General features: G+C 62.9%; 107 protein-coding genes, 2 tRNA genes and 1 riboswitch (1 of these 110 running past the window's edge). Of the genes, 63 read left to right on the top strand and 46 right to left on the bottom strand.

The features are described 5' to 3' along the window. Window positions 1-167 precede the first annotated feature (167 nt). From NLY36_RS03070 to erpA, 4 genes are all read right to left on the bottom strand, one after another. Window positions 168-422, bottom strand: coding sequence for a hypothetical protein (locus tag NLY36_RS03070; protein ID WP_245260192.1), 255 nt, complete (start codon window positions 420-422; stop codon window positions 168-170). Window positions 423-537: 115 nt separating this feature from the next. Beyond that, entirely contained in the window at window positions 538-1,332 is a 795-nt protein-coding gene (xth, locus tag NLY36_RS03065) for an exodeoxyribonuclease III (RefSeq protein ID WP_023667698.1), read from the bottom strand. An 8-nt stretch (window positions 1,333-1,340) separates the two neighbouring features. After that, window positions 1,341-1,733 (bottom strand): VOC family protein, encoded by a 393-nt coding sequence (locus NLY36_RS03060; protein WP_023667697.1) that lies wholly within the window; start codon window positions 1,731-1,733, stop codon window positions 1,341-1,343. Window positions 1,734-1,737: 4 nt separating this feature from the next. Then, window positions 1,738-2,085: an iron-sulfur cluster insertion protein ErpA gene (gene erpA, locus NLY36_RS03055; protein ID WP_031205383.1), complete on the bottom strand. Its 348-nt coding sequence runs from the start codon at window positions 2,083-2,085 to the stop codon at window positions 1,738-1,740. Window positions 2,086-2,161: 76 nt separating this feature from the next. On the opposite strand from erpA, the gene NLY36_RS03050 reads away from it, so the two are divergent. From NLY36_RS03050 to NLY36_RS02990, 13 genes are all read left to right on the top strand, one after another. After that, window positions 2,162-3,376 (top strand): deoxyguanosinetriphosphate triphosphohydrolase, encoded by a 1,215-nt coding sequence (locus tag NLY36_RS03050; protein WP_023681656.1) that lies wholly within the window; start codon window positions 2,162-2,164, stop codon window positions 3,374-3,376. A 62-nt stretch (window positions 3,377-3,438) separates the two neighbouring features. Beyond that, window positions 3,439-5,202 (top strand): arginine--tRNA ligase, encoded by a 1,764-nt coding sequence (gene argS, locus NLY36_RS03045; protein WP_023697623.1) that lies wholly within the window; start codon window positions 3,439-3,441, stop codon window positions 5,200-5,202. Between the two features lie 103 nt (window positions 5,203-5,305). Next, window positions 5,306-8,713, top strand: a complete 3,408-nt coding sequence (locus NLY36_RS03040) for an SPOR domain-containing protein (protein ID WP_023735288.1) — start codon at window positions 5,306-5,308, stop codon at window positions 8,711-8,713. A gap of 133 nt (window positions 8,714-8,846) precedes the next feature. Further along, window positions 8,847-9,866: a beta-N-acetylhexosaminidase gene (gene nagZ, locus NLY36_RS03035; RefSeq protein ID WP_023735289.1), complete on the top strand. Its 1,020-nt coding sequence runs from the start codon at window positions 8,847-8,849 to the stop codon at window positions 9,864-9,866. A 174-nt stretch (window positions 9,867-10,040) separates the two neighbouring features. Then, window positions 10,041-10,841 (top strand): segregation and condensation protein A, encoded by an 801-nt coding sequence (locus NLY36_RS03030; protein ID WP_023667690.1) that lies wholly within the window; start codon window positions 10,041-10,043, stop codon window positions 10,839-10,841. After that, on the top strand, window positions 10,838-11,605 hold the full coding sequence (scpB, locus tag NLY36_RS03025) for an SMC-Scp complex subunit ScpB (RefSeq protein WP_023735290.1): 768 nt from the start codon (window positions 10,838-10,840) through the stop codon (window positions 11,603-11,605). The genes NLY36_RS03030 and scpB overlap by 4 nt, the downstream gene beginning before the upstream one ends. 180 nt (window positions 11,606-11,785) lie before the next feature. Further along, complete coding sequence (locus tag NLY36_RS03020; protein WP_023681650.1) at window positions 11,786-12,007, top strand: twin-arginine translocase TatA/TatE family subunit; 222 nt, start codon at window positions 11,786-11,788, stop codon at window positions 12,005-12,007. 84 nt (window positions 12,008-12,091) lie between these two features. After that, a complete protein-coding gene (gene tatB / locus NLY36_RS03015; protein WP_023710684.1) occupies window positions 12,092-12,832 on the top strand; it encodes a Sec-independent protein translocase protein TatB in 741 nt (246 codons plus the stop codon). Then, window positions 12,829-13,704 (top strand): twin-arginine translocase subunit TatC, encoded by an 876-nt coding sequence (gene tatC / locus NLY36_RS03010; protein WP_023667686.1) that lies wholly within the window; start codon window positions 12,829-12,831, stop codon window positions 13,702-13,704. The genes tatB and tatC overlap by 4 nt, the downstream gene beginning before the upstream one ends. Window positions 13,705-13,820: 116 nt before the next feature. Beyond that, complete coding sequence (gene serS, locus NLY36_RS03005; RefSeq protein ID WP_023706002.1) at window positions 13,821-15,125, top strand: serine--tRNA ligase; 1,305 nt, start codon at window positions 13,821-13,823, stop codon at window positions 15,123-15,125. Next, window positions 15,125-15,886, top strand: coding sequence for a 5'/3'-nucleotidase SurE (gene surE, locus NLY36_RS03000; RefSeq protein ID WP_023710683.1), 762 nt, complete (start codon window positions 15,125-15,127; stop codon window positions 15,884-15,886). Before serS ends, surE begins: the two co-directional genes overlap by 1 nt. A 26-nt stretch (window positions 15,887-15,912) precedes the next feature. Continuing rightward, entirely contained in the window at window positions 15,913-16,566 is a 654-nt protein-coding gene (locus NLY36_RS02995) for a protein-L-isoaspartate(D-aspartate) O-methyltransferase (RefSeq protein ID WP_023667683.1), read from the top strand. A gap of 355 nt (window positions 16,567-16,921) precedes the next feature. Next, window positions 16,922-18,421 (top strand): peptidoglycan DD-metalloendopeptidase family protein, encoded by a 1,500-nt coding sequence (locus tag NLY36_RS02990; protein WP_023688223.1) that lies wholly within the window; start codon window positions 16,922-16,924, stop codon window positions 18,419-18,421. Between the two features lie 87 nt (window positions 18,422-18,508). Here the strand turns inward: NLY36_RS02990 and NLY36_RS02985 are convergent, their stop codons facing one another. Continuing rightward, window positions 18,509-19,384, bottom strand: a complete 876-nt coding sequence (locus NLY36_RS02985; protein ID WP_023688224.1) for an ATP-binding protein — start codon at window positions 19,382-19,384, stop codon at window positions 18,509-18,511. 271 nt (window positions 19,385-19,655) lie between these two features. On the opposite strand from NLY36_RS02985, the gene yajC reads away from it, so the two are divergent. From yajC to NLY36_RS02960, 5 genes are all read left to right on the top strand, one after another. After that, complete coding sequence (yajC, locus tag NLY36_RS02980) at window positions 19,656-20,003, top strand: preprotein translocase subunit YajC (RefSeq protein WP_023667680.1); 348 nt, start codon at window positions 19,656-19,658, stop codon at window positions 20,001-20,003. A 54-nt stretch (window positions 20,004-20,057) separates the two neighbouring features. Further along, window positions 20,058-21,053, top strand: coding sequence for a SecDF P1 head subdomain-containing protein (locus NLY36_RS02975; RefSeq protein ID WP_023688225.1), 996 nt, complete (start codon window positions 20,058-20,060; stop codon window positions 21,051-21,053). A 217-nt stretch (window positions 21,054-21,270) separates the two neighbouring features. Next, window positions 21,271-23,823: a protein translocase subunit SecDF gene (gene secDF, locus NLY36_RS02970; RefSeq protein WP_023729954.1), complete on the top strand. Its 2,553-nt coding sequence runs from the start codon at window positions 21,271-21,273 to the stop codon at window positions 23,821-23,823. 11 nt (window positions 23,824-23,834) lie between these two features. After that, window positions 23,835-24,224, top strand: a complete 390-nt coding sequence (locus NLY36_RS02965) for an Mth938-like domain-containing protein (protein WP_023688226.1) — start codon at window positions 23,835-23,837, stop codon at window positions 24,222-24,224. Window positions 24,225-24,249: 25 nt separating this feature from the next. After that, entirely contained in the window at window positions 24,250-25,071 is an 822-nt protein-coding gene (locus tag NLY36_RS02960; RefSeq protein WP_023735291.1) for a phytoene/squalene synthase family protein, read from the top strand. A 36-nt stretch (window positions 25,072-25,107) separates the two neighbouring features. On the opposite strand, the gene trmFO is transcribed toward NLY36_RS02960, so the two are convergent. From trmFO to NLY36_RS02945, 3 genes are all read right to left on the bottom strand, one after another. After that, entirely contained in the window at window positions 25,108-26,520 is a 1,413-nt protein-coding gene (gene trmFO, locus NLY36_RS02955; RefSeq protein ID WP_023710682.1) for a methylenetetrahydrofolate--tRNA-(uracil(54)-C(5))-methyltransferase (FADH(2)-oxidizing) TrmFO, read from the bottom strand. 516 nt (window positions 26,521-27,036) lie between these two features. Continuing rightward, window positions 27,037-27,180 (bottom strand): DUF1127 domain-containing protein, encoded by a 144-nt coding sequence (locus NLY36_RS02950; RefSeq protein WP_023667673.1) that lies wholly within the window; start codon window positions 27,178-27,180, stop codon window positions 27,037-27,039. 51 nt (window positions 27,181-27,231) lie between these two features. Next, window positions 27,232-27,372, bottom strand: a complete 141-nt coding sequence (locus NLY36_RS02945; RefSeq protein ID WP_006335194.1) for a DUF1127 domain-containing protein — start codon at window positions 27,370-27,372, stop codon at window positions 27,232-27,234. A gap of 234 nt (window positions 27,373-27,606) precedes the next feature. Between NLY36_RS02945 and NLY36_RS02940 the strand changes: the two genes are divergently transcribed. From NLY36_RS02940 to NLY36_RS02930, 3 genes are all read left to right on the top strand, one after another. Further along, window positions 27,607-28,719, top strand: a complete 1,113-nt coding sequence (locus tag NLY36_RS02940) for a DUF2157 domain-containing protein (RefSeq protein WP_023735292.1) — start codon at window positions 27,607-27,609, stop codon at window positions 28,717-28,719. Then, window positions 28,716-29,297, top strand: coding sequence for a GDYXXLXY domain-containing protein (locus NLY36_RS02935; protein ID WP_023697610.1), 582 nt, complete (start codon window positions 28,716-28,718; stop codon window positions 29,295-29,297). Before NLY36_RS02940 ends, NLY36_RS02935 begins: the two co-directional genes overlap by 4 nt. 75 nt (window positions 29,298-29,372) lie before the next feature. After that, window positions 29,373-30,821, top strand: a complete 1,449-nt coding sequence (locus NLY36_RS02930; RefSeq protein WP_023710679.1) for an aromatic amino acid lyase — start codon at window positions 29,373-29,375, stop codon at window positions 30,819-30,821. A gap of 101 nt (window positions 30,822-30,922) precedes the next feature. Here the strand turns inward: NLY36_RS02930 and NLY36_RS02925 are convergent. Continuing rightward, window positions 30,923-31,007: transfer RNA gene (locus NLY36_RS02925), tRNA-Leu, on the bottom strand. Window positions 31,008-31,359: 352 nt separating this feature from the next. Here NLY36_RS02925 and tig point away from each other — a divergent pair. The 4 genes from tig (at window position 31,360) to NLY36_RS02905 (ending at window position 35,562) form a co-directional block, all read left to right on the top strand. Beyond that, the gene (tig, locus tag NLY36_RS02920) at window positions 31,360-32,835 is read left to right on the top strand and encodes a trigger factor (protein WP_023697608.1); all 1,476 of its coding nucleotides are present in this window, start codon (window positions 31,360-31,362) and stop codon (window positions 32,833-32,835) included. A 260-nt stretch (window positions 32,836-33,095) separates the two neighbouring features. Then, window positions 33,096-33,476: a c-type cytochrome gene (locus NLY36_RS02915; RefSeq protein ID WP_023667668.1), complete on the top strand. Its 381-nt coding sequence runs from the start codon at window positions 33,096-33,098 to the stop codon at window positions 33,474-33,476. A 152-nt stretch (window positions 33,477-33,628) separates the two neighbouring features. Further along, window positions 33,629-34,561, top strand: a complete 933-nt coding sequence (locus NLY36_RS02910; RefSeq protein ID WP_023695472.1) for a heme o synthase — start codon at window positions 33,629-33,631, stop codon at window positions 34,559-34,561. A 179-nt stretch (window positions 34,562-34,740) separates the two neighbouring features. Beyond that, a complete protein-coding gene (locus tag NLY36_RS02905; RefSeq protein WP_023735293.1) occupies window positions 34,741-35,562 on the top strand; it encodes a DUF2189 domain-containing protein in 822 nt (273 codons plus the stop codon). 62 nt (window positions 35,563-35,624) lie between these two features. Here NLY36_RS02905 and NLY36_RS02900 read toward each other — a convergent pair whose 3' ends face one another. The 7 genes from NLY36_RS02900 to NLY36_RS02870 form a co-directional block, all read right to left on the bottom strand. Further along, window positions 35,625-36,023: a cytochrome C oxidase subunit IV family protein gene (locus tag NLY36_RS02900; RefSeq protein ID WP_023667665.1), complete on the bottom strand. Its 399-nt coding sequence runs from the start codon at window positions 36,021-36,023 to the stop codon at window positions 35,625-35,627. Window positions 36,024-36,032: 9 nt separating this feature from the next. Further along, window positions 36,033-36,755: a heme-copper oxidase subunit III family protein gene (locus NLY36_RS02895; protein WP_023667664.1), complete on the bottom strand. Its 723-nt coding sequence runs from the start codon at window positions 36,753-36,755 to the stop codon at window positions 36,033-36,035. Between the two features lie 13 nt (window positions 36,756-36,768). Beyond that, complete coding sequence (locus NLY36_RS02890; RefSeq protein ID WP_023735294.1) at window positions 36,769-37,473, bottom strand: cytochrome c oxidase subunit 3; 705 nt, start codon at window positions 37,471-37,473, stop codon at window positions 36,769-36,771. Continuing rightward, on the bottom strand, window positions 37,470-39,239 hold the full coding sequence (ctaD, locus tag NLY36_RS02885; RefSeq protein ID WP_023681631.1) for a cytochrome c oxidase subunit I: 1,770 nt from the start codon (window positions 39,237-39,239) through the stop codon (window positions 37,470-37,472). Before ctaD ends, NLY36_RS02890 begins: the two co-directional genes overlap by 4 nt. Before the next feature lie 22 nt (window positions 39,240-39,261). Beyond that, complete coding sequence (locus NLY36_RS02880) at window positions 39,262-40,146, bottom strand: cytochrome c oxidase subunit II (RefSeq protein WP_023695470.1); 885 nt, start codon at window positions 40,144-40,146, stop codon at window positions 39,262-39,264. Between the two features lie 228 nt (window positions 40,147-40,374). After that, entirely contained in the window at window positions 40,375-41,301 is a 927-nt protein-coding gene (locus tag NLY36_RS02875) for a DMT family transporter (protein ID WP_023667660.1), read from the bottom strand. A 132-nt stretch (window positions 41,302-41,433) separates the two neighbouring features. Further along, window positions 41,434-42,075, bottom strand: coding sequence for a glutathione S-transferase family protein (locus NLY36_RS02870; RefSeq protein WP_031201214.1), 642 nt, complete (start codon window positions 42,073-42,075; stop codon window positions 41,434-41,436). A gap of 197 nt (window positions 42,076-42,272) precedes the next feature. On the opposite strand from NLY36_RS02870, the gene NLY36_RS02865 reads away from it, so the two are divergent. Continuing rightward, the gene (locus NLY36_RS02865) at window positions 42,273-43,148 is read left to right on the top strand and encodes a LysR family transcriptional regulator (protein WP_286461666.1); all 876 of its coding nucleotides are present in this window, start codon (window positions 42,273-42,275) and stop codon (window positions 43,146-43,148) included. Window positions 43,149-43,173: 25 nt separating this feature from the next. Here the strand turns inward: NLY36_RS02865 and NLY36_RS02860 are convergent, their stop codons facing one another. The 4 genes from NLY36_RS02860 to map all read right to left on the bottom strand — a co-directional run bounded on the left by NLY36_RS02860 (window position 43,174) and on the right by map (window position 46,276). After that, on the bottom strand, window positions 43,174-43,794 hold the full coding sequence (locus tag NLY36_RS02860) for an isochorismatase family protein (protein WP_023695467.1): 621 nt from the start codon (window positions 43,792-43,794) through the stop codon (window positions 43,174-43,176). Window positions 43,795-43,966: 172 nt separating this feature from the next. After that, window positions 43,967-44,365, bottom strand: coding sequence for a RidA family protein (locus tag NLY36_RS02855; RefSeq protein WP_023695466.1), 399 nt, complete (start codon window positions 44,363-44,365; stop codon window positions 43,967-43,969). Window positions 44,366-44,561: 196 nt separating this feature from the next. Continuing rightward, entirely contained in the window at window positions 44,562-45,329 is a 768-nt protein-coding gene (gene radC / locus NLY36_RS02850; RefSeq protein WP_023667655.1) for a RadC family protein, read from the bottom strand. Between the two features lie 113 nt (window positions 45,330-45,442). Further along, complete coding sequence (gene map / locus NLY36_RS02845; protein WP_023695465.1) at window positions 45,443-46,276, bottom strand: type I methionyl aminopeptidase; 834 nt, start codon at window positions 46,274-46,276, stop codon at window positions 45,443-45,445. Between the two features lie 279 nt (window positions 46,277-46,555). Here map and NLY36_RS02840 point away from each other — a divergent pair, with 279 nt between their 5' ends. The 3 genes from NLY36_RS02840 to NLY36_RS02830 all read left to right on the top strand — a co-directional run bounded on the left by NLY36_RS02840 (window position 46,556) and on the right by NLY36_RS02830 (window position 48,275). After that, the gene (locus tag NLY36_RS02840) at window positions 46,556-46,852 is read left to right on the top strand and encodes a DUF982 domain-containing protein (protein WP_023688240.1); all 297 of its coding nucleotides are present in this window, start codon (window positions 46,556-46,558) and stop codon (window positions 46,850-46,852) included. 146 nt (window positions 46,853-46,998) lie between these two features. Then, window positions 46,999-47,274, top strand: a complete 276-nt coding sequence (locus NLY36_RS02835; RefSeq protein WP_023681621.1) for a DUF6074 family protein — start codon at window positions 46,999-47,001, stop codon at window positions 47,272-47,274. A gap of 332 nt (window positions 47,275-47,606) precedes the next feature. Next, window positions 47,607-48,275: a DUF2161 domain-containing phosphodiesterase gene (locus NLY36_RS02830; RefSeq protein WP_023705981.1), complete on the top strand. Its 669-nt coding sequence runs from the start codon at window positions 47,607-47,609 to the stop codon at window positions 48,273-48,275. Between the two features lie 140 nt (window positions 48,276-48,415). On the opposite strand, the gene NLY36_RS02825 is transcribed toward NLY36_RS02830, so the two are convergent. The 3 genes from NLY36_RS02825 to phaC all read right to left on the bottom strand — a co-directional run bounded on the left by NLY36_RS02825 (window position 48,416) and on the right by phaC (window position 52,071). Continuing rightward, a tRNA-Glu gene (locus NLY36_RS02825) sits at window positions 48,416-48,490 on the bottom strand. A gap of 263 nt (window positions 48,491-48,753) precedes the next feature. Continuing rightward, window positions 48,754-49,875, bottom strand: coding sequence for a YcbK family protein (locus NLY36_RS02820; RefSeq protein ID WP_023691126.1), 1,122 nt, complete (start codon window positions 49,873-49,875; stop codon window positions 48,754-48,756). A gap of 360 nt (window positions 49,876-50,235) precedes the next feature. Then, the gene (gene phaC, locus NLY36_RS02815) at window positions 50,236-52,071 is read right to left on the bottom strand and encodes a class I poly(R)-hydroxyalkanoic acid synthase (protein ID WP_023695462.1); all 1,836 of its coding nucleotides are present in this window, start codon (window positions 52,069-52,071) and stop codon (window positions 50,236-50,238) included. A 97-nt stretch (window positions 52,072-52,168) separates the two neighbouring features. Between phaC and NLY36_RS02810 the strand changes: the two genes are divergently transcribed. From NLY36_RS02810 to recJ, 4 genes are all read left to right on the top strand, one after another. After that, the gene (locus NLY36_RS02810; protein ID WP_023695461.1) at window positions 52,169-52,579 is read left to right on the top strand and encodes a hypothetical protein; all 411 of its coding nucleotides are present in this window, start codon (window positions 52,169-52,171) and stop codon (window positions 52,577-52,579) included. Between the two features lie 90 nt (window positions 52,580-52,669). After that, window positions 52,670-53,887, top strand: coding sequence for an LL-diaminopimelate aminotransferase (locus NLY36_RS02805; protein WP_023681615.1), 1,218 nt, complete (start codon window positions 52,670-52,672; stop codon window positions 53,885-53,887). Window positions 53,888-53,937: 50 nt separating this feature from the next. Then, complete coding sequence (locus tag NLY36_RS02800) at window positions 53,938-55,251, top strand: homoserine dehydrogenase (RefSeq protein ID WP_023695460.1); 1,314 nt, start codon at window positions 53,938-53,940, stop codon at window positions 55,249-55,251. Window positions 55,252-55,500: 249 nt separating this feature from the next. Further along, complete coding sequence (gene recJ, locus NLY36_RS02795) at window positions 55,501-57,285, top strand: single-stranded-DNA-specific exonuclease RecJ (RefSeq protein ID WP_023695459.1); 1,785 nt, start codon at window positions 55,501-55,503, stop codon at window positions 57,283-57,285. Between the two features lie 15 nt (window positions 57,286-57,300). Here the strand turns inward: recJ and NLY36_RS02790 are convergent, their stop codons facing one another. The 3 genes from NLY36_RS02790 to folE form a co-directional block, all read right to left on the bottom strand. Beyond that, window positions 57,301-58,272, bottom strand: a complete 972-nt coding sequence (locus NLY36_RS02790) for a patatin family protein (RefSeq protein ID WP_023667624.1) — start codon at window positions 58,270-58,272, stop codon at window positions 57,301-57,303. A gap of 84 nt (window positions 58,273-58,356) precedes the next feature. Further along, window positions 58,357-58,815: a phosphoribosyl-AMP cyclohydrolase gene (gene hisI, locus NLY36_RS02785; RefSeq protein ID WP_023688273.1), complete on the bottom strand. Its 459-nt coding sequence runs from the start codon at window positions 58,813-58,815 to the stop codon at window positions 58,357-58,359. A 35-nt stretch (window positions 58,816-58,850) separates the two neighbouring features. After that, entirely contained in the window at window positions 58,851-59,486 is a 636-nt protein-coding gene (gene folE / locus NLY36_RS02780) for a GTP cyclohydrolase I FolE (protein ID WP_023667622.1), read from the bottom strand. A gap of 241 nt (window positions 59,487-59,727) precedes the next feature. On the opposite strand from folE, the gene NLY36_RS02775 reads away from it, so the two are divergent. Beyond that, on the top strand, window positions 59,728-60,174 hold the full coding sequence (locus tag NLY36_RS02775) for an iron-sulfur cluster assembly scaffold protein (protein WP_023688274.1): 447 nt from the start codon (window positions 59,728-59,730) through the stop codon (window positions 60,172-60,174). Window positions 60,175-60,214: 40 nt separating this feature from the next. Further along, the gene (gene tolA / locus NLY36_RS02770; RefSeq protein WP_156933166.1) at window positions 60,215-60,613 is read left to right on the top strand and encodes a cell envelope integrity protein TolA; all 399 of its coding nucleotides are present in this window, start codon (window positions 60,215-60,217) and stop codon (window positions 60,611-60,613) included. Between the two features lie 26 nt (window positions 60,614-60,639). Here tolA and NLY36_RS02765 read toward each other — a convergent pair whose 3' ends face one another. Beyond that, a complete protein-coding gene (locus tag NLY36_RS02765) occupies window positions 60,640-61,557 on the bottom strand; it encodes a LysR substrate-binding domain-containing protein (protein ID WP_023735297.1) in 918 nt (305 codons plus the stop codon). A gap of 94 nt (window positions 61,558-61,651) precedes the next feature. Between NLY36_RS02765 and NLY36_RS02760 the strand changes: the two genes are divergently transcribed. The 3 genes from NLY36_RS02760 (at window position 61,652) to blaOXA (ending at window position 63,275) form a co-directional block, all read left to right on the top strand. Further along, window positions 61,652-61,810, top strand: coding sequence for a hypothetical protein (locus NLY36_RS02760; protein ID WP_023667618.1), 159 nt, complete (start codon window positions 61,652-61,654; stop codon window positions 61,808-61,810). A 123-nt stretch (window positions 61,811-61,933) separates the two neighbouring features. Beyond that, window positions 61,934-62,302 carry a membrane protein insertion efficiency factor YidD gene (gene yidD / locus NLY36_RS02755; RefSeq protein ID WP_023667617.1) on the top strand — a complete coding sequence of 123 codons (369 nt, stop codon included), beginning with the start codon at window positions 61,934-61,936 and terminating at the stop codon, window positions 62,300-62,302. A 157-nt stretch (window positions 62,303-62,459) separates the two neighbouring features. Then, a complete protein-coding gene (blaOXA, locus tag NLY36_RS02750) occupies window positions 62,460-63,275 on the top strand; it encodes a class D beta-lactamase (RefSeq protein WP_023735298.1) in 816 nt (271 codons plus the stop codon). A gap of 13 nt (window positions 63,276-63,288) precedes the next feature. Here the strand turns inward: blaOXA and NLY36_RS02745 are convergent, their stop codons facing one another. Further along, window positions 63,289-64,125, bottom strand: a complete 837-nt coding sequence (locus NLY36_RS02745; protein ID WP_023735299.1) for an SAM-dependent methyltransferase — start codon at window positions 64,123-64,125, stop codon at window positions 63,289-63,291. Between the two features lie 207 nt (window positions 64,126-64,332). Between NLY36_RS02745 and thrS the strand changes: the two genes are divergently transcribed. Continuing rightward, on the top strand, window positions 64,333-66,306 hold the full coding sequence (gene thrS, locus NLY36_RS02740) for a threonine--tRNA ligase (protein ID WP_023735300.1): 1,974 nt from the start codon (window positions 64,333-64,335) through the stop codon (window positions 66,304-66,306). Window positions 66,307-66,391: 85 nt separating this feature from the next. Next, the gene (locus NLY36_RS02735) at window positions 66,392-67,330 is read left to right on the top strand and encodes a lysophospholipid acyltransferase family protein (RefSeq protein WP_023735301.1); all 939 of its coding nucleotides are present in this window, start codon (window positions 66,392-66,394) and stop codon (window positions 67,328-67,330) included. A gap of 58 nt (window positions 67,331-67,388) precedes the next feature. Here the strand turns inward: NLY36_RS02735 and NLY36_RS02730 are convergent, their stop codons facing one another. Continuing rightward, window positions 67,389-68,351, bottom strand: a complete 963-nt coding sequence (locus NLY36_RS02730; protein WP_023735302.1) for an RgsD C-terminal domain-containing protein — start codon at window positions 68,349-68,351, stop codon at window positions 67,389-67,391. Window positions 68,352-68,516: 165 nt separating this feature from the next. On the opposite strand from NLY36_RS02730, the gene NLY36_RS02725 reads away from it, so the two are divergent. Together NLY36_RS02725 and NLY36_RS02720 are read left to right on the top strand one after the other, a co-directional pair. Continuing rightward, a complete protein-coding gene (locus NLY36_RS02725; protein WP_023735303.1) occupies window positions 68,517-69,101 on the top strand; it encodes a nitroreductase family protein in 585 nt (194 codons plus the stop codon). A 104-nt stretch (window positions 69,102-69,205) separates the two neighbouring features. After that, the gene (locus NLY36_RS02720; protein WP_023735304.1) at window positions 69,206-71,107 is read left to right on the top strand and encodes a CASTOR/POLLUX-related putative ion channel; all 1,902 of its coding nucleotides are present in this window, start codon (window positions 69,206-69,208) and stop codon (window positions 71,105-71,107) included. On the opposite strand, the gene NLY36_RS02715 is transcribed toward NLY36_RS02720, so the two are convergent. Together NLY36_RS02715 and NLY36_RS02710 are read right to left on the bottom strand one after the other, a co-directional pair. Further along, the gene (locus tag NLY36_RS02715; protein ID WP_023735305.1) at window positions 71,104-71,979 is read right to left on the bottom strand and encodes an HpcH/HpaI aldolase/citrate lyase family protein; all 876 of its coding nucleotides are present in this window, start codon (window positions 71,977-71,979) and stop codon (window positions 71,104-71,106) included. The genes NLY36_RS02720 and NLY36_RS02715 overlap by 4 nt on opposite strands. Beyond that, on the bottom strand, window positions 71,979-72,431 hold the full coding sequence (locus NLY36_RS02710) for a MaoC family dehydratase (RefSeq protein WP_023667608.1): 453 nt from the start codon (window positions 72,429-72,431) through the stop codon (window positions 71,979-71,981). The genes NLY36_RS02715 and NLY36_RS02710 overlap by 1 nt, the downstream gene beginning before the upstream one ends. 151 nt (window positions 72,432-72,582) lie before the next feature. Between NLY36_RS02710 and NLY36_RS02705 the strand changes: the two genes are divergently transcribed. Further along, window positions 72,583-73,704 carry a DUF2336 domain-containing protein gene (locus NLY36_RS02705; RefSeq protein WP_023735306.1) on the top strand — a complete coding sequence of 374 codons (1,122 nt, stop codon included), beginning with the start codon at window positions 72,583-72,585 and terminating at the stop codon, window positions 73,702-73,704. A gap of 4 nt (window positions 73,705-73,708) precedes the next feature. Here NLY36_RS02705 and NLY36_RS02700 read toward each other — a convergent pair whose 3' ends face one another. Together NLY36_RS02700 and parE are read right to left on the bottom strand one after the other, a co-directional pair. Beyond that, entirely contained in the window at window positions 73,709-75,775 is a 2,067-nt protein-coding gene (locus NLY36_RS02700) for an FUSC family protein (protein WP_286461665.1), read from the bottom strand. A gap of 102 nt (window positions 75,776-75,877) precedes the next feature. Further along, complete coding sequence (gene parE / locus NLY36_RS02695) at window positions 75,878-77,932, bottom strand: DNA topoisomerase IV subunit B (RefSeq protein WP_023691142.1); 2,055 nt, start codon at window positions 77,930-77,932, stop codon at window positions 75,878-75,880. Between the two features lie 257 nt (window positions 77,933-78,189). On the opposite strand from parE, the gene cpaB reads away from it, so the two are divergent. The 11 genes from cpaB to NLY36_RS02640 all read left to right on the top strand — a co-directional run bounded on the left by cpaB (window position 78,190) and on the right by NLY36_RS02640 (window position 88,370). Then, the gene (cpaB, locus tag NLY36_RS02690; protein WP_023681601.1) at window positions 78,190-79,095 is read left to right on the top strand and encodes a Flp pilus assembly protein CpaB; all 906 of its coding nucleotides are present in this window, start codon (window positions 78,190-78,192) and stop codon (window positions 79,093-79,095) included. 78 nt (window positions 79,096-79,173) lie between these two features. Then, window positions 79,174-80,574 carry a type II and III secretion system protein family protein gene (locus NLY36_RS02685; protein WP_031244501.1) on the top strand — a complete coding sequence of 467 codons (1,401 nt, stop codon included), beginning with the start codon at window positions 79,174-79,176 and terminating at the stop codon, window positions 80,572-80,574. Between the two features lie 4 nt (window positions 80,575-80,578). Beyond that, entirely contained in the window at window positions 80,579-80,845 is a 267-nt protein-coding gene (locus NLY36_RS02680; protein ID WP_023667602.1) for a hypothetical protein, read from the top strand. A gap of 44 nt (window positions 80,846-80,889) precedes the next feature. After that, the gene (locus NLY36_RS02675; RefSeq protein ID WP_023667601.1) at window positions 80,890-82,104 is read left to right on the top strand and encodes a CpaE/TadZ family protein; all 1,215 of its coding nucleotides are present in this window, start codon (window positions 80,890-80,892) and stop codon (window positions 82,102-82,104) included. After that, window positions 82,101-83,522 (top strand): TadA family conjugal transfer-associated ATPase, encoded by a 1,422-nt coding sequence (locus tag NLY36_RS02670; protein ID WP_023667600.1) that lies wholly within the window; start codon window positions 82,101-82,103, stop codon window positions 83,520-83,522. Before NLY36_RS02675 ends, NLY36_RS02670 begins: the two co-directional genes overlap by 4 nt. A gap of 4 nt (window positions 83,523-83,526) precedes the next feature. After that, window positions 83,527-84,492, top strand: coding sequence for a type II secretion system F family protein (locus NLY36_RS02665; protein WP_023688292.1), 966 nt, complete (start codon window positions 83,527-83,529; stop codon window positions 84,490-84,492). 1 nt (window position 84,493) lies between these two features. Further along, window positions 84,494-85,459, top strand: coding sequence for a type II secretion system F family protein (locus NLY36_RS02660; RefSeq protein ID WP_023735308.1), 966 nt, complete (start codon window positions 84,494-84,496; stop codon window positions 85,457-85,459). A gap of 146 nt (window positions 85,460-85,605) precedes the next feature. After that, the gene (locus NLY36_RS02655; protein WP_245260193.1) at window positions 85,606-85,980 is read left to right on the top strand and encodes a hypothetical protein; all 375 of its coding nucleotides are present in this window, start codon (window positions 85,606-85,608) and stop codon (window positions 85,978-85,980) included. After that, window positions 85,950-86,441, top strand: coding sequence for a PA3715 family protein (locus NLY36_RS02650; protein ID WP_245260194.1), 492 nt, complete (start codon window positions 85,950-85,952; stop codon window positions 86,439-86,441). Before NLY36_RS02655 ends, NLY36_RS02650 begins: the two co-directional genes overlap by 31 nt. Before the next feature lie 133 nt (window positions 86,442-86,574). Next, a complete protein-coding gene (locus NLY36_RS02645) occupies window positions 86,575-87,045 on the top strand; it encodes a hypothetical protein (protein ID WP_023688294.1) in 471 nt (156 codons plus the stop codon). A 161-nt stretch (window positions 87,046-87,206) separates the two neighbouring features. Further along, window positions 87,207-88,370: a GGDEF domain-containing protein gene (locus tag NLY36_RS02640; protein ID WP_023734467.1), complete on the top strand. Its 1,164-nt coding sequence runs from the start codon at window positions 87,207-87,209 to the stop codon at window positions 88,368-88,370. Window positions 88,371-88,382: 12 nt separating this feature from the next. On the opposite strand, the gene gcvP is transcribed toward NLY36_RS02640, so the two are convergent. From gcvP to gcvT, 3 genes are read right to left on the bottom strand one after another with little or no spacing between them, the layout of a single operon-like run. Beyond that, entirely contained in the window at window positions 88,383-91,193 is a 2,811-nt protein-coding gene (gene gcvP / locus NLY36_RS02635) for an aminomethyl-transferring glycine dehydrogenase (RefSeq protein ID WP_023735309.1), read from the bottom strand. Between the two features lie 17 nt (window positions 91,194-91,210). Next, window positions 91,211-91,579 carry a glycine cleavage system protein GcvH gene (gene gcvH / locus NLY36_RS02630; RefSeq protein ID WP_023725711.1) on the bottom strand — a complete coding sequence of 123 codons (369 nt, stop codon included), beginning with the start codon at window positions 91,577-91,579 and terminating at the stop codon, window positions 91,211-91,213. Between the two features lie 5 nt (window positions 91,580-91,584). After that, on the bottom strand, window positions 91,585-92,685 hold the full coding sequence (gene gcvT / locus NLY36_RS02625) for a glycine cleavage system aminomethyltransferase GcvT (protein ID WP_023735310.1): 1,101 nt from the start codon (window positions 92,683-92,685) through the stop codon (window positions 91,585-91,587). Between the two features lie 149 nt (window positions 92,686-92,834). Next, window positions 92,835-92,921, bottom strand: a riboswitch (glycine riboswitch). 199 nt (window positions 92,922-93,120) lie between these two features. On the opposite strand from gcvT, the gene NLY36_RS02620 reads away from it, so the two are divergent. Beyond that, the gene (locus NLY36_RS02620; RefSeq protein ID WP_023735311.1) at window positions 93,121-94,122 is read left to right on the top strand and encodes a hypothetical protein; all 1,002 of its coding nucleotides are present in this window, start codon (window positions 93,121-93,123) and stop codon (window positions 94,120-94,122) included. 151 nt (window positions 94,123-94,273) lie between these two features. On the opposite strand, the gene NLY36_RS02615 is transcribed toward NLY36_RS02620, so the two are convergent. From NLY36_RS02615 to NLY36_RS02590, 6 genes are all read right to left on the bottom strand, one after another. Beyond that, window positions 94,274-95,065 carry a molybdopterin-binding protein gene (locus NLY36_RS02615; RefSeq protein WP_023681588.1) on the bottom strand — a complete coding sequence of 264 codons (792 nt, stop codon included), beginning with the start codon at window positions 95,063-95,065 and terminating at the stop codon, window positions 94,274-94,276. Window position 95,066: 1 nt separating this feature from the next. Next, window positions 95,067-95,927 (bottom strand): cytochrome b/b6 domain-containing protein, encoded by an 861-nt coding sequence (locus tag NLY36_RS02610; protein WP_198020824.1) that lies wholly within the window; start codon window positions 95,925-95,927, stop codon window positions 95,067-95,069. Window positions 95,928-96,079: 152 nt separating this feature from the next. Continuing rightward, window positions 96,080-96,772: a DUF1345 domain-containing protein gene (locus NLY36_RS02605; protein ID WP_023704537.1), complete on the bottom strand. Its 693-nt coding sequence runs from the start codon at window positions 96,770-96,772 to the stop codon at window positions 96,080-96,082. 21 nt (window positions 96,773-96,793) lie between these two features. Continuing rightward, window positions 96,794-97,267, bottom strand: coding sequence for a YaiI/YqxD family protein (locus NLY36_RS02600; protein WP_023735313.1), 474 nt, complete (start codon window positions 97,265-97,267; stop codon window positions 96,794-96,796). 63 nt (window positions 97,268-97,330) lie between these two features. Beyond that, window positions 97,331-97,900, bottom strand: a complete 570-nt coding sequence (gene gfa / locus NLY36_RS02595) for an S-(hydroxymethyl)glutathione synthase (protein WP_023735314.1) — start codon at window positions 97,898-97,900, stop codon at window positions 97,331-97,333. A 67-nt stretch (window positions 97,901-97,967) separates the two neighbouring features. Next, the gene (locus tag NLY36_RS02590; protein ID WP_023681583.1) at window positions 97,968-99,095 is read right to left on the bottom strand and encodes an S-(hydroxymethyl)glutathione dehydrogenase/class III alcohol dehydrogenase; all 1,128 of its coding nucleotides are present in this window, start codon (window positions 99,093-99,095) and stop codon (window positions 97,968-97,970) included. A gap of 237 nt (window positions 99,096-99,332) precedes the next feature. On the opposite strand from NLY36_RS02590, the gene NLY36_RS02585 reads away from it, so the two are divergent. From NLY36_RS02585 to NLY36_RS02570, 4 genes are all read left to right on the top strand, one after another. Next, on the top strand, window positions 99,333-101,345 hold the full coding sequence (locus tag NLY36_RS02585) for an acetyl-CoA carboxylase biotin carboxylase subunit (RefSeq protein WP_023735315.1): 2,013 nt from the start codon (window positions 99,333-99,335) through the stop codon (window positions 101,343-101,345). A gap of 260 nt (window positions 101,346-101,605) precedes the next feature. Then, window positions 101,606-105,133 carry a DNA polymerase III subunit alpha gene (gene dnaE / locus NLY36_RS02580; RefSeq protein ID WP_023735316.1) on the top strand — a complete coding sequence of 1,176 codons (3,528 nt, stop codon included), beginning with the start codon at window positions 101,606-101,608 and terminating at the stop codon, window positions 105,131-105,133. Between the two features lie 169 nt (window positions 105,134-105,302). Then, window positions 105,303-105,701, top strand: coding sequence for a nuclear transport factor 2 family protein (locus NLY36_RS02575; protein WP_023735317.1), 399 nt, complete (start codon window positions 105,303-105,305; stop codon window positions 105,699-105,701). A gap of 153 nt (window positions 105,702-105,854) precedes the next feature. Beyond that, complete coding sequence (locus NLY36_RS02570; RefSeq protein ID WP_023725720.1) at window positions 105,855-106,658, top strand: potassium channel family protein; 804 nt, start codon at window positions 105,855-105,857, stop codon at window positions 106,656-106,658. A gap of 7 nt (window positions 106,659-106,665) precedes the next feature. Here the strand turns inward: NLY36_RS02570 and NLY36_RS02565 are convergent, their stop codons facing one another. After that, complete coding sequence (locus NLY36_RS02565) at window positions 106,666-107,547, bottom strand: DMT family transporter (protein WP_023735318.1); 882 nt, start codon at window positions 107,545-107,547, stop codon at window positions 106,666-106,668. 178 nt (window positions 107,548-107,725) lie between these two features. On the opposite strand from NLY36_RS02565, the gene NLY36_RS02560 reads away from it, so the two are divergent. Beyond that, window positions 107,726-108,232, top strand: coding sequence for a hypothetical protein (locus tag NLY36_RS02560; RefSeq protein ID WP_023681578.1), 507 nt, complete (start codon window positions 107,726-107,728; stop codon window positions 108,230-108,232). Between the two features lie 6 nt (window positions 108,233-108,238). On the opposite strand, the gene NLY36_RS02555 is transcribed toward NLY36_RS02560, so the two are convergent. After that, a complete protein-coding gene (locus tag NLY36_RS02555; RefSeq protein ID WP_023735319.1) occupies window positions 108,239-109,567 on the bottom strand; it encodes a DNA polymerase IV in 1,329 nt (442 codons plus the stop codon). A 67-nt stretch (window positions 109,568-109,634) separates the two neighbouring features. Here NLY36_RS02555 and NLY36_RS02550 point away from each other — a divergent pair, with 67 nt between their 5' ends. Continuing rightward, window positions 109,635-110,210 (top strand): GNAT family N-acetyltransferase, encoded by a 576-nt coding sequence (locus NLY36_RS02550; protein WP_023729854.1) that lies wholly within the window; start codon window positions 109,635-109,637, stop codon window positions 110,208-110,210. A 100-nt stretch (window positions 110,211-110,310) separates the two neighbouring features. Beyond that, a complete protein-coding gene (locus NLY36_RS02545; RefSeq protein WP_023735320.1) occupies window positions 110,311-111,798 on the top strand; it encodes a hypothetical protein in 1,488 nt (495 codons plus the stop codon). A 24-nt stretch (window positions 111,799-111,822) separates the two neighbouring features. On the opposite strand, the gene NLY36_RS02540 is transcribed toward NLY36_RS02545, so the two are convergent. Both NLY36_RS02540 and NLY36_RS02535 read right to left on the bottom strand, forming a co-directional pair. Then, window positions 111,823-112,476 (bottom strand): hypothetical protein, encoded by a 654-nt coding sequence (locus NLY36_RS02540; protein ID WP_023710628.1) that lies wholly within the window; start codon window positions 112,474-112,476, stop codon window positions 111,823-111,825. Then, a complete protein-coding gene (locus NLY36_RS02535) occupies window positions 112,473-112,772 on the bottom strand; it encodes a DUF3572 domain-containing protein (RefSeq protein ID WP_023729852.1) in 300 nt (99 codons plus the stop codon). The genes NLY36_RS02540 and NLY36_RS02535 overlap by 4 nt, the downstream gene beginning before the upstream one ends. Before the next feature lie 239 nt (window positions 112,773-113,011). On the opposite strand from NLY36_RS02535, the gene NLY36_RS02530 reads away from it, so the two are divergent. Further along, window positions 113,012-113,069: the start of a response regulator gene (locus NLY36_RS02530; protein ID WP_023667574.1), read on the top strand. The gene runs 314 nt beyond the window's last position; 58 of the gene's 372 nt are visible here — the first part of the coding sequence; its start codon is at window positions 113,012-113,014; its stop codon lies beyond the right edge, outside the window.

The following is a 113,069-nucleotide window of genomic DNA, read 5'->3' as shown; positions in this document are numbered from 1 at the left end:
CCCGGCAGGGCAGAGGGGGGCGCTGTCCCGCTGGCATTTCAGTTGACTAAAGTTTGCCCGGGTTGGACTGAGAGGGTGAGCTTGTTTGACCGAAAGGTCGCGTTTCTTCGCGCCCCCTCTGGCTTGCCGGCCATCTCCCCCTCAAGGGGGAAATTAGCTCACATCCATCAGTTCTCGGTGAGTTCCGCCGGCGCCGCTCTGTGTACCGGCATCGAGATCGGCGTGACGTGCAGATGCGGCTTCATCGTGCTGTCGGGGCAGCTGTCGCCGATCTTGGTCCATGAGGTGTTGTTGAGCACCAGGTCGCAGCGGGCCATATGGCTCTTGTCTGAAACCGTAAGGCAGGTGACCTGGCCGACCTGGTAGGACTTGCCATTGGCCAGGCACTGCTGATCGGCAAGTGCCGCTGCAGGAGAGGCCATGGCAAATGCCAGACCGATCGGGCAAAGGAGGAATCGTAGTGCCATGGAACCCCAGCCGCCATGCTGACCTCTGACTGAAAGGCGCGATTGTGGCGACATCAGGGTTCGGCTGATATCAGGCCGGCAGCAGCGCCAGATCGATCGCCACCGGCACATGGTCGGAAGGCTTTTCCCAGGCGCGCACGTGCTTTTCAATCGAGGCCGAGGAAAAGCGGTTGGCGGCTTCGGGCGACAACAGCAGATGGTCGATGCGGATGCCGTTGTTCTTCTGCCAGGCACCGGCCTGGTAATCCCAGAAGGTGTAGACGTCGGCCGCATCGGTGACGGCGCGCACCGCCTCGGTAAAGCCGAGATTCTTCAGTCGCCGGAAGGCCTGCCGCGTCTGCGGCTGGAACAGCGCATCGCCAAGCCAGTTCTCGGGGAAGCGCGCATCGACCGGCTCGGGGATGACATTGTAGTCGCCGGCCAGCACCAGCGCCTCCTCCAGAAGCAGCCGCTGCTCGGCCCAGCGATGCAGCCGCTCCATCCAGGCCAGCTTGTAAGGAAATTTCTTCTCGTCATCGATGGGATTGCCGTTGGGCAGATAGAGCGAGGCGACGCGCAGCGCGCCCTGGTCGGTCGAGAACACGCCCTCGATGAAGCGCGCCTGCTCGTCGGCGTCATCACCGGGCAGGCCTCTGATAACCTCGTCGAACGGAAGTTTCGACAGTAGGGCGACGCCGTTAAAGCCCTTCTGGCCATGGGTTTCCACGTTGTAGCCAAGCGCCTCGATCTCGGCGCGCGGGAACTGCTCGTCGACCGACTTGATCTCCTGCAGGCAGACGATGTCGGGCTGGCTTTCGCTCAGCCAGTGGGTGAGGTTGCCTATGCGGGCGCGAATGCCGTTTATGTTCCAGGTAACGATTTTCATGGGCGGCCTCAGGGATGTTCGGGCGAAAGACGTTCGACAAGCCCGATCGTATTGCCTGCCGGGTCCTTTAGAAAGGCCATCCACTCGCTTTCCCCTGCCGTTCCGAACGTGCCTTCGGTGTCGTTGTGGACGAGCGCCGGCGGTGCGGTGAAGGGAACGCCGGACGCTTTCGCCTCGGCGTGGAAGGCTTCGAGCCCGGCTATATCGAGATAGACGGTGCCGGCCGGAACGCCATCGGTGAACAGCAACCTGATATCACCGGCCATGATGAAGGCGATGCCCGGCGGATCGTAGCGGGCGTGAACGTTGAGGCCGAGCACATCGCGCCAGAAGGCCAGCGTCACGTCGAGATCGCGCCCGGCCGACAGTGCGACCTGACGGACCGGGCCGACGCCGGACATCTGCCTAGATGGAGAAACTGGTGCCGCAGCCGCAGGAGGCGACTGCATTGGGGTTGCGGATCTGGAACGATTGGCCCATCAGATCGTCGACGAAGTCGATCACCGAGCCGCCCATATAGACCAGCGACAAATCGTCGATCAGCACGGTGGCGCCGTCCTTTTCGATGGCGACGTCGTCGTCGTTGCGCGTATCGACCAGGTCGAACTTGTAGGAAAAGCCGGAGCAGCCGCCGCCTTCGACGGAGACGCGCAGCGCCGTCTTGCCGACCTCGCCCGAGACGATTTTCGCGATCCGCCTGGCGGCGGACTCGGTCATCTCGACTTTCATGGCAGTCTTGGCATCAGCGCCCATGGGCGTCACCTTGCTTTCGGTTTCACATGATAGGTATGAAGCGGGAAGGGGCAAGTCAACTGCGGCGGCATCAGCCATGACAAATGAGCTTGGCGACATTGGGTTCGGCTATCGGCCGCGCGCGGCCTATGCCAGCGACCCAGCCAGGTCGCGCGGGCGGCTCTATGACGAGGTCGAGAGCCCGACTCGCACGCCATTCCAGCGCGACCGCGACCGTATCATTCATTCGACTGCCTTCCGCCGCCTGAAGCACAAGACGCAGGTGTTCGTCGCCCATGAAGGCGACCACTATCGCACCCGGCTGACGCATTCGATCGAGGTGGCGCAGATTGCGCGGGCTCTGGCGCGAGCGCTGCGCGGCGACGAGGATCTGGCCGAGGCGGTCGCCTTGGTGCACGATTTCGGTCACACGCCGTTCGGCCATACCGGCGAGGACGCGCTGAACGAGCGGATGGCCCAATGGGGCGGCTTCGACCACAATGCGCAGTCGCTGCGCGTGGTGACGCGGCTGGAGCGGCGTTATGCCGAGTTCGACGGGCTGAACCTGACCTGGGAAACGCTGGAAGGCCTGGTGAAGCACAATGGCCCGCTGACCGACGCCAAGGGAAAAGGGCTCAAAGGCCCGGTGCCGCAGGCGATCCGCGACTATTCCGAGTTGCACAACCTCGAACTCGACCATTTCGCCGGCATCGAGGCGCAATGTGCTGCGATCGCCGACGATATCGCCTACAACACCCATGACATCGACGACGGCCTGCGCTCCGGCTTCCTGACCTTGGACATGCTGGAAACGGTGGCGCTGCCGGGATCGATCCTGGCAAGCGTGCGCGCGCGCTATCCGGGCCTGGACGATGTGCGCACCGGCCATGAGCTGATGCGCCGGCAGATCACGATGATGGTCGAGGACGTCATTGTTTCCACCACCGCCAATCTGGAGCGCATCAAGCCTGACAGCGCCGAAGCGGTGCGGGCGGCGGGCGAGACGATGGTGACCTTTTCCGCAGACATGGCGGCGACCGAGAAGGATTTGAAGACCTTTCTTTACAAGCATCTCTACCGGCATGACGAGGTGATGCGCGTTCGCACTGAGGCCGAGCAGATCGTGCGCGACCTGTTCGATGTCTATTTCGCCGATCCGCGCGCCATGCCGGACGGCTGGCGGGAGGGGCTCGACCGGGCGGAGGACCGCATCAAGGCGCGCAGCGTCGCCGATTTCCTGGCGGGGATGACGGATACCTACGCCTTGAAGGAACACCGCCGTCTGTTTGACCATACGCCCGATTTAAGCTAGGGCGGGCGCGATTTGCCGGCCAATGAGCCGGTTCCCCTGCACAGTCCGCCAGAGCAAGACCCATGAACATCTTCGCCGATTTCAGCGCGCGAATCACAAAAGCCGTCGAAGCGCTTGATTTGAAAGACAGTAATGGCGTTTCGCCCGACCTGTCGCGCATCGCCGTCGAGCCGCCGCGCGACGCCAGCCATGGCGATCTCGCCACCAATGCGGCGATGGTACTGGCCAAGCCGACAGGGCACAACCCGCGGGCGCTGGCCGAGCGGCTGGTGGAAGTGCTGCGCAGCGACGCCGATGTTGCCGAAGCCGACGTCGCCGGTCCCGGCTTCGTCAATCTCCGGCTCAAGGACGCTTTCTGGCAGGCACATCTGACCGCGGTGCTCGGCGAGGGGCAAAACTACGGCCGCTCGACCATTGGTGGCGGCAAGAAGACCAATGTCGAATATGTCTCGGCCAATCCGACCGGGCCGATGCATGTCGGCCATTGCCGGGGCGCGGTTGTCGGCGACACGCTCGCCAATCTGATGGCCTTCGCCGGCTATGACGTCACCAAGGAATACATCATCAACGACGCCGGCGCGCAGATCGACGTGCTCGGGCGTTCGGCCTTCCTGCGCTACCGCGAAGCGCTGGGCGACGACGTTGGCGAGATACCGGCCGGCCTCTATCCCGGCGATTACCTTGTGCCGGTCGGTCAGGCGCTGGCTGCCGAATTTGGCCGCAAGCTCTTGCAGATGCCCGACGATGAGTCGCTGGCAATCGTCAAGGACCGCACGATCGACGCCATGATGGTGATGATCCGCGAGGATCTGGCGTTGCTCAATGTGCATCACGACGTTTTCTTCTCCGAGCGCACGCTGCATGCCGACAATGCCAAAAAAATCCGCTCGGCGATCAACGATCTGACGCTGAAAGGCCATATCTACAAGGGCAAGCTACCGCCGCCCAAGGGCGAGAAGCCGGACGACTGGGAAGACCGCGAGCAGACGCTGTTTCGCTCGACGGCGGTCGGCGACGACATGGACCGGGCGCTGGTCAAGTCCGACGGCTCGTTCACCTATTTCGCCGCCGACGTCGCCTATCTCAAGGACAAGGTCGACCGCGGTTTCGTCGGCCTGATCTATGTGCTGGGCGCCGACCATGGCGGCTACGTCAAGCGGCTGGAAGCGCTGGCGCGGGCGATTGCAGGCGATGATCTGAAGCTGCAACTCACGGTGCTGCTGTGCAATCTGGTGAAGCTGTTTCGCGATGGCGAACCGATTCGGATGTCGAAGCGGTCGGGCGACTTCGTGACCTTGCGCGAAGCGGTGGAGGAGGTGGGCCGCGATGCGATCCGCTTCATGATGCTCTACCGCAAGAGCGATGCGCCGCTCGACTTCGATTTCGCCAAGGTCACCGAACAGTCCAAGGACAATCCCGTGTTCTACGTGCAGTACGCTTCGGCGCGCTGTCATTCGGTGTTCCGGCAGGCGAGCGAGCAACTGGGCGAGGCCAATTTCGACCGCAACAGCCTGGCCGCGGCCTCGGCGTCGCTCACCGATGAGGGCGAGATCGGCCTGATCCGGAAGCTGGCTGAATATCCCCGGCTGGTCGAATCTGCGGCCCTTGCGCTGGAGCCGCACCGGCTGGCATTCTACCTCTACGATCTGGCTTCCAGCTTCCATGGACACTGGAATCGGGGCACCGAGAATGCCGACTTACGTTTTGTTAAGGTTAACGACCGACAATTGACTCATGCCAGACTAGGGCTGGTGCAGGCTGTTTCGGATGTTTTGACCTCCGGCCTGACGCTGATTGGGGCTGATGCGCCCACTGAGATGCGTTAGGTTTAACTAAAACACCTGTCACCATTTGCCCACATTGCGCTGGTAAGGGCCAACCCTACGCGACGTCCATGGCGTCCGAATGAGTGCGAGTTCGGGAACAATAATGGCAGACAGAACCCAGCTGAGAGTAGCCGACAACAACGACATCGCCGAAGATGATCCGTTCGCTGAACTGACCAGGATCATGGGTTTCGATCCGCGCCAGCCGGTCAAGCCGCAGGCGCCAGCCGTCGAGACGGCTGCGGACGAGGGCGATTTCGACATCGACCTCGAGAAGGAGTTGATGGGCGAATTCGGCGATGAAGTCGGTTCCATGGAGGCCAGCCAGCCAGCTCCCGAGGTTCACCAGCCTGCCGCTGAGCCCTACGAACCTGCTGCCGAGATTCGCGAGCCGGCTTTCGAAACCACCGATGCCGCGATGGACGATGCGCTGGCTGCTTCGCTGGAATATGATTTCGTCTTCGACGATGCCGCCGATCTGGATTTCGGCGCTGCCCCGCAGGCTGCGGCTGCTCCCGTTGAACCCTCGTTTGCCGAACCTTCGTTTGCCGAGCCCGCATTCGACGAAGCTGCATTCGACGATGATTTCGACAATGCCGTGGCCAGCTCGCTGGAAAACGTATCGCCGCTCGAAGACGACCTGCCGATGGACGACGACCTTGCCGCTTCGCTCGAGCAGGGGTTGCTGCTCGATGACGATGCGACCGTCGCCCATGCCGCAGATGTAGCCCAGGTTGCTGCTGCGCCCGCCGACGATGTCGCGTTCGACGATGATTTCGACAATGCCGTCTCGATGTCGCTGGAAGACGAGCTGACGCTGGACGGTCCTGCGCCGGCGCAGGACCAGTATGCCGCGCCAGTAGCCGAGGCGCCGGTCGTCGGAGTCGCCGACCACACTGTTGCCGACGAGGATTTTGCGGGTCATTTCGATGACGCGATGGCCGATGTCGACATGGACTTTGCGGCCCAGGATTTTGCAGCCCAGGATTTTGCGGCGGAGGATTTCGAGCCGCAGGCTTTCGAGGCTCAGCCTGTTGAGGCCGAGGATCCGGAAGAGCGCGATCTGCAGGTCAGCGCGCCGGTTGAGATGGATGCGCCGGAAGTGGACGAGACGCCGGCCTGGACCGTGGAGGCCAGCCCCTCTCATGAGACTGCGCACGAAGCATTCGACGATTTCGATCTGAGCATCGATGATGCGCTTGCCGATCACGAGCCGGTGGCCGAGACCGCACCCGCTCCGGTTCAGCTAGCTCCGGTCGCACCAGCCTATGTGGCGCCTACCAATATGGCGACCCCGGCCGCTCCGGTCGCTGACGAACGGACGTTGGAAGATGAACTCAACGCGCTGCTTGGCGCCATGACCACACCACGCCCGGCGCCAGTCGCGCCGATTCCGGTCGTCACCGAGCCCACCAGGGCTGCCGCCATCGAGCCCACCAGGACTTATGAGCCGGTTGCCCTGGTGCAGCGGTCCGTCGCGACGCCGGTCACTCCGGTCGATAATCTCGACTGGGACCTGGACGAACACGCGCCGGCTCCTCAGGAGGCCCAGGCGAACGATTCCGATTTCGACGATCTGCTTGCCGGCGAACTCGAGGGCCATGAGCCCGAGATCGAGTTCGATGATCATGCCTTCGATGCGGCGCTCGCCAAGGGCATCGATCTCGGTAAGGACACGGCAGCACCGGTCGCTGGCGATTGGCGCTCGACGCCGCCGGAGCCGGCGCGTTCGTGGAGCCGCGTGACTCCCACCCCGGCCCAGCCTTCCTTTGCAGCGCAGCCGCAACCTTCTTTTGCAGCGCAGCCGCAAGCTTCTTTTGCAGAAAAGCCGTCCATGCCGCCAGCGGCAGCGCCAAGCTATCGCGACCAGCCGGTTGCCGCTGCTGCCTATGTGGCGCCGACGCCATCGCGCCAGGCGCCGCCTCAGGCCTATGACGAGATGCCGGATGTCGAGACGGTCGATGTGCCGGAGCGTGTCGTGGCGATTGCCGACGACCTCGACATTCCAGAACTCAGCTTCGAGCAAGACGAGCCCGCCGCCTATGACGACATCGACGCCGAATTCGCCGGCATGCTCAACGAGATGAACGCGGTGGAAGTGGCGCCGCCCACTGCCGCACGCAGTGCCGGCTATGATGACGATTCCTACAGTTCCGGCTTCAGTTCGGGCCACGAGCTCGACCAGCGCGCCTATGCGGCGCGGCCAGCCGAAGTGCTTGCAGCCACGCAAGCTCACCACGCCGATGCCGCCGGCGGCTTCGACATGGACGATCTGCCCGGCAGCCAGCCGGTTTCGCAGGCCGACGATTTCGCGGTCGACGAACTTGACTACGATCCGGATCTGGACGAGGCAATGGCGGTGCCGGGCCTCGCCGAGCAGGAAGCCGCACGGCCGCGCAGGAGCGGCCTGCTGGTCGCGGGGGTCGTTGCTGCGGTTGCGATTGCCGGCGGCCTTGGCGCCTTCGCCTTGTCGTTCGGCGGCAAGGGCGGCAGCGATGCGCCGGTCATTGTCAAAGCCGACAACAGGCCGATCAAGGTCAAGCCCGAAAATCCGGGCGGCGCCGTGGTGCCGAACCAGGACAACAAGGTTTATGATGCGGTCGCCAAGGGCACCAAGCCGGCCGAGCCGGTTCAGGAGAAGCTGGTCACCAACACCGAAGAGCCGGTCGATGTGAAGGCGCAGGAGCCTGAAAGCCGCGTCGTCGATCTGTCGCCCGACGATACTGCCCCAGGCCCGGACGCTGCCGGCAACCCCGAAGCTGCCGTCAACCCCGACGCTGCCGGCAACCCCGACGCGGCTGTCGCGCCGGCGCCAAAATCCGAGGACCGCATTGCGCAGGTGCTGCAGGAAGCCGAGAAGAACCCCGATACGGTCGCCGTTGCCCCGCGCAAGGTGCGGACCATGGTGGTCAAGCCCGACGGCTCGTTAGTGGCACGCGAGGACTCGACGCCGCCCGCGCCGCAGGTTGCGGCGACTGAGCCGCTTGACCCGGCGCCGCAGCACGTCGCCCCTTCGGCCGATGCCGAGCAGACCGGCACCGTGGCGCCTGCCGATCAGGCAAATAGCGACCAGGCAAGTGCCGAGACCGCCAAGCCGGTCAAGCCGGTGAAGCCGGCGGCTGCGCCGAAGGCTGAGACCCAGTCCGCCAACACGCCGCAGACGGTTGCCGTGGCGCCGCAGCGCCCGTCTGACCAGCCGGTCGACGTGGTCGGCGAGGTCAAGCCCGACCAGGTTGCCTCCATTCCGGCGACGGCTTCGACATCGGGCGGTTCGTGGTCGATGCAGATCGCTTCGCAGCCGACGGTCGAAAGCGCCCAGGCCAACTACGCCGACCTGCAGCGCCGCTATGGAAATGTGCTCGCCGGTCGCACCGCCAACATCGTCAAGGCGGAGATCGCCGGCAAGGGCACCTTCTACCGCGTCCGGGTGCCTGCGCAATCGCGCAACGATGCGATCAATCTGTGCACCAGCTACAAGGCTGCCGGCGGCAACTGCTTCGTGTCTCGGTAAGGCCGGATCCAATTATCAGAGCCGGTGCGTTCCCAAGGGTCGCGCCGGCTTTTTCATGTGGATGGGCGAGAGGTTGAGGCGCTTGCCGTCCGGGGAGATTCCCTTTGGCGGCGCGAAGCCCTAAACTGGTGGAATGACCGAATCAAAATCCATGATCCTCGGCTGTGCCGGGAAATCGCTGACCCGCGAAGAAATCCGTTTCTATCGCAATGAATGCCCGTGGGGCTTCATCCTGTTTGCGCGCAATATCGGCGAAACGGAGCAGATCCGCGATCTGGTCGCCGAAATGCGCGACTGTATCGGGCGCCCCGATGCGCTGGTGTTCATCGATCAGGAAGGTGGCCGGGTGCAGCGCCTGCGGCCGCCGCTGGCGCCGAACTATCCCGCCGGCGGCGCGCTCGGTGCATTGTGGCGCAAGGACCATGATGCCGGCACCCGCGCTGCCTGGCTGATGGCGCGGCTGCACGCCTTCGACCTGTTGCGCTTCGGTATCTCGGCCGATTGCCTGCCGGTGCTGGACGTGCCGATCGAGGGCGCCAGCGACGTCATCGGCGCGCGCGCCTATGGCAAGGAGCCGCGCCCGGTCATCGAACTTGGCCGCGCCGCCGCGGAAGGGCTGATGTCCGGCGGCGTGTTGCCGGTCATGAAGCATATTCCGGGCCATGGACGCGCCTTCGCCGACACGCATTTCGAGCTGCCTGTGGTCGACGCCTCGCTGAGCGACCTGCAGCGGCATGATTTCGCCCCTTTCCGCGAGCTTAGCCATCTGCCGATGGCGATGACGGCGCATGTCGTCTACAGCGCCATCGATCCGAACAACCCAGCGACCACCTCAGGCAAGGTCATCGACGAGATCATCCGCCGCGAGATCGGCTTCGACGGGCTGTTGATGAGCGACGACACCTCGATGAAGGCACTTTCTGGGGATTTCCCGACAAAGGCGGCCTCGATCCTTGCGGCGGGCTGCGATCTGGTCCTTCACTGCAATGGCGTTTTCGAGGAGATGGCAGGCATCGCATCGCGAACCACGGGACTTGAAGGGACGTCGCTGGAGCGCGCCAACCGGGCGCTGACCTATATAAGGGATCGCGACCGGGCCGACGAAACCGAGATACGCGCCGAGTTTGCCACCTATTTCGATGCGGTGGCCTAGAGACGGATGATTTCAGGTCTGTTCGACCTGAAATCTGAATCCGTCTCTAAATTAGATAGAGAGAGCATGATGTCGTCCGAAAACCGCTTCACACTTTTCGGCATTATGCTCTAACCAGAGGTAAAGGAACAAGTGGCGGAGACATTGGACAGCAAGGCTGCGAAGGCCGCACCGATGGACCGTCTGTGGGCCGAGAACGACGATTCACGGGTCACCGGCGACCCGTCGCTGGTCGTCGACGTCGCCGGGTTCGAAGGTCCGCTCGACCTCTTGCTGCATCTCGCCCGCAACCAAAAGGTCGATCTGTCGCGGATTTCCATCTTGGCGCTGGTCGAGCAATATCTGACCTTCGTCGAGACGGCGAGGGCGCTGAGGCTTGAGCTTGCCGCCGACTACCTGGTGATGGCGGCGTGGCTGGCCTTCCTCAAGTCGAAGCTCCTCATCCCCAAGCAGCCCGGCGAGGAAGGCGAAAGCGGCGAGGAACTGGCCGCGGTGCTGCAGTTCCGGCTGAAGCGTCTGGAGGCCATGCGCGACGCCTCGGCAAGGCTGGTCAACCGCAACCGGCTCGGCCGCGACGTGTTTGCACGCGGCATGCCTGAGATGGTCATCGTCGAGAAGCGTAACGCCTATTCGGCCTCGCTCTACGATTTGCTCACCGCCTATGCGCAGCAGCGCCAGAAACAGGCGATCACCAATGTGACAATTGCCCGGCGTGGCGTGTGGTCGCTCAAGGATGCGCGCGATATCCTGACCCGGCTGATCGGCTCGCTGCGCGACTGGACGGCGCTGGACAGCTATCTGATCAATTACCTGACCAGCCCGGACGAACGGCGTACCGCGATTGCCAGCTCGTTTGCGGCGTCGCTGGAACTGGTGCGCGAAGGCAGCATCGAGATGCGACAGGACCAGGTGTTCGCGCCGCTCTATCTGCGCGGCCGCGCGCAACCAATCAAGGCAGTCGAGGTGGCATCATGAGCGAACGCGCCAACGCTTCGGTCATTCCGTTCAAGGTCGAAGAAGAGACCGAGGAGGGCATTATCGCCCAGGATCCGACTGATACCCTGCTTCTGAATCCTGGCGAACGGCTGCATATGGCCGAAGCCATACGCATGGCCGAGGCGATTGTGTTCGCCAGCGCCGAGCCGGTCAGCGAAAAGCAGCTCGCAGCCAGATTGCCCGACGGCATCAGCATAGCCGCTGCCATGGCTGAGCTGCAGCAGATCTATGCGCGGCGCGGCGTCAATCTGGTCCGGGTCGGCGATGCCTGGGCTTTCCGTACCGCCGGCGATCTCGCCTTCCTGATGAGCCGCGACACGGTGCAGCAGCGCAAGCTGTCGCGCGCGGCGCTCGAAGTGCTGGCGATCATCGCCTACCACCAGCCGGTGACGCGCGCCGAGATCGAGGACATCAGAGGCGTCGAGACCTCGAAGGGCACGCTGGATACGCTGCTCGAAACGGAATGGGTGCGCATGCGCGGCCGCCGCCGCACGCCCGGCCGTCCCGTCACCTACGGCACGACAGACACTTTCCTCGACCATTTCGCACTGGAGGATATCCGCGATCTTCCCGGCATGGACGAACTGAAGGGGGCAGGGCTGCTTTCCGGCCGAATGCCGTCGAATTTCGCCATCCCGTTGCCGCCGGCCGATCCGGACGCGCTGACCGAGGACGAGGATGCGTTGACCGACATCGATCTCGAGGAACTCGGCCTGCTGACGCCGCGCGTCACGGAAGATTGACCGCAAGCGGCTGTCAAAAAGCTGCATTGCTGCGGTAGATGCGCCGATTGGTAGCGGGCAGCTTTGCCGAAAATGCGTGACATAAGCCGCGCCTTCATAAACTTTGTCGCTGTTGTGTTTGAATCCCAACGCGAAAACGCATAGATCATCGCCAGGGAAAACATTCGAGAGAGAGTTACAATGGGTTCATTTTCGATTTGGCACTGGATGATCGTGCTGGTGATCGTGCTGCTGGTGTTCGGCCGCGGCAAGATACCCGAGCTGATGGGCGACATGGCCAAGGGCATCAAGAGCTTCAAGAAGGGCATGGCCGACGACGATACCGCCGAAGACAAGCGCACCGTCGAGCACCGCCCGGACGAGACCGTTTCGGCAGTGAAGGAAAAGGCCAGCAAGAGCTGAGCCGAAGGTTTGTTGCTTTTGCAAGTCGTTGCCCCAAACCGCTTCGCACTTTTGGGCGACAAGCACTAGTCGGAACTGATTGCCATGTTTGAAGTCGGCTGGACCGAAATGCTGGTGATCGCGATCGTCATGATCGTGGTCGTCGGACCCAAGGATTTGCCCAATATGCTGCGCACCTTCGGCCGCACGACGGCGAAGCTGCGTGCCATGGCCTCCGACTTCCAGAAGCAGTTCAACGAGGCGCTGAAGGAAGCCGAGCTCGACGACGTCAAGAAGTCGGTCGATACGCTGCGCGGCCTCAATCCGGCGGCCGAGATCCGCAAGCAGCTCAATCCGTTCGAACAGGCGGCAGCAGAGGTTCGCTCCGGCGTCGATGCGGTGATGAAGCCGAAGCCCGCCGTCGATCCCGCAACGCCCGCGGCAGAAACACCACAGGCGGCCGAGCCGCTCAAGAACGGCGCGACGGTGATGCCGGGTGTCAACGGACCGGAAACAGCGCCGGCGGCGCTGATCCTTCCGGCGATGACCGACGAGGCGGTGGTGACACCGGCTGCAGCAACAGCAGCGCCACGAAACGCGCGCGCCAAGGGGGCTGCGATATCAAAGGCCCCGGCAACCAAAACAGCGGCAGCCAAGGCAGCACCGGCAAAGCCGGCGCCTGCGGCGAAGGTTGCGGCCAAGCCGTCAGCGGCGCCCGCCAAGGCTGCGCCTGGAAAAGCCGCCACCAAGCCCGCTGCTGCACCGAAGGCAGTCGCAAAGGCTGAGCCGAAGCCTGCGCCGGCCACGAAGCCCGCGTCCAAGAAGACGGCGGGGGCCGCCAAGTGAGCATTACGGACAGCGAAAAGGACGAGATCGAGAAGTCGTCGGCTCCGCTGATGGAGCATCTGATCGAACTGCGCCGGCGGCTGATCTGGTCGATCGGCGGTTTCTTCGTCGCCTTCCTCGTCTGCTTCTTCTTTGCCAAGAAGCTGTTCAATCTTTTGGTCGTTCCGTTCAAGTGGGCCACGCAGTGGGCCGGGCTCGATCCGCACAAGGTCGAGCTGATCTATACGGCGCCGCAGGAATTCTTCTTCACCCAGGTCAAGCTCGCCATGTTCGGCGGCATGGTCATCGCCTTTCCGCTGATCGCCACGCAGATCTACAAATTCATCGCGCCAGGCCTCTACAAGAACGAACGCAACGCGTTCCTGCCGTTCCTTATCGCATCGCCGATCCTGTTCCTGATGGGAGCGTCGCTGGTCTATTTCTTCTTCACGCCGATGGTGATGTGGTTCTTCCTCGCCATGCAGCAGGCCGGCACCGACGACCAGGTGCAGATTTCGCTGCTGCCGAAAGTGTCGGAATATCTCAGCCTGATCATGACGCTGATCTTCTCCTTCGGCCTGGTGTTCCAGCTGCCGGTGGTGACCAGCCTGATGACGCGCGTCGGCATGCTGTCGTCGAAGGCGCTGGCCGAGAAGCGCAAATGGGCGATCGTCATCGCCTTCGTCGTCGCGGCGGTGCTGACGCCGCCTGATCCGATGAGCCAGATCGGTTTGGCCATCCCGACCATCCTGCTCTACGAGGTGTCGATCTGGGCGGCCCGGCTGATCGAGCGCGATCAGGTCAAGCAGAAGCTGGCGCGCGAGAAGCAGGAAGCCGCCGAAGCCGTGGCCGAAAAGGCGGCGGACGCGTCCTCAAAGCAGGCTCGTTCATAGGCTGTCGCGTTCGGGTATCCGCGTTAGCGGAAAAACGCGACAGCCGCTGACCCTCATCTTGCATCGATGAAGGATGCGGTTTACCCCCTCAGCCTTATTCTGAGGACGAACCAACCATGCTTGATATCAAATGGATTCGCGACAACCCGAAGGCCCTTGTCGAGGCGCTGGCCAAGCGCTCGTGGTCGGCTGACGAGGCGCAGTCCACGGTCGATGAGCTGATCAAGAAGGACGAAGCGCGGCGCGAGCACGTCACCGAGCTGCAGACCAAGCAGGAACGCCGCAACGCCGCCTCGAAGGAGATCGGCAACGCCATGCGTTCGGGCGACACGGCACTTGCCGAAAAGCTCAAGGCCGAAGTCGGCGATATCAAGACCTTCATCCAGAATGGCGAGGCGCGCGAGCGCGAGCTCGACAAGACGCTGAACGATGCGCTGGCGGTGCTGCCGAATGTGCCGCTCGACGACGTGCCGGTCGGCAAGGACGAGCACGACAATGTCGTCAAGCATATCGTCGGCGAGGTGCCGACTCGGCCGAACTGGGTGAAGGAGCATTTCGAGATCGGCGAAGCGCTCGGCATGATGGATTTCGAGCGGGCGGCAAAGCTGTCGGGATCACGCTTCACCGTGCTGAAGAGCGGGCTGGCGCGGATGGAGCGCGCCATCGGCCAGTTCATGCTCGATCTGCACACGACCGAGCATGGCTATGAAGAAGTCATCCCGCCACTGATGGTGCGCGACGAAGTGCTTTTCGGGACCAACCAGCTGCCGAAATTCGAGGACGACCTGTTCTTCGTGCAGCATGGCGATGGCCGGCTCGGGTTGATTCCAACCGCCGAGGTCCCGCTCACCAACCTGGTGCGCGAAGAAATCACGGCCCATGAAAAGCTGCCGCTGCGCTATACGGCGCTGACGCCGTGCTTCCGCTCGGAAGCGGGCTCCGCCGGCCGCGACACGCGCGGCATGTTGCGCCAGCACCAGTTCTACAAGGTCGAGCTGGTCTCGGTCACCGACCAGGAGTCTTCGCTCGCCGAGCACGAGCGGATGACGCAGTGCGCCGAAGAGGTGCTGAAGCGACTGGAGCTGCCGTTCCGCACCATGGTCCTGTGCACGGGCGACATGGGGTTTGGCGCGCGCAAGACCTACGACATCGAGGTCTGGCTGCCTGGACAGAACGCCTATCGCGAGATCTCGTCCTGTTCAGTGTGCGGCGACTTCCAGGCCAGGCGCATGGATGCCCGCTACAAGGACAGGGACGGCAACGGCAACCGCTTTGTGCACACGCTGAACGGTTCGGGCACCGCTGTCGGCCGTGCGCTGATTGCCGTCATCGAAAACTACCAGAATGAGGATGGCAGCGTAACCATTCCTGAAGTGCTGCGGCCTTATATGGGCGGTCTGGCGAAGATCGAATCGAAGTAATGCGCATCCTTCTGACCAATGATGACGGCATTCATGCCGAGGGCCTGGCGTCGCTCGAACGCATCGCCCGCACGCTGTCGGACGATGTCTGGGTCGTGGCGCCGGAGCAGGACCAGTCCGGCTACGCGCACTCGCTGTCGATCTCGGAGCCGCTCCGGCTGCGCAAGATCGGCGAGAAACACTACGCCGTGCGCGGCACGCCGACCGACTGCGTCATCATGGGCGTCAAGAAGATCCTGCCTGGCGCGCCGGACCTGATCCTGTCCGGTGTCAATTCCGGCGCCAACATCGCTGACGACGTCACCTATTCCGGCACCGTCGCCGGCGCCATGGAAGGCGCGCTGCTCGGCATCCGCTCGATCGCACTCAGCCAGGGTTATTCCTATGTCGGCGAGGACCGCGTCGTTCCCTATGAGACCACCGAGGCGCTGGCGCCGGCGTTGCTGAAAAAGCTCGTCGCCATGCCGCTGCCGGACGGCGTGCTGCTCAACGTCAACTTTCCCAACTGCCTCCCTGACGAGGTTGCCGGCACCGTCGTGACGTCGCAGGGCAAGCTGGTGCACAGCCTTTGGGTCGACGAGCGCCGCGACGGGCGCGGCCTGCCTTATTACTGGCTGCGCTTCGGCCGCGAGCCGGTCGAGGGCAAGCAGGGCACCGATCTCCATGCTCTGCGCAACCGGCTCGTGTCTGTGACGCCGCTGCAGCTTGACCTCACCGCGCATGAAATCCGTGACCAACTGACCAAGGCGCTGTCTGAATAAGGTGTTCGCATGAAGAAGGTTCTGGCATGAACTTGCCGCTCGACGATCGCGAGGGTTTTGCCGCTTTCCTGCTGCGCCTGCGCGGCCAAGGCGCGGTGCCGAAGGCGCTGATCGCAGCCTTCGAGGCGACGCCGCGGCGCGGCTTCCTCAACGGCCAGTTCCATTCCATCGCCTGGTCGGACGGCATGCTGCCGATCGAATGCGGCGAGGCGATCGAGGGCGCCGATCTGCAGGCGGCGGTGATTGCGGCCCTGGCAATAGAGCCCGGCAACCGGGTGCTGGAGATCGGCACCGGCTCGGGCTACACGGCAGCGGTGATGTCGCGGCTCGCGGCGCGCATCGTCAGCGTCGACCGCTACAAAACGCTGGCCGAGCAGGCCAGGCAACGCTTCGAGGCGCTCGGCATCGGCAATGTCATCGTGCGCCAGGCCGACGGTTCCAACGGGCTTGCCAATGAAGCGCCGTTCGACCGCATCGTAGCCTGGGCGGCTTTCGACAGCCTGCCGCGCTTCCTGCTCGACCAATTGTCGAGCGGCGGCATCGTCATTGCCCCGATCGGGCCGGAGGAGGGCGAGCAGGTGCTGGCCAAGCTGACCAAGGTCGGCAGCCGCTTCGAGCGCGAGGATATCGGCACCGTGCGCCTGCAGCCGATCCTGCGCAGCGTCGCGGCGGTTATCTGAATTCTGCCTGTCACGCGCTTCGAAGGTAAGCCGAAGCCGATCGTTTCGTCATCCACGGGCGAAGCAAGGAGCGTAGCGACGCAGCGCAGACCCGAGGATCCATGCCGCGCCATCAAGGCGTAGCTACGGCGCAGAATTCTGCTCTGCTGCATTCTTCGGCCAATGTCACGGAATGGATCCCAGGGTCTCCGCGACGGCGCTTCGCGCCTGCTTCGCCCAGGGATGACGACGTTGGTGAAGGCGCCTTACAAAATGTTTTAAGAAAATTTGCGTCCGATTCTATGGGGTTAACCCGCCAGTAACATTAACGCGCTTTAATCATGACCAGTGTGTACCGGGTCTGCGGGTTAGTGCGATGCAATTCAGTGTTTTGAAGGCAAACGGGCGTACTCTGTCGCGGGGCTGCGCTGTCCTCATGCTAGCCGGAGTGGCGGCGGGGTGTAGCTCCCAAGTCTCGCGGTTCAATGGTGTCGACGACGTCTTCACCTCCTCGACCAACAATCAGCGCGCCATCATCGACAAGCAGAGCACCGCTCAGCCCTATCCGGGCGATGTGGCGGCCGAGCCGATCGCTGCGGCACCTGTCGATGGCAGCCATAACCAGTCGGTCAGCCGCTCCAGCCTGGAGCCGGTCACCGTCCAGCAGCTGCCGCCGCCGAGCGCGCCCAAAGCTGCTCCGATGCGTACCGCTTCCGCGCCGGCGCTTGCACCGGCACCGCATGTCGACAGAACGACTACCGGCACCGTCCAGCCGGCGAGGCCGTTCAAGAATGCCGGTGACTCCGATCCGAAACCAGTTGCGGCTGGTACGCCGCATGCGACCGAGATCGTGGTCAGCGACGGCGAGACCATTTCCGGCATCGCTCATCGCTATCATGTGCCCGCCGACGTGATCATGAAGGTCAACGGCTTGAGCGCCACCAAGGGGCTGAAGACCGGTCAGAAACTGGTCATCCCGGCCTATGCCTATTCAAGCAAGGGGACAGAGCCGAAACTTGCCGACGGCAAGCCGGCAAACAGCCCCAAGGCGCCGGCGCCGGAAAAGGTCGCCGTGCTGCCGCAGCAGCCGAAACTCAAGGACGGCAAGTCCGCCGCGCAGGTTGACGCTTCGGCAGCGAACAAGCCGAAGACCGACAAGCCGGCGCAGACGGCCTCGGCCGCGCCAAAGGCCGGCGCGGGCACCTACACGGTCCAGTCAGGCGACACCATGTCCTCCATCGCCAGGAAGACCGGCGTTGGCGTCGTGGTGCTGAAGCAGGCGAACGGCATGCAGGACGGCCTGCTCAAGATCGGCCAGACGCTGAAGGTTCCGGCAGGTGGCACCGCAACGGTCGCCAGCGCCAAGCCGGCCAAAGTTGATCCGGTGACGACCGCGACCACCCAACCGGCGGCAAAGCCGACGGAGACACTCGCCACCTACACGCCGCCGAAGAAGGACGCCAAGGTTATCCAGCAGGCCGAGGACGACGATGCTGTTGCGCCCGATGCCACCGGCATCGGCAAGATGCGTTGGCCGGTGCGTGGCCGCGTCATCTCCAATTTTGGTGGCGGCAAGGATGGTGTCGACATCGCCGTGCCTGAGGGGACGCCGGTCAAGGCGGCCGAAAACGGCGTGGTCATCTATGCCGGCGACGGCCTCAAGGAATTCGGCAATACGGTTCTGGTGCGCCACGAAAACGGGCTGGTCACCGTCTATGGTCACGCCAGGTCGATCGAGGTGCAGCGCGGCCAGAAGGTCAAGCGCGGCCAGGAAATCGCGCTGTCGGGCATGAGCGGGACCACCGACTCGCCGAAACTGCACTTCGAAGTGCGCAAGAACTCGGCCCCGGTCGACCCCTCTGGCTATCTCGAATAGAACAATAAACGTTTTGCAGGCCGTCTGACCTCCAGTCCGGCCCGCCGGCTCAGCCCGCTCCGCAAGGGGCGGGCTTTTTGAAATCAATCAGTCGTTCAGCGGCTTGCCGAGCCGGCCGGCCAGATCCTGGGTGAACTGCCAGGCGACGCGGCCCGAGCGGCTGCCGCGCGTCGTTGCCCATTCCAGCGCCTCGGCGCGCAGCTGCTCCGGGTCGATAGTGAGCCCGTGATGGCTGGCATAGCTGTTGACCATGTCGAGATATTCGTCCTGCGAACATTTGTGGAAGCCGAGCCACAGGCCGAAACGGTCGGACAGCGAAACCTTTTCCTCGACCGCCTCGGACGGGTTGATGGCGGTCGAGCGCTCATTGTCGATCATGTCGCGCGGCAACAGGTGCCGGCGGTTCGACGTGGCGTAGAAGATGACATTGGCCGGGCGGCCCTCGACGCCGCCTTCAAGGGCTGCCTTCAGCGACTTGTAGGAGGTGTCGTCATGGTCGAAGGAGAGGTCGTCGCAAAACAGGATGAAGCGAAACGGCGCCGCCTTCAGCAGGCCCATCAGCCTGGGCAGCGTGTCGATATCCTCGCGATGGATCTCGATCAGCTTGAGCGGCAGGTCGGATTTGGCCTGGGCGTTGATCTGCGCATGCACGGCCTTGACCAGCGAGGATTTGCCCATGCCGCGCGCACCCCACAACAACACATTGTTGGCGGCATGGCCGGCGGCGAAGCGTTCCGTGTTTTCGACCAGAATGTCGCGCACGCGGTCGACGCCGCGGATCAGGCCGATGTCGACGCGGTTGACCTTGCGCACCGGCTCGAGATAGCCGGGGTCGGCCTGCCAGACGAAGCAATCGGCAACCGCAAGATCGGTTTGCGGCACCGGCGGCGGGGCGAGGCGGGTGACCGCCTCGATCAGGCGGTCGAGCTTTTGGTTCAGGGCCTCGATGGTGCTGTCGGTCATGTCTCGTCTTTTATGTTTCCGCACGAACGTGCGTAGGGGCCGAAATCGTCTTGATCCGGGCGAGATAGAAACTGGTTCCAAGCTTTTGTTTGGGCATGATCTTTTGCGAAAACCACGCCCGTATTCCGGGAGCATGCTCTAACACGGGTCAACCGGCCGGAAAAGCAGCTGAAAGCCCGGCCGCGCAGTTGCATTGGTAACTTTACCCACTATATTCCGGCCAAATTTGGCGAGGCCGCCCTACGGCCTTCTTCGTAACCAGGAGTTCTTGATGTTCGTCACACCGGCATACGCCCAAGCTACCGGAACTCCGCTTGGTCCGTTCGGGGATATCGGCATGATACTCCCGTTCGTTCTGATCTTCGTGATCATGTATTTCCTCATCATCCGGCCGCAGCGCGCCCAGTTGAAGAAGCGCCAGGAGATGATCTCGGCCGTGCGCCGTGGCGACACGGTCATCACCGGCGGCGGCTTCGTCGGCAAGGTGACCAAGGTGATCGACGACAATGAGCTTGAGATCGACCTTGGCGGCGGCACCAAGGTGACGGCGCTGCGCTCGACGATCGCCGATGTTCGGGTCAAGGGCGAGCCGGTGGCCAACCAGAACGCCAAGAAGTAAGCCAGTTTCCCAAGCGGAGCGATCCGCGGGCAGAGCTCTGACAAAAGACGGCGTATGGTCCATTTTTCGCGCCTGAAAATGATCCTGATCTGGCTTGCTATGGCCACAATGCTCGTCGACGCGCCCAGTCTTCACGCTGCCGGCGCGGACGTGCTGCTTCGATTGGACGCGACCGATGTGATCGATCGCCGGTTGGAGGCGACGCGTGACGAAATCAGGACGCTGCTGCGCGATGCAAGGATCGGCTATACTGGTCTTGCTAAGTCGGGTCGGGCCGTTCAGGTGCATATCACCGACGCCGCTCAGGTCGGCGCGGCCAAGATGGCATTGGAGGCGGTGACTGATCCTGTCCTTGGCAGCGCTGGTCCGGTCCAGGAAGTGATCCTGGATGATACCGGAGCAGCGTTGCTCAAGTTCACGGTAACAGACACAGGTATCAAGTATCGGATGTCGATCGCGCTTGCGCAGTCGATCGTGGTCATTAAGAATCGCCTGCGTGATCTTGGTGTAGCCGACCCAGTAGTGCGGCCAGAGGGCGAAGACGGTATGCTGGTCCGGACCTCGGGCGTTGCGGATTTGCAAAGGCTGAGGAGAATTCTCACCCGAACCGGAATGCTGACTTTTCAGTGGGTTGATGAGTCGATGCCGGTCGCTGATGCGATCAATGGCCGGACGCCCGCTGGCTCGGTGGTGGTTTATTCGAAGGACGATCCACCGGTTCCCTATCTGGTTGAGAGCCGAACGATCGTTTCCAGTGACGACATTGTCAATGCTCAGGCGACTCCCAACTCCGTCACAAATGAGCCGGCGGTTTCGTTCACCTTCGATTCCAGGGCAACGGCACGCGTTGCGCAGGCGACCTCGCAGAATGTCGGCAAGCTATTTGCGATGATCCTCGACAACCAAGTGCTTTCGGTGCCAGTCGTCCGCGAGCCAATTCTTAACGGCCGCGGCCAGATATCGGGCAACCTTACAAAGGAGAACGCCGATGATCTGGCCTTGCTTTTGCGTTCCGGACCGATGCCTGCACAATTGAAAATAGTCGAGTAGCGCACGATAGCGCCCGGCGGTGATCAGAATTAGAATGGAACCGACAGAGGCGATTGACGCCGAAACCGCTGCCGGCGGCAGCGCCAAATTGACCTCAGCGCGCTCGACAATCGGCGAAGTGCGGGTTAAGGGCGAGCCGGTGGCAAATAAGAACGCCAAGAAATAACCGAATTGTCGGCGGAACGATCCGCCAGTACGCCCTGACGGACAACGCCATATGCTGTATTTTTCGCGCCTGAAGATGATCCTGATCTGGATCGCCGTGGCCGTCACATTCATCCTTGCCGCGCCAAATCTCTTCCCGGCCAGCACATTGGCGCAATTGCCCAACTGGGTGCCGAAGCGGCAGATGACGCTTGGTCTCGATCTGCAGGGCGGTTCGCACATCCTCTTGCAGATGGACCAGAATGATCTCGTCAAGGCGCAGCTGGAAACGACGCGCGACGAGATCCGCACGCTGCTGCGCGATGCCAAGGTGGGCTATACCGGCCTTGGCGGCACCGGCAGGACCGTGCAGGTGCGCATCACCGATCCAACCCAGATCGATGCCGCTAAGACGGCGCTTAAGCCGCTGACCGATCCGGTCGCCGCCGGCCTGTTCACCGGTGGCTCCATCCAGGAAATGTCCCTGGATGATTCCGAAGCCGGGCTGCTCAAATTCACCGTCACCGACGCCGGCATCAAATACCGCACCTCAGCCGCATTGGCGCAGTCGATCGAAGTCGTCGAGCGTCGCGTCAACGAACTCGGCACCACCGAGCCGATCGTGCAGCGGCAGGGCGACGACCGTGTGCTCGTCCAGGTGCCGGGCCTGCAGGATCCGCAAAGGCTGAAGGAGATCATCGGCCAGACCGCCAAGATGACCTTCCAGATGGTCGATACCTCGATGTCGGTGCAGGATGCGCTGAACGGCCGCCCGCCGGCAGGCTCCTCGGTGCTTTATTCGCAGGACGATCCGCCGGTTCCGTATCTGGTGGAAAATCGCGTCATCGTGTCCGGTGAAGATCTTGCCAAGGCGACGGCAACCTATGATTCCCGAAACAACGAGCCGGTGGTTTCGTTCGTCTTCAACTCGCGCGGTGCGACACGATTCGGCCAGGCGACGCAGCAGAATGTCGGCAAGCCGTTCGCCATCATCCTCGACAATCAGGTGATTTCGGCGCCGGTGATCCGCGAACCGATCCTCGGCGGCAGCGGCCAGATCTCAGGCAATTTCACCGCCGAAAGCGCCAACGACCTCGCCGTGCTGCTGCGCGCCGGCGCGCTGCCGGCAAAGCTGACCGTGATCGAAGAACGCACCGTCGGCCCGGGCCTCGGCCAGGATTCGATCCATGCCGGCAAGGTCGCCGGCATCATCGGCTCCATTCTCGTCGTCGCCTTCATGTTCGTCGCCTACGGACTTCTCGGCTTCCTCGCCAACATTGCGCTCGCCGTGCACGTGGCGATGATCGTCGGGGTCTTGTCGCTGCTTGGCGCGACACTGACCTTGCCCGGCATTGCCGGTATCGTGCTGACCATCGGCATGGCGGTCGATTCCAACGTGCTGATCTATGAGCGTATCCGCGAGGAGCGACGGGCCGGCCGTTCGGTCATCCAGTCGATCGACACAGGCTTCACCAAGGCGTTGGCGACCATCGTGGATTCCAACGTGACGTCGCTGATTGCCACGGTCGTGCTGTTCTATCTCGGCACCGGACCGGTCAAGGGCTTCGCCATCACCTATGCCATCGGCATTTTGACCACGGTGTTCACCGCCTTCACCTTCACCCGTCTGCTGGTGTCGATCTGGCTGCGCCGTGCGCGTCCGAAGGAATTGCCGCGTGCGCCGGTGACCTTCGTTCCGGCCGGCACGAAAATCCCGTTCATGGGCATCCGCCGCTGGACGTTCGCACTGTCCAGCCTGCTGTCGATCGCGTCGGTTATCGGATTCCTGACCATCGACATCAACTACGGCATCGACTTCAAGGGCGGCTCGATCATCGAGGTGCAGTCCAAGCAAGGCGACGCCGATATTGGCGATATCAGAAGCCGGCTGTCGGAGCTCAATATCGGTGAAGTGCAGGTCCAGCAATTCGGCGCGCCGAATGACGTGCTGATCCGCGTTGGCACCCAGGATGGCGGTGAGAACGCCGAGCAGACCGTCATCGACAAGGTGCGCGGCGAGCTGCAGGACAATTACGATTTCCGCCGCGTCGAGGTGGTGGGCCCGACGGTTTCGGGCGAGCTGGCCAAGCAAGGCACGATCGCCATGATCATCGCGCTGATCGGCATCCTGGTCTATGTCTGGTTCCGCTTCGAATGGCAGTTCGCGGTCGGCGCGATCGTGGCGACGGTGCACGATGTGGTGATGACGCTGGGCTTCTTCGTCATCACCGGGCTCGAATTCAACCAGTCTTCGCTGGCTGCGATCCTGACCATTATCGGCTATTCGCTCAATGACACGATCGTCGTCTATGACCGTGTTCGAGAAGATTTGCGAAAATACAAGCGAATGCCGCTCCCGCAATTGTTGAACAACGCCATCAACGAGACGCTTTCGAGAACGACGCTGACTTCGGTGACGACCATCCTGGCGCTGCTGGCGCTGGTGTTGTTCGGCGGCGAGGTGATCCGCTCGTTCACCATGGCGATGCTGTTCGGCGTCGTCTTCGGCACCTATTCGTCGATCTTCATCGCAGCGCCCTTGCTGATCCTGTTCAGGCTCAGGCCGCAGGGAGCGAGCGCCGATGAGGAGAAGCCGGTTGGTGGCGGCAAGGCCATGGCGACCTGACGGCCGCGCTGGTGGCAAAAGGCATCGTCATTCGCGAGGCGCATTTCCCCGGACGGGCGCCGATCGAAGCCTACGGCAATGGCGGCTTCCGCTTCGCCGACATGTCGCATCGCGGCTCGCTTCTGTGCCTGCCCTCCGGCATCCACGGCTGGGAGCCGGCCGATCCGCTGGCCCTGACGGCGGCGGATTTCGACCTGCTGCTGGCCGAGGCCGGCAAGGTCGAGATCCTGCTGGTCGGCACAGGCAAGGATTTGCGGCCCTTGCCGACAGCACTTCGGGCGGCGCTGAAAGCGGCTGGCATTGGCTCCGACCCGATGTCGACGGGGGCAGCGGTGCGGACCTACAATGTTCTGCTTGCCGAAGACCGCGCCGTGGCCGCGGCGCTGATCGCCGTCGACTGACGTGACCGATACAGCTGACATCGTCATGGAGACGGTGCGCGCCGGCGACCATGACCGCTATGTCAGCGCACTCTATGCACCGGCCGACAAGCGCGCGGCGCTGTTTTCGCTTTACGCCTTCAATGCCGAGATTGCGTCTGTCCGAGACCGCATCCACGAGGCATTGCCGGGCGAAGTGAGGCTGCAATGGTGGCGCGATGTCATCGCTGCTGAAGCCGCAGCCACAGGCAACCCGCTCGCCGATGCGCTGAAGGCGACGATTTCTGCCCATGGCCTGCCCAAAACTGCCTTCGACAACATGCTCGAGGCGCGCATCTTCGACCTCTATGACGATCCGATGCCGTCGCGCACCGACCTCGAGGGATATTGCGGCGAGACGGCGGCGGCGCTGATCCAGCTGGCGGCGATGGTGCTCGATCCCAATGAGGCGCCGCCCTTTGCCGAACTGGCGGGCAGGGCCGGCTGCGCCCAGGCGATGACCGGCCTGTTGCTGCTGTTGCCGCTGCATCGCCGGCGCGGGCAATGCTTCGTGCCGGCGGATATCCTTGCCGCGGTAGGCTCATCGCCGGAAGAGTTCGTCGGCGGCGACGGCGGCCCCGGCGCTCAGCGCGCGGTGGCTGCGATGATTGCATTGGCGCAGGAGCATCTCCGCGCTTTCGAGCAAGGGGCGTCCGCACTTCCGCAAACGCTGCGTCCGGCGTTCCTGCCGCTGGCGCTGACCAGCGCCTATCTCGGCAAGATGGCGAGTGGTCGTCGCTCGCCGCTTGGCGGCGCAGCCCGGCTTTCGGCTCTGCGTCGGCATTGGCTGTTGCTCAGGCGCGCAACGCGGGGATGGACAGCGAGTTAACGTAGACGTCAATCGCGTTAGGACTCTGAGACTTGGCTATTCAGCAGCTTCCGCTGTTTGCGCCGGCAGCCCTAGCCACTCCCGACAATCTGCCCGCGCGCGTGAGGTGATCGCGTGGCGCTTGGCCACCGTCTTGTCCTTGCCGCGCAGGCGTTTGCCTTCGGTCTTCGGTGCTTCCACCGGCGGGAAAAGGCCGAAATTGACGTTCATCGGCTGGAACGAGCGTTTGCCCGGCTCGTCGTCGGAGACGATGTGGCCGCCGGTGATGTGGTTGAGCAGGGCGCCGAAGGCGGTGGTGAGCGGCGGCAGCGACGGCGCGTGGCCGAGACGCTCGGCGGCGGCGAAGCGGCCGGCGAGCAGGCCGATCGCCGCGCTCTCGACATAGCCCTCGCAGCCGGTGATCTGGCCGGCAAAGCGCAGGCCGGGCCGCGACTTCAGCTGCAGGGAAGCGTCGAGCAAGGTCGGCGAGTTGATGTAGGTGTTGCGGTGCAGGCCGCCGAGGCGCGCGAAGTCGGCGTTTTCCAGGCCCGGAATGGTGCGGAACACGCGCACCTGCTCGGCATGCTTCAGCTTGGTCTGGAAACCGACCATGTTGTAGAGCGTGCCCAGCGCATTGTCCTGACGCAGTTGCACCACGGCATAGGCTTTGACCGTCGGGTTGTGCTCATTGGTCAGCCCCATCGGCTTCATCGGTCCGTAGCGAAGCGTCTCGACACCGCGCTCGGCCATGATCTCGATCGGCAGGCAGCCGTCGAAATAGGGCGTGCCTTCCCACTGCTTGAATTCGGTCTTGTGGCCGTCGACCAGCGCCTGTACGAAGGCGAGATACTGGTCCTTGTCCATCGGGCAATTGATGTAATCCTTGCCGGTGCCGCCGGGCCCAACCTTGTCGTAGCGCGACTGGAACCAGCAGGTGTCCATGTCGATCGTGTCGAAATGGATGATCGGGGCAATCGCGTCGAAGAAGGCCAGTGCGTCGGCGCCGGTCGCCTCGGCGATCGACTGGGCGAGCGAAGGTGCGGTCAGCGGGCCGGTGGCGATGATCGCCTGGTCCCATTCCGGTGGCGGCAGGCCCGGCACTTCCTCGCGCTCGATGGTGATCAGCGGGTGCGCTTCGAGCCTTTTCGTCACCGCGTCGGAGAAGCCGTCGCGATCGACGGCCAGCGCGCCGCCGGCCGGCACCTGGTTGGCGTCGCCGGCGCTCATGATCAGCGAGCCGGCCAGTCGCATTTCGGCATGCAGCAGGCCGACGGCATTGTTCTCGGCATCGTCGGAGCGGAAGGAATTGGAACAGACGAGTTCGGCCAGCCCATCGGTCTTGTGCGCATCGGTGCCGCGCACCGGGCGCATCTCATGCAAAATGACGGGAACGCCGGCTTGTGCTGCCTGCCATGCGGCTTCGGAGCCGGCGAGGCCGCCGCCGACGATGTGGATAGGATTTTTGCTCATGAGCGCCGGAATAATCGCTTGGCGCGCCGTTTGCAATTGGCCGGTGCGAGCGTGGGTCATTGTCGTGCAACGACGGAGCTCGACTTTCTTATGTCCGCAGCGACGGTCTGATGGCGGCGTAAAGCGCCTCGATCGACTGCATGCGCAATTGAAAAGCCTGCCCAAAAACAACAACACCCGCCGCGGGAGGAGGTGCGGCGGGTGTCGTTTTTGGGGCCGATCCTCGGGAGGAGGTGGGGATCGGCCGTATTCGCCATCGCCGGGGAGGAGGTCGGCTTTGACGAAATTCTTTTCGCCGGATCGAGGGAGGCGAAATCCCTGGAAGACGAACTGCGTTCACTTTGAAGACGAACTAGCGTTCGCTTCGGAAAGACGAACTGCGTTCGCTTTGGAAACAGCGCCCGCCGCGGGAGGAGGTGCGGCGGGCGCCGTTTTGGTGGTCAACCCTCGGGAGGAGGTGAAGGCTGACCGTATCCGTCAGGGTCGGGGAGGAGGTCGACCCTGGCGAAATTCTGGTTAGATCGTCGCCCTGCGGGCGATGATCTTGATCTCGTCGCGGACGATGCCGAGATCATGGAGCTGACGGTTCGAAAGGCGACCCAGCTCGGTAACGGTGTCGCGGTAAACGCGCCAGTTACGATAGTTGCGGATCAGGTTCATTGTCGTTCTCTTTTTCAAAACTGGTTCGGACCATTTGCGATCCGAAGAGGATTAGACCGCCTTGCGGGCGACGTAGTGGATGTCGCTGCGGCTGATGCCGAGGTCGGTCAGTTCACGGTTCGACAGGCGGCTCAGCTCGGAGACGGTGTCCCGGTAGCGGCGCCAGTTGCGGTAGTTGCGGATCAGGTTCATGGTAGTGCTCGTTTCGTCTTTCTTCGGATCATTCCGTTTGTGTACGAACAGTAAATAGGCTGGGTTATATCGATTTAAAAGTGCTGTTGGCGCATGGCAGCAATGCAAATTGTGCAATGCAACATTAACGCGCATTCACGCTTCGTCATGAAGAAACCCGAATCGGAAAATGACGTTGCGTCAACGATTTGAGCGGATCGGCTGTCAGAAAGACCAATCTGGGGGAGAAGCGGCATGGCGAGCTATTCGTCGCGGGCGAGGGCCGATATCGGGCGGTGGCTGCAGGCTGGCCTGATCGACGCGAAGACGGCCGATGCGCTTAAGCGCGACATCGACTCAAACGAGCGCAAATCGCTGAGCTTCGGCACTATATTGGCCATGATGGCGGCGCTGCTGTTCGGCGCCGCGATCCTGCTCTTCGTCGCCGCCAACTGGGACGCCATCCCGCGGCTGGTGCGGGTTGCGGCACTGTTTGCCGTCATTCTCGCCGGCTATGTCGGCGGCGCGGTGTTGAAGATGCGCGACCATGCGGCGATCGGCGAGGCGCTGTGGATCGTGGCCGCCGCGGCCTTCGGCGGATCGATCGCGCTGATCGGCCAGATGTACCATCTCACGGGTGACGAAGCCTCGGCCATCGTCACCTGGGGCATCGGCACGGCATTTGCCGCGGTGGCGTTGCGCTCGAACCCGCTGACGGTCGCTGCCGTCGGCATATCCGTTGCCTGGCTGTTCGTGCGCGCATTCGACTTTTATGACCGCCCCGTATTTCCGGATTTCTTCGTTATCATGGCGCCGGTGCTTTTTGTCGTCTCGTTGTGGACGCGCAGCCAGCCGGCACGCCACCTGATCATTCTCTCGGTCATTTTCTATATCGCGGTGCGCGGCCTGGACCAGAACACGCTCGCCCTGGCTATTCCTCTCGTCGTGGTGTCGGCGCTGCTGTTTGCGGTTTCGATCTTCGCCGCCGGGCCGGCCGACCGGACCTTGCAGCTCGGCGGGCGGCTGCCTTTGCACGCCTTGATCGGCTTTCTCACCGGGCTGGCGATGATGCAGATCGAACTGGGCGATGACAACGCCTTCAGCAACGGCTTTGCCATTGCGTCGGTCATCGCACTGGCCGGCATTGCCGCGGCGATCATGCTGGGCGGGCGCGAGAGCAGGGGGCTGCGCTGGGTTGCCTATGCCGGCTTTGCCTTCGAACTTGCCATTATCTACGTCGTGACCTTGCAGACGATGCTCGGCACGGCCGGCTTCTTCCTGGCTGCCGCGGTGCTTTTCGGCACCCTGGCTCTCGTCATCATCCGGGTGGAAAAACGCATGAAGGCCCCGGAAGGAGCGGCAGCATGATGTCGGGAAAGAAACTTGTCATCTCGGCGCTGGTCCTGGCGCTCGTCCAGATCGGCTTCCTGAGCTGGATCATCGCCGGCCGCGCGGCGATCCTGCGCAACGGCAAGGAGGTCTTGCTGAAAGTCGAGCCGGTCGATCCGCGCGATCTGCTGCGCGGCGACTATATTATCCTCGGCTATGAAATATCGCGCTTGCCGGTGAAGCTGATCGCCAACATCCCGGCCGGCCAGCTCGTGAGCGAGAACACGCCGATCGTGGTCCGGCTGAAGCCGGGTGCCGACGGCTATTGGCATGCGACCACGGCCTGGTTCGGCAAGGCTCCGACGCCGGCGACCGCCGACGAAGCCGATATTGTCGGCCAGGTCGCGCCGGGCTGGACGCTTGATCCTGAATCCACGATCGCACCGCAATACGGCATCGACCGCTTCTACCTACCTGAGGGCCAGGGCATGGCGATCCAGAACGACATGCGGGTGCGGCCATTCGGCGTGCGCATCGCGCTCGCCGCCAGTGGCCAGGCACAGATCAAGGCGCTGATGGACGGCGACAAGACATTGTTTGAGGAACCGCTCTACTAGAAGACATTACCCAGGGCATGGATTTCGGCAACGATCGATCGCTTCGCCCTCATGCAAACCAGACGGGCGAAGACAATGCCGATTACGGTGACGACGCGCGAAGATATCAATCTCGATGCCGTTTTGCGCGTCGCCTGGAGAAACGACACGGTCGAAATCGGCGACAAGGCCTTGCAACGCATTGCCGAATGCCGCGCGTCGTTCCTGAAACTCATTGAGTCCGATCCGCCGCCGGTCATCTACGGCGTCACCACCGCGATGGGCGAGCTGGCAAGCCGCAAGCTCGAACTTGACGAGCGCGACCGCCATGCGCGCATCAAGGCTTTTGCTGCCGCCACATCGTTCGGTGAGCCATTGCCTGAGCGCGTCGTAAGGGCGATCGTGTTGGCGCGGCTGACCAACTTTATCGAAGGCAATGCCGCGACCACGCCGCGCATCGCACGGGCGGTCGCGGCGATGCTCGACGGCGGCCCGATGCCGGTGGTGCCGTCGCAAGGGCAGGGTGGCGCCGGCGAGATCCTGGCGCTCTATCCGCTGTTTGCTGCGCTTACCGCCAGCCTTGAGCTTGAGGTGAAGGAGCGCGGTTCGCTGATCAACGGCTCGCCCTGCGCGGCGGCACTGGTGGCGGACGCAGCACTTGCCGCGCGTCGTCGCCTCGCCATGGCGCACAAGGTGTTCGCGCTGTCGATCGAAGCGTTTCGTGCGCCGCTCGAGCATTATGATGCAGCGCTCGACGGGCTCTGGGGCGACGAACACGAAGCGGCCGCCTTGCAAGGGTTGCGGCAGTTTCTGGTCGGCGCAGGGGATGGACGGCGCAATTATCAGGCGCCGGTCAGCTACCGGATCGTGCCGCGTGTGCTCGGCCATGCGCATCGGGCGCTGGCCGGCGCCGAGCAGGCGGCGACCGTATCGCTGGCCTCGATCTCGGACAATCCGGTCTATATCCCGCCCGACGCGGCGCACCCGCTGGGGCGCTGCATCTCGACCGGCGGCTATCACAATGCCATGGCGACGCCGGCGCTCGACGATCTGGCGGCGATCTGGGCCGATCTCTGCCTGCTCTGCGACCGCCACGCCTCAAAGCTGCTGAACGGCAAGGTGTCGCTGCTGCCCGACCTGTTGATGACCGGGCGGCATTGGGCCGACAGCGACGGGCACGGCAATGTCGGCTATGTGCCGATGGCGATCACCGGCTATCTCGAACAGGCCAAACTCGCGGCGCAGCGCACCTTCATTCCGGGCACCGAATCGGCCGGCGCCGGCCAGGACGACGTCGCCACCACCGCATTCTTCGCCTGGACCAAGGAAGCGACGGCCGGCCGCTGCCTCGATGCGGCAATGGCGATGCTGGCGATGATCGCCTCGCAGGCCCTGTACGTGACTGAACGCGCCGCGCCGCCGGCATTGCAGGATTTTGTCGCGGATATCAGGAAGATCGTGCCGCCGGTCGACGCCGACCGGGTGCTGGGGCCGGAGCTGGCGAAATTGGCGGAGTGGTTTACCGGTCAAGTGTTTGAAGTGTAGGCCGTCGCCGCCAGTCCTCCTACGCCACGGCTTCGGAGGACACCCTTCGCTTTATCAAGCTCCTGGGTGGCCTGCCACCCGAAGCTCGATAGAGCGAAGGGTGGTGCGGATGAAGGGACTCGAACCCCCACGCCTTTCGGCACTGGAACCTAAATCCAGGGCGTCTACCAGTTCCGCCACATCCGCATTTGTCGGCAATCCCATGTAGCCATCATTCTGTCAATGTCGGGGCGAAAATGTCTGCCGTTGGGGCGGTCATTCGCTGCAACGCGAAGATGGTTGAAAATTGGCCTCGCCTGTGACAAAAGGCGTGTCAAATGTGACGGGACGCGCCGATCCGCTTCTGCAGAATGTGATAAGAAGTAGGAAAAACAAGAACTTATTCACATCTTGGAACGCAGTTTGGAACAATTTGAGCCGTAATTTCGGTCAAATCGCCAGGTTCCGTACCAAAAGCCATTCCCGGCAAGATTGTACCGGCAGGCTGTGAACGGCAAGACGCCGTGGCAGCCTCTTTGGTGAAGATAAAGGTTTTACGATGCAGGTCACCGAAACGCTCAACTCCGGTCTCAAGCGCGAGATCAAGATCACCGTGCCGGCCGGTGATATGGAAGCCAAGCTGATGGCGCGGCTGTCCGACGCCAGGAACAAGGTCCGCATCAACGGCTTCCGTCCCGGCAAGGTGCCTGTGCAGCATTTGCGCAAGGTCTACGGCAAGTCGTTCATGGCCGAAGTGGTCAATGAGATCCTCAACGATTCGACCCGTTCGATCATCACGGGGCGCGGCGAAAAGGCCGCCATGCAACCTGAAGTGATCATGACGGAAGATGAGAAAGAGGCCGAGAAGATCCTGGCCGGCGGCGCCGACTTCGAATTCCGCCTCAACTACGAGGTCATCCCGGCGATCGAGATCAAGGATTTCTCCGACATCAAGGTGACGCGCCAGGTATTCGAAGTGCCGGACAGCGAGATCGACGAGCAGGTCCAGCGCGTTGCCGAATCGGCGCGCAGCTTCGAGCCGAAGACCGGCAAGGCCGCCGAAGGCGACCGCGTTTTGATCGACTATCTCGGGAAGATCGACGGCGAGGCCTTTTCCGGCGGCGCCGGCACCGACCAGCCGCTGGTTCTGGGTTCCAAGGAATTCATCCCGGGCTTCGAGGACCAGCTGATCGGCGCCAAGGCCGGCGACGAGAAGCAGGTCACGGTCACTTTCCCGGAAAACTACCAGGCAGCGCATCTGGCCGGCAAGGAAGCCACCTTCGACGTCACCGTCAAGGAAGTGTCCAAGCCCGGCGCGCTGGAAATCAACGACGAGATGGCCAAGAACCTCGGCCTGGAATCGCTGGAGCGCCTGCGCGACGTGGTGCGCGGCCAGATCGAGAACCAGTTCGGTTCGATGACCCGCCAGAAGGTCAAGCGCCAGCTGCTCGACCAGCTTGACGCGGCCTATTCGTTCGAGGCGCCGTCGAAGCTCGTCGATGCCGAGTTCAACAACATCTGGACCCAGGTCAACCGCGATCTCGAAGCCGCCGGCCGTACCTTCGCCGACGAGGAGACGACGGAAGAAGAGGCACGCGCCGAATATCTGCGGCTTGCCGAGCGCCGCGTGCGTCTCGGCCTGGTTTTGGCCGAGATCGGCGAGAAGGCCGGCGTCACCGTTTCCGACGAGGAACTGCAGCGCGGCCTGTTCGAGCAGGTGCGCCGCTACCCGGCCAACCAGCAGCAGGAAGCCTTCGAGTTCTATCGCAGCAATCCGGAAGCCCTGAACACGCTGCGCGCGCCGATGTTCGAGGAGAAGGTCGTCGACCATCTGCTCAGCCAGATCTCGGTCACCGACGTCAAGGTCAGCAAGGAAGAGCTGATGGCTGACGACGAAGAGGGCGATACCGCCAAGGCCAAGCCGGCGAAGAAGGCCGCTGCCAAGAAGGCCGACAAGGCTGAAAAGGCCGACGACGCGGAAGAGCCGAAGAAGAAGGCAGCCCCGAAGAAGAAGGCCGCCAAGGACGCCGAATAAGCGTCTGACGACAAGATCAGAAAAGGCCGCCCTCGAGGCGGCCTTTTTCGTTGTGGCGGATGTGCCTTGAGCCACCGCAGCCCACCTGAACCTTTGTACGGTCGACCTGTTCTACCTACCGGCCAGATTCTGTGGTACACAGGTGGCGCAATTCCATCTGGGGAGGAGCGGAGAATCTATTCTGCCGTGCAGGGCGCATGCTGGTGCTACCGGCATGTGCAGACCGTCTGAGGAAAATTTGACGATCAGGGAGGAATGCCATGCGCTTGGTTGCGTTTTTCGCCGTCGTTTCCGTTGCAACTTTCATCGCCAATCCATCGCGGGCACAGGACGCCGCGGCGGGCGAGAAGGTCTTCACCAAATGCAAGGTCTGCCACGTCGCAGACCAAGACACCAACAAGATAGGCCCTTCGTTGCATGGCGTTATCGGCCGGACGGCCGGTACGCATCCGGATTTTAAATATTCCGAAGCCATGATCGCGGCCGGCACATCCGGCGTCAAATGGGATGAGCCGACACTGACGACGTATCTTCACGACCCCAAGGCAATGGTCAAAGGGACGAAGATGGCGTTTCCCGGCCTCAAGAAGGACGAGGACGTCGCCAACGTCATCGCCTATCTGAAGCAATTTTCCCCGTAACCTGGCTCTTCGGCCGGCCAGAGCGTTTCACCGTTTCACGGAAACGGCGATCCGCTCGATCTCTTTGTTCTTACGCAATTCCGGGCGGAAAACCCCATACACTTTCCTGGAATTGCTCTAGGCTGCCCGGTTTCCATCGATGGTCGTCTCAAATGTCGGTCAAGGAAAGCCTCAAGGATACCGGCGTCCGCCTCTCGGAAGCGACGGCCAGTGATTTCTTTGCGCTCTTGAAGCCTCGGGTCATGGCCCTTGCCGTGTTTACCGCCTTCGTCGGTCTGATGGTGGCGCCCGGCGCGATGAACCCGGTCATCGCCGTGATCGCCATAGGTGCGATTGCGGTTGGAGCGGGAGCGGCCGGCGCGCTCAACATGTGGTACGACGCCGACATCGACGCGCTGATGTCGCGCACGTCAAAGCGGCCGGTTCCGTCGGGCCGCGTCACGGCCGGCGAAGCCCTCGGCTTCGGCCTGGTGCTTTCCGCACTTTCGGTCATGACGCTCGGCGTGCTGGTGGGCTGGCTTGCCGCGTCACTGCTGGCATTCACCATCTTTTTCTACGTCGTCATCTATACGATGTGGCTGAAGCGCTCGACACCGCAGAACATCGTCATCGGCGGCGCGGCGGGTGCCCTTCCTCCGATGATCGGCTGGGCGGCGGCCACCGGCGCCATCGGCATTGAAAGCCTCATCCTGTTCCTGATCATTTTCCTGTGGACGCCGCCGCATTTCTGGGCGCTCGCACTGTTCAAGGCCGGCGACTATGCCGCTGCCGGCATCCCGATGATGCCGAACGTGGCCGGCCAGGCCTCGACCAGAAGGCAGATCTTCGCCTATTCACTGCTCCTGGCACCGATCGGAGTGCTGCCCTGGGCGTTCGGATTTACGAGCGGGGTCTATGGGATTGTTTCGGCTGCGTTGGGCGCGGGTTTCATCTGGCATGCCTGGAACGTCCTGGTCATCCTCGACAAGGAGATGAAACCGGCCAAGGCGCTGTTTGCCTATTCGATCTTCTATCTTTTCGCGATCTTTGCGGTGCTGCTTGCCGATACCATCGCGATGCGCGCGTTCATGTCAGCCGGAGGGTGACGGCATGACGCTGTGTTCGGAAACCTCGCCTTCCGGGAGCCTTTTGTAAGAACGGGCGACAAGCTCCAGTCAATGGAGTATATTGATTGCGGTGCAGGTCGCGGTTCGCGTGGCCAGTCATGCAGAACGGCAGCACCGTGAAACCGCGACCTTGCCGGACCTGGTCTGGAGGAACGGGCATGACAAGTTTTCACGTGATTGCAGGCGCCAGCGAAACGCTGGAACACACCAAAATCCGAAAAATCAGTGTTTCCGATCTTTTCGATGCGCTCAAGCGCGGTGTTGACGATTTTATGGTCAAACCGTCGCACATCGTCTTTCTCTGCCTGGTCTATCCGCTTGTCGGCGTGGTGCTCGCTGCCTGGACTTCGGGCGCCAATGCGTTGCCGATGTTGTTTCCGCTGGTGTCCGGCTTTGCGCTGATAGGCCCATTCGCGGCGATCGGCCTCTATGAGATCAGCCGCAGACGAGAAGCCGGGCTCGACACCTCCTGGACGCACGCTTTCGAGGTCAGGAATTCTCCGGCCCTGCCAGCCATCGCCGCAGTCGGGATCATGCTGGTTGCAATCTTCATCGCCTGGCTTTTGGCGGCGCAGGTGTTCTACGAATATCTCTTCGGCCCGGCTCCGCCTGTATCGATTTCGGGCTTCATCAATGAAATATTTGCCACCGGACGCGGCTGGTCTCTGATTGTCCTGGGGCACGCCATCGGCTTCGTCTTCGCCGCGGTGGTGTTGTGCACGACGGTTGTCGCCTTCCCATTGCTGCTCGACCGCGACGTCGGCGCCTACGAAGCCATCCACACATCGGTGCGAGCGGTGCTGGCGAACCCGATCCCCATGGCTGTCTGGGGACTGATTGTCGCCGTCGCCCTGATCATAGGCTCGCTGCCGGTGTTTGCCGGGCTGGCGGTCGTGCTGCCGATCCTGGGTCACGCCACCTGGCATGTCTACCGCAAGGTTGTGGAGCCGCCATCGTCCCCGACGCGGGTCGGCCTCTGACCCTGCAGATCAGCTGATGGGAAGCTTCATCTCCGGTCTTTGACCGGAGATGAAGCTGTGCGTCAGGGCCCCGGTCCGAAGAAGGACAACCGGGTGAGAAGCGTGTAGTCCGCTTCGAAGAGCATCATCGCCACGAACACCAATATCAGAAGCGGCGGCAGGATGATCGCATAGGTCAGGGCCAGCCGCTCCCAGGCCATGTGCATGAACACGGCGACGATCAGCCCGGCCTTGAGGATCATGAAGATCAGGATCAGAGACCATCTGAGATAGCCGTGGATGCCGAGATAATCGACCATGTAGGAGCAGGCGCTGAGGATGAACAGCCATGCCCAGACCACCAGATAGAGCTTGATCGGATGTTCCTGATGAACCTCCGCGACGCCGGTCGATGGCCCTTCATGCGCATGATCAGAGTGCAGCGCGTGTTGCCCTAGGCCGTTTGCGGTTGCTTCAGCCATGTCAGCCTCTCACCAAAGATAGAAGAATGCGAAAATGAACACCCAGACCAGGTCGACGAAATGCCAGTAGAGCCCCATGATTTCGACGTTCTCGTAGCGACCCCTGCGGCTGGTGAAGAAGCCGGGACGACCGACGTCGTAGTCTCCACGCCAGACCTTTCGCGCCACGATGATGAGGAAGATCACCCCGATCGTCACATGCGTGCCGTGGAAGCCGGTGATCATGAAGAAAGTCGAGCCGAATTGTGCCGCGCCCCAGGGATTGCCCCACGGCCGTACCCCTTCGGTGATCAACTTGGTCCATTCGAAGGCTTGCATGCCGACGAAGGTGGCTCCTAGCGCTGCCGTCAGAAGCATGAGGATTGCGGTTTTGCGGCGGTCGCGGCGATAGCCGAAATTGACCGCCATGGCCATCGTTCCGCTGCTCGATATCAGCACGAAGGTCATGATGGCAATCAGGATCAGTGGAATGTCCGAACCGCCGATGCGAAGCGCAAAGACCTCGCTCGGATTGGGCCACGGCACACGTGTGGAGACGCGCGCGGTCATGTAGGAGAGCAGGAAGCAGCCGAAGATGAAGGTGTCGCTGAGCAGGAAGATCCACATCATGGCCTTGCCCCAGGACACGTTCTTGAACGCGCGCTGATCCGAGGACCAGTCGGCGGCGATGCCTTGCCAGCCTGCGGGCCGCGTCTCCGTTTGGCCGGTATGCGTCAGTGTCGTTTCTGCCATGCTCCTCGACCTCCTAGGTCAGCAACTGCCGGCAAATATCGATGAACGTCGCGGCCCAGCCGGCTAAAAGAGCGAAGATGGCGAGCCAGACGAAAAGCAGGAAATGCCAGTACATGGCGCATAATTCGACGCTGAGGCAAAGCCGTTCCGGCCGTGCCCCGTTCCAGGCGCCGGCGGTTGTCCTGCCCAGGCCCACCAGCCCTCCCACTATATGCAGGCCGTGCATCCCGGTTATCAGGTAGAAAAAACTGTTGGCCGGATTGGAGGCCAGAAAATAGCCATCGGCGGTCAGGTCCCGCCATGCCATGAACTGCCCGATGAGGAAGGCGATCGCGGTGAGCCCAGCCGCGGCAAGGCCGAGCCTGACCGTGTCCATCTGGCGCTTGCGCGCCGCGATCGAGGCGCATTGCAGCGCAACGCTGCTCAGCACCAGCATGCCGGTGTTGAGCCAGAGCAGGCGTGGGATGGGCAGCGGCTGCCAGTCCGACAGCGCCATACGCATGAAGTAGGCGCTGGTGAACAGCGCAAACAGGCAGCCGACCACGGCGAGGAAGACACCGAGGCCAATCTTGGCGGTCGGCAGGCTCGATCGGTCGAAGGCGACAAAATCTCCTGCCACACCTTGCTCGAGCCATGGTTTCGCCATCAGCCGCTGATGCGAGAGCCACCAGCCGGCAAAGCCGGCGATCACGAGAAGGAAGACCAGGATGACGCTCATGCCGGCTCCCTGGAGGGGCCGAACGTGCCCGGCATGTTTTGCGGAATGAAGTCCTCCTTGGCGCCCGGCACGCTGTAGTCATAGGCCCAGCGATAGACGATCGGCAGATCCTTGCCGAAATTGCCATGCGCCGGTGGCGTCTGCGGCGTTTGCCATTCGAGTGTCGTGGCTCGCCATGGATTGCCACCGGCCTCGCGCCCATGGCGGATGCTCCAGATAAGATTGAACAGGAAAACGATCTGGGCGAAGCCGACGATAAACGCCATGATGCTGATGAACGAGTTCAGGTGATGCGCCGACTCCGTCATGACCGTCACGTCGGTCAGTTCGGCATAGCGCCGCGGCACGCCCATCAGGCCGATGTAATGCATGGGAAAGAAGATCAGGTAGGCGCCGAGAAATGTGACCCAGAAATGGAACCGGCCGAGCGTCTCGTTCAGCATCCGGCCGGTGACCTTCGGGTACCAGTGGTAGATCGCGCCGAAGATGACGACGATCGGAGCAACACCCATGACCATATGGAAGTGAGCGACGACGAACATCGTGTCCGACAGCGGGACGTCGACGACGACGTTGCCGAGAAACAGCCCGGTCAACCCGCCATTGACGAAGGTGACGATGAAAGCCATGGCAAACAGCATCGGTATGGTGAGATGGATGTCGCCCCGCCACAGCGTCAGCACCCAATTGTAGACCTTGATCGCCGTCGGGATGGCGATGATCAGTGTCGTGGTGGCGAAGAAGAAGCCGAAATAGGGGTGCATGCCGCTGACATACATGTGGTGCGCCCAGACCACGAAGCTCAGCGCGCCGATGCCAACGATGGCCCAGACCATCATCCGGTAGCCAAAAATGTTCTTGCGCGCATGCGTGCTGATCAGATCGGAGACGATGCCGAAGGCCGGCAGCGCCACGATGTAGACTTCCGGGTGGCCGAAGAACCAGAACAGATGCTGGAACAGGATCGGGCTGCCGCCATTGTGCTGTAGCTGTTCCCCCATCTCGACGACCGCGGGCATGAAAAAGGAGGTTCCAAGCGCGCGGTCAAGCAGCATCATCACGCAGGCGACGAACAGCGCCGGAAAGGCGAGCAGCGCCATGACGGTGGCGGTGAAGATGCCCCAGACGGTCAGCGGCAGGCGCATCATCGTCATGCCGCGCGTGCGGGCCTGCAGCACTGTCACGACATAGTTCAGACCGCCCATGGTGAAGCCGATGATGAACAGGATCAGCGAGACGAGCATCAGGATGATGCCCCATTCCTGGCCGCCAGGTGTACCGGTCATGATGGCTTGCGGCGGATAGAGCGTCCACCCGGCGCCGGTCGGTCCGCCGGGCGCAAAGAAGCTCGACACCAGCACCAGCACGGCAAGGAGGTAGATCCAGTAGCTCAGCATGTTGACATAGGGAAAGACCATGTCGCGGGCGCCGACCATCAGCGGGATCAGGTAGTTGCCGAAGCCGCCGAGGAAGAGTGCCGTGAGCAGGTAGATCACCATGATCATGCCGTGCATGGTGATGAACTGGTAGTAGGCCTCGGGGGTGATGAAATCGAACGTGCCGGGGAAGCCGAGCTGCAGCCGCATCAGCCAGGACAGCACCAGCGCGACCAGGCCGATGGCCGTTGCGGTCGCCGAATACTGGATGGCGATGACCTTGGCGTCCTGCGAGAAGACATACTTCGTCCACCAGCTGTGCGGATGGTAAAGCTCCATTTCCGCGACTTCGGCGGGCGGGACGGCATCTGCAGGCGTGATATCGACCATAGGCGGAGCACCTCCGTGCCCTTCAGCGGGACCCGACAGTTTCGAGTTTTGCCGCAACTTCTAGAGCTGACGCCGTCGCGTTGCCCGGCGCCTGTTCCACCGAGCTCGTCTGCTGCGGCGCCGACAACTGCGCGAACGTCTGCTGCTGGTCGAGCCAGGCCACATAGTCCTGCTCGGTATCGACCATGACGATGCCATGCATCATCGGGTGCCCCTGGCCGCACAGTTCGGCGCACAGAACCTGGAAGGTCCCGGTCTTGGTGGGGGTGAACCAGAAATAGGTGACCGAGCCCGGTATCATGTCCATCTTGGCGCGGAATTCCGGAACGTAGAAATCGTGCAACACATCGATCGAGCGCAGCAGCATCTTGACCGGCTTGCCGACCGGCAGATGCAGGTCGGCCGCTTCGACCACGACGTCGTCCTGGCCGCTGGGATCCTTGGCGATCACGCCCAGCGGATTTTCAGCGGTGACGTCGCGGGTGTCGGATGTGCCGAGTTTGCCGTCCTTGCCGGGCAAGCGGAAACTCCACTGCCATTGCTGGCCGACGACTTCGACCACGGTTGCGTCGCTTGGAACATTGACGAACCGGCTCCAGACAAACAGGCCGGGAACCAGCATGGCGGTAACACCCACTCCGGTGACGATCGTCAGCCACCATTCGAGCCGCTTGTTCTCCGGTTCGTAGGCCGCCTGGTTGCCTTCGCGGTGACGGAAGCGGAAGACGCAATAGGCCATGAATAGGACGACCGCGGCGAAGACGACGCCGGTGATCCAAAAGGTGATGATGATGGTGTTGTCGATATAGTCCCAATTCGAGGCAATCGGAGTCCACCACCATGGGCTCAGGAAGTGGAACAACACCGAGCCCACGACGATCAAAACGAGTACAACCACTATGGGCATGTCCCGTTCCTCCCGGTATTTCAGGGGGCGCGAAGCCGTCCCGGGAAAATACCAAGTGCATCATGCGTGATTTGCGATCGAAATTCTAGAGCCGGTTGTGGAAGGAGCGAAAAATTGCTTCTGCGGCGCCCGGACCTTGCTTCGTTGGTGACGCCGGAGCGACACCTGACCCCCCAAATCAGGGAGGGCAGGGGCTGGCTTGATTCGGCTTGCCTTGTTCCAGCGGGATCAAAGCGCCTTGATGATGATGCAGCCGGCCAAAAGCAGCACGACGCCGGCGAGCCGCATGCCGGAGACAAGCCGCTGCGGCAGGCGGAACCAGCCGAAGGTGTCGACGAAGATGCCGGCGACCTGCTGGCCGGCCACCGTCAGGCTGACGGCAGCTGCCGCTCCGATGACGGGGATGGCGGTGAACACGGTCGTGACATAGGTGGCGCCGGCAAAACCTCCGAGCCAGCCCCACCAGGGCATCGACGACAGGCCGGCGAGGCGAGGGCGGGGCGTCTTCGTCAGGGCAAGCGCGATCAGAAGCACCGCGGCCATGGCCAGCATCGCCACCAGGAACGAGATGGTGCCGACCGCAAACGGCGCGCCGCCAAGGTCGTGCCGAAGCAAGGCGTTTACAGCGCCTTGCACCGGAAGCACGGCGCCTGCCAGCAGCGCCAGTCCGATCCACCCTGGTCTTGAGGATGCGGTATTGTCGGCCGCGCCCTTCTGTCCCAGAACGATGAGGGCAGCCCCGGCAAGCAAGACGAGCATGCCGAAGGCAGGCCCGGCTCGCAGTCCGGCTTCGGGGATCCCGAGCCAGCCGAACGTGTCGAGGGCGAAGGATGCAAGCATCTGCCCAGCGATGAAGAGCCCGACGGATACGACGGCGCCAAGGCGAGGGAACAGAAGAATGGTCGAAACAACGTAGAAGGCCGAAGCCATGCCGCCGATCGCATGCCACCATTCGGCTTGCCGAACGGCAAGCAGAGCCGGTGTCGTTCCGGTGAGGGCCGTGATCGACAACAGCACGATGGCGCCGACCGCGAGCTGAAGCGTGGTCGCGGCAAAGGGTGAGCCGACCGCCTTTGAAAGTTGGGCATTGGCGCCGGCTTGCACCGCAAGCAGGCCACCGGCGACAAGCGCCAGAGGGACGAAGAGGATTTCCACGATCGTATTCCTTGAATGCGGGGTGCGGCGGCTAGGGCATGATCCCAAAAAGTGGGTGCCGGTTTTTGGAAAAGATCATGCTCCAACAAAGGGTTAGATCATGATGAGATTTCAACCAAATCTCATCATGATCTAAGCGGCAGCCGATGCTTCGGGCAGGGCGGGAACGGCAATGCCTCTGACAACTGCGGAGCGTCGGCCTATGGCGGCATACCAACGCGCCAGGTCTGGCGCGTCATCGAGGCTGAGGCCGAGCCTGGTGACGGCCGCGTTGATCCATGGCCATGTCATCACATCGGCGATGCCGTAGCTTTTGCCGACGATGTGCTCATAGTTCTTGAGCCGGCTATTGAGCACTCGGAAGACGCGTCCGGTTTCGCGCTCAAAACGCTCGATCACATAAGGGATTTTTTCCGGCGCGAAGACTTTGTAATTCCACAATTGGCCAAGCGTCGGGCCGACATGGGCCGCCTGGAACAAGGTCCAGGTCAGCGTATCGTCCGCTTCCTGCGCGCCCACCGGCTGAAGCTTGCCCGACCGTCGCGCCAGGTAGTGCAGGATGGCGCCGGATTCGAAGACCGTGCGGCGGGCGTCCCGGTCGACGATCACCGGGATCTTGTTGTTGGGATTGAGCGCCAGGAAATCAGGCTTGGTCTGGTCGCCCCTTTCGATGTCGACCAAGCGGACCGAGTAGGGCAGGCCGACCTCTTCCAGCATGATCGAGGCCTTGTGCCCGTTGGGTGTCTGGCAGGTGTAGAGTTCTATCGGCGTCATGGCTCTTCTCCGCGACCGTTCTTTCGTCGTCGGACTCCATATGGCGTGCGCGCATGCGCAGATCGACATGCCGATTCGCCCGCTTGCTCTGCGTTTTTGCACAGTGAAGCGTCATTTGACTCGCAGAGCGCAACGTTTTCTCTTATCTTTCTGCAAGAATGCACAGCTCACGCGATATCGACTGGGAAGATCTGCGCATGGTGCTGGCCGTCGCCGATGGCGCTTCGCTGGCGGCGGCGGCTCGGATCCTGGGCGTGAACCACACGACTGTGCTGCGGCGCGTCAACGCCTTCGAGGCGCGGCTGGGCATCCGCCTTTTCGATCGGTTGCCGACTGGTTATGCCCTCACCGCGGGCGGCGAGGAACTGCTGGGCGCGGCACGCACAATGGCCGAGACGGTCAATGAACTGGCGCGCAAACTGTCGGGGCAGGATCTCAGGTTCGAAGGCAGGTTGCGGGTCACCACCACCGATACGCTGATGGCGTCGGTGCTGCCGCCGATCCTGGCGGCGTTTCATAAGCTCCATCCCGGCATACGGGTCGAGGCGATGACGCAGAATTCCATCGCCAACCTGACGCAAAGGGATGCAGACGTGGCGATCAGGCCGGTGTCGCAACCGCAGGAAATCCTGGTCGGCCGGCGCATTTCGGGCGTCGCCTTCGCCGCCTACGCGACACGTTCCTATGCCGAAACGCTACCCCCGGAGCCGAGATTGGGTGCGCTGCGCTGGATCGCGCCCGACGACAGCCTAGCCAACACCGGCGTCGCCCGCTGGATGCGGTCGTCGCTGCCCGATGTCGAGATCGCCATGCGCGCCGATTCCCTGGTGACGATGTCGTATGCGGCGGGCGCCGGAATCGGGGTTGCGGCGCTGCCCTGTTATCTCGGCGACAGCCTGCCCGGGCTTGTAAGGGTCGGAGGGCTGATCGAGGAGATCGGCTCGGCGCTGTGGGTGCTGGTGCACGACGATTTGCGCCGCACGGCGCGCGTCCACGCCTTCACCAAATTCGTCTCCGGCGAATTGCAGCAGCGGCGCGACCTTCTTGAGGGCAGGCTCGTCGCCGGAGCTTGAGACGCACGCCAGCTGACGCGCGGGCTCAGCTCCGCAACAGGTTCCCAAGCTCGGCAACCGTCATCACGCGCCCGAACACCTTGCCTATGATGTCGAGGGTTGCATTGTGCGATGCCTCGTCCAGTCCGCCATTGGCGTCGCTGATGAAAGCCACCTTGTAGTCGCGCATGAAGGCGCTCCGCGCGGTGGATTCGCAGCAGATGCTGGTCACGGTGCCGATGATGATCACCGTGTCGACCCGGCCTGCGCCACGGATGTTGCGCAACACGGTCTCGAGCTGCGTGTTGTGGAAGGCATCGTAGCGGTGCTTTTTGATGACGACATCCCCAGGCAAGGGCGCAAGCGCGGCGACGATTTCGGCGCCGGCGCTGCCTTCCCGCATGCCTTTGGTTTTCAGCTTCGGCTGATAGCTGGTTTCCAGCGGCGAGATATCGAAATGGTCGCTGAGCACATGCTGGGTGTAGATCACCGGGACGCCTTGCGCGCGGCAAAGCTCGACCACCTGCCGCATCGCCGGAATGCGATGGCGGGCCATGGCCACTTCCATGACGGCGCCCTCATCGACGAAGTCGCTTTGCATGTCGATGACCAGGAGGGCTGCGCGTGGCTTGTCGAACGGCCATGGTTCGTCGCCGGGCTGGGGCATTGCGTGTTTCCTGTTTCCGACGTTGATCAGGTGAGCAGCAGGCTCTTCATCGAGACATCGCAATTCCTGCCGATGACGATGTGATCGTGGATGGATGGAGAGATCAAGGTCGTGGCAATCTCGCAGCGAGTTCCGGGATTTGTTTGGGCGACTTGACGCGTCCTCGCTTGGCCTACGGCTCGATGACCGCGATCGCATCGATCTCTATCAGGTAGCCGGGAGACATCACCGCTATCCCGACCACTACGTTTGCCGGCTTGTGATCGCCGAACAGCTCGATCTGGGCCGCTTCGATGATCGGCACGTGTTCGTCGCGTTTGTAATCGACGATGTAGATCGTGATCTTGCAGACTTGCTCGGGCCGAGCGCCGGCGGCAGCAAGCGCTCGGCCGAGATTCCCGAACGCCAGGCGCGCCTGGACTGCGAAATCACCATGGCCAACGAGCTTGCCGTGTATGTCTTCTGGCTGCTGGCCCGAGACGAACACCAGCTTGCTTCCTGTCGCAACGACGACCTGGGAGTACATTTCCGGAATCGGCAGGTCATTTGGATTTATGCATTCGAGCGTCATTGAATAGATCTCCTGCAATGGCTGTCGGGAACTGGCTGCTTCGTATTCGCGGGTCTACCACATTGTCGCCGAAGCGGGCGCTTCCGTCGCAATATCACTTCTACACCGCAACCGTGGGCATTTGAGCCAAAGCGGAATGTTGCTGATTGGCTCGCGAGCGGTGGCGTTTGGGTGACGGCGCCGGCGAGCGTCGGGCTCAGATCAGCAGCAGGCCCTTCATCGAGGCATTGCCTTTCTTGCCGATGATGATGTGGTCGTGGACGGCGATGCCGAGCGGCTTGGCGCTGTCGATGATCTGCTTGGTCATTTCGATGTCCGCACGCGATGGTGTCGGATCGCCTGATGGGTGATTATGCACCAGGATGACGGCGCTGGCCGACAGTTCGAGCGCGCGCTTGATCACTTCGCGCGGATAGACCGGCGTGTGGTCCACGGTGCCGACCTGCTGTACCTCGTCGGCGATCAGCACGTTCTTCTTGTCGAGGAACAGGATGCGGAAATGTTCGCGGTTCTCGAACGCCATCGCCGAGCGGCAGTACGCAAGAAGCTGCGTCCAGTTGGACAGCACCTCGCGGTCGCGAACCTCGGTCCGCGCCATGCGCTGCGCGGCAGCGGCAATCACCTTCAGGTCGACGGCCACGGCGGGGCCGATGCCCTTCACCTCCTGCAGCAGCGCCACCGGTGCGCCAAGCACTTCGCCAAAAGTGCCGAAGCGCGCCAAAAGCGCCTTGGCGATCGGCTTGGTGTCGACGCGCGGGATCAGGCGAAACAGCAGCAGTTCGAGAAGTTCGTAGTCGGGCAGGGCGTCTGCGCCGCCGGCAACGAAGCGCTCGCGCAAACGGTCGCGATGGCCGTGATAGTGTGGCGTCTCGGTCAGTTTGTCCTTGGGCGTCTTGTCCTTCGCCGGTGGTTCAAGCCACCGCTCGGAGAAGAACCCCCGTTCGTCGTCGCCACTCTTCCCCATCGACCCCCCACACTCCCCGAAGGCTTCGACGGCAGATTAGAGCGGTAAGCAGCGCGCGGTCGAGTTTTTTCGGCGACGGCGCCTCAAAGCTGCGGCTTGAGGCGATCTTGTTTTCAGCTGACCGGCGGCAGGCCGGGGCGGTCGAGCTTGTTTGGCGACAGGGTGAAAATCTCGCAGCCAGTTTCGGTGACGCCGATCGTGTGTTCGTACTGCGCCGACAGCGAGCGGTCGCGCGTCACCGCCGTCCAGCCGTCCGACAGCACTTTCACATGCGGCCGGCCAAGATTGATCATGGGCTCGATGGTGAAGATCATGCCCGGCCGCATCTCGACGCCTTCCGAGGCGGTGCCATAGTGCAGGATGTTGGGTGCGTCGTGGAACAGCTGGCCAACGCCGTGGCCGCAGAAATCGCGCACCACCGAGCAGCGCTCGGCCTCGGCATAGGTCTGGATGGCGGCGCCGATGGCGCCGGTGCGGGCGCCGGGCCGGACCGCCGCGATGCCGCGCATCAGGCACTCGTGGGTTACTTCGAGCAGGCGTTCGGCGGCGCGCTTGATGGTGCCGACGGGATACATGCGCGAGGAATCGCCGTGCCAGCCGTCGAGGATGTAGGTGACGTCGATGTTGACGATGTCGCCATCCTTCAACGGCTTGTTGTCTGGAATGCCGTGGCAGACGACGTGGTTGATCGAGGTGCAGGACGCTTTGGTGTAGCCGCGGTAGTTGAGCGTCGCCGGTAGCGCGCCTTGGTCCATGCCGAATTCGAAGACGAAACGGTCGATGGTCTCGGTGGTGACACCCGGCTGGACCATCGGCACCAGTTCATCAAGGCAGCGCGCGGTGAGATCGCAGGCCTTGCGCATGCCGGCAAATCCTTCTTCGCCGTAGAGGCGGATCTGGCCGGTGTTCCTGAGGGGTGCCGTGGCGGCGTCGAGATAGGTGACCATAGTGTCCGTTTGCCTGTAAGCGGGCGGCGCATATCAGCCCGTTAGAAAATTTCCCCAGATTTGGCACTGCAAGCCGCAAGGTTCAAGGAAGAACTGCCGGCAATGGACTGATACTGGCGATATTCCTGGCTTGCGCGGCCGCTCAGATGACATCCAGGTTCGCGATCTCCTCCGAATGCCGAGATCGCACTGACGACACATTTTCGCGCAAAAGCAGCCAAAGCAACTTTTGACGACGAACGGCGTTGCTGTGGTCGACGCCAGTTCGGGAGATATAGAATGGACAGATTGCAATTCGAGGTGCCGGTGCGCATCGCGCCCGCGCCCGGGCTGCCGGTAGAGGAAATATACAGCGTCGAACAGGCGCTGGATATCCTGCATGACTGGCCAAAGAAGCGACAGGGCAAGGTCTATGAAGCGGCGTTCAATGCCTGTTTCGGGGCCACGGTGGATGTGGTCAGGACTGAGGACGCATGGCGCGCCTTCATGGCGTTTTGCCGGGTCAGTGGCCTGCTGGCCAGGGACATGATGGTTACGGCCAAGCGCGCCGGCGAGGCGAGGGGCCTGAGGGTCTAGAGTTCTGCTTGGCCTGGAAGCCGGCCAACCGACTCGTTCCAATCGGCGCGGACTCCGCGGCGTTAAGGTTCCGTTTCCGACTTCACAGCTAGGCATGAGCCATAGAGCAGCGTCTGATTCGTTGCGTCGGTTTCATGGTGCAGAACATGTCTTCAGCCAATGTGCGTACCTTCCCGCTAGATCGGCAGACCGTGCTGGTGCGCGAGGTCGCCGCAAGGCTGGGCAGACTGCACGGCGACACGGCCACGTCGTTCTGGAAGGCCACGGCGCGCGAACTCCTCGACAAGGCGGTCGCGGCCGGCTGCGATGCGGCTTCGGCGGCCAACGATGTCCGCCGGTTTTTCGCCGCGGTCCAGGACGAGATGCATTTCAAGGCGGACGATGCCGCACCAGGGCAGCGCCGGACGCGCACCCGCCCCTAGCCTCAAAACACACGCGCTCATCATTGTGTGGCCAACCGTGGACCGGTCTTGGCGTCGACGTATCTCGGGTCTTACGCTGTCGATTGTGCCGTCCCAGCCACGGCGAGCGCCTTGTTGAACGCGAGACAGGCGATGAAATACTGGTCGCGCTCGGCCCTGGCGACGTCGGTCATCGCCAAGGAAATCGTCGAACGCTATGGCGGGACTATCATGCCGGAGACCTGCCTGACGGCCGCCTTTGCAAACAGTGGGTCTCAAGGCGGCTTAGCGCAAGGCGTCGGCCTCTCGGCGATCCCTGTGCCGACCCGATCCGAATCGGCTATGCCTGCGCAATGCAGGAAACGTCTCTCTACATCCCGGTGAAGCGGTTTCTCGAGAGCCTGGAATTCACGGTGAAGGGCGAAGTCGGCCACTGCGATATCGTGGCGGTGCGCGACGGCGAGCCGCCTGTGCTGGTCATCTGCGAACTGAAATTGCAGTTCAACCTCGAACTGGTGCTGCAAGGTGTCGATCGCGCCGCGGCATGCGACGAAGTGTGGCTGGCCGCGCGCATGTCGGCGCGTGGCAAAGGCCGCGAGCACGACCGCCGTTTTCGCGCGCTGTGCCGGCGGCTCGGCTTCGGGCTTCTGGCTGTCAGCGGCAAGGGGGAGGTCGAATTGCTGCTCAGCCCGGCCGCTCTGCCGCCGCGTCGCGATCCAAAGCGGCGCTCGCGGCTGATGGAGGAACACCGGCGCCGGCGCGGCGATCCGGTGGTCGGCGGTGGCTCGCGAGCCCCGATCATGACGGCCTACCGGCAGGATGCGCTGGCCTGCGCCGCAGCCATGACCGACGGGCCGAAACGCCCGCGCGATCTGAAAGCAATTTCGCCGCGCGCGCCCAGCATCCTCTTGGACAATGTCTATGGCTGGTTCGCCAGGGCCGAGCGCGGCGTCTACGCGCTGACCGAGGGTGGTCACGCGGCGTTACAGCGCTGGCCGCAGGTAGCGCACGACCAGGGGTGAGTGGCCGGAGATTGCCGGCGCCGAGGGAAACCTCGGCACGGCAGCCGCTGTTCGCCGTTTCAACCGATGCGCCGCGCCACCCTTCCAGCCGCTGCTCGTTCGGCGGCTGCCGCGAGGCTTCCTGTTTTCCTGAAAAGATCTGGTACGCCCAAGGGGAATCGAACCCCTGTTACCGCCGTGAAAGGGCGGTGTCCTAACCGCTAGACGATGGGCGCGCTCAGACGAAGCGGCTTATAATTGCGTTGTTGCCAACCGGCAACCCATCAGCCGCCAGATGCGGAAACTTTTTTCAAGAGGGGCAAGAAAAGCCAGTTTGGTGAGCCAGCGCAGGTTTCTGGCCTCGCGTCGTTGCACATCTTTGGATGAACGCGCCGCGCAGTCGTGGGTGCCTCGGCTAATCTCGAACGTCGCTGATAGCTAATCGGAAAAAACGGCGGGCTGCTAACAGCCCCTCGGCCCGTTTGCCGAAATGGGGATGCTACCCCCGCCGGCGGCAGCGCCAATTCCAGTCGCGCTCGGGGCCGACGTCGACGTGAACGGATTCGGTATGGCAGTAGGTGCCGACGCCACCGCGGCCGGGCATGGTTCGGATGTAGCTCGCCAGTTCCCATTTGGAGACGCCGGGAACCTGGATGTCGGCGGCGGCGCAATACATGTGCAGCGAATTCTTGGCGCCGTTGGCGCGGCGGTTGCGGGCCGGGTCGCGGTAGCCTGATGTGACCATCATCTTGCGGCCGTAATGGCCTTCGATGGTCTTCAGCACACGCACCAGCGACGGCTTCAGGCAGGCGACGTCGACGCTCTCGTTTTGCTTCAACAGGCCATTGGGCGCCAGCCGGGCGAGGCCGGCGGCGGAGGCCACCTGATAGGCGCCGCCCGAACCCTCGTCCTCGTTCAGGTCGACGTCGCTTTCGTCGTCGAGGCCGGATTTGCGCTTGATCTCGAACAGCGCCGTCTGGCGCACGCCGGGCAAGGCATCGCTGCCGGTGATGTGGTTGCTCTCGTTGCCAAGCGAGGCAAGCTGCAAGGGCTTGTCGGCGGAACTGGCTGAGGCCAACGTGATGATCGGCTTTGCCGGGGCGGCCTTCTGGGCAGCAACCGCAGGCTGTTCGCCCGAGCGCGAGTTGACCAGCGGAGCAGGTGCCGCCGAGGTTGGCGTGGTGCTGAACAGTGAGGCCAGGAAGCCCTTCTTCGGCGTGTCGATCTGCTGGGGCGCGGCGGTCACGTAGACCTCGCCGGGCGCGGGTGCCGCGGCAGTCGGTTTCGGCGCGGTCACGCCGGCATCGGCGGCGGCGATCTTCTGCGCCACGGCGTCCGTTGCGGCCGCGGTCTGTGCTGACTGCTGCAGCGACTGCGGCGTCTGGCCGACAATGGTTTCGGAGCCGGCGGGAACATTGACCGGGAAGCCGGTGCCGGGCTTGGCCACCGGCACATAGGCGACCTGCTCGGGCAGTGTCGCATCGCCCGCTGCCGTCATCATCATCTGCGGCCCGGTGGATGTGACCTGCACGGTCGAATCGCCCGGCGCCGCAGGGCTGGCGCCGGAAGCCGCGGCGATGTCAGAAGCGGTCGCGTTGTAGCCAGGCATGCCGACGGACATTGTGGGGTCGCTGGCGGAGGTGCAGGACGCCAGAAGCACGGAGAAAAGCGCTGCCGCTATAGTGCGACCTTCTCTCCCCGCGAGACGCGATCCTACTGATTTCAAAACTAAATTCCCCCTCGGTGTCCGGTCGGCCTGCTATTGGTGCGGCGTCGAAACGTTCACATCCAATAACCTTGTGTTCCCAAACCGGAAACGAGACTTGTGTCAATTCTGCAAGCCTCTGAATTATTTGCTCGTTGGAGGCCAATTGAGGCTTCTTGAAGGTTGACGACACCATTTCGCCCCGTTTTGCCGGCCCGTCAACTCACCAGACATTACATTCCGTTACACACAGGCACCTGCAAAAGGTGCCGGCCGTTACACGCGGACCTTCACATAGGTGCCGGGGGCATCACCCAGAGTTTTCATATGCTTGCCCGGTTTGCGGGCCGGAACGAGGGTGTCGTCCTGGGTTTCGATCCAGTGCTGCCAGTGCGTCCACCAGGAGCCGGGATGCTCCACCGCCGAGGCGAGCCACTGGCCAAAATCGCCCGTCGGTTTGCCGCCGGTCCAGTACTGGTATTTCTTGGCTGCCGGCGGGTTGACGACACCGGCAATGTGGCCGGAACCAGCCATCACAAACTCGACATCGCCGCCGAAATATTGCGAGCCAAGAAACACCGAAAGGGCCGGCGCGATGTGATCTTCCTTCGACGCCAGGTTGTAGACCGGGATGGTGACGTCGGCCAGCGACAAAGTGCGGCCGGCGAGTTCCATCACGCCACGCGTCAGATTGTTCTCGAGATAACAGTTGCGCAGGTAGAAGGAGTGGTTGGCGGCCGCCATGCGGGTGGAATCGGCGTTCCAGTAGAGCAGGTCGAAGGGAAGGGGATCCTTGCCGCGCATGTAATTGTTGATGACATGAGGCCAGATCAGGTCACCCGAGCGCAGCATGTTGAAGGCGGTCGCCATCTTGGTGCCGTCGAGGTAGCCCTTTTCGTTCATCGATTTCTCGACCGCTGCCACCTGGTCCTCGTCGACGAAGACTTTCAGGTCGCCGGCATGGGTGAAGTCGACCTGCGTGGTGAAGAAGGTCGCCGATTTGATGCGGTTGTCGCCTTCCTGTGCCAGCAGTGCGAGTGCGGCCGCCAGCAGCGTGCCGCCGACGCAATAGCCGATGGCGTTGACCTCTTTCTCGCCGGTCGCCTTCTCGATCGTGTCGAGGCCGTATTGCAGGCCTTCCCGTATGTAAGCTTCCCAGCCCTTGGCACCGTGCCGCTCGTCGGGATTGATCCAGGAGATGACGAACACGGTATGGCCTTGCTCGATCGCCCAGCGGATGAAGGACTTTTGCGGGTTGAGATCGAGGATGTAGAACTTGTTGATCCAGGGCGGGCAGATCAGCAGCGGGCGCTTGAGCACCGTCTCCGTCGTCGGATCGTACTGGATGATTTCGGCGACATCGCTGCGCCCGACCACCTTGCCGGGAGATGTCGCGACGTTCTTGCCGATCTCGAAGGGCGAATAGTCAGCTTGTCTCAGCTTCAGGTCGCCCTTGCCGGCGGCGATGTCTTCGGCCAGCATCTTCATGCCGCGCACCAGGTTTTCGCCATTCGAGGCAACGGTTTCTCGAAACAGCTCCGGATTGGTCAGGATGAAGTTCGACGGCGAGATGGCATTGGACACCTGCTTGACGTAGAAGCTGGCCTTATGGCGGGTGTGATCGTCGAGGCCTTCGGCGTGCTCGACCAGGTCGGCCGCCCAGCGCGAGGTGACGAGATAGGCCTGTTTGAGGAAATCGAAGAAAGCGTTGCGACCCCATTCGGGGTCTTGAAAACGCTTGTCGCCGCGCTCGGGCTTGACCGCATCTTCGGGCGCCTCGGCATTCGGGCTAACCTTCTGGATGGCGTTGCCCCAGACCGTCATGTAGCCGGCGAACAGCCGCGTCTGCGCTTCCAGCGCGCGTTGCGGATCGGCCAGCCAATATTCGCTGAGCTTGGAAAAGGTTTTTACCATGTCGACCACGGGTTCGGCGACATGATCGCGCACCTCGCCCTTTTCGCGCGGCTCGGCCCAGGCGGAGGCGGCTTTGCCGGCCTGCTCGACCATGCGCGCCATGTTCAACGCGAAGCGTTCCGGGTCTTTCACCAGATATTGCTCGACGGTCGAAGATTGATCATCTTCCGCTTTGCTCGAATCAGGTGTTTTGGACATGGCTCGCGGGGTTCCTCCCGAGGCGTTTTCTTGACATATTATCATGGGACATCTGACCGGGTCCAATGCGCTGTACCCCGGCTGCCAGGAAAACAATATGACGATTAACACCGGCAAGACCATTTTTTCGGGGGCAGGCCGCTTTTGCCGCGTCGCGGTTGCAATCGCCTGTCTGGCGCCAGGGCTGCTGGCGGCAAGTGGCTGCACGAGCGCCAACACCGGCAACGGGATGAATGTCGGCCTGACCCAGGGCGCGCAGGACACCGGCTCTTATCCCAATCTCAACATCCCGCCGCAGGTGGCGGCAAAGCAGTTCACCCCTGAGGAGACGCAGGCCAAGCTTGCCCAGTTGAAGGGCGAACAGCAGGGGCAAGTGGCCAAGGGCGGCGGCGGTGCCCCGTCCACCAGCCCGGCGGCGCTGAATTCGCTGGCGAAGAACCATGGCAAGGACACGCTGAAGCAGATCGAAGCCAAATGCGATCCCGCCCTCGACCCTACCTGCAAATAAGGCTATATCGCGCGCCGAAAGCGGTCTTTGCCAAGGGCGCCTAGCCAAGCCAACTGTGCTGAAGCCAATCTTAAATCGTCTGGAACTGACATGGAAGAATTTCACAAGGTCCGCCGGCTTCCGCCCTACGTGTTCGAGCAGGTCAACCGGCTGAAGGCCAGCGCCCGTTCGCGCGGCGCTGACATTATCGACCTTGGCATGGGTAATCCCGACCTGCCGACTCCGAAGGCGATCGTCGACAAATTGTGCGAAGTGGTGCGCGATCCGCGCACGCATCGCTATTCCTCCTCGCGCGGCATCCCAGGTCTGCGCCGCGCCCAGGCCGCCTATTATCAGCGCCGTTTCGGCGTGAAGCTCAATCCCGACACGCAGGTGGTGGCGACGCTCGGTTCGAAGGAAGGCTTCGCCAATATGGCGCAGGCGATCACCGCGCCGGGCGACGTGATCCTGTGCCCCAACCCGACCTATCCGATCCATGCTTTCGGCTTCATCATGTCGGGCGGCGTCATCCGTTCGCTGCAGGTCGAGCCGGATGACGGCTTCATCCCGGCGCTCGAGCGCGGTGTCCGTCATTCGATCCCGAAGCCACTGGCATTGATCCTCAACTATCCGTCTAACCCGACGGCGCTGGTCGCCTCGCTCGATTTCTACAAGGACGTGGTCGCCTTCGCCAAGAAGAACGACATCATCATCCTGTCGGACCTTGCCTATTCGGAGATCTATTTCGACGGCAATCCGCCGCCTTCGGTGCTGCAAGTGCCGGGCGCCATCGATGTCTGCGTCGAGTTCACCTCGATGTCGAAGACCTTCTCCATGCCCGGCTGGCGCATGGGCTTTGCCGTCGGCAATGAGCGGCTGATCTCGGCGTTGACGCGGGTGAAGTCCTATCTCGACTACGGCGCCTTCACGCCGATCCAGGTGGCGGCGGCGCATGCGCTGAATGGCGACGGCGCCGACATCGCCGAAGTGCGCGAGGTCTATTTGAAGCGCCGCGACGTCATGGTCGATGCCTTCAGCCGCGCCGGCTGGACCATTCCGGCACCGGCTGCCTCGATGTTCGCCTGGGCGCCGATCCCGGAGCCGTTCAAGCATCTCGGCTCGCTTGAGTTTTCCAAGCTCCTGATCGAGCACGCCGACGTGGCGGTGGCGCCGGGCATCGGCTTTGGCGAGCATGGCGACGATCACGTCCGCATCGCGCTGGTCGAGAACGAGCACCGGATCCGGCAGGCGGCGCGCAACATCAAGCGCTTCCTGGCGTCCAGCGCCAAGCAGCCGAACAATGTGGTGCCGCTCGCCGCGCATCGCTAAAGTCGCCGCACATCTTATTCGAGTAGATTTTTTGAGGGGCGTCGCCGGGCATGGCTGAAGCGTTGCGTGTTGGAATTGCGGGTCTGGGTACGGTCGGCGCCTCGGTGGCGCGCGTGCTGCGCGACAAGGCAGCGGAGCTGACGCGCCAGTGCGGACGCGATGTCATCGTCACGACCGTTTCCGCGCGCGATCCCAAGCGCGACCGTGGCGTCGACCTCAGCGCCGCCAAATGGTTCGACGATCCGATCAAGATGGCGCAGGCCGCCGATATCGACGTCTTCGTCGAACTGATCGGCGGCGACGAAGGGGCAGCGCGCGCGTCGGTCAAGGCAGCACTTGAAGCCGGACGTCATGTCGTCACCGCCAACAAGGCGCTGTTGGCCAAGCACGGCGTGGCGCTTGCCGAAATCGCCGAGAAGAGGGGCGTGCTGCTCAACTACGAGGCGGCAGTTGCCGGCGGCATCCCGGTCATCAAGACGATGCGCGAGGCGATGGCCGGCAATTCGGTCACCCGCGTTTTCGGCATCCTCAACGGCACCTGCAACTACATCCTGACCCGCATGGAGGCCGAGGGCATCTCCTTCGACGAGTGCCTGAAGGACGCGCAACGGCTGGGCTACGCCGAAGCCGATCCGACTTTCGATATCGAGGGCCATGACACGGCGCATAAATTGTCGATCCTGACCAGCCTGGCCTTCGGCACCAGGATCGCCGCCAACGACATCTACATGGAAGGCATTTCCAATATCAGCCAGGCCGATATCCGCGCCGCGGGCGACCTTGGCTACCGGATAAAATTGCTCGGCGTCGCGCAGCGCACCGACAGCGGCATCGAACAGCGTGTGCACCCGACCATGGTGCCGACCGCGTCGGTGATCGCACAGGTGCATGGCGTGACCAATGCGGTGGCCATCGAAACCGACATTCTGGGCGAGCTGCTGCTCTCCGGCCCCGGCGCCGGCGGCAACGCCACCGCGTCCGCCGTGGTCGGCGATATCGCCGACATTGCCAAGAGCCGGCCGGGCTTCCAGCACGGTCCGGTGTTCGGCCTGCCGGCCAAGGAACTGCGGCCCTACAAGAAGGCGCAGATGCGCAGCCATGCCGGCGGCTATTTCATCCGGCTGACCGTGCACGACCGCATCGGCGTCTTCGCCGCGATCGCCAAGCGCATGGCGGACAACGACATTTCGCTGGAATCGATCGTCCAGCATGCCGTCAGCGGCGAGACGGACGCGCAAAAGACGGTGATCCTGGTCACCCACGAGACGACGGAAGCAGCGGTGCGCAAGGCTGTCGACGGCATCACCAAGGACGGCCACCTCACAGACAAGCCGCAGGTTATCCGCATCGAGCGTGCGGGCTAGGCCAAGTCATTTTTCTCCTTTAACCGATTGATGCTGCTGCTGAAAAGTGGTTTCGGACGCCATAATGCTCTCTCTCTTTGATTTGGAGCCGGATTGAGATTTCAGGTCGAACCCACCAGTCATCATCGGGTTCTGGCGGAGGCGTGAGCCGCGAGATCAAGGCGCGTCACCAGGAGGTGGAAAAGTTGAGACTTTCCTGTTTAGCCGTCGCATATTGCCGGAAATGACAATCTGTAGACTACGCCTCCTATGACGGGCGACAAACGCTTCTTCCTCGACGTCAGGCAGTCGGCGACCGGTGTTTCCTGGGAACACCGGTTGAGCGAGCGGCAGGACATGACTGCGCTGGCCATAGCGCAGGGCCACGGCGTGCCCGACATTGTGGCTCGCGTGCTCGCCGGGCGCGGCGTCACCGCGGACCAGGCCGAGCGCTTCCTCGATCCGACGATCCGCAATCTGTTGCCGGATCCGGCTTCGCTGACCGACATGGGCAAGGCTGCGACCCGCATCGCCGAAGCGGTCATGGCCAAGGAGAAGGTGGCAATCTTCGGCGACTACGATGTCGACGGCGCCGCCTCTTCGGCGTTGCTCAAGCGCTTCCTGACGCATTTCTCGGTGCCTTCGGAGATCTACATTCCCGACCGCATCTTCGAGGGCTACGGCCCCAATCCGGAGGCTATGCGCGAACTGGTCTCGCGCGGCGCGACGCTGATCGTCACCGTCGATTGCGGCACCAACAGCGCTGTCTCCATCGATGCCGTCAAGGCCGCAGGCGCCGATGTGGTGGTGCTCGACCACCATCAGGTCGGCGGCCCGCTGCCGGAGGCGACCGCGGTCGTCAATCCCAATCGCGAGGACGACCTTTCCGGGCAAGGCCATCTGTGCGCCGCCGGTGTCGTCTTCCTCACTCTGGTGCAGACGGCGAGGGTCCTGCGCAGCCGATTGCCCGACGCAGCGCCACCGGACCTGTTGTCGTTGCTCGACTTGGCGGCGCTGGCCACGGTTTGCGATGTGGTGCCGCTCATCGGCGTGAACCGCGCTTTCGTCGTCAAGGGACTGCAGATGGCGCGGCAGCAGAAGAATGAGGGGCTCGCCGCACTGGCGCGGGTGTCCCGCATCGGTGAGCCGATAAGCACCTTTCATCTCGCCTATCTGATTGGGCCGCGCATCAATGCCGGCGGCCGCATCGGCGATGCAGCACTTGGCAGCCGGCTGCTCGCCACCGACGATCCGGTTGAGGCCGGGACCATTGCCGAGACACTCGACCGGCTCAACCAGGAACGCCAGCAGATGGAGCTGGAGATGCTGGCAGCGGCGCGCGCCGAGGCTGACGCCGAACTTGCCGGCGGCAACGGGCCGGCCATCATCGTCACCGCCAGCACCAATTGGCATCCCGGCATTGTCGGCTTGATCGCCTCGCGGCTGAAGGACCATGCGCGGCGGCCGGCCTTCGCCATCGCCTTCAACGCCAATGGCATCGGCACCGGCTCTGGCCGTTCGGTGTCGGGCTTCGATCTCGGACGGCTGGTGCGCGCAGCCGCCGATGCCGGGCTGATCGTCAAGGGCGGCGGCCACGGCATGGCCGCCGGCATCACGGTGGAACGCGCCAAGCTCGGCGAACTCCGTGCTTTCTTCGAGGAGCGCGCGGCGGCCGAAGTGTTCCGGCTGCAGGACGAAGAAAGTCTGGCCGTCGACGGCGCGCTCGCCGCCGAGGGCGCGACGATTGCTTTGCTCGATGCGCTGGAAAAGGCCGGGCCTTTCGGCGCCGGCCATGTCGCGCCGGTGTTCGCGCTGCCGCGCCATCGGCTGGCCGACGCGCGGGCCGTCGGCACCAACCACATCCGGGCCGATCTGCAGTCGGAAAGCGGCGGCCGCATCCAGGGCATCGCCTTTCGATCCGTCGATACCGCGCTGGGCGAATTCCTGTTCAAGAACAGGGGCAACACGATCCATGTAGCCGGCTCGCTGTCGGGGAATTATTGGAACGGCAACCGCACGGTGCAGTTCCGCATCACCGATGCGGCCAAAGCCTGACATTGCCTAATTGGTTTAAGCGAGGACCGTCTGCAGCCGCTTCAACTCGCTGATCTGCGCCATCGTCGCCTGGTAACCGACGCTGATCGCCTCATCCGCGCGGTGGAATTCGGTCAAGCCGATATGGCTGAGTTTCGGTTGCAGCGACATGTCGGGCGGATCGCCCGCCAGCCTCGCGCGTGAAATCCGGTCCTGGATGATGTTGAAGGCTTCGACCATGACGCCGGTGATGCCGAGACGGCTCTGGTGCGGCTGGTGGTCGGGGCTGGCCTGGCCTGGCCGGGGCGCGTCCTTCTCGATGAGCAGTTCGCCGGCGCTGTGCTTGATGACGGCGGCGCGGCCGAACAGATCGTAGTGAAGGTTGACCGCGACGACCAGCGGCTGCTCGTAGGCGCGGCAGACCGAAACCGGAACCGGGTTGACCAGCGCGCCGTCGACCAGAATGCGGCCGTTGCAATTCACCGGTTCGAACACGCCGGGCAGCGCATAGGAAGCCCGCATCGCGGTGATCAGCGAACCGCTGGACAGCCAGATCTCATGGCCGGTGCGAATTTCGGCGCCAACGGCGACGAAGGGTTTCGTCAGATCCTCGAAGCGGATGCCTGCCATGTGCTCGCGCAGCCTGACGTCCAGTTTCATGCCGCCGAACAGGCCGCTGCCGCGCAGATTGAGATCGAGCAGGCCGAAGATGCGCCGCTTGGTCAGGCTGCGGGCGAACTCCTCGAGTTCGTCCAGCTTGCCGGCGAGATAGCAGCCGCCAACCAGCGCGCCGATCGAGGTGCCGGCGATCATTGAGACTTCGATGCCGGCTTCGTCGAGCGCGCGCAGCACGCCAATGTGCGCCCAGCCGCGTGCGCAGCCGCCGCCCAGCGCGAGCGAAATGCCTGTCTTGCCCGCGGGTTGCGGGTCAGGCACGCCGCCGGACGATGAGGGGCCATTGGCCTCCCGCACGTCCGGTCTGCTACGCAATGACGCCCACTCGAGCATCATGATCTCCCTTGTCCCGCGTCCGTTCTACAGGAAGGACGTTTGAGAATAGTGAATATGAGTGGTTTGCGACTGTTGAATGGTTCACGCGGGCTTCCGATACGTTTTTTCCGCATCGAACAGCGGCGTGCTGCCATCGCCGGCAAGCGTTGCCTTGCCGCCGATTAGCCCCACCGTCCGATAAAAACATGAACGCCGGCCGGTGTGACAAGTTGCGTCGTGGCCCAACACTTTGACGCGCAACCATATGGCGTCCTGGTCACAATCCGTGAGCATCTCGACGACGGTCTGAAAATTGCCTGATGTTTCGCCCTTCTTCCACAGCGTGCTGCGCGAGCGCGACCAGTAGTGCGCGATGCCGGTTTCGAGCGTCAGCGCCAGCGCCTCGGCATTCATATGCGCGACCATCAGCAGCATACCGTCAGCGGCGTCGGTGACGACGACGGTGACCAGCCCGGCAGCATCGAAGCGCGGGGAAAACACCGCGCCTTCTTCGAGAGCCTTCTTGTCTGATGGAGCCTTGGGAAATGTTAGTGCCGACATCGCCGGTCCTTGATCTAGCGATGCCGGCGAGGGGCTTACGCCCCGAGGCCGCGCACCATGGTGACGAAACGGACCTGTTCCTCGGGCGTGTCCTTGAACACGCCGGTGAAGGTCGAGGTCAGCGTGGTGGAGCCCTGCTTGCGGATGCCGCGCATGGCCATGCACATATGCTCGGCCTCGATCATGACGGCGACACCGCGCGGATTGAGCACGTCCTGGATGACGCCGGCGATCTGTGCGGTCATGGCCTCCTGAGTCTGCAGGCGATGGGCGAAGATATCGACGACGCGCGCGATCTTGGACAGGCCGACGACCTTGCCATCCGGGAGGTAGCCGACATGCGCCTTGCCGATGATCGGCACCATGTGGTGCTCGCAATGCGAGTGGAACTGGATGTCCCTGACGATGACGAGATCGTCATAGCCGGCGACTTCCTCGAAGGTGCGGCCGAGTTCTTCGGCCGGGCACATGTCATAGCCGTTGAACATTTCGAGAAAGGCCTTGGTGACGCGCTTGGGCGTGTCGATCAGGCCCTCGCGGTCCGGATTGTCGCCGGTCCAGCGCAACAGCGTGCGCACGGCGGCCTCGACCTCGGCTTCGCTCGGCCTGTCGGTGACCGGCTTGTCCAGATAGTCGGAAGGGGGCATTATTTTCTTGATGACGGCATCCATAAAGGCGTCTCCCGTAGTTCCTCTCTCAGGAGGAACGAGTTGAACGGACCACAACCTTTCGAGTGCTGAAAACTCGCCCTGTTTCCAGCCCGCAAGCGGCGTGAACGAAATGGGCAAGGACGATGGCTTTGCGTTGCCTTGTCGATACCCGACTACCAGCATTATATATGGTCGTGCGCAGCGAATGAAAGACGCTACAGCGGCAATCGCTGTTCGCTTGGCGGCGACGGATTGGAAAAATATGATTGACGACGTCTACAATGCGAAAATTCTGGGTTTTGCCGGAAATATCGCGCGCATCGGCCGCCTCGATCATCCGGATGCGAGCGCCAAGGCGCATTCCAAACTGTGCGGCTCGACTGTGACCGTTGACCTCAAGATGAACAATGGCGTCGTCACCGATTTCGCCCATGACGTGAAGGCCTGCGCGCTCGGCCAGGCCTCGTCCTCGATCATGGCTCAACATGTCATCGGCGCTAGCGCCGACGAATTGCGCGCGGTGCGCGAGACCATGCTGAAGATGCTGAAGGAAAACGGCGCGCCGCCGCAAGGCCGCTTTGCCGATTTGAAATATCTGGAGCCGGTGCGCGACTACAAGGCGCGTCATGCCTCGACCATGCTGACCTTCGATGCGGTCGTCGATGCCATAGGCCAGATCGAGAAGAAGCGCGCGGAAGAAGCGGTGTGACATAGCGCAGACTTAGCGCAGGCCATGACGGAGGAAGTGCTTGCATTGGTTGATGGTGGCTTTGGGCGTTGCGGTTTCGCTGGTGACGAGTGGCTATGCTGCCGGAGAAGAAAGCGCTTCGCAGCAGAAGGCCGCCACCTATCTCTTTGACAAGCTGGCTGGCTGCTGGAATATCACAGTCGGCGACGGATCAGTGATCACGATCACGCGCGTCCAAATCAGCCTGAACCGGGATGGTTCGCTGGCGGGACCGCCAAAGGTACTCAACCCCGCGACAGAGCCACAGGGCAAGATGTTCAATCAAAGCGCAGTTCGGGCAATTGCCCGTTGTGCGCCCTTAACTGGCCTTGCCGCTTATGTCGACAGCTACCAGGCTTGGCGCGAGATCACTGTCAATTTCGACGCCCGAGACATGTCATCCACCCCGCAGCAGAAATAGAAGCCGAACGCTAAGATTACGCCGGCTTAGGTCTGCAGTGTCTGCGCCCGTCTGCTTTCGGCAAATTCGCTTCTCACCCAGTCGGCAAACGCCTTGACCGGTTCCGGCAGGTTCTTCAAACTCTTGGCGACCAGCCAGTAGGCGCCGGATGCGACATCAATGTCGAACGGCTTGATCAGCGCGCCGGATGCAATCTCCTCGCCGATCTGCAACAGGTCGCCCAGTGCCACGCCGTGGCCGAGCAGGGCCGCCTGCTTCGACAGCGACACATCCGCCAGCATAGGGCCGCGCGCCGGAATGGCGTCGGCGGCGACGCCGGCTGCCTCGAACCAGCGCGCCCAGCCTTGACGATTCTCCTCGTGCAACAGCGTGTAGCGGGCAAGGTCGAGCGGCTTTTCGAGGGCAGGGCCCGATGCCAGCAAGGTGGGCGACAGGACCGGTGAATCGACGGTCGAGGCTAGCCATTCGGCCTCGCTGCGCGGCCATGAGGTGGCGCGCGCGCTGAAGCGCAAGGCGAGTTCGGGCTGATCGCTGCGGAACTCGATCGGCCTTGGGTCGACTTCGAGGGAAACGTCGATATCGGGCCGCAACTGGCTGAAGCGGTTGAGCCGCGGCAACAGCCATACCGAGGCCAGCGACGGCTCGACACTGACGCGGACCACCGACTGCGCCGGGGCAGCCACCAGGTCCGAAACCAGCCTGTCGATGTCATCGAAACTCCTGACCAACTGATCGAGCAGGCGCTGGCCGGCCTCGGTCAACTCGACGCGGCGGTGATGGCGGTGGAACAAGGGCTGGCGCAGGAACTGCTCGAGTTCGCGGATCTGCCGACTGATGGCGGCCTGCGAGACGAACAGCTCCTCGGCGGCCCGGCTAAAGCTCAATTGCCGGCCGGCTGCCTCGAAACTTCGCAACGCCGTCAGGGGCAACCGTCCACGCTTCAATTCGCATAACCCGAAGTTATCCGAACCGGAAATTATACTCGTTTGAAGGCGAAGGCCAGCGGGCGTCTAATCCGCTCTTAGAGGAGACACGGACATGATCCAGTTTCTGGAAATCTTTGGCGATGTGATGCGGATCGCGACGTTTCAATGGCGTGGCGACAGGCAGCATCATGTGCAGCGCACCGAGCAAAGGCCGGCCACCCGCTGGGCGGCTCCAGCGGAGCGGCATCCCTTTCGCCGCTCGCGACCCTGAAGCCGACAAAGAGGCGAGTGAGTGAAGAGGATTGCGTTTGCCGGCCGAAGCTCACATCTATCGGTTTGGAAACGCAAGCTGACCCGGAAGCCGGTTTCGGGTCGCGTTCGGAAAGAGACTGCGGTGGGCGACCAGCATCGGCATGTGCATGCCGCCGGACGGACCCGGCGCGGGCGCAACTGGCCCGGTCCCTGGCGCAAAACACCCGGCCGCATTTTCGGCACGTCGCTGGTGCGCCTCTATCAACTGACGCTGTCCGGATTTGTCGGCAATTCCTGCCGGCATCTGCCGACCTGTTCCGAATACGCGCATGAGGCGATCGCCCGCCATGGTCTGTGGGCCGGCGGCTTCATGGGGCTGTTCCGCGTGCTGCGCTGCGGCCCTTTCGGTTCGCATGGCATCGATCGCGTGCCGGAGGTACTCGATCAGCGCTATGTCTGGTTCATGCCATGGCGTTATTGGCAGATCGGCAGGAAGCGCGGCGAGGCCTGACGGCGGGCGCGCTGGTCCCTGATCCAGATGGCCAGCGCGGCATTTCTTTACAATCCGGTAAGGTTAACAACGGGCTGCACAAAGACTGCGCATTTGAGTCAAAATCGAGCCAAGACACTTCGCTAAGCGCCTCCTGTTCATTCCCAGGAGAGCCCACATGCGTCGGATCGAAACCCATCCCTTCATCATTGCCGCGGTCCTCTTCCTGCTGGCCTGGTTTCTGGGATTTCCGATGCGGGCGCAATCGGCGCCGCTTGGCGATTTCGCCTGCACGCTTATCCAGGACGCGGCGAGCGGCGAGACGCTCTATCAAAGCGGCGTCTGCGACCAACGCGTCAGCCCGGCGTCGACCTTCAAGGTGCCGCTGGCGCTGATCGGCTACGACAGCGGTGTCCTCAGCGACGCGCATACACCGAGCTGGGACTACAAGCCTGAGTTCAACGCCGTGAAGCGCGACCACAAGGCCGTCGACCCGACGATCTGGGAGCGCGACTCGATCGTATGGTATTCGCGCGAGATCGTGCGCCGGCTCGGCGCAAAAAGCTTTGCCCTCTACGTCTCGAAATTCGGCTACGGCAACATGGATGTCTCGGGCGATGCCGACAAGGACAACGGGCTCACGCAGTCCTGGATAAATTCCTCGCTTGAGATATCGCCGGTCGAACAGACAGCCTTCCTGCGCCAGCTGCTCGCCGGCAAGATGCCGGTTTCTGCCAAGGCGCATGAGATGACCCGAGCCATCCTGCCGACTTTCCAGGCCGGCGGCTGGACGATGCGGGGCAAGACCGGCAGCACCAGGCTGGGAAACAGCAAGGACAAGCGCGCGCTGGGCTGGTTCGTCGGCTGGGCCGAAAAGGGCGGCCGCCGGATCGTCTTCGCCCGGCTGGTCGTCGACACCAAGCCGATCGACATGCCGAAAGGCCCGGCGACACGCGCGGCGTTACTGAGGGAGTTGCCGCAACTGGTGAAGTGAACTTGCTTTAGCTTCAAGTGCTCCGGCGGGCACGAAGGATGTGGCCGCCGGAATTCCTTGTCTCCGCCTTTGGCGTCCTGGAGAAGCGGGCGGCGATGTCGCTGCTTTCCAGATCTTCGATCTCATCGAAGCCGAGCTCGCGCAGCGATTGCGCCAGTGCCGCGGGCACGAAGAAGCTGATCCAGGGCTCTCCGGCAGCGGCGACGCGCGCCGCATGGAAAGAGAGGGCAGCCTGTCCAGCCGCATCGCGGTTCTCGGCCGGCTCGCTGTAGTCGAAGACGACCTCCGAACCGGGCGTGCCGGCAATCCAAGACAGGGTGCTGAAGGTTGCGTCCTGGCTCAGATACGGAACGACACCCAGCCAGATGAAGAAACTGGGCTCGGTCTGCCGCAAACCGGCCGATGCCAGTTCATCCGCGGGGCGCTGGCGCTCGAAGTTGACCGGCACGAACATGGTGGCCCGCGGTTCGGCAAGACCAGCATCGGCGATGCATTTCCGTTTCCAGGCCTGTGTCGCCGGGTGATCGACTTCGAACACCGCGACATCAGGGTACGGATTGCGCAGCGAGAAAGTGTCGAGGCCGGCGCCGAGCACCACCACTTGCTGGACGCCCCGGCGCACCGCCGCAGCCAGCCAGTCCTCGGCGAGGCGGGCGCGCGCTGCCACGAACAGGCGCATGCGCCGGCTGCGCTCACCTTCCTGCTCGAGCTCCTGCACCGTCGGTGCGGCATCGCCCAGTATCGCACTCGCATATGGGTCGCGAAACAGCGCCGCCTGCTGCGAGAACTGGTGGAGGGCCCGCATCCGCGCGACGCCCAAGGCGGTTCGGCTGGGTTTTGCGTCTTCCATGCCGGGGATTCTAACCTCGTGTCGGGGAAATTCGCAAGCCTGTGCGACTGGCCTGCGACATCTGTCGCGCCATTTCCTGACAGCTGCGCCAACGACGGCTCTTTACCTGATGCCGCGTGGCCTCTAAAACCCGCCCGCTGCCGGATGCCTCCGGCTTCACACCACGACCACCCGCGCTCGTTTGCGGGACTGGATAGGAGATACCCGATGCTGAATTCCGTTTCCCTGACATTTCCCGATGGCTCCGTCCGCGACTATGACGCGGCGATGACCGGTGCGGGCCTCGCCGAATCGATCTCGAAGTCGCTGGCCAAGAAGGCTGTCGCCTATGCCATCGACGGCACCGTTCGCGATCTTTCCGACCCGCTTGGCAAGTCCGGCAAGGTCGAGATCATCACCCGCAGCGATCCGCGCGCGCTGGAGCTCATCCGTCATGATGCAGCACACGTGCTGGCGGAGGCCGTGCAGGAACTGTGGCCGGGAACGCAAGTGACCATCGGGCCGGTGATCGAGAACGGATTCTATTACGACTTCGCCCGCAACGAGCCGTTCACGCCTGACGATTTCCCGGTGATCGAAAAGAAGATGCGCGAGATCATTGCGCGTAACAAGCCGTTCACCAAGGAAGTCTGGTCGCGCGACAAGGCGAAAAAGGTCTTTGCCGAGAAGGGCGAGCGCTACAAGCTCGAGCTGATCGACGCCATTCCCGAAGACCAGGATCTCAAGATCTATTCCCAGGGTGACTGGTTCGATCTCTGCCGCGGCCCACACATGGCCTCGACCGGCCAGATCGGCAACGCGTTCAAGCTGATGAAGGTGGCCGGCGCCTATTGGCGAGGCGATTCGAACAACCCGATGCTGACCCGCATCTACGGCACGGCCTGGGCCGAGCAAGCTGAACTCGATGCCTACCAGACGATGCTGGAAGAGGCAGAGAAGCGCGACCACCGCAAACTCGGCCGCGAGATGGACCTGTTCCATTTCCAGGAAGAGGGGCCGGGCGTCGTCTTCTGGCACGCCAAGGGCTGGAAGATGTTCCAGAATCTGGTCAACTACATGCGCCGCCGCCTCGACGAGCAAGGCTACCAGGAGGTCAACGCACCGCAGGTTCTCGACAAGAGCCTGTGGGAGACGTCGGGCCACTGGGGCTGGTATCGCGATGCCATGTTCAAGGTGACGGTGGCCGGCGACGACACCGACGACGACCGCGTGTTCGCGCTAAAGCCGATGAATTGTCCGGGCCACGTGCAGATATTCAAGCATGGGTTGAAATCCTATCGCGATCTGCCCGTAAAGCTTGCGGAATTCGGCAATGTGCATCGTTACGAACCGTCCGGCGCCTTGCACGGGCTGATGCGCGTGCGCGGCTTCACGCAGGACGATGCGCATATCTTCTGCACCGAGGAGCAGCTGGCCGCGGAGTGCCTGCGCATCAACGATCTGATTCTGTCGACCTACGCCGATTTCGGCTTCGACGATGTCAGCGTGAAGCTGTCGACGCGGCCGGATAAGCGCGTCGGCACCGACGAGGCCTGGGATCATGCCGAGGCGATCATGGGCAACGTGCTGGATACAATCAGGACGCGCTCGGGAAACCGCATCAAGACCTCGATCAATCCGGGCGAGGGCGCTTTCTACGGGCCGAAATTCGAATATGTGCTGAAGGACGCCATCGGCCGCGAATGGCAGTGCGGCACCACGCAGGTCGACTTCAATCTGCCGGAACGCTTTGGCGCCTTCTACATCGGTTCGGATTCGGAAAAGAAGCAGCCGGTGATGGTGCATCGCGCCATCTGCGGTTCGATGGAACGCTTTCTCGGCATCCTGATCGAGCATTATTCCGGCCATTTCCCGCTGTGGTTCGCGCCGCTGCAGGTGGTTGTGGCGACGATCACCTCGGATGCTGACGACTATGCGCGAAAGGTTGTCGCACAGTTGAAGGCGGCAGGACTTTTGGCCGAACCGGATCTGCGCAACGAGAAGATCAACTACAAGGTGCGTGAGCATTCGCTGGCCAAGGTTCCTGTGATCCTCGTCTGCGGCAAGCGCGAGGCGGAAGAGGAGACCGTCAACATGCGCCGGCTCGGCTCGCGCGATCAGGAATCGCTCAAGCTGGCCGACGCGCTGAAGCTGCTTTCCGACGAGGCTGTTTCGGCCGACCGAAGGCGCAGCGCGGCCTGAGCAATCAATATTTCGGAGAAATGGCGGTGGAGCGATCCACCGCCATTTTCACATGCCTGTCACGCCAACCTTGTAACGAGCCCCCATGCTCAAGCTGAAGATACGGGAAAGACCGTTTCCCGAACTCTCCTACGCCAATGCGAGCCAGCCGGCGCTGACGCGCTGGTTCATCCATTCCATTGAAGGTCTGTCGGGGCGCGACCGGTATGCCGCGCTCTATGATTTCTGGCGCCGCCAGGTGGCGCCGACCGGCGAGCGGGTGTTCAGCCGCATGCTGCAGCTGATCGACGTCAAGGTGCGCAGCACCGATCAGTGGCCGCCGGCGGGGCTGCCCGACACGCCGCTGGTGATCGTAGCCAACCACCCGTTCGGCATTGGCGACGGCATTGCAGTGCTGTCGCTGGTCGAGCAGCTCGGGCGTCCGTTCCGCGTCATGATCCACAAGGATCTGCTGAAGGTCCGCGAAATGGAACCGTACTCGCTGCCGATCGACTTTTCCGAGACCAAGGACGCGGTGAAGAACAACATGGCGGTGCGCCACGAGGCAGTGCGGCTGTTGAAAGAGGGCGTCACCATAGTGGTATTTCCGGCCGGCGGCGTCGCCACCGCGCCGAGAGGCTTTGGCCGGGCGCGCGACCTGCCGTGGAAGATGTTTCCGGCGCGCCTCGTGCAGGACGCCAAGGCGTCGGTGGTGCCGATGCATTTTTCCGGGCAGAACGGCCGGCTGTTCCATCTGGTCAGCGGCCCGATGAACATGGGGGAGCGCGAAGGAAGGCTGGCGAAATTCGTCGGCAAGGCGTCGCTGACGTTGCGCCTTTCAATGCTCATCCGCGAATTCGCGCGGCTGTCCGGCAAAGCGATCGACGTTCGCGTCGGCAACGTACTGCGCTGGGATGAGCTGGAGCCGCTGCGCGACCGCAAGACCTTGCTTGATCGCCTTCATCGCGGCGTCTTCGATCTGGCGCCCGACGCGCCGCGCGGCCGGGTCCACTTCCTGCAGCGCCGCCTGCGCAAGGCCGCCTGACGTAGCCCTGAACTACCACTTCAACTGAGAGCCAAACCGAGGCCAATGGGCGCGCCGGTCAGTCGGCGCCTTCCTCGGGATCGATGGCCGAGGCTTCGGTGGCCAGCACCTCGATCTCCTGGTTCTGCCCAGCGACCACGGTGAAATCCTTCTGGTAGATGCGGTCGCGGTTCTTGGCGATGATGGTGTATTGGCCTTCGGCCAGCACCATCGAGGCGAAGGCGCCGACGGCCTCCTTGATCGGATCGCCGGATTCGTTGAGCAGCGACCAGGATGTATCGGCGATGGCCTCGCCGCCGGTCTCGCGCACCAGCTTCATGGTCTCCTCCGCCGCGCGATGCTCGACGGTGGCTTCGGTCAGCTTGCCGGCTTCGACACGGATGTCGGAGCGAATAACGGCATTGACCGCGCCATAGGTGGAGACGACATGATAAACGCCGGCGTTGAGCCGCACGACGCTGTTCGGCTCGACATCGGGAATGATCAAAGCGCGGTCGCCATTGGCCTCGGCGGTGCCCTCATAAATGGAGAAGCGCAGTTTTTTCGGCGGAATACGCACGCCGCCCGACAGCACCGCGTCGAGCTTGAGGCCGCCGGCATCGAGCACCAGGCTTTCGCGCCTGGCGTCCTTGCCGACGGTGATGCGCTTGGTGGCGCCGGCGCGTCCGTAGGAGGCGTGGACCAGATAGCTGCCGGGCTCGAGCTGGAACACAGCGCTGCCGCCATGCGCGGAAGCCACCATCGGCAGCTTGCCGTCGCCGGCGGCCTCGGGCTTGAAGACGCGCCAGACGATGCCGCGCGTGATGTCGGCGCCCTTGTCGGTCAACTGCGCCGACAGCGTTATGGCGCCGCCGCCACTGAGCGCCAGCGGCGTCTCGCCCTTGGGCGTCGCATAGCTCGAAATATCGGGAAGTTTCAGATTGCCGATGCCGTCGGCATTCTGCGCCATGGCCATTGACGCCGGCGCAAACAGCGCTACGGCGAGCCAAATCAGGAAAAGGCGCGATGTCCCCTCAAACATGCCTTGCGTTGAAGCCCAAGGCGGTGGCAATTTCAAGGCTTAAGAGTCCGACCACCTTGGCAACAGGTTCTTTCGTCCGGCGCGCCCGCGCCAATGCCCGAGCCGCCCCGATCCGCAATGGCGCGCTTCAGCTCAAAATCGAGTGCTTTAGGAGACCTGGCCCCCATGGCGTCGCCGATCATCGACTTCCTGCTGACCCGAAACTCCGCACCGATTCCTGAATTGAAGGAACCGGCGCCCAGCGATGGCGATATCGCGACCATGATCGCGGCTGCAAGCCGTGTGCCCGATCACGGCCGACTGGAGCCGTGGCGCTTCATCCTTTATCGCGGCGAGGCGCGCGTCGAGATCGGCAGGAAGCTGGCGGCGCTCGCCGAACAGCGCGAAGGGCCGCTGCCGGAAAACCGCCGCAACCAGGAGCTTGCGCGGTTTTCCCGCGCGCCGCTGGTGATCGGCGTGGTGTCGGTTCCGAAGGACAATCCAAAAATCCCGCAATGGGAAATGTTCCTGTCCGGCGGCATGGCGGCGCTGAACCTGATGATCGCGGCCAACGCGCTGGGCTATGGCACCAACATGATCAGCAACTGGTATTCCGACGTCGCGGAGGGCAGGGCGATCCTGGGGCTGGCGCCGCAGGAGCGCGTCGTCGGCTTCATCCATGTCGGCTCCTACCAGGGCCCGGCGCCGGAACGGCCGCGGCCCGATCCGGCAAAGCTCTATGCCGATTATACTGGGCCGTGGAACGGCTGACACCCGAAAGCGATTCCCCTTTATTTAAACACAGGCTAAGACAGCGGCTTGGCGATGCGTGGGGTTGGCGCATCGATCATAGGATATTGGGGGTCGCCGGCGACATGAAGAAACGAGACTCGCTGCGAACCCGGCTGCGCTATGGGTTTGACAAGAGCATGGCGGCCGGGCCGATCGCGCTGATCGGCTGGCTCGCCGTCACTTCGCTGCTGATCATCATCGCCGCCGCGGCTTTCCTTGCGGTGACCCGCATCGCGCCGGAGGGCGGCGAACCGCTGAACTTCTTCGAAGCATTCTGGGAATCGCTGATGCGCACGCTCGATTCCGGCACGATGGGCGGCGACACCGGCTGGGCCTTTCGTCTCGTCATGCTGTTTGTCACGCTCGCCGGCATCTTCGTCGTGTCGGCCCTCATCGGCGTGCTCAGCGCCGGCGTCGACAGCAAGCTCGATGAATTGCGCAAGGGCCGTTCGCGGGTGCTGGAGAGCGACCACACCATCATCCTCAACTGGTCGCCGTCGATCTTCGACGTCATCTCCGAACTCGTCATTGCCAATGCCAGCCGCCGCCATCCGCGCATTGTCGTCATGGCCAATATGGACAAGGTGGCGATGGAGGACGAGATCGCCGCCAAAGTCGGCAGACTGGGCAATACACGCATCATCTGCCGCAGCGGCGACCCGACCGACCTCTACGATCTGGCCATCATCAACCCGCAGACCTCGCGCTCGATCATCGTGCTGTCGCCGGACGGCGACGACCCGGATTCGCAGGTGATCAAGACGGTGCTGGCGCTGGCCAACGACCCGAACCGGCGCACGGCGCCCTATAACATCGCCGCCGAGATCCGCGACGGAAAGAACGCCGAGGTCGCCCGCGTCGTCGGCGGGGCCGAGGTACAGCTTGTCCTGGCCGACCAGCTGATCTCGCGCATCGTCGTGCATTCGAGCCGGCAGTCGGGTCTCAGCGGCGTCTATTCGGAGCTGCTCGATTTCGACGGCTGCGAAATCTACACGACCGAGCAGCCTGATCTCACCGGCAAGACCTTCGGCGAGGCAGTGATGGCGTATGAGCATTGCGCGCTGATCGGGCTCTGCGACCAAACCGGGCGCGTCAATCTCAACCCACCGTCGGAGCTGGTGATCGGCAAGGACATGCGCGCCATCATCATTGCCGAGGACGATGCCGCCATCAAGCTGGGAAGCGCGGCGGCCAAGATCGATACCGCGGCGATTCTTCGCCATCAGCCCATTGAGGCGAAGCCGGAGCGCACGCTGATCCTTGGCTGGAACCGGCGCGGTCCGATCATAACCTATGAACTGTCGCGCTATGTCGCGCCTGGTTCGATCCTGACCATCGCCGCCGATACGCCAGGCCTCGAACAGGAAGTTGCCGGGCTGCCGGTCGTCGGCGACAATCTGTCGGTTTCCTGCCGGATCACCGACACGTCGAGCAGCACAGCACTGGCAAGCCTGGACGTGCCTTCCTACGACCACGTGCTCGTCCTCGGCTACAGCGAGACCATGGCAGCGCAGCCCGCCGATACGCGCACGCTGGTGACGCTGCTGCATTTGCGCAAAATCGCAGACGATGCCGGCACGCATATCTCGATTGTCAGCGAAATGATCGACGTGCGCAACCGCGAGTTGGCGGCGGTGACCAAGGCCGATGACTTCGTCGTCAGCAACCGGCTGGTCAGCCTGATGCTGGCGCAGGCATCGGAGAACCAGAATCTCGCCGCGATCTTCGATGACCTGCTCGACGAGGAGGGCTCCGAAATCTACATGCGTCCGGTCGGCCACTATGTCGCCATCGACCAGCCGGTGACGTTCTGGACGATCGCGGAATCGGCGCGGCTGCGCGGCGAGATCGCCATCGGACACAGGCGCGTTCGCGCTGCGCAGAGTGATGAGCGGGCTCTGGGCGGCGTCACCGTCAACCCGTTGAAGTCGCAAGCGCTGGCCTACCTGCCTGAGGACCGGGTCATCGTGCTGGCGCGGGACTAAACCCCGACTGCCTTGGCGCGAGCCAGAAGCCGTTCGGCGAGCCTGAGATGCGGCCGGTCATACATCTTGCCGTCAATGCCGACCACGCCGGGATTTCCGGCCGCCTCGAAGGTCGCGACGATGGCCTGCGAGCGTTGCACTGCCTCCGCCGATGGCGTGAAGGCGGCGTTGATGACCGGCACTTGCGCCGGATGGATCGCCATCTTGCCGGTAAAGCCGTCACGCTCGGCCTCCGTGCATTCGGCTTCGAAGGCGGCCATGTCGCGAAAGGCGGGGAAAACCGTGTCGATCGCCGCGACTTCAGCTGCGCCGGCGGCAAGGATGGTCATGGTGCGGGCAAGGCGGAAGACATCGGTGTAGCGGCCGTTGTCGTCGCGCGCAGCCTGCGCGCCGATCGCCGCCGACAGATCTTCGGCACCCCAGGTGAGGCCGGCAAGCCTGGCGCTTGCCCCGGCATAGGTCGCGGCGGCCAGCAACCCAGCAGCGGTCTCGGTAATGATCGGCAGGATCTTGATCGCGCCATCCGGCAATCCGTTTTCGGCCTCATGTACGCGGAGCTTTACGGATAGCTGCTGGACATCCTGGCCGCTGTTCGACTTCGGCAGCATGATGCCGTCGGGTTTGACCGGAACCAGGGCGGCCAGATCATCGTCGGTCAACCCGGTCGATAGGTCGTTGACTCTGATATAGATGGCGGAGCTTGTCTGCTGCCTGTTGCCGGCAATAAAGCGTGCCGCGATGTTGCGTGCCGACGGCTTGTTTTGTGGCGCCACGGAATCCTCAAGGTCGACGATGACCACGTCGGCGCCGGCGCCAAAACCCTTCTCCAGTTTCTTTTTGGAATCCCCGGGCACAAACAGCAGCGAGCGCATCAGGCCGCCTTTTTCATCATCATCGCCTGGCGCGTGCATTTGGCAACGAGCACATCGTTCTGATTGTAGGCGTGATGCTCGAACTCGACGATGCCGCGGTCCGGCTTCGATTTCGAGTCCCTGACTGAGAGCACCGTCGTTTCGACACGGATGGTGTCGCCGTGGAAGACCGGGTGCGGAAACACCGTCTCCTTCATGCCGAGATTGGCAATTGTGGTGCCGACGGTGATGTCATTGACGGAAATGCCGATCATCAGGCCGAGCGTGAACAGCGAATTGACCAGCGGTCTGCCCCATTCGCTCTTGGCGGCGAAGTCGAAGTCGATGTGCAGCGGCTGCGGGTTCAGCGTCATCACCGAGAACAGCATGTTATCGCTTTCGGTGACGGTCTTGCGCAGCGTGTGCCGAAAGACATGTCCGACGACGAACTCTTCGAGATAAAGCCCGGGCATCGTTTTTCTCCTCCGCTGCCTGACGGTTGATAGGCGCTGCCCATGCCACCCGCAAGCCAGTTAATAAACATGGTGAACCGTTCGTAAACCATTTCTGCCTAGGGTCATTCCTGGGGCCGGAAGCTTTCCGGCAAGGGGCGTAGCAGGCAGTATGGTTGTCTCGCATTTTCTCAAATGGATCTACACCGCGAGAGTTTCGGAGCGCGCCGCGGCGGCGAGCGCGCTGGCCCGCGCCTACGTCAATTCCGACCTGCCTTTCGAAGACCGTTGCGCGGCCGAAGCGGCGCTGACGCTGCTGCTCGACGACGCCTCGTCGAAGGTGCGGCTGGCTATGGCCGAAGCGCTGTCGATGAGCCATCACGCGCCGCTGCAGATCATCAGCGCGCTTGCCTCCGATCAGCCGGAAGTGGCAGCCCTGGTGCTGGCGCGCTCCCCGCTGCTGACGGACGCCGACCTGATCGACCGCGTCGCGGCCGGGCACAAGGCGACGCAAAAACTGATCGCCGACCGGCCGGTCGTTTCGATGGCGGTTGCCGCGGCGATCGCCGAGATCGGCGAACCGGAAGCGTGTGCGGCGCTGCTCGCCAATGACGGCGCCGATATCGCGTCGCTCAGCTTCCGCCGCATGGCCGAGCGGCATGGCCATATCGCTCATTTGCGCGAGGCAATGGTCACGGATGTGCGGCTGCCGGCCGACTGCCGGCACATGCTGCTGGTCAAGCTCGGCGAAACGCTGAAGGCTTCGCCGCTGGTGATGGCGCTGATGGGGGCGGCCAGAGCCGAGCGCGTCACGCGCGATGCTTGCGTCAAGGCTTCGGTGCGGCTGGTCGAAGGCACGCGCACTGAGGAACATGCGGCACTTATCGAACATCTGCGCCTGCGCGGCGACCTGACCGCAAGTTTCATCATCCGTGCCATTGCCCACGGCAAGGTCGACTTTTTCGGCTCGGCCCTGGTTGCGCTCAGCCAGCAGTCGGAGCAGCGGGTGCGGGCCTTGCTCGCCGGCGGCCAGGACGTTGCGTTGCAGGCGCTGTTCCGCAGCGCCGGCCTTGCCGCTTCCACCCATGGCATCATCCTGCGCGCGCTCAAGATCTGGCGCGAAGTCGCCAACGGCAAGCGCCTCGCCGGCGTGCAGGAAGTCAGCTGGCTGATGCTGAAGGAACTCGGAGGTCAATCCACTGAGGGCGATCTCGCCGGCCTGGTCAAGTCGATCCATCTCGACGCGCTGCGGGAAAACGCGCGCGGGCATGCGCTGGCGATAGCCGCGGCCTGACGCCCTAGCCACGGTCCCTGGTGAAGAAATCCGGGAAATCCTCGATCGCGGCGGCGATGATGCGCAGCGAGGCTGCGATCTGCAGCATATCCGCACCGCCGCTGCGCTCTGAAAGGCTGGCTGCATATTGCCGGGCCACAGTGACAGTTGCTGTCTGTGGATCGCCGGTTGCGCGAAAGAGCAGTTCACGCGCGAGGCCGCGCAGGAAATTGGCGATCGAGAGCGCGGTGTCGGTAGGAGTGGACGGCCTCTGCTGCGCGGCGCGCAGGCGCAGGATTTCGAGGCCGACGGTAACGGCGGCGACCCCGCCGCCCAGGATCGCATCGCCTTTCCTGCCGGCATTCTGCAAGAGCGGCATCAGCTGGTTGATGCGGTCATAGGCCAGGCTCTCGAAGGCCGAACGCCGCGGTACCCGCTCGTGCAGACACAGCCGCGCCAGATCCTCGCGCATGGCGCGCACGATGCGGTTGGCCGCGCGCCATGGATCGACCGGCAGCACCACGATGAAGACGCCGATGGCCAGCAGGATGCCGACCAGCACCGACGCCGAGCCGGCGAAGAACGGGCCTGGGGCATAGGTCATCGCCTGATGCGGGCTGAGGAAGGCGAGGAAATTGATTGCAAACGCCGTCGCCACGCCGACGGTGCGTGGATTGGCCATGCCCAGCGCCGTCGGTACCAGGATCGGCACGACAAACAGCGTGAACCAGCCGAAGCCGGGCAGGGCAGGCAGCGCGACCTGGCCGACAAGGAAGGCAAAGGGCAAAGCCAGCAGCGTTCCCTTGAAGAAGCCCCAGGACACCCGCACCGGGTCAGGCCGCGCGGCGAAAAGACTGGAGACGACCGCAACGAGGATAACGGTGCCGGCCGTGTCGGACCATTTCGTCGTCAGCCAGAAGGCGGCGACCGCCAGCGTGGCAAGGGCGGCGCGTATGGCATTGCGCGAAGCCCCGGGATAATCGCGATGCACCACCAGCGCAGGCAGCTGCCTGTTGCTCCGGCTCGGGCGCGTCACCGGTGCGCGCAGGGCGTCGAGGCCGCGCAGCACCTGCTTGAAGGCTTCGGCGAAATCGGCGGCGATGGTGAGGCGCGTGATGGTGCCGACCCTGTCGTCCTGATCGGTCGAGGCGTCGGGCATTTGCCGGGCCTTGCCGGCAATCGCGTCGAGCCGCGTCACCCAGGGCGACGTGTCCTCCAGCGCCTCGTGCGTGGCTGCCAGTTCGCTGACCAGCGACTGCAGTTCCGAGCGCACCGGAATGAGCGCTGCGTTTTTCGGCGCGGCGTGAGAATGCAGCGCGCGTGCCGCCGACAGCGCCGACAGAAGCTGACCGATGGTGAGGCGGACCGGATGGGCGCGGGTGGCGAAGCTCGGGGCTTCGAGCCGGGCATAGGTGCGCATCTCGGCCAGCATCTGGGCGTCCGTGATCAGCTTGCCGTGCAGGCCGGCCAGTCTCGCCGGGTCGCCGCCGGAAAAAGCGCCGCCCGCATAGGTTGCAAGGTCGAGGATGCTGCGCTTCAGCCTGGAGATGATGGCGTCAGCGGCCAGCTTGGGCAGGATCAGCCGGCTGGTCAGGCCGGCGCAGACGATGCCGAGCACGATCTCGGCGCAGCGCGCGACAGCGAGATCGACGATCACATGCGGCTGGCCGAAAGCCGGCAGCCCAATGATCATCGCGGTATAGCCGGCAAGTGCGGCGCCATAGGCTTCCGGATTGCGCAGCAGCGACGAAACCAGCGTGCACAGCCCAATCCAGACGGACAGCGCCGTGACCAGCAGCCAGGGATTGGTGCCGAAAACCGAGGTGATGCCGATCGTCGCAAGTCCACCGGCCAGCGTGCCGAGCAGCCGGTAAAAACCTTTCGCCAGCACCATGCCGGCGACCGGCTGGGCGACGATGAAGACCGTCATCATCGCCCATTGCGGGTGGTCGAGTTTTAGCGCGTAAGCAGCGAGAAGCGCGATCAGACCCGCCGAAACCGTGCGCAGGGCGAAAATCCAATCCGAGCGCGTCGGCTGCGTCAGGCCCGCCAAACTGGTTTCGAAGTAGCTCTTCAGCCGCGCCCAGATCACAAGCTGGTCTCCGTATCGGAAGCGCAGGCTAGAGCAGTTCCAGGAAAAGTGTGAAACGGTTTTCCGCCCGGAACTGCGTCAAAACGAAGAGTTGGCCGGCGCTCAGATATCCAGCACTTCCGTCGCGGCGAATTCGGCGCGTTCCTGGATGAAGCGGAAGCGGGCTTCCGGCTTGGTGCCCATCAGCGCGTCGACAGCATCCTTGGTCGCGGCCACGGCGTCGATGACATCGACCCTGAGCAGCGTGCGCTTCCTCGGGTCCATGGTGGTTTCCTTGAGCTGCGCGGCCATCATCTCGCCCAGGCCCTTGAAGCGGCCGATCTCGACCTTGGCGCGGCCGGTGAATTCGGTGCGCAACAGCTCGTCCTTGTGCGCATCGTCCCTGGCATAGGCAACCTTGCCGCCTTGCCGGATCGAATAGAGCGGCGGCACCGCCAGATAGAGATGGCCGCCATTCACCAGGTTCGGCATTTCCTGGTAGAAGAAGGTGATCAGCAGCGAGGCTATGTGAGCGCCGTCGACGTCGGCGTCGGTCATGATGATCACGCGGTCGTAGCGCAAATCCTCGTCGCGGTATTTCGAGCGCGTGCCGCAGCCGAGCGCCTGAATCAGGTCCGAAATCTGCTGGTTGGCGGCTAGCTTGTCGTTGCCGGCGCTGGCGACGTTGAGGATTTTTCCGCGCAGCGGCAGCACCGCCTGGCTGGCGCGGTCGCGCGCCTGCTTGGCCGAGCCGCCGGCCGAGTCGCCTTCGACGATGAACAGTTCGGCGCCCGCGGCGGCATTCTGCGTGCAGTCCGCGAGCTTGCCGGGAAGGCGCAGCTTGCGCACCGCGCTCTTGCGCGACACTTCCTTTTCCTGGCGCCGGCGCACCCGCTCGTCGGCGCGCGCAATCACCCATTCCAGCAGCTTGGAGGCTTCCTGCGGATTGTCGGCCAGCCAGTGGTCGAAGGGATCGCGGATGGCGGTCTCGACAATGCGAATGGCTTCGATCGTTGCCAGCCTGTCCTTGGTCTGGCCGACGAATTCCGGCTCGCGAATAAACACCGACAGCATGCCTGCCGCCGAGATCATCACGTCTTCGGAGGTGACGATCGAGGCGCGCTTGTTGCCGACCAGGTCGGCATAGGCCCGAAGCCCGCGCGTCAGCACATTGCGAAAGCCGGCCTCATGCGTGCCGCCTTCGCCGGTCGGGATGGTGTTGCAGTAGGAGTTGACGAAGCCGTCACCGCCGAACCAGGTCACCGCCCATTCCAGCGAACCGTGGCCGCCCTGCTTCTCGCTCTTGCCGGCGAAGATTTCGCGGGTCACCTGGAAATCATCGCCGAGCGATGCCTTGAGATAGTCCTTCAAGCCGCCGGGGAAATGGAACTCCGCCTTGGCCGGCGTCTGGTCCTTTTCCTTGATCAGCGATGGGTCGCAGCTCCAGCGGATCTCGACGCCGCCGAACAGATAGGCTTTCGAGCGGGTCATGCGATAGAGCCGCGCCGGCTCGAAGGCGGCGCCCTTGCCGAAAATCTGCTCGTCGGGATGGAAGCGGATTTTGGTGCCGCGCCGGTTGTGCACTTCGCCGAGCTGCTCCAGCCCGCTCACCGGAACGCCGCGCGAGAACCTTTGGCGGTAAAGCTGGCGACCGCGCGCGACCTCGACTTCGAGATGGTCCGACAGCGCATTGACGACCGAGACGCCGACACCGTGCAGACCGCCGGAGGTCTCATAGACCTTGCTATCGAACTTGCCGCCCGAATGCAGCGTCGTCATGATGACTTCGAGCGCCGGTTTCTTGAATTTCGGATGCGGATCGACCGGAATGCCGCGGCCATTGTCGGTAACGGTCAGAAATCCGTCGGCCGACAGCTCGACATCGATGAAGGTGGCATGGCCGGCGACCGCCTCGTCCATCGAATTATCGATGACCTCGGCAAACAGATGGTGCATCGCCTTGTCGTCGGTGCCGCCAATATACATGCCGGGACGGCGCCGCACCGGCTCCAGCCCCTCCAGCACCTCGATGTCGGCGGCGCTATAGCCCTCGCTGCCGTCCTTGGTCGCGGCAGGACGCTTCGTGGCCTGCACCAGCGGGTCGGCCGGGCGCGAAGGTGTCCGAGCCGGTTGGGGCTGCTTTTCCAGATTGCCGAAAAGATCGTTGTTGTCGTCCATGCCTGCCATAGAATCCGGTGCCGCGAATCACCCGTCGATACTGCCACGCTTTTCGGCGCCAAGCGACGGAAGTTCCTGTTACGTTCGGGGATTAAACCCTTCTTATCCTAAAACCTTTCGATAACCAAGCCGGCGGAAATAGGTCCGTGCGGAGCGGGCGCGATTCCTGAATCTTTAACAAAGCGGCCTAGCGTCGCCTCAACAAAACAAAAGACCACGAATGTCAGGGGTTGGTTGTGAGGGGCAAGGCCATAACGATGATTGGCATCGCTGCCGTCTTCGGCGCGATTTCAATCTTTGCCGCGGATTTCTGGGTGAAAAGCCAGGCCAAGGCCGATGCCGAAGAGAAAACGGCGTCGATCCCGGCGCCCGCCGTCCCCAAGGTCGTCTTCAAGACCATCGTGGTGGCCAACGCGCCGCTGCGTTACGGCATGGAGCTTGACCGGGCGCAGCTCAGCGAAATCCCATGGTCCGAGGATTCGGTGCCGCAGGGCGCATTCACCACAGTCAATGCATTGCTCGCCGAAGGCAGCCGCGTGGTATTGTCGCCGATCGAGATCAACGAGCCGGTGCTGATCAGCAAATTGTCGGGGCCGAACGGCCGCGCGACGCTATCCAACATGATGACGCCCGGCATGCGGGCGGTGACAATCCGCACCGACGAGATCGCCGGTGTCGGCGGCTTCGTCATGCCGGGCGACCGGGTCGACGTGGTGCTGACACGCGATGCGGGCGAAATCCAGGAAGTGGCCAAGAACGCGCAGGGCGCTGCCGGATCGACCGTTACCTCCGAGATCGTCGTCTCCGACGCCAAGGTGCTGACCGTGGGGCAGGGCGCCGACGAGCGCCAGACCACACCGCAAATCGCCAATTCCGTCACCATCGAGGTGACGACCGAAGGCGCGCAGAAAGTGGCGCTTGCCCGCACCGTCGGCACCTTGTCGCTGTCGCTCCGCTCGGCCGCAGACGGAGGGGCCGCCAAGGACGGCGTCACCACCATCTCGTCCTTCGGCGGATCGGTCGCCTCCGGCGTCCAGGCCGCTGCCGGCGCGCTGTTCACTGCCGCGACCAAGGAGCCTGAGAAGCCGAAATTCAAGACGATCATCGTGACGCGCGGCACGCAGGTCGAAGAATACCAGGTTCCTGCGCGGGACCAGCAATAACTGCCGGTGGGGACCGGGCGAGGGACGGGACAGATGTCGGGACTTCATGCATTTCGAACTACGAAAGGGCTGCGCCCAATGCGGGCGCTTGCGGTGGGGGCTTGCCTGGCCGCGGCCGCAATGCTCGGCCTCAGTGCGCCAGCCAAGGCCGACAACGATATCGTCCATGTCTCGTCGACAACGAATGCGTCGATCAAGGTAGCCAAGGGCAAGCCGAAGACGGTCATGACCAATGCCGCCTTCTACCAGATCGTCATCGGCGATCCGGAGATCGCCAACGTCAATCCGCTGACCGACAAATCCTTCTATGTGCTGGGCAACAATCTCGGCACCACCGGCATCGCGCTGTTCGACGAGAACAAGCAGTTGGTCGGCACCGTCGACATCGAGGTGACGCTGGACACCGACCAGCTGGCCAGCACCATTCGCGCCAGCGTGCCGGACGCCAAGATCAAGGTCGGCTCGGCCAATGGCCGCGTCGTGCTGTCGGGCGAGGCCGATGACGCGGTCGCCGCCGAGAAGGCAAGCAAGATCGCCAGCCGCTTCTCCGGCAATGAAGAAGTGATCAATTCGGTCAACATCTCGTCCTCGCAGCAGGTTCAGCTCAACGTCCGCTTCGTCGAGATCAATCGCCAGGCCGGACAGGATCTCGGCGCCAAATACAGCGCCAATTTTGCTTACGGCATTGGCGGGCGCGACGTCACCATCGAGCCGGGCTCGGTGCCGGGAGCCGGCAATGGCGAGATCATCGGCCGGCTGCTGTCCAACGGCCTGTCGATCGACGTCGCCATCAAGGCGCTGGAGGAACGTGGTCTTGCCAGGCGGCTGGCCGAGCCGAACCTGATCGCCCGCTCGGGCCAGACGGCAAGCTTCCTCGCCGGCGGCGAGTTCCCGATCCCGGTCTCCGAGGACAATGGCAAGATTTCCGTCAGCTACAAGAAATACGGCGTCAGCCTCGACTTCACGCCGACGGTTCTCAAGGACGGGCTGGTGAGCCTCGACATAGCGCCGGAAGTGTCCTCGATCGATGCTTCGGCCTCCTATAATATCGGCAATATCTCGGTGCCGGGCTTTATCGTGCGCCGCGCCAAAACATCGGTCGACCTGAAGAACGGCCAGAGCTTCATGATCGCCGGCCTGCTGCAGTCACAGAACGACATCACCACGTCGCGTCTCCCCGGCCTCGGCAAGCTGCCGGTGCTCGGCTCGCTGTTCTCCTCCAAATCCTATCAGCGGCGCGAGACCGATCTGGTGATCATCGTCACCCCCTATCTGGTCAAGCCGGTCGATCCGTCGAAGAAGCTGCTCGAGCCGACCGACGGCACGCAGCCGGCCAGCAATGTCGACTATTTCCTCAACAACACCGAGGAAGTGAAATCGTCCGAAGCCAATCGTGCAGTGGCAATGGCCAGCGGCAGTACGGCACAGCCGGCCGCGGTCACCACCGTCGGGCATTTCCTCGACCTGCCGAAGGATTGAAGCCATGCGCGTGGAATCATGCATCGCCCTGCTGATCGCCGGCCTCGCCGGCGGCTGCACCAGCGACGACTATGTCCGCTCCGAGGGACCGACGATTGCCGCCGGCAACGCACAGGCCGCCAATACGGCCATGCAGATGGTCGATCCCTGGAAATACGGCGTCCAGAACACCAGGCTGCTGGTGCCGGCGCAGCGCAGTGAGGCGGCAGTCAACGCCGCCGACCAGGCTGCTGCTGCCAAGGCCGTGCAACCGACAGCGACAACCGATTGATTTGCCCGGTGATTTGACCGGGAATGACCTGACAGGCTGACAAAATGGCAAGCGGCATCAAGACCAAGAAGATCCTGCTGGTGTCCAGCGACCGGACCTTTGCGCAGGATACGCGCACCGCGTTCGCGGCCTCGGAGGTGATCCAGCTTTCGACCGTCGAGAAGAACATTACCGAACTGCGCGGCGAGGTCCAGGAAGCCGATTTCGGCGCGCTCATCGTCGACATGGATGCGGCAAAGCTGGAAGAGATCGAGTCGCTGCAGCGCATCATGCGCCGGCTTGAAGGCCGCGTTCCGGTGGTCGTCGTCACCCAGGAATTCAACGCAGCCGCAGTGCGTATCCTGGTGCAGCTCCAGGTCGCCGATTTCCTGGTCAAGCCGATCACCACCGCCGATCTGGTGCGGTCGGTCGTGCGCGCGCTGCAAGGGCCGGGGCGCGAGGAAAACACCGAGTCGCAGATCTATACCTTCATGCCGGCCGCCGGCGGCGTCGGCACCACGACGCTGGCGCTGCAGACCGCCTTCCAGCTGCATCATTCGGTGACGCGCGGCGCGTCGACCTGCGTGGTCGACCTCAATTTCCAGCAAGGCGCCTGCGCCGAATATCTCGACCTCGAGCCGCGCTTCGACATCACCGAAATCGAGAACCAGCCCGAGCGCCTCGACCGTCAGCTGCTGGATGTGATGCTGTCCAAGCATGCGAGCGGGCTCTGCGTGCTGGCGGCGCCAACGCATCCGTCGGAAATGCGCTCGTTCAAGACCGATGTCGTGGTGCGCATGCTCGATCTCGTTTCGGCCTATTTCGACAACGTCGTCATCGACATGCCGCGCACCTGGTTTCCGTGGACGGAAACGGTGCTGCTCGGCTCCAACAAGCTTTACATCGTCGCCGAAATGACGGTGCCGTGCCTGCGCCATACGCAGCGGCTGATCCAGGCGGTCTACGAGACGGCAGGCAAGGAAGTGAAGCCGAACGTGATCGTCAACCGTTTCGAGCAGAAGATGTTCGACAACGGCATAAAGCAGGCGGATGTCCAGGAAATCCTCGGCGAGCATTTCGTCGGCGGCATCTCCAACAATTACCGGCTTGTGCGTGAAGCGGTCGACCGCGGCGTGCCGCTGCATGAGATCGACCCGAACGCCAATGTCGTCAACGATCTGAAGAGGATCATCCTGCCGGAAGAAGCCGTGGTGACGCCGGAGAAATCGCGCTCGCTGTTCGGCATCGGCAGGGGCCTCCTGAAGAGGAAAGCCGGATGACCAGCCGCTTCTCGACCCTGCAGAACCGTGACGTCCGCGCGCTGAAGCCGGCCGAGGCGGCGCCGGTCGCGCATCACGCCGTGGTCATCCCGACGAACCGCAAGGCCTTGCCGCCGAAGCCGGAGACAACACCGGGAAAAAGCGCCAACAAGGTGCTCGATGCCCGCGTGCGCATCCACCGGCTGCTGCTCGAGGAAATCAACCTGGTCGCGCTGGAGCGCCTGCCCAAGGATGAGATGCGCCGGCAGGTGCAGGAGTTCGTGTCGGAAAAGACCCGCCAGGAGCGTATGGCGATCAACACCGTCGAACTTGAAGCGCTGGTCGATGACATCGTCGATGAGATGGTCGGCCTCGGCCCGCTGGAACCGCTGCTCAAGGACCCCGACATCAACGACATCCTGATCAACGGCCACCAGAACTGCTTCGTCGAAAAACGGGGCAAGCTGCAGCAGGTCCATATCCCGTTCAAGGACGAGGCGCACCTGTTGCGCATCGTCAACAAGATCGTCGCCGCCGTCGGCCGCCGGGTCGACGAATCGCAGCCGATGGTCGATGCCCGCATGCTCGACGGCTCGCGCTTCAACGCCGCCATTCGCCCGGTCGCCGTCGACGGGCCGCTGGTGTCGATCCGCAAGTTTTCAAAGAACAAGCTCGGCCTGCACAAGCTGGTCGAGTTCGGCGCCATCACCCAGAACATGGCCGAGGTGCTGGCGGCTGCAGTCCACGCCCGCAAAACGACCATCATCTCGGGCGGTACCGGCACCGGCAAGACGACGATGCTCAACGCATTGTCAGCCTTTATTCCGGAAGACGAACGGTTGATCACCATCGAGGACGCGGCCGAACTGCAGCTGCAGCAGCCGCATGTCGCGCGCATGGAAACGCGCCCCGCCAACATCGAAGGTCATGGCGAGCTGAAGCAGCGCGACCTGGTCAAGAACGCGCTGCGCATGCGCCCTGACCGCGTCATCCTCGGCGAGTGCCGCGGCGAGGAGGCCTTCGACATGCTGCAGGCGATGAACACCGGCCATGAAGGCTCGATGGCGACCATCCACGCCAACACGCCGCGCGACGCCATTTCGCGCCTCGAGCAGATGCTGGGCATGACCGGCATGCCGATGACGGTGCAGTCGATCCGCAGCCAGATCGCCAGCGCGCTCGACCTTATCGTCCAGCTGACGCGACTGTCGGACGGCAAGCGCAAGGTGACCAGCGTCGCCGAGGTGACCGGCATGGAAGGCGACGTCATCCAGATGCAGGAGATATTCCGCTTCGTGCGCACCGGCATGGAAGCCGACGGCAAGATCCTCGGTCACTACGAGGCGACCGGCATTCGCCCGCGTTTCCTCGAGGACCTGCGCAATATGGGCATTGAATTCCCCGGCAAATATTTCGAACCCGGCCGGCCGCAGGAGTAGCCGGGTGTTCGAGAATTTCAGCCCGATCTATGTCGTCTATGCCGCGGCAGCGCTGACCGGCATCATGATCGCCGAAGGCTGCTATCTGCTCTATGCCGGCCGCAGCGACAAGCGCCTGGCTATCAACCGGCGCATGAAGCTGCAGGAAAACAAGATCAGCCAGGAACAGGTGCTGATCCAGCTGCGCAAGGAACGCGGCCTCGATTCCGGCACGTCATTCTTCTCGCCCGACCGTTTTCGCGCCCTGCGCACGCAGTCGGGCATGGTGATGCCCTTGCCGAAATTCCTGACGATGACGACGGGCGTGGCGCTGGCGATGATGCTCGTCGCGCTCTGGTACGGCCTGCCGCTGTTGCTCGCCATTTTGCTGTTTGTGGTGCTGACAGCGCTGCTGCCGGTAATTGTGCTGCGTTCCAAGCGTGCCCGGCGGGTGAAGCGTTTCGGCGTGCAGTTGCCGGAGGCGCTGGAATTGATCACGCGCGGCTTGAAGGCCGGGCATCCGGTTCCGGTGGCGATCTCGATGGTGTCGCGCGAGATGCCCGATCCGATCGGCACCGAATTCGGCGTTATCTCCGACGAGGTGACTTATGGTTCCGACCTGGTTTCGGCGTTGAATTCACTGTTTGATCGCGTCGGCCAGGAGGATCTGCCGCTGTTCGTCACCGCGGTTTCCATTCAGACGAGTTCGGGCGGCAATCTGCGCGAGATCCTCGACGGGCTGTCGACGACGATCCGCGAACGCGGCAAGCTGCGCCGCAAGGTGCGCGCCATTTCGACCGAGGGTCGTATGTCGGCCTATATCCTGACGGCGGTGCCGGCGCTGCTGTTCGCCGCCATCATGGTGATGATGCCGCAATTTTATCAAAGCGTCTGGGATGTGCCGAAGACCTGGTATCTGCTGGGCGGTTCGGTGACATGGCTGATGCTGGGCAACATCATCATGTTCAAGATGTCGAACTTCCGGTTCTGAGATGGAGCAGCTGATCCAGTTTCTTGCCTCGCTGGCGCCGACGTCGCTGATGCCGGTAGCCGCGATGCTGCTGGCATTGGGCGGCAGCGCGGTGGCATGGCCGCTGGTAGTGGCCAAAGGCGACCGCAACGATCTCAAGCGCCGGCTCAAGATCGACGACAGCAAGACTCCCCAACAGGCCGAGGTGGCGCCGAAGAAGAACCAGAGCGTCGTGCGCGAGAAGGCGGTGAAGCGGGCGCAGGAATTCTACGCCAAGAGCGATCCGGAAAATGTCGCCCGGCTGCGTATGAAGCTGATCCAGGCGGGCTATATGGAGCCGCGCGCGGTCGGCACATTCTTCCTGATCCGCTTCGCCTGCCTGGTGGGCGCAGCGATCGGCGCGTTCCTGGTCAACCATTGGATGGGCAGCGCCGATTCCACCGCGACCAGCCGCTGGACCTTCATCATCCTGTCGGGAGCCGCCGGCTATTTCGTGCCCGGCCTGGTGCTCAGCCAGAAGGTGCGGGAAAAGATGCGCGAATACCGCAACGGCTTTCCCGACTTCATGGATTTGATGATCGTCTGCTCCGATGCCGGCATGAGCATGGAGGCAGGCATCGAGCGGGTCTCGAAGGAACTGGCCAAGACCTATCCGTCGCTGAGCCAAAACCTGCAGCTGGTGTCGCTGGAACTCAGGGCCGGCCGCAGCCTCGACGATGCATTGAAGGCGCTCGCCGACCGCCTCAGCCTGGACGAGGTGCGCTCCTTCGCCACGCTCTTGCAGCAGTCGAAGGAACTCGGCACCAGCCTCGCCGGGGCGCTGCGCGTGTTCTCCGACGAAATGCGCCACAAGCGCATGTCGCTGGCCGAGGAGAAGGCACATGCCTTGCCGGCCAAGATGTCGGTGCCGGTGGTGGTGTGCATCCTGCCGGTGGTGCTGATGATCGCCGTCATCCCGATCATCGTCAAAATGACGGCGGTTCAGTAGATACCAAGGCAGTAGATACCAAGTGGCCGCCCGGCGGCTTTCTACGGTTACTCACTTCAACTACGCTTCGCCTGGATGTCATATCCGGCCGGTTTGGCCGCTCTCCTTCGGCAAAATCCGCAAAAAGCAAAATGAGTGAGCCGTCCATGCGAATAGTCTTGTGCACCGCCTTCCTCGGCCTCGCCGCGGCCAGTCTGTCGCCGGCCTCGGCCGCGGCCGACGATTGCGGCGACGCTGCCGCTCTGGTGCAGCAGGCATATCCGAAAGCCCAAAAGAGTGCCGATGGCGCCTCCTTCACGCTCGAACCTCACACCAGCATCGCCCAGACGCTTTGGGATGGCGATGCGCCATTCGGCGTGGTCTGCAAGATCTGGCCCGCCCATGACGACCTGTTGTTGGTCGCCGTGCCGCTGATCGACAGCTCCCAATCCAGCGACGACGGGCATGTCGGCGATGTCGAGCTTCTGGTCGTCGACAGGAAGACCCGGCAGTGCGCCAGCGCCTGCTCCAGCCCGGGCTGATGACCGATGATGCCGTCGGCATCCGCGAGATCGACTTCGATACCGGGCGCTACAGATTGGCGCCCGATGTCGGCGCCTTCGGCCTGCGCATCGACATGGCAAACCATTCGCAGCCGAATCCTTTCAGTGAAACCGACCTGCGGCTCTATGCCCTTGACGGCGGTGCTCTGCGCCTGGTGCTCGACGGCATCATCGTGGCCGGCTTTGGCGGCGAAGGCGACACCAATTGCGCAGGATCCTTTCAATCCAACCGGGTCAGCCTGGCGATGAGCCCGGCGAGACATCACGGCTATCACGACATCACAGTGTTCGAGCGGTTGGACACCGACAATCCGTCTGTCGACAAGAATGGCGAGTGCCAGTCCCATCCCGGCAGGTCCATGAAACGAACCTACCGGCTGCGCTACGACGGCAGGCGCTATCAGTTTCCGGCGGGGCTCAAGGCGCTGGAGCCGGAATAGGCTTCGGTTGGTTAATGGCTTCTGTGCCCGAAACCAAATTTTAGGCGCGTTTCCGCACTGAAGTTTAATCGCCCTGTTGTAGTCTGCTTCCTCAGAGAACGACCCGGTAAATCGGGCGATTGGGGCCAGGGGCATGCGTCACAGAAGTTTCACGGCAATGGCCGCGCTAGCGGCGGTCTTGATGGTCGGCGGCTGCACGACCGACAACGTCGACAAAACCAAGACCACATCGATCCAACCGGTGGCAAAAGACGTCAGCACCTCCGACCTTGCGCAAGGCAAGGCGCAGTTCCGCGAGGCCAATTACGGCCTTGCCGAACAGCATTTCCGCAAGGCTGTGGAACTGAAGGCCGACAGTGCCGAGGGATGGATGGGGCTTGCCGCCTCCTATGACGAACTCGGCCGCTTCGACTTCGCCGACCGCGCCTACGACCAGCTTTTGAAAGTTGCCGGGCGCAAGCCGCAGATTGTCAACAATATGGGCTATTCGCAGCTGCTGCGCGGCAACAAGAAGAAGGCGAGAGCGCTGCTCATGGAAGCAAGGGCCGGCATGGCCGACCCGAGCGTGGTGAACGCCAATCTGGCGCTGCTCAACAAGGGCTGAGACTAGGGACACTCGCGTGCCGAGCTTCGCGGGACGGCAGTCGACGCTTTGTAAACCCTGTCGGCAGGTTGCTTTGAAAACCGGCCGAAAACGGTATCTCCGGCCGGTTGCATGCCTATGATGCGCCACAAATCGAAGATCCCAAAGGTTGCCGCTCATCCATGCTGGATTTCAGTTCGCTATTGCTGGCGGCTGCGCTGTCGGGCACATGCCTGAGCGTCACCATGTTTGTGATCTGGTTCACGGCGCCGCGTGCACGCTTCGTGCTGACGGTTGCGTGCGGCATTCTCGTCCTTGTCGCCCACGTCATCGTCTTCTGGCGCTACACGAGGGAGCCCAGTCCGTTGCTTTGTCAGGCAGCGTTGGCGCTGCTCAGCCTCGGTTTCCTGGCGCTTTCACTTTCGGCCATGCAATATCTCGGTGTGCGCAATTACAGCCGCGCTGTCCTGCCGGCCATGTTCGCGATCGCTGTCTGCGCCGGCGTGACCTATCTCGGTTTCGATGGTGTCGGCTTCATCCTCACCTATACGACGGTAACAGTGCTGCTCGCCTCGATCGGGGTGATGTTCTGGATCAAGGGCGGTCAGGATCGCGGCATTCTGCTGGTCGTTTCGGCGCTAAGCGGCGTCTGCGGCGTATCCTTCGGGCTCTGCGGCGCCGTGCTTCTGGTCAAGGGCCAGTGGGTGCTCGGCGTCGCACCCGACAATTGGGCCGAGCGGTTGAATTCGGTCGTGGCGGTCGCCTGCATGACGGCTCTCGGCGCGCTGACGCTGTCGCTGCATCATCTGCAGGCACAGATAGAACTGAAGGCCGAGACCTTGACCGACCCGTTGACCGGTCTCATGAACCGGCGGGCTTTGAACTCGCTTTATGGCGAGCGCGTCTTCGGCTCATTCATGTCGGTCGCCATGTTCGATCTCGACCACTTCAAGCGGACCAACGACATCTATGGCCATCCCGTCGGCGACCGGGTGCTCTGCCGTTTCGCCGCAGTCATCAAGAAGTATGACAGGGTTGGCGTCGACGCCTTCCGGCTGGGCGGCGAGGAGTTCGCGTTGGTCATGTCTCGGATGACCGAAGACAAGGCCTACGATCTCGCCAGCAGGATCGGCGTCGCCTTCGGCACGGAAGTGGTGCCGACGCCGCGCGGGCCGTTGCGCAGCAGCGTCAGCGGCGGCATTGGCTTTGGCAAGGAAGACGGCAGCAGCCTGGATGAAGTGCTGGCCGAGGCCGACCGGGCGCTCTACGCGGCCAAGAACGCCGGGCGAAATCGCGTGCTTGTCCTCAACGGCAAAGCCGACGGACCGGCCCTGCGCTCAGCCTGACAGGCCAGAGTGTTATTCGGCGGCGCCGAGATATTCCGACAGCGGCGGGCAGGAGCAGACGAGGTTGCGGTCGCCGGCGACATTGTCGATGCGCGAGACCGGCGGCCAGTATTTGGCCGCTGTGTCGACATCGCCGGCGGGGTAGGCCGCTTCCAGCCGCGAATAGGGGTGGGTCCACTGGCCGGCAAGGGTTTCGGCCGCCGTGTGCGGGGCATTGACCAGCGGGTTGTCTTCGAGCGGCCATTCACCCTTCGCCACTTTCGCGGCCTCGCCGGCAATGGCGATCATCGCCTCGCAGAACCGGTCGAGCTCGCGCTTGGGCTCGGATTCGGTCGGCTCGACCATCAGCGTGCCGGCGACAGGGAACGACATGGTCGGCGCGTGAAAACCGTAGTCGATCAGCCGCTTGGCGATATCGTCGACGCTGATGCCGGCGCTCTCCTTGAGCACGCGCGTGTCGAGGATGCATTCATGCGCGATGCGATCGTGCCTGCCCTTGTAGAGAAGCGGGAAGTGCGGCGCGAGCCGCGTCGCCACATAGTTGGCCGAGATGATCGCCGTCTCCGTCGCCTGCTTCAGGCCGGCGGCCCCCATCATGCGGATGTACATCCAGGTGATCGGCAGGATGGAAGCGCTGCCGAACGGGGCAGCGGACACGGCATGCGCCGAGCCCTCCGTGACATGACCCGGCAGATAGGGTTTCAGATGCGCCCTGACGCCGATCGGACCGACGCCCGGACCGCCGCCGCCATGCGGGATGCAGAAGGTCTTGTGCAGGTTCATGTGGCAGACATCGGCGCCGATGTCGGCGGGCCGCGCCAGGGCGACCAGCGCGTTAAGGTTGGCGCCGTCGAAATAGACCTGGCCGCCATGTTCGTGGATGAGAGCGCACAGGTGGCGCGCGCCTTCCTCGTAGACGCCGTGCGTCGAGGGATAGGTGAACATCAGAGCTGCGAGATTGGTCGAATGCTCGTTGGCCTTGGCCCGCATATCGTCCATGTCGATATTGCCGTCCTCCAGGCAACGCACGACGACGACGCTCATGCCGGCCATCGCCGCACTCGCCGGATTGGTGCCATGCGCGGACTGGGGGATCAGGCAGATGGTGCGATGGCCTTCACCGCGCGCGCGATGATGGGCGCGGATGGCGAGCAGACCGGCATATTCGCCTTGGCTGCCGGCATTGGGCTGCAGGCTGACGGCGTCGAAGCCGGTGATCTCCGCCAGCCAGCCTTCCAGCTCGCCGACCATGGCGCGATAGCCGGCCGAATGGCTGGCCGGCGCGAAGGGATGGAGGTTGGCGACAACAGGCCAGCTGACCGGCATCATTTCGGCCGCCGCGTTGAGCTTCATGGTGCAGGAGCCCAGCGGGATCATGGTGCGGTCGAGCGCCAAATCCTTGTCGGCTAGCCTGCGCAGCAGGCGCATCATGTCGGTCTCGGAGTGGTTTTCGCGGAAAACCGGCTGGGTCAGAAACTCCTTGCCGCGCGGCTTGCCGGGCATCGCGCCGGCCTCAGTAGCGCCGGACTTGGCGCCGAACAGGGCGGCGATAGCCTCGAGATCCGCCTCGGTCGAGGTTTCGTCGAAGGCGATGCTGATGCGGTCGGCATCGATGACGCGCAGCAGCCGGCCACCTTTTTCAGCGGCAGCGGCGATCGAAGCTGCCTTGCCCTTCACTTCGGCCGTCACCGTGTCGAAACGGCTTGAGCCGAGCACGGAAACACCAGCGGTTTTCAGGCCTGCTGCGAGGCCGTTGGCGAGCTCATGGATGCGGGCTGCGATCGCCTGCAAACCAGTGGGGCCGTGCCAGATCGCGTAGGCGGTCGCCATGTTGGCAAGCAGCGCCTGCGCGGTGCAGATGTTGGAGGTCGCCTTGTCGCGGCGGATATGCTGTTCGCGCGTCTGCAGGGCGAGGCGATAGCCGGGACGGCCCTTGCTGTCGATCGACTGCCCGACGAGGCGGCCGGGCATCAGCCGGGTCAGCTTGTCGGAGACGGCGCAATAGGCGGCGTGCGGGCCGCCAAAGCCCATCGGCACGCCAAAGCGCTGCATCGGGCCGACGGCGATGTCGGCGCCAAGCCTGGCCGGCGCTTCGGTCAGGGTGAGCGCAAGCGGATCGGCGATGAAGACGACCACGGCGCCGGTGGCGCGAGCCTTCTCGATCGCCGCCTTGTGGTCGCCATAGACGCCAAACGTGTCCGGCCAGGAGACCAGCAGGGCGGCGGTGTTGTCGTCGATGGTCTCGCCATCGATTTCGATGCCGAGCGGCTCGGCGCGGGTGCGCACGACGTCCAGCGTCTGCGGATGCGGCGTGCCGGCCAGCGCCACCTTGGTGCGCTTGTCGCGATGATGGCGCAGCGCGATGCCGACCGCTTCGGCCACCGCCGTCGCTTCGTCGAGCAGGGAGGCCGAAGCCACCGGCAGGCCGGTCAATTCGGTAACCAAGGTCTGGAAGTTGAACAGCATTTCCAGGCGGCCCTGGCTGATCTCGGCCTGGTAGGGTGTATAGGCGGTGTACCAGGCCGGGTTCTCGAACAGGTTGCGCTGAATGACCGGCGGCACATGGACGCCGTGATAGCCGGCGCCGATGAAGCTCTTCAGCACCCTGTTTTTTGCCATGATCGCCGACAATTCGGCCAGCGCTTCGGCTTCGCTCGCCGGCGCGGGAAGGGTCAGCGGCAGATCGAGGCGGATCGACTGCGGCACAGCCTGGCTGATCAGCGTCTCGACAGAGGGAACGCCGATCACGGCAAGCATGGCTCTGACATCGTTTACATCAGGACCGATGTGGCGGGCCGAGAAGGGGGTAAGTGCTGCGCTCATGGCAATAGGTCCTGATATCAACCGATATGGGCTTTGTAGGCGGCCTCATCCATGAGGCCTGCGAGTTGGCCTTCGTCGGCGAGCATCATCTTCCACAGCCAGCCGTCGCCGGTCGCAGCGGAGTTGACCAGCGACGGGTCCGAGGACAGCGCGCCGTTGGCGTCGGTGATCTCGCCGTCAACCGGCGCATAAACATCGGAGGCCGCCTTGACGGATTCGACGACCACGGCGGTATCGCCCTTGCTGAGCTTCGTGCCGATTTGAGGCAGCTCGACGAAGACGAGATCGCCAAGCTGTTCCTGCGCATAGTCGGTTATCCCGACGGTGGCGATGCCTCCCTCGACGCTCAGCCATTCGTGATCTTGTGTGAAATAGGTTTTTGCCATCGGAATTATCCTTTGCGGTAGCGATGAGGAGTGAACGGCAAGGAACTGATATCGACCGAGATTTTCGTCCCGCGAACATCGGCGAAGAGTTTCGTGCCCGGCTTGGCCAAGGCCGTTGACACATAGCCCATGGCGACGGGATGGCCGGCCGAGGGGCCGAAGCCGCCTGATGTCACGTGGCCGGCCGGATTGCCGTCGGCATCGAACAAAGCAGCGCCGGCGCGCACCGGCTGGCGGCCGTCCGGCTTCAGGCCGACGCGCTTTTGCGACGACCCGCGCTCCAGGATGGACCGCAGCGCATCGGCGCCGATGAAGGATCCGCCGGCGCGGAGATCTTTGGGGATCGCCCACATCAGGCCGGCACTCGCCGGATCGATCTCCGGCGTGATGTCCTGGCCGTGCAGGCACAGGCCGGCCTCCAACCGCAGCGAGTCGCGGGCAGCAAGGCCGATCCACAACACACGCTCGTCCTCGAGCAGTTTCGTGACCAGAGCGCGCGCATCCGCCTCCGGCAGGCCGATCTCGAAGCCGTCCTCGCCGGTGTAGCCGGAGCGGCTCATGAACCAGTTTTGCTTAGGCTCGATGCCATGCATGAACAAGAGTGAGCCGGTCTCGATGCCGGCGCGGGACAAGGCAGCCCAGGCTTCCGGCCCCTGGATCGCCAGGAAGACGCGGTCGAGCGCATCGACTTTGACGTCGAAGTCCGCGGCCAGCGCACGCAGATGCTTCTCGTCCTCGACCGCATTCCCGGCGTTGGCGACCACCATGAAGCGCTCGGCGCCGAGCCGGGTGACGATCAGATCGTCGATGATCCCGGTGGCCTCGTTGAGGAAGAAAGTATATTTGGACTGTGAAATCTCAAGCGCGCCGGCATCGAGCGGACTGGCGCGGTTGAGCAGTGCCGCAGCGCCCGGTCCGCTGACAGCGAACAGCTTCATATGCGAAATGTCGAACAGGCCGGCATGTTCGCGGGTGTGAAGGTGCTCTTTCATCACGCCGGCCGGATAGATCAGCGGCATAGACCAGCCCGCAAAGGCGCCAAAGCGTGCGCCGGCGGCGGTGTGCAGATCTTCGAGAGGAAGGTGTTTGGTGTCGTCGCCCGTCATGTCATCTCCAGAGTCGCACGCAATCGGCCGCTGCTGGCGACCAGTCCGTGCCCCTCTGTCTGAAGCCTGAGAGACTCGCGCAACCGGAACTCTGTCGGCGACGCTTACACCTTCGGCGCGGGGGCAAGCCCCGACTTTCCAGAGTGTCTTTCCCGTCTACGGTTCTTTTGCCTGAGAGATTTCGGGCGATTTCCCCTTCGGCGGCAGCTCGCGCTGCTCTCTCCCGCAAACAGGTAGGACTCAAAACTTAAGCCCTCGACGCGCCATCCATAGCTTGTCGGCGACACCTTGTCACCTGCCAGCGACACGTAAAGCGCGTCGTCTTTACAGTCTTCGCTAACCACGCCGTTTGCCGGTTTTTCAAGACAATGGCGATATTCTGGGCTGACGGTTTGGCCGGCAATTGCGTTGGGCACGGCGGATGGGGATTGACAGATGGGCGAACGGATCGGGAGCGCGCCGGTGGCGGGGCTGGCCTCGAAGGACCGCATCACGGCGGAAGATGTCGTCATGCTGCGTCGCGAAGTGTTCGCTGACGGCGTGGTGACGCGCGGCGAGGCTGAAGCACTGTTCGCGCTCGATGCGACAGCGACGGACAAATGCCCGCAATGGCCTGAATTCTTCGTCGAGGCCGTTACCGACTACATCGTCCACCAGGAAAAGCCGGCAGGCTATATCTCTGAAGACAATGCCGGTTGGCTGATCCAGACCATCTCGCGCGACGGAATGGTCGACAGTGTGACCGAACTGGAGCTGCTGGTGCATGTGCTGGAAAGGGCGAAATCATCGCCCGGCCGGCTCTCCGCCTATGCGCTCGAGCAGGTCGCCAACGCGGTGGTCGACGGCAAGGGACCACTGATGCTCGGCGGCGCGCTGGTTCCCGGGCTGGTCGCCAAGGCAGAGGTCGATCTGTTGCGCCGCATTCTCCATGCCTATGGCGGCGACGGCAACATCGCCATCACACGGGTTGAGGCCGAGGTGCTGTTCCAGATCAACGAGCAGACCGCAGCGGCCCACAACGACCCGTCCTGGAACGACCTGTTCGTCAAGGCGCTCGCCAATTTCGTCATGTGTTCGGCCGGCTACGAAGCGCCGACGCGCGATGTGGCGCTGCGTCGTGACAGTTTCTTGGACCAGGCCGAGCCCGAAATTGGTGGCTTCTTCAGCCGCATGGTGTCGGGCGGACTGGCCGGCATCATGGAAGCCTATCGTTCGCCCGGCGATATCGAGGCCGAATGGGAGTCGAAGAACCGTGCCGCCGAGGCACTCGCGCGCCGCGCCGAGACGATCGACGCCAGCGAGGCGAAATGGCTGGCCGATCGCATCGGCACCGACCGCCCGCTGCGTGACAATGAACGCGCGCTGCTGACGCTGATCAAACTCGCCTCGCCGGAGATACATCCGGCGCTCAAGCCACTGCTCGACAAGGTTGCTTAAGCCGCGCCGTTTTCTGCGACCGTTTTGCAGAGGACGATATTGGAGTGTCTTCAGGCCAATCGCCAAGTTCGGCCACGCGCTCGAAACCGGCTTCCTCAGGCAAGCTCGGTTCGGTCGGAGTCAGATCGTGCTCGGTCAGAATGCGAGGCCATCAAATCCCGCCATACCAGTCATAGCCATTGTCTTCCCAATAGCCGCCGCGGCCGCCGCCAATATTGGCAAAACTGTCGACGAGCTCGATCTTGTAGAGATACTTCGGCATCTTGTAGCCGAGCTGTCGTTCGACGCGCACGCGCAGCGGCGCGCCGTTTTCGACCGGCAGCGGCTTGCCGTTGAGGCCGTAGGCCAGGATCGTCTGCGGGTGGCGGGCATCGATCAGGTCGATGGTGCCGTAATATTTGATTTCCCCGGAGAGGCTGCGATCGATCGTATCGAGGCAGTGGAACATGACATAGCGGGCCTGCGGCTTGACCACAGCCTGGTCGAGCACCAGCGACAGCGGGGTGCCGGTCCATTTGGCGATGCAGCTCCAGCCTTCGACACAGTCGTGGCGGGTGATCTGCGTGCGGCTCGGCATGTTCTCCAACTGCTCGCGGCTGAGCGACAGCGGCTTTTCGACCAGGCCCGTTACCTCCAGCCGCCAGTCGGCGAAATTGTTGGCGAGCAGGCCCTTGTAGGTGTCATCGTCGGGCGCGGTGACGCCGTTCGGCCGCTGCGGCTGGCGGATGTCGGCCTCGGTGAATTCCGGCGCCAGAGCATCGCGGCCGGCAAGCCAGCGTTGCGCGCGGTAGGTCAGGCCATTGGCGTTTTCGAGGAAACTGCGCAGGCCATCGCCCATGCCGAGCTGGCTGTCGAAGGCATCGCAGCCCGACAACATGATGCCGGAAACGCCGAGGCCGGCGCCCGTCAGGAACTTTCGGCGGCTGATCTGGAATTTGGCCATCTCACGCACTCCTCTCGGTGTCGCCATGCCTTGGCGGATCGGTGCGGTACCAGCCGGTGATGATCGAGCGCAGTTCGTTGATCGGGCCGGCGGCGAGGATCATCAGCATATGGACGATGAAAAAGCCGACCAGCAGCACCATCACCGTGAAATGGATGGTGCGCGCCGTCTGCCTTCCGCCGAGCAGTTCGTTGAGCCAGGGCAGCACCGAGTTCATGCTCGGCGACATGGCAAGGCCGGTGATGATAATGAGTGGCAACAGCACGAACAGTACGCCGCCATAGGCCATTTTCTGCAGCGTGTTGTATTCGCGTGTGTGGTGGAACCTGAGCTTGGCGTGCTCGATGATGTCCTGCGGCAGCCGCTTGAGATCGTCAAGGCGCGGCGCCAGATCGCGGCGCAGATGGCCGTTGACCAGGCTGGCGACCAGCCAGACGACCAAGGTGGTTGTCAGTATCCAGGCGAAGAAGAAATGCACGACGCGGGCGGTGCCGAGATCGTAATAGGACGGGATTGTCGCCCAGGACGGGAAGGCACGCGACGTTTGCTGCCCGGCCGGGCCAGACCAGCCGAGCACGCCTGTGGTGTCGAAGCGATGGCCGAAGATTTCGGTATAGCCGCGCGGGCCGGTGGCGGTGTTTTCGGCGCCGATGGCAAAGACGGTGTTGTTGTACTCGAAGCCGGATTGCTTGCCGATGTAGAGCTGCGGCCGGGCATTGAAGATCTGCAGGCCGGACAAAAGCATGAAGAACAGCGAGATCGCCCACAGCCAGTGCGTCAGGCGGGTCCAGCGCGATTGCCGGTAGATCAGCGTCGTATCCTTCGGTCCGGCGGCATTGGCGCCTGCGCCGGGCTGACTCATGGCAATGGCTTCCATCTTTTCCTCGCCTTCCGGCTGCGCGATCCTGGGACGGCCGCGCTCGTCCTTGTCCTCCCAATACGTCGCTATCGAAAGCGATGTTTCATGCGATCACGTTTTTATTACGGGCACGGGTTTATCGCGGGCACGGATACTCAATTGCCGAGGCTGACCGCGAGATTGACGACGGCGGCGACGATGACGGTGTTGAAGAAGAACGACAGGATCGAATGGACAAGCACCACGCGGCGCATATGCGAGGTCGTGATCGCCGTGTCGGCGGTCTGCGCGGTCATGCCGATCACCGTCGCGAAATAGAGAAAGTCCCAACCATCCGGCCGTTTGCTGCCGGGAAAATCGAGGCCGCCGACCGGTATCTTCTTCTTGGTTTCGGCATCGATCGCGTCGCCGTCCATCCAGTAGACATGCGCATAGTGGAGGGCGGCCATGGCATGGATGGTGAACCAGCCAAGCGGGATCGACAGCATGGCGAAGCCGAGTTCGATGGGGTCGCGATCCTTGTGATTGATCAAAAGGAACAGCAGGACGATGGCCATGGCGACGATGCCGAGCGTGATGGCAAAGATGCCCAGCACTGGGAGGTCCAGTTCGCGCGCGTTCTTGCTGAGATAGCGGCCGGACAGCAGCGGCATCTTGGCGATGACGAGCGCGATGAAGACGACGAAGAACGCATCGGCGGCAATCGAAATCGAATAAGCAAGCCGCGTGGAGACGGGGAGCGATCCAATCAAAGGCAATACCGCGGCAAATACGACCAGACCGACGGCTAGCGACACAAAGAACTGCTTGTGCCGCTGCAAGGGGTTATTCGGCGATGTGTCGGCCATAGCCCGACCTCGGATGATGCTTCACGTCTGGTCGGGTGTGACGGATTTCAGAGCCCGCCGCAAGATACGGTCGAGCTCACCCAGGAAACGCGAGCGATGCTGTGGCGCAAAGCTGGCATTGTAGCCCTTGCTCTCGCCGGTTTCGCGCAGATGCTGCTTCAAATCGCGCATTGCAACCGCCATGCCGATGGTCTCCGGCGTGAACGGCCGGCCGGTTGGCCCAAGCACATGCGCGCCGAGCGCCACGGTGCGAGCGGCAAGCGGGATGTCGGCGGTGATCACGATGTCGTTGGGTTTTGCGTTCTCGACGATCCAATCGTCAGCGGCATCGGCGCTTTTAGAGACGACGACGTTGCGGATCATAGGATCGCGCGACGGACGCAGCCCGCCATTGGAGACGTAGGTGACGACCACGCCATGGCGCTCGGCGACCTTCTCGACCTCGGCTTTCACCGGGCAGGCGTCGGCGTCTACGTAGATAGCGGGTGCGGGCATTGTCTCTCCAAACGAACATGGGGCCGGCATGTTACCCGGCCCCATGGCAGAAATCTCGTACTGTCAGGCCGGTAGTGCGCCCGACTTCTTCGCCGTCCAGGTGGCGATATAGTCCATCAAGCCGGGGTTGAGGCAGTCATAGGGTTCAAGCCCGATCGACTTCAACTGGCCGCGAATGCCGTCCATGCGCTTGGGGGCAACACCGGATTCGATGATCGACGACACGAAGGCGGTGAAGCCTGGCGGCGACCAGCCGTCTTCCTCGAAGCGTTCGGGATGGATGAAGGACAGGCCCTTGAACGGATGGTCGCGCTCGACCGGCCCGTGCATGTGGACGCCGCAGCCGGTGCAGGCGTGACGCTGGATGAGTGCCGAGGGATCGACCACTTTCAGCTTGTCGCCATTCTCGGTGACAGTGACGTCGCCCGTGCCGGCGACCGCCACGACCGAGAACACCGCGCCGTCAGGCTTCCAGCATTTGGTGCAGCCGCAGGCATGGTTGTGCGCGATCTGGCCCTTGACCTTCACCTTCACCGGCTTGCTGGTGCAGGCGCAGACAAGCGTGCCGCCGGCAAAGCTTGCGCTCTCCTTTGGCAAGCCATTGTCGATTTTGGGATGCAGTTTTTCAGGCATTTTATTCCTCCCTTGTTGAACCCGTGCAACTTCAGTCGCTGGCCCTTCGGTCGGCGGCTTCTTCTCCTCAATAAACGACGACGCTCCTGATCGACTTGCCCTCATGCATGAGGTCGAAGCCCTTGTTGATGTCCTCAAGCTTCAGCAAATGGGTGATCATCGGGTCGATCTGTATCTTGCCGTCCATGTACCAGTCGACGATTTTTGGCACGTCGGTGCGGCCGCGTGCGCCGCCGAAGGCGGTGCCCATCCAGGTGCGGCCGGTGACCAGCTGGAACGGCCGGGTCGAAATCTCCTGGCCGGCGCCGGCCACGCCGATGACGACCGACTTGCCCCAGCCGCGATGCGAGGCTTCCAGCGCCTGGCGCATCACCTTGGTGTTGCCGGTGCAGTCGAATGTGTAGTCGGCGCCGCCGATCTGGTCGGCGCCGCGCTTGGTCAAGTTGACGAGGTGAGGAACGATGTCGCCGTCGATCTCCTTCGGATTGACGAAATGCGTCATGCCGAAGCGCTCGCCCCATGCCTTCTTGTCGTTGTTGAGGTCGACACCGATGATCATGTCAGCGCCGGCGAGCTTCAGGCCCTGGATGACGTTGAGGCCGATGCCACCGAGACCAAAGACGACAGCAGTCGCGCCTTGCTCGACCTTCGCGGTGTTGATGACCGCGCCGATGCCGGTGGTGACGCCGCAACCAATGTAGCAGATCTTGTCGAAGGGCGCGTCCGGGTTGACCTTGGCGACGGCGATCTCGGGCAAAACGGTGAAATTGGAGAAGGTCGAGCAGCCCATATAGTGGAAGATCTTGTCCTTGCCGATCGAGAAGCGCGAGGAGCCATCGGGCATCAAGCCTTGGCCCTGCGTGGCGCGGATGGCGGTGCACAAATTGGTCTTGCGCGACAGGCAGGATGGGCACTGCCGGCATTCCGGCGTGTAGAGCGGGATGACGTGGTCGCCCTTCTTGACCGAGGTGACGCCCTTGCCGACATCGACGACAACGCCAGCGCCTTCATGGCCGAGGATTGCCGGAAACAGGCCTTCGGGATCGGCGCCCGACAGGGTGAACTCGTCGGTGTGGCAGATGCCGGTCGCCTTGATCTCGACCAGCACCTCGCCTTCGCGCGGTCCGTCGAGGTCGACCTCCATGATTTCCAACGGCTTTCCGGCGGCGACAGCGACAGCGGCGCGGGTTTTCATCAGGCAATTCCTCCCAAGGCGATTGGTCTTCAGGCTTTCAGGGTTTTTATACTGTTTCAACCCGATTTGGCGACCAAATATGGCGCAAATCTTGGCCCAGTCGTCGGCGAGCCCAACCTTCGCCCCTCGGCACGGCCCTGGCGGGCAGGGAGTGTCTTGATGGGTGCGCTGCCGGCGGTGCTTGAGCCCGGCTGCCGAAGCCCATAAGAAGGACGAAAGACCGAGGAAACGCCTTCGATGTTCACGAAAATCCTGATCGCCAATCGCGGCGAGATTGCTTGCCGCGTCATCAAGACGGCGCGCAGGATGGGGATTGCCACCGTAGCGGTCTATTCCGACGCCGATCGCGACGCCGTGCACGTCGAAATGGCCGACGAAGCCGTGCATATCGGCCCATCGCCTGCCGCGCAAAGCTATCTTCTGCCTGAAAAGATCATCGCCGCCTGCAAGGAGACGGGCGCGCAGGCCGTGCATCCCGGCTACGGATTTCTGTCGGAGCGGGCCGCCTTCTGCGAAGCGCTTGAGGCTGAGGGCATTGTCTTCATCGGTCCGAAACCCAAGGCTATCAAGGCGATGGGCGACAAGATCGAATCGAAGAAGTTCGCCAAGGCCGCTGAGGTGTCGACGGTTCCCGGCTGGCTTGGTGTCATCGAAAATGCCGACCATGCCGAAAAGATCGCCGGCGAGATCGGCTATCCCGTGATGATCAAGGCCTCGGCCGGCGGCGGCGGTAAAGGCATGCGCATTGCCTGGAGCCAGTCGGAAGTGCGCGACGGCTTCGACCGGGCGCGCTCGGAGGCGAAAAGCTCGTTCGGCGACGACCGCGTCTTCATCGAAAAGTTCGTCGTCGATCCGCGTCATATCGAAATCCAGGTGCTGGCCGACGCGCATGGCACCGCGCTTTATCTCGGCGAGCGCGAATGCTCGATCCAGCGCCGGAACCAGAAGGTTGCGGAAGAGGCGCCGTCGCCATTCCTCGATGCCAGGACGCGCAAGGCCATGGGCGAGCAGGCCGTGGCGCTGGCCAAGGCGGTCGACTACCAGAGCGCCGGCACCGTCGAGTTCATCGTCGATGCTGAAAAGAACTTCTATTTCCTTGAAATGAATACACGATTGCAGGTCGAGCATCCGGTGACGGAGCTTGTTACCGGCATCGACCTGGTCGAGCAGATGATCCGTGTCGCCGCCGGCGAGAAGCTGGCGATCGAGCAGAGCGACGTCAAGCTGAACGGCTGGGCGGTGGAAAGCCGGCTCTATGCCGAGGATCCCTATCGCAATTTCCTGCCCTCGATCGGCCGGCTGACGCGCTACCGGCCGCCGGAGGAGGGCAAGTTCGGCGATGTCTTCATCCGCAACGACACCGGCGTCACCGAAGGCTCCGAGATTTCGATGTTCTATGATCCGATGGTGGCAAAACTCTGCACCTGGGCGCCCACGCGTATCGAGGCCATCGATGCCATGTCGGAAGCGCTGGACAGTTTCGTCGTCGACGGCATCGAGCACAACATCCCGTTCCTGGCGGCGCTGATGCAGCATCCGCGCTGGCGCGAGGGGCGGATATCGACGGGCTTCATCGCCGAGGAATATCCTGACGGCTTCGCGCCGATCGTGCCCAATGGCGATGAAAAGGCAGTGCTGGCGGCGATCGCCACCGCGGTCGAGCTTCTGCGCCGCGATCGGCTTGACCGGCTGGACGGGCGGCTGGCGCCGCATTCGGGCGCACTCAAGCGCGACTGGGTGGTGAAGCTCGGCGACGACTATCTCCAGGCTTCGATCATCGAGGGCATGATCTCCATTCCGATGGAAATCGATCTGTCGGTCGATGGCGGCAAAGCGCTGACCGTGGCGTCCGACTGGCGGCCGGGCGACCTCATCTGGCGCGGCACTGTCGGTGCCCGCAAGGTCACTGCGCAGATCAGGCCGGCGCCGAACGGCCTGCGCATTGCCTGGAAAGGCATGTCGGTGACGGCGCGCGCCATGCTGCCGCGCACGGCGGAGCTGGAAAGGCTGATGCCGGAGAAGGTGGCGCCGGACACGTCCAAGATGCTGCTTTGCCCGATGCCGGGCCTGGTCGTGTCGATCGCGGTTGCCGAGGGGCAGGAGGTCAAGGCCGGCGAGACGCTGGCCGTGGTCGAGGCGATGAAGATGGAAAACGTGCTGCGCGCCGACCGCGATCTTGTCGTGTCGAAGCTCAACGCCAAGCCGGGTGACAGCCTGGCTGTCGATGCGGTGATCATGGAGTTCGCCTAGAGATTGTTTGGAAATTCTACTCCGGCGGCCATCTGAAGGTGGTTTCTGCGCTTCCCGTGCTCACGGACCAATGGCCGCTGCGCTCCGATTCTCGAAACCACCATCATATGACTCGCCAGAGCGAATTTCGAACAATCTCTGAGCCGTGCGGCTGGGTACGGAAGCCTGTGGTCGGTGGTCATTTGTGCTGGACTGGCATCGCCCGGTCCGGGACAATACATCTCCATCGACTCAAAGCCCTTCGAGCAATTTGAAACATCATGGCGGATGACAAACTTCCACGCGATCCCCTGAGGCGCGAAGCAGCGCTCGCCGCTGCGCGCCCGGAGGCGCCGGCGCGGCCGTTCATCCATCTGCGCGTGCATTCGGCGTATTCGCTGCTCGAGGGCGCCTTGCAGGTCGCCGCCGTTGTCGGTCATGCAGTCAAGGACGAGTGCCCGGCAATCGCAGTCACCGACACAAACAATCTGTTCGGCGCGCTGGAATTTGCCCAGAAGGCGGTGAAGGAAGGCATCCAGCCGATTATCGGCTGCCAGATCGATCTCGCCTTTTCCGGCGAGACCAGCGACGCGCAGCGCGACCGCCGCCGCCATGGTCCGGAGATGCACGCCGTGGTGCTGCTCGCCGCCACCGAGGCCGGCTACAGCAACCTCGTCAGGCTGGTCAGCCAGGTCTATCTGGAGACGCCGCCGGGCGAGCCCGTGCATCTGACGTCAGCAATGCTGGAAGGCCATAGCGATGGCCTGATCTGCCTCAGCGGCGGGCCGCGCGGCCCGATCGGCCGGGCGCTGAAGGAGGATCGCCGAGATCTTGCCGAGACGCGGCTTCTGGCACTCAAGGCGCTGTTCGGCGACCGGCTCTATGTCGAGCTGGACCGTGTTTCCGGTTATGACCGCGCTATCGAGAAATCATCGGTCGACCTTGCCTATATCCATGATCTGCCGCTGGTCGCCACGAATGAGGCGTTCTTCGCCGCCCGCGACGACTATGACGCGCATGATGCTCTGATCGCCATTGCCGAGGGTTCGGTGGTTGCCGCCGACAACCGTCGCCGGCTGACTTCGGACAATTTCCTGCGCAGCCAGGCGGATATGGCGCGGCTGTTCGCCGACCTGCCGGAAGCGATAGACAACACCGTCGAGATCGCGCTGCGCTGTTCCTACTATCCCAAGACCCGCAATCCGATCCTGCCACGCTTTACCGGCGGCGATGTCGCCGACAATGAGGTGGCGCTGAAAGCGGAGGCCGATGAGCTACGCCGGCAGGCGCATGAGGGGCTGGAGGCGCGGCTGGCTGCGCATGGGCCCACTTCCGGCTACACGGTCGAACAATACCGCGAGCGGCTCGATTTCGAACTCTCCATCATCGAGAAGATGAAGTTTCCCGGCTATTTCCTGATCGTCGCCGACTTCATCAAATGGGCCAAGGCGCAAGGCATTCCGGTCGGGCCGGGCCGTGGTTCGGGCGCCGGATCGCTGGTCGCTTATTCCACGACCATCACCGACATCGATCCGCTGCGCTTCTCGCTGCTGTTCGAGCGCTTCCTCAACCCCGACCGCGTGTCGATGCCCGACTTCGACATCGACTTCTGCCAGGACCGGCGCGAAGAGGTCATCCGCTACGTCCAGCAGAAATATGGCCGCGACCAGGTTGGGCAGATCATCACCTTCGGTACGCTGCAGGCGCGCGCGGTGCTGCGCGACGTCGGCCGCGTGCTGCAAATGCCTTACGGCCAAGTCGACAAGCTCTCCAAGATGGTGCCGCAGAACCCGGCCAATCCGGTCAAGCTGGCGGATGCCATCGCCAACGAGCCGCGCTTTGCCGAGGAGGCCGAGAAGGAGCCGATCGTGCAGACGCTGCTCGATATGGCGCAAAAGCTGGAAGGGCTCTACCGCCACTCTTCGACGCACGCCGCCGGCATCGTGATCGGCGACCGGCCCTTGTCGGAACTGGTGCCGATGTACCGCGATCCGCGCTCCGACATGCCGGTCACCCAGTTCAACATGAAATATGTCGAGCAGGCCGGGCTGGTAAAATTCGACTTCCTCGGCCTGAAGACGCTGACGGTGCTGGAGACGGCGGTGAAGCTGATCCGCCGGCGCGGCATCGAGATCGACCTGGCGACGATCCCGCTCGACGATCCTGAAACCTACGCCATGCTGTCGCGCGGCGAAGTGGTCGGTGTGTTCCAGGTGGAAAGTGCCGGCATGCGCAAGGCGCTGATCGGCATGCGGCCCGACTGCATCGAGGACATCATCGCGCTGGTGGCGCTCTACCGTCCCGGCCCGATGGAGAACATCCCGACCTACAATGCCAGAAAACATGGCGAGGAGGAGATGGCCTCGATCCATCCCAAAATCGACCATCTGGTGAAGGAGACGCAAGGCGTCATCGTCTACCAGGAACAGGTGATGCAGATCGCGCAGGAACTGTCGGGCTATTCGCTCGGCGAAGCCGATCTGCTGCGTCGCGCGATGGGCAAGAAGATCCGCGCCGAAATGGACAAGCAGCGCGAGCGTTTCGTCACCGGTGCGGTCGAACGCGGCGTCGGCAAGCCGCAGGCCGACTTCATCTTCGACCTTCTGGCCAAGTTCGCCGACTACGGCTTCAACAAATCGCACGCGGCCGCCTACGCCGTCGTGTCCTACCAGACCGCCTATCTCAAGGCGCATTACCCCGTCGAGTTCCTGGCGGCGTCGATGACGCTCGACATGGGCAATACCGACAAACTCGCCGATTTCCGCCAGGATGCGCTGCGTCTCGGCATCGAGGTGGTGGCGCCGTCAGTGATGACCAGCTTCCGCAATTTCGAGGTCGGCGAGAACCGCATTTACTATTCGCTGGCGGCCCTCAAGGGCGTCGGCGACGCTGCGGTCGAGCACATCGTCGCCATGCGCGGCGAAAAGCCGTTCAAGAATCTCGCCGATTTCTGTGAAAGGGTCGATCCCAAGATCGTCGGCAAGCGCGTCTTCGAAAGCCTGATCATGGCCGGCGCGCTCGACTGCTTCGGCCACGACCGCGCCCAGATGATGGCCGGCGTCGAACGGATGATGGGGCTGGCTTCGCTGGCGCAGCAGAATGCCATTTCGGGCCAGCACGACATTTTCGGCGCGTCGCTCGGCGCGCAGCAGCAGGCGCTCAATTTGCCGCAGACCGATCCTTGGCTTGCCGCCGACCGGCTGCACCGTGAATTCCAGGTCGTCGGCTTCTATCTCTCGGCGCATCCGCTCGACGAGTACAAGGCGGCCCTGCAGAAGATGCGCGTGCAAAACTGGGGCGAGTTCTCGGCTGCGGTCAAACGCGGTGCCGCCGCGGGCCGGCTCGCCGGCACCGTCACCACCAAGCAGGAGCGCAAGACCCGAACCGGCAATAAGATGGGCGTCATCGCCTTTTCCGACACATCTGGCCAATATGAAGCCGTGCTGTTTTCGGAAGGGTTGGCGCAGTATCGCGATCTGCTCGAGCCCGGACGTTCGGTGGTGATCACCGTTTCGGCCGAGGATAGGCCCGAAGGGGTCAATCTGCGCATCCAGACGGTGCAGTCGCTGGAGGATGAGGCCAGCCGTATCCAGAAGGCGCTGCGCATCTTCGTGCGCGATGCGGCTCCGATCGGCATGCTGGCCGGCCAACTGGCGGTAAAGGGCGAGGGCCAGGTCAGCTTCGTGCTGATCAAGGAAGCCGGGCAAGGTGAGATCGAGATCGAATTGCCCAATCGCTACCGCATCTCGCCGCAGATCGCGTCTGCGATGCGCGCGGTGCCGGGTGTGGTGGAAGTCGAGCTCGTCTAGGCTGCGCTGATATACACGGCAATCGCATCGACGTCGGCCAGTGCATGACGGCCTAAAGATGCTCTGGGCCTGACATTGCAGCCGATAGGGCCAGCGTGCGGGGCGTGGTTGAACTGACCTTCCTTTGAACCACATGCGTAGAGCAGAAACTTCAAAGGAACGCACAATCATGCCCAGCCGCGAACGCGTCGAAGCCTTCCTCAAGGCGGTGGTCGAAGGCAGCCATGTCAAGGCGATCGCCGACTTCTACCATGACGATGCCACCATGCAGGAAAATCTTGGCGTCCCGCGGCGGGGCAAGGAAACACTGATGGCGCATGAACAGGCAGCACTCGACCGGATCGAGAAGATGCACACCCATCCTGTCCAGACATTCCTGGTCGATGGCGACAATGTCGCCATCCGCTGGACCTTCGACCGTGTCGACAAGGCCGGCACCGTGCGCCGGCTGGAAGAGGTGGCCCTGCAGCGCTGGCGTGGTGACCGGATTGCGGAGGAGCGGTTCGTCTACGACACCGCCTCGGCCTGGCGCCTCGTCGGGCCGGACGGCAAGGTGGTGGAGGGCTGACGATTACCGGGGCCACTAGATGATGATGAGATTTGGTTGAAATCTCATCATGATCTAACCCTTTGTTGGAGCATGATCTTTTCCGCAAACCGGCACCCACTTTTTGGTATCATGCTCTAGACGACCCCGGCTGGGACCGTTACGCACTTGGTGATGAAAGCAGCCGAGAAGGACGGATTGCAGCAAAGCTCAGCGATGGCGCGGCTGCGTGACAGGCTGCGCAAGCTCTATCACGGACGCACGCCGGCGGCGTTCCGGTTTCAACTGGTGGCGGTCATCATCGACCTCGCCATCATCGCCTTCTTCGTTGCCACGCCGGTGCTCCAGGACAAGCCGTCATTCCTGTGGCTCGACTATACCGTCGCGGCGCTGGTCGCCGCCGACCTGATTGCCCGGCTGTTAGCCTCCAACGACATGCTGCGGCTGATGAAACAGCCGACATCCTGGGTCGATGTCTTCATCCTTTTGACGCTGCTGATGCCGACGGCGCTGGCAAATCTGGCGTTCCTGCGCATCCTGCGGCTATGGTCGCTGTCGCGCAGCGGGTCGCTGTGGCGGCATTTCGAAATGCGTGGCTTAAGGCCCTGGCGCGAGGCGAGCCACGCGGTCATCAACCTGTTGACGTTCCTGTTCGTCATCACCGGCTTCGTCTACACCTTCTTCTTCCGCACCGGCGCCGGCCTCGAAAACTACATTGATGCGCTGTATTTCACCGTTGCCACGGTGACGACGACCGGTTTCGGCGACATCGTGCTGCCGGGGATCGCCGGCAAGCTGACCGCGATCGCCACCATGATCATCGGCATCTCGCTGTTCGTCAGACTGGCGACGGCGATTTTTCGACCCGCCAAAGTGTTCTTTCCCTGTCCGCAGTGCGGACTGCAACGGCACGAGCCGGACGCCGTGCACTGCAAGGCCTGCGGGCATCTTCTCAACATACCAGATGAGGGGAATTGACCGACCGCTACGAGGCCGCGACCTCGGCCGGCTTTGGGGCCTTGCGCTGCAGGTTGAGCAGGTTGCCCATCAGGATCAGCAGGGCGCCGCCGGCTGTAAAGATGTCGATCTGTTCGCTGTAGAGCAGCCAGCCGATCAGCGCCGACAGCGGCACGCGCAGGAAATCCATCGGTGAAATCACCGTAGCGTCGGCATAGGTGAGGGCGCGCGCCATGCAGAAATGCGACGACATGCCGGTGAAGGCAATCAGCAGGATCCATGGCCAGAGTTCGAGCGGTGGGTTGCGCCATTCGTAAAGCGCCGGGATCAGGCCGACCACCGACTGGATGATCAGCATCCAGAAGATGATGCGCACGACGCTGTCCGTGCGGGTCAGCGACTTGACCAACACCACCGATACGCCAAAGCACACGGCCGCGCCGAGAACGACGAGGTGACCCGGATCCATGGAGCCGACGCCGGGGCGAACGATGACCACCACGCCGATCAGGCCAAGCACGACCGCCGCAATTTTCGGGCGGGAGAGCCTTTCGCCAAGAAACGCCACCGCCAGGATCGCGGTCCAGATCGGCGTGGTGAATTCGATCGATATGAGCACCGCAAGCGGGATCAGCGTCAGCGCATAGAGCCATGCGGCCTGGCCCGTATAGTGGATGACATTGCGAGCGATATGGGCCAACGGGCGCTGCGTGCGCATTGCAGCGAATCCGCCGCTCATCATCACCAGCGGCAACAGGATGAAGAAGCCGATCACCGAGCGCAGTTCCAGCACCTGGAAGACGTTGAGCTCGGCGGTGGTTGCGCGGCCGGCGACTGACATCGCCAGAAACGAGGCGATCGACAGCGCCATCCAGAACGCGGCTTTGGGGATCGATGGGGAAGGTGCCATAGGCGCTATGTCGCAAGCCGGGACTTCCATCGCAACCGTTAGGCGACGCATTCGACTGGGCCAGACCCGTTGCAGCCATGCTGGAAGTGGAACCTGACGCAACGGCAGGCGTTGGTTCCCGGTATTGGCCAATTGCTGGACGCATCGTTTCTTCAACATCAACGGGGGAGAGATTCCGATGAAATCATTCGCGCGGTTTCTGCTAGCCGGCTGCCTGCTAACTGCAAGCGCCGCGGCCCATGCCGACGAGGCGAATTTTCTCAGCTCCTTGCAAGGGAATTTCTCCGGCAAGGGGACAGTCAAGGTCACCACCGACGCACCGACGGTGAATGTGTCCTGCACCTTCAATTCCGACGCGACCTCGAGCTCATTGTCGCTTGACGGCAATTGCCGTGGTCTTGTCGTGGTGACGCGCGCCATCAGCGCCAATCTGAAGGCCCGCGGGGCGAAGTATACAGGCGTCTATGTCGGGTCGCGCACCGGGCCGGCACAGCTCGCCGGCAGCCGTTCCGGCAACGCGATCAGTCTCGGCATTCGCTGGGCGGCGGAGGTCAATGGCGATCGCAAGGCGCGGTTGACGGTCGAGAAAACCAGCGGCGACGGAATGCGGTTGACCGTTACCGACGTCGATCCGAAAACCGGCAAGAACGTGGTGACCAGCCGCATCGATCTCAAGCGTATCTAAGCCGTCTCACTCCTCGATCGGCTCTGGCGGATTGGCGTTGCGGCCTTTGCCGAAGGTGTAGCCGGTTTCCACCGCCTTCTTGCCGAACTTGTCGCGCAGCGTATCGATGGCGCTTTCGGCCATGGCGCGCTTGCGCGAGCCGACGTCGACGAGATCGGGCGGATCGGCCTTCTCGTCATCCGAGAGATCGCTGACACCGATGCCGAGCAGCCGGTACTTTGTCCCGTCCGCCTCCTTGCGCAACAGCTCGAGCCCGGTCTGGAAAATGCGGTCGGCCAGCCTTGTCGGGTCGCCGAGCTGGCGGTTGCGGGTACGCAGCTTGAAATCCTGCGTCTTCAGCTTCAGCACCACGGTGCGCCCGGCAATGCCTGACTTCTTCAGCCGCGCCGAGACCTTTTCCGACAATCCCCTCAGCACTGGAACCAGTTCGCCCATTTCAGCTATGTCGGTGTCGAAAGTGGTTTCGGCCGACACACTTTTCGCATCCTGGTCGGGATCGACACGGCGGTCGTCCTGGCCGCGCGAGAGATGGTAGAGCCGGGTGCCCATCACGCCATAGCGGCGCATCAGATCGGCGCGCTCCATGCGCTGCAATTGGGCGATGCTGCGGATGCCGTCGCGTTCGAGCGTTGCGGCAAAAGCCTTGCCGACGCCCCAGATCAGCGTCACCGGCTGTTCGGCCAGGAAACCCAGCGCCTCGGCTTCGCCGATCACCGAAAAGCCGCGCGGCTTGCGGAAATCGGAGGCAGCCTTGGCCAGGAACTTGCAGTAGGAAAGGCCGGCCGAAACGGTGATGCCGATTTCCTTTTCGACGGTCTGCGCAAAGCGCGCCAGCACCACCGCCGGCGGCATGCCGTGCAGGCGCTCGGTGCCGGCAAGGTCGAGAAACGCCTCATCGATGGAGAGCGGTTCGACCAGCGGCGTCAGCGCCTGCATCAGCGCGCGGACCTCGCGGCCGACGCGGACGTATTTCTCCATATTGGGCGGGATGACAACCGCTTCCGGACAGGCTTCGAGCGCCTTGAACATCGGCATTGCCGAGCGCACCCCCTTGATGCGGGCGATGTAGCAGGCGGTGGAGACGACGCCGCGCTTGCCGCCGCCGATGATCAGCGGCTTGTCCTTCAGCGCCGGATTGTCGCGCTTTTCGATCGCCGCATAGAAGGCGTCGCAATCGATATGCGCCAGATGCAGCTGGTAGAGCTCGGGATGGCGGGTGAGTCGAGGGCTGCCGCAACGCTCACAGCGCCTGGTATCGCTGCGCTGAAAGGTCAGGCAGTCGCGGCAAAAACCGTGCTCGGGATTGTTGACAGGGGCCGCCATCGCTGCGAACATAAAGAGAACAGATGCAATGGTACGTCAGGACGGAAGCCGCCACAAGCGGTTAGCCGGGAGATAACTCATGAGCACGACCATAGCGCCGCTGGCGCCCGACCTGTGGGCGGATTTCGAGGATCTTTTCGGCAAGCAGGGCGCCTGTTACGGGTGCTGGTGCACGCATTTCCGGATGGCGCCGGCGGTCCGGCGGGCCAGCGACAAACAGCGCAACAAGGATCATATCAAGGCGCGCATCGAGGCAGGGCCGCCGCCGGGGCTTTTGGCTTTCGAGGACGGCATAGCGGTCGGCTGGATGCAGATCGGCCCGCGCGCCGACGTGCCCGAATGGAACAATCGGGGCAGGGGCTCGGCGCCGGTCGATCCAACCGACGCCGTAGATCCCGGCGTCTGGGCCATCTCCTGCTTCTTCATCCGCGCCAGCGCGCGCGGCCGGGGCGTCAGCCACCGCCTAGTCGAGGGCGGCATCGCTTTTGCCCGCCAGAACAAGGCGCGGCTGGTCGAGGCGTGTCCGATCGACGTGTCGCGCGATTCGCGTTCGATCGGGCTATTCGTCGGCTCGTCGCGTGTGTTCGAAAAGGCCGGCTTCGAGCGGCTCCTCGAACGCAAGGCCGGCCGGCCGCTGATGCGGCTTGTGCTGTAGTCTAATTACCCGTCGGCGTTTGTTGATGTCCTGTGGAAACTGTAGGTTGGTTTCATAGCAGACGAACGAAGCGTTCCTTTTTGGTCAAATGGAGAATTTTGTGAACCGTGTCTTGCCGCTTGCTTTCCTTCTCGCCCTCAGCGCTCCTGCCTTTGGCCAGGCTGTCGATGCCCAAGGTGCCAAGCAACTTTCCGATGAGCTCTCTCGCTATGTCGGCAAACAGGCGCTCAATGAAGGCATTTTGAAGATCTCAGCCGAGGAGGGTGCCTACAAGATCACCTTCGATGTGAAGGCGCTTGTGGCGAAGATGCCGAAGCAGGATCTGAAGCGGTTCGATTTCCCGCCCGTCACGCTGCGGGTCAAACCGCGCAGCGACGGAGGCTGGGATGTCGCCTCGGATTTCTCTACGACTGGGTCCATCGAGGTAAATGGCCCAAATGGCCTGAACACCGGGCAAATCGTTGTCAAGGATGGCAAGTTCACGGGCGTCTATGACCCGAAACTGGCGGCATTTACCAGTGGCACCAGTTCGATTGCGGGCATGACGATGACGTCGCGCCAAGTCAGTCAATTGACCAATTTGAGCGTGGGGCTGGGCTGTTCCAAATTTGACGCCAGCAAGTCGGCTAACGGCGGCGTCGATCTTAATTTCACACAGGCGATGGCGGACTTCGTCGAAACGGTCAAAATCGATGACCGGTCAATCGCAGCGCTCCGGGCACCGGAGCTCGCTGTGAACGTGACCGCTAAGGCCATTCAGACCAAGCCGCTTCTGGATCTTTTGGCGTTCGCCGTCGCCCATGAGGACGAGGCCCGGCTGAAGGCCGATCAAGCAGAGTTCAAAACGCTTCTGCTCGGTGCGCTGCCGCTATGGGAACGGATCGATGGGACCTACGCATTCAAAAACCTTGCCATTGAAACATATGCCGGCAATTTCGGCGCGGCGCAGCTGAACACCGTTGTCGGCATGGACGGCATCACCAAGGACGGCAAGATCAGCTACGCATTCAAGGTTTCCGGCCTGACAATACCGCAGCAGATGCTGCCCAGTTGGACCGTTGCGTTGCTGCCGACGGATCTCGACCTGAATTTCGGCGGCGCCAACATCGATCTCGACAGTATGGCTCGGAAAACCATAGAAACCCTCGATTTCAGTAAGGATCCACCGCTTCCGGCAGATTTCGGCGATGAGATTTCCGCCGATTTCTTGGCCAAGACACCAAAGTTCGTGCTTGGACACAGCACGGTCAAGAATGGTGACATTGAGGTCGCCATGGAAGGCGAAATGACCTTCCCCGACAAGAAGCCCGATGCCAACGTGACGATCGACGTGACCGGCTACGACAAGATCGTGGCAAGCCTGCAGGAGGCGGCGAAGACGGACCCGCAGGCCTCGCAGGCTTTTACCGGCGCGCTGGCCATCAAGGGATTCGCCAAGACGCTGCCGGGCGGTCGTATCGAATGGGTGATCAACGCCAGGCACGACGGGTCGGTGACGGTCAACGGCGCCATGCTGAAGGGGCCTGATCCGGTCGTGGAAGACAACACCGATCAGGATGCGAGCCCTGGGACAGCAACGAAGCCCTGAGCGCTGGACTCAGAGGCGACTAACTCAGAGCCCGAGCGCGCTTGCGATCTTCGGCGCGGCCTCGTGCCAGTCCTCGACGGAGATGACGTCGTCCGGCACCGGCGGCAGGAAGGCGCGCAGCGAATTGTCGGCCATCAGGTGGAAGAGATGGGCGTCGGCAACCGAGTTGCGTGCCGAGATGAGGTTGGCGGGCTGGTCGTCGACAAAGACCACCGGCCGGCCCTTGCTACCACGCAACTTGGCCACCGCCGGTCCCTTGGCCATCTCGGTGGTCAACAGCGGATAGGGCAGCCCGAGCGCATCGAGATGAGCGCGGCGCGCCGCGCGATGCCGATGCGGCATGGCGGTCAAAAGGACGATCTCGGCGCGGTCGCCGAGGCTGGCAAGCGCTTGTTCGGCACCGTCGGTGACGCTCTGCCAGTCGGCCTGCGTATCGAAGAAATCTCCGAGAAGTGCCGTCACCTCCGGCTGTTCGATCAGCCGGCCGCTCGCCGTTTCGGCAATGTTGCCGGTGAGACGGAACGAGGCCAGCGTCAGGCCGAAGCCGCGCGATTTCAGGAAATGCGGAAACGGCCGGATGAATTCGAGCACGACATCGTCGACATCGAGGATCAGCAGAGGCCGGTCGTCGGCTGCAAGTTCGGCGATCTGGCGTGCCGTCTCGGGATCGTCGCTCATATCGAATGCTCATGGTCCTCGCCGCCAAGAGGCAGCGCGCGCAACGCCTTGCCGACTGAGGCAGGCGGGGTGCCGGTTTCCTCGGCAAAGCGCAGCAAGGTCGGCTCGTGGGCGAGGATGAACTGCAGCACGCCGGCAAGGAATCCCGGTTCGGCCGCGGCGCGGCGGATGGCGGACGCCTCGATGCCGGTGATGGCCAGGAAGCGCGGCAGGAGTTCGGGGTCGGCGGCGACGAAGCCCAGTGCCTTCACGGCAATGGTTTCCGCTTCCTCGCGCATTGACGCTGCGTTTGCCATCACTACTTTCTCGTTGCGGAAATGAGTCTCTTTTCCGCAGTAATCGCAAGCGTCGCCTGCGGCAAGCCACAGCCCCGATCCAATGTGGTTTTCGAGGTGGAATCCGAATGGCTTTTGCCGCTTCGGGTTTCCATTTCGTCAATCATATTGCCTTAAGAGTGAGCGAGGGTTTGGTGTGCTTCGACAAGGGCGCATAGCGGCAGGGCTTCGGGCAGAAGCCTGGCCGGGACGGGAAATCGATGCCTAAGAAGGTCATGATCGTCGAGGACAACGAGCTCAATATGAAGCTCTTTCGCG

Origin of the sequence: Mesorhizobium sp. C399B, assembly GCF_030323185.1 — a bacterium.
Taxonomy (GTDB): domain Bacteria; phylum Pseudomonadota; class Alphaproteobacteria; order Rhizobiales; family Rhizobiaceae; genus Mesorhizobium.
Note: the sequence above shows the minus strand (reverse complement) of the source record. Positions and strands in the feature narration are given on the sequence as shown.

Excerpts from the sequence above, each read along its gene's own strand:
- NLY36_RS03070 (WP_245260192.1), bottom strand. The coding sequence starts at position 422 with ATGGCCTCTCCTGCAGCGGCACTTGCCGATCAGCAGTGCCTGGCCAAT.
- xth (WP_023667698.1), bottom strand. The coding sequence starts at position 1,332 with ATGAAAATCGTTACCTGGAACATAAACGGCATTCGCGCCCGCATAGGC.
- NLY36_RS03060 (WP_023667697.1), bottom strand. The coding sequence starts at position 1,733 with ATGTCCGGCGTCGGCCCGGTCCGTCAGGTCGCACTGTCGGCCGGGCGC.
- erpA (WP_031205383.1), bottom strand. The coding sequence starts at position 2,085 with ATGGGCGCTGATGCCAAGACTGCCATGAAAGTCGAGATGACCGAGTCC.
- NLY36_RS03050 (WP_023681656.1), top strand. The coding sequence starts at position 2,162 with ATGACAAATGAGCTTGGCGACATTGGGTTCGGCTATCGGCCGCGCGCG.
- argS (WP_023697623.1), top strand. The coding sequence starts at position 3,439 with ATGAACATCTTCGCCGATTTCAGCGCGCGAATCACAAAAGCCGTCGAA.
- NLY36_RS03040 (WP_023735288.1), top strand. The coding sequence starts at position 5,306 with ATGGCAGACAGAACCCAGCTGAGAGTAGCCGACAACAACGACATCGCC.
- nagZ (WP_023735289.1), top strand. The coding sequence starts at position 8,847 with ATGACCGAATCAAAATCCATGATCCTCGGCTGTGCCGGGAAATCGCTG.
- NLY36_RS03030 (WP_023667690.1), top strand. The coding sequence starts at position 10,041 with ATGGACCGTCTGTGGGCCGAGAACGACGATTCACGGGTCACCGGCGAC.
- scpB (WP_023735290.1), top strand. The coding sequence starts at position 10,838 with ATGAGCGAACGCGCCAACGCTTCGGTCATTCCGTTCAAGGTCGAAGAA.
- NLY36_RS03020 (WP_023681650.1), top strand. The coding sequence starts at position 11,786 with ATGGGTTCATTTTCGATTTGGCACTGGATGATCGTGCTGGTGATCGTG.
- tatB (WP_023710684.1), top strand. The coding sequence starts at position 12,092 with ATGTTTGAAGTCGGCTGGACCGAAATGCTGGTGATCGCGATCGTCATG.
- serS (WP_023706002.1), top strand. The coding sequence starts at position 13,821 with ATGCTTGATATCAAATGGATTCGCGACAACCCGAAGGCCCTTGTCGAG.
- surE (WP_023710683.1), top strand. The coding sequence starts at position 15,125 with ATGCGCATCCTTCTGACCAATGATGACGGCATTCATGCCGAGGGCCTG.
- NLY36_RS02995 (WP_023667683.1), top strand. The coding sequence starts at position 15,913 with ATGAACTTGCCGCTCGACGATCGCGAGGGTTTTGCCGCTTTCCTGCTG.
- NLY36_RS02990 (WP_023688223.1), top strand. The coding sequence starts at position 16,922 with ATGCAATTCAGTGTTTTGAAGGCAAACGGGCGTACTCTGTCGCGGGGC.
- NLY36_RS02985 (WP_023688224.1), bottom strand. The coding sequence starts at position 19,384 with ATGACCGACAGCACCATCGAGGCCCTGAACCAAAAGCTCGACCGCCTG.
- yajC (WP_023667680.1), top strand. The coding sequence starts at position 19,656 with ATGTTCGTCACACCGGCATACGCCCAAGCTACCGGAACTCCGCTTGGT.
- NLY36_RS02975 (WP_023688225.1), top strand. The coding sequence starts at position 20,058 with ATGGTCCATTTTTCGCGCCTGAAAATGATCCTGATCTGGCTTGCTATG.
- secDF (WP_023729954.1), top strand. The coding sequence starts at position 21,271 with ATGCTGTATTTTTCGCGCCTGAAGATGATCCTGATCTGGATCGCCGTG.
- NLY36_RS02960 (WP_023735291.1), top strand. The coding sequence starts at position 24,250 with ATGGAGACGGTGCGCGCCGGCGACCATGACCGCTATGTCAGCGCACTC.
- trmFO (WP_023710682.1), bottom strand. The coding sequence starts at position 26,520 with ATGAGCAAAAATCCTATCCACATCGTCGGCGGCGGCCTCGCCGGCTCC.
- NLY36_RS02950 (WP_023667673.1), bottom strand. The coding sequence starts at position 27,180 with ATGAACCTGATCCGCAACTATCGTAACTGGCGCGTTTACCGCGACACC.
- NLY36_RS02945 (WP_006335194.1), bottom strand. The coding sequence starts at position 27,372 with ATGAACCTGATCCGCAACTACCGCAACTGGCGCCGCTACCGGGACACC.
- NLY36_RS02940 (WP_023735292.1), top strand. The coding sequence starts at position 27,607 with ATGGCGAGCTATTCGTCGCGGGCGAGGGCCGATATCGGGCGGTGGCTG.
- NLY36_RS02935 (WP_023697610.1), top strand. The coding sequence starts at position 28,716 with ATGATGTCGGGAAAGAAACTTGTCATCTCGGCGCTGGTCCTGGCGCTC.
- NLY36_RS02930 (WP_023710679.1), top strand. The coding sequence starts at position 29,373 with ATGCCGATTACGGTGACGACGCGCGAAGATATCAATCTCGATGCCGTT.
- tig (WP_023697608.1), top strand. The coding sequence starts at position 31,360 with ATGCAGGTCACCGAAACGCTCAACTCCGGTCTCAAGCGCGAGATCAAG.
- NLY36_RS02915 (WP_023667668.1), top strand. The coding sequence starts at position 33,096 with ATGCGCTTGGTTGCGTTTTTCGCCGTCGTTTCCGTTGCAACTTTCATC.
- NLY36_RS02910 (WP_023695472.1), top strand. The coding sequence starts at position 33,629 with ATGTCGGTCAAGGAAAGCCTCAAGGATACCGGCGTCCGCCTCTCGGAA.
- NLY36_RS02905 (WP_023735293.1), top strand. The coding sequence starts at position 34,741 with ATGACAAGTTTTCACGTGATTGCAGGCGCCAGCGAAACGCTGGAACAC.
- NLY36_RS02900 (WP_023667665.1), bottom strand. The coding sequence starts at position 36,023 with ATGGCTGAAGCAACCGCAAACGGCCTAGGGCAACACGCGCTGCACTCT.
- NLY36_RS02895 (WP_023667664.1), bottom strand. The coding sequence starts at position 36,755 with ATGGCAGAAACGACACTGACGCATACCGGCCAAACGGAGACGCGGCCC.
- NLY36_RS02890 (WP_023735294.1), bottom strand. The coding sequence starts at position 37,473 with ATGAGCGTCATCCTGGTCTTCCTTCTCGTGATCGCCGGCTTTGCCGGC.
- ctaD (WP_023681631.1), bottom strand. The coding sequence starts at position 39,239 with ATGGTCGATATCACGCCTGCAGATGCCGTCCCGCCCGCCGAAGTCGCG.
- NLY36_RS02880 (WP_023695470.1), bottom strand. The coding sequence starts at position 40,146 with ATGCCCATAGTGGTTGTACTCGTTTTGATCGTCGTGGGCTCGGTGTTG.
- NLY36_RS02870 (WP_031201214.1), bottom strand. The coding sequence starts at position 42,075 with ATGACGCCGATAGAACTCTACACCTGCCAGACACCCAACGGGCACAAG.
- NLY36_RS02865 (WP_286461666.1), top strand. The coding sequence starts at position 42,273 with ATGGTGCTGGCCGTCGCCGATGGCGCTTCGCTGGCGGCGGCGGCTCGG.
- NLY36_RS02860 (WP_023695467.1), bottom strand. The coding sequence starts at position 43,794 with ATGCCCCAGCCCGGCGACGAACCATGGCCGTTCGACAAGCCACGCGCA.
- NLY36_RS02855 (WP_023695466.1), bottom strand. The coding sequence starts at position 44,365 with ATGACGCTCGAATGCATAAATCCAAATGACCTGCCGATTCCGGAAATG.
- radC (WP_023667655.1), bottom strand. The coding sequence starts at position 45,329 with ATGGGGAAGAGTGGCGACGACGAACGGGGGTTCTTCTCCGAGCGGTGG.
- map (WP_023695465.1), bottom strand. The coding sequence starts at position 46,276 with ATGGTCACCTATCTCGACGCCGCCACGGCACCCCTCAGGAACACCGGC.
- NLY36_RS02840 (WP_023688240.1), top strand. The coding sequence starts at position 46,556 with ATGGACAGATTGCAATTCGAGGTGCCGGTGCGCATCGCGCCCGCGCCC.
- NLY36_RS02835 (WP_023681621.1), top strand. The coding sequence starts at position 46,999 with ATGTCTTCAGCCAATGTGCGTACCTTCCCGCTAGATCGGCAGACCGTG.
- NLY36_RS02830 (WP_023705981.1), top strand. The coding sequence starts at position 47,607 with ATGCAGGAAACGTCTCTCTACATCCCGGTGAAGCGGTTTCTCGAGAGC.
- NLY36_RS02820 (WP_023691126.1), bottom strand. The coding sequence starts at position 49,875 with ATGTCCGTCGGCATGCCTGGCTACAACGCGACCGCTTCTGACATCGCC.
- phaC (WP_023695462.1), bottom strand. The coding sequence starts at position 52,071 with ATGTCCAAAACACCTGATTCGAGCAAAGCGGAAGATGATCAATCTTCG.
- NLY36_RS02810 (WP_023695461.1), top strand. The coding sequence starts at position 52,169 with ATGACGATTAACACCGGCAAGACCATTTTTTCGGGGGCAGGCCGCTTT.
- NLY36_RS02805 (WP_023681615.1), top strand. The coding sequence starts at position 52,670 with ATGGAAGAATTTCACAAGGTCCGCCGGCTTCCGCCCTACGTGTTCGAG.
- NLY36_RS02800 (WP_023695460.1), top strand. The coding sequence starts at position 53,938 with ATGGCTGAAGCGTTGCGTGTTGGAATTGCGGGTCTGGGTACGGTCGGC.
- recJ (WP_023695459.1), top strand. The coding sequence starts at position 55,501 with ATGACGGGCGACAAACGCTTCTTCCTCGACGTCAGGCAGTCGGCGACC.
- NLY36_RS02790 (WP_023667624.1), bottom strand. The coding sequence starts at position 58,272 with ATGCTCGAGTGGGCGTCATTGCGTAGCAGACCGGACGTGCGGGAGGCC.
- hisI (WP_023688273.1), bottom strand. The coding sequence starts at position 58,815 with ATGTCGGCACTAACATTTCCCAAGGCTCCATCAGACAAGAAGGCTCTC.
- folE (WP_023667622.1), bottom strand. The coding sequence starts at position 59,486 with ATGGATGCCGTCATCAAGAAAATAATGCCCCCTTCCGACTATCTGGAC.
- NLY36_RS02775 (WP_023688274.1), top strand. The coding sequence starts at position 59,728 with ATGATTGACGACGTCTACAATGCGAAAATTCTGGGTTTTGCCGGAAAT.
- NLY36_RS02760 (WP_023667618.1), top strand. The coding sequence starts at position 61,652 with ATGATCCAGTTTCTGGAAATCTTTGGCGATGTGATGCGGATCGCGACG.
- blaOXA (WP_023735298.1), top strand. The coding sequence starts at position 62,460 with ATGCGTCGGATCGAAACCCATCCCTTCATCATTGCCGCGGTCCTCTTC.
- NLY36_RS02745 (WP_023735299.1), bottom strand. The coding sequence starts at position 64,125 with ATGGAAGACGCAAAACCCAGCCGAACCGCCTTGGGCGTCGCGCGGATG.
- thrS (WP_023735300.1), top strand. The coding sequence starts at position 64,333 with ATGCTGAATTCCGTTTCCCTGACATTTCCCGATGGCTCCGTCCGCGAC.
- NLY36_RS02735 (WP_023735301.1), top strand. The coding sequence starts at position 66,392 with ATGCTCAAGCTGAAGATACGGGAAAGACCGTTTCCCGAACTCTCCTAC.
- NLY36_RS02730 (WP_023735302.1), bottom strand. The coding sequence starts at position 68,351 with ATGTTTGAGGGGACATCGCGCCTTTTCCTGATTTGGCTCGCCGTAGCG.
- NLY36_RS02725 (WP_023735303.1), top strand. The coding sequence starts at position 68,517 with ATGGCGTCGCCGATCATCGACTTCCTGCTGACCCGAAACTCCGCACCG.
- NLY36_RS02720 (WP_023735304.1), top strand. The coding sequence starts at position 69,206 with ATGAAGAAACGAGACTCGCTGCGAACCCGGCTGCGCTATGGGTTTGAC.
- NLY36_RS02715 (WP_023735305.1), bottom strand. The coding sequence starts at position 71,979 with ATGCGCTCGCTGCTGTTTGTGCCCGGGGATTCCAAAAAGAAACTGGAG.
- NLY36_RS02710 (WP_023667608.1), bottom strand. The coding sequence starts at position 72,431 with ATGCCCGGGCTTTATCTCGAAGAGTTCGTCGTCGGACATGTCTTTCGG.
- NLY36_RS02705 (WP_023735306.1), top strand. The coding sequence starts at position 72,583 with ATGGTTGTCTCGCATTTTCTCAAATGGATCTACACCGCGAGAGTTTCG.
- parE (WP_023691142.1), bottom strand. The coding sequence starts at position 77,932 with ATGGACGACAACAACGATCTTTTCGGCAATCTGGAAAAGCAGCCCCAA.
- cpaB (WP_023681601.1), top strand. The coding sequence starts at position 78,190 with ATGATTGGCATCGCTGCCGTCTTCGGCGCGATTTCAATCTTTGCCGCG.
- NLY36_RS02685 (WP_031244501.1), top strand. The coding sequence starts at position 79,174 with ATGCGGGCGCTTGCGGTGGGGGCTTGCCTGGCCGCGGCCGCAATGCTC.
- NLY36_RS02680 (WP_023667602.1), top strand. The coding sequence starts at position 80,579 with ATGCGCGTGGAATCATGCATCGCCCTGCTGATCGCCGGCCTCGCCGGC.
- NLY36_RS02675 (WP_023667601.1), top strand. The coding sequence starts at position 80,890 with ATGGCAAGCGGCATCAAGACCAAGAAGATCCTGCTGGTGTCCAGCGAC.
- NLY36_RS02670 (WP_023667600.1), top strand. The coding sequence starts at position 82,101 with ATGACCAGCCGCTTCTCGACCCTGCAGAACCGTGACGTCCGCGCGCTG.
- NLY36_RS02660 (WP_023735308.1), top strand. The coding sequence starts at position 84,494 with ATGGAGCAGCTGATCCAGTTTCTTGCCTCGCTGGCGCCGACGTCGCTG.
- NLY36_RS02655 (WP_245260193.1), top strand. The coding sequence starts at position 85,606 with ATGCGAATAGTCTTGTGCACCGCCTTCCTCGGCCTCGCCGCGGCCAGT.
- NLY36_RS02645 (WP_023688294.1), top strand. The coding sequence starts at position 86,575 with ATGCGTCACAGAAGTTTCACGGCAATGGCCGCGCTAGCGGCGGTCTTG.
- NLY36_RS02640 (WP_023734467.1), top strand. The coding sequence starts at position 87,207 with ATGCTGGATTTCAGTTCGCTATTGCTGGCGGCTGCGCTGTCGGGCACA.
- gcvP (WP_023735309.1), bottom strand. The coding sequence starts at position 91,193 with ATGAGCGCAGCACTTACCCCCTTCTCGGCCCGCCACATCGGTCCTGAT.
- gcvH (WP_023725711.1), bottom strand. The coding sequence starts at position 91,579 with ATGGCAAAAACCTATTTCACACAAGATCACGAATGGCTGAGCGTCGAG.
- gcvT (WP_023735310.1), bottom strand. The coding sequence starts at position 92,685 with ATGACGGGCGACGACACCAAACACCTTCCTCTCGAAGATCTGCACACC.
- NLY36_RS02620 (WP_023735311.1), top strand. The coding sequence starts at position 93,121 with ATGGGCGAACGGATCGGGAGCGCGCCGGTGGCGGGGCTGGCCTCGAAG.
- NLY36_RS02615 (WP_023681588.1), bottom strand. The coding sequence starts at position 95,065 with ATGGCCAAATTCCAGATCAGCCGCCGAAAGTTCCTGACGGGCGCCGGC.
- NLY36_RS02610 (WP_198020824.1), bottom strand. The coding sequence starts at position 95,927 with ATGAGTCAGCCCGGCGCAGGCGCCAATGCCGCCGGACCGAAGGATACG.
- NLY36_RS02605 (WP_023704537.1), bottom strand. The coding sequence starts at position 96,772 with ATGGCCGACACATCGCCGAATAACCCCTTGCAGCGGCACAAGCAGTTC.
- NLY36_RS02600 (WP_023735313.1), bottom strand. The coding sequence starts at position 97,267 with ATGCCCGCACCCGCTATCTACGTAGACGCCGACGCCTGCCCGGTGAAA.
- gfa (WP_023735314.1), bottom strand. The coding sequence starts at position 97,900 with ATGCCTGAAAAACTGCATCCCAAAATCGACAATGGCTTGCCAAAGGAG.
- NLY36_RS02590 (WP_023681583.1), bottom strand. The coding sequence starts at position 99,095 with ATGAAAACCCGCGCCGCTGTCGCTGTCGCCGCCGGAAAGCCGTTGGAA.
- NLY36_RS02585 (WP_023735315.1), top strand. The coding sequence starts at position 99,333 with ATGTTCACGAAAATCCTGATCGCCAATCGCGGCGAGATTGCTTGCCGC.
- dnaE (WP_023735316.1), top strand. The coding sequence starts at position 101,606 with ATGGCGGATGACAAACTTCCACGCGATCCCCTGAGGCGCGAAGCAGCG.
- NLY36_RS02575 (WP_023735317.1), top strand. The coding sequence starts at position 105,303 with ATGCCCAGCCGCGAACGCGTCGAAGCCTTCCTCAAGGCGGTGGTCGAA.
- NLY36_RS02570 (WP_023725720.1), top strand. The coding sequence starts at position 105,855 with ATGAAAGCAGCCGAGAAGGACGGATTGCAGCAAAGCTCAGCGATGGCG.
- NLY36_RS02565 (WP_023735318.1), bottom strand. The coding sequence starts at position 107,547 with ATGGCACCTTCCCCATCGATCCCCAAAGCCGCGTTCTGGATGGCGCTG.
- NLY36_RS02560 (WP_023681578.1), top strand. The coding sequence starts at position 107,726 with ATGAAATCATTCGCGCGGTTTCTGCTAGCCGGCTGCCTGCTAACTGCA.
- NLY36_RS02555 (WP_023735319.1), bottom strand. The coding sequence starts at position 109,567 with ATGTTCGCAGCGATGGCGGCCCCTGTCAACAATCCCGAGCACGGTTTT.
- NLY36_RS02550 (WP_023729854.1), top strand. The coding sequence starts at position 109,635 with ATGAGCACGACCATAGCGCCGCTGGCGCCCGACCTGTGGGCGGATTTC.
- NLY36_RS02540 (WP_023710628.1), bottom strand. The coding sequence starts at position 112,476 with ATGAGCGACGATCCCGAGACGGCACGCCAGATCGCCGAACTTGCAGCC.
- NLY36_RS02535 (WP_023729852.1), bottom strand. The coding sequence starts at position 112,772 with ATGGCAAACGCAGCGTCAATGCGCGAGGAAGCGGAAACCATTGCCGTG.